The organism is Amycolatopsis mediterranei, from assembly GCF_026017845.1.
Taxonomy (GTDB): Bacteria; Actinomycetota; Actinomycetes; order Mycobacteriales; family Pseudonocardiaceae; genus Amycolatopsis; species Amycolatopsis mediterranei.
The window spans coordinates 9,919,669-10,007,180 of record NZ_CP100416.1 but is presented as its reverse complement, the minus strand read 5'-3'; the positions used below and the strand labels follow the sequence as shown (position 1 = coordinate 10,007,180).

82 protein-coding genes and 1 tRNA gene (1 of these 83 running past the window's edge) are annotated in these 87,512 nt (G+C 69.6%); 55 read left to right on the top strand and 28 right to left on the bottom strand.

What is annotated here, in order from left to right; translation table 11 throughout:
* Window positions 1-478: 478 nt before the first annotated feature.
* On the bottom strand, window positions 479-1,309 hold the full coding sequence (locus tag ISP_RS45475; protein ID WP_013230527.1) for an HAD family hydrolase: 831 nt from the start codon (window positions 1,307-1,309) through the stop codon (window positions 479-481).
* A 639-nt stretch (window positions 1,310-1,948) separates the two neighbouring features.
* Here ISP_RS45475 and ssd point away from each other — a divergent pair.
* The 8 genes from ssd (at window position 1,949) to ISP_RS45435 (ending at window position 8,726) form a co-directional block, all read left to right on the top strand.
* Window positions 1,949-3,016: a septum site-determining protein Ssd gene (gene ssd, locus ISP_RS45470; protein WP_013230526.1), complete on the top strand. Its 1,068-nt coding sequence runs from the start codon at window positions 1,949-1,951 to the stop codon at window positions 3,014-3,016.
* A 474-nt stretch (window positions 3,017-3,490) separates the two neighbouring features.
* Entirely contained in the window at window positions 3,491-4,642 is a 1,152-nt protein-coding gene (locus tag ISP_RS45465) for a TadA family conjugal transfer-associated ATPase (RefSeq protein ID WP_013230525.1), read from the top strand.
* 31 nt (window positions 4,643-4,673) lie between these two features.
* The gene (locus tag ISP_RS45460; RefSeq protein ID WP_013230524.1) at window positions 4,674-5,432 is read left to right on the top strand and encodes a type II secretion system F family protein; all 759 of its coding nucleotides are present in this window, start codon (window positions 4,674-4,676) and stop codon (window positions 5,430-5,432) included.
* Entirely contained in the window at window positions 5,429-6,145 is a 717-nt protein-coding gene (locus ISP_RS45455; RefSeq protein ID WP_013230523.1) for a type II secretion system F family protein, read from the top strand. Before ISP_RS45460 ends, ISP_RS45455 begins: the two co-directional genes overlap by 4 nt.
* 30 nt (window positions 6,146-6,175) lie before the next feature.
* On the top strand, window positions 6,176-6,352 hold the full coding sequence (locus ISP_RS45450) for a DUF4244 domain-containing protein (protein ID WP_013230522.1): 177 nt from the start codon (window positions 6,176-6,178) through the stop codon (window positions 6,350-6,352).
* Between the two features lie 20 nt (window positions 6,353-6,372).
* Window positions 6,373-6,708 carry a TadE family type IV pilus minor pilin gene (locus ISP_RS45445; protein ID WP_013230521.1) on the top strand — a complete coding sequence of 112 codons (336 nt, stop codon included), beginning with the start codon at window positions 6,373-6,375 and terminating at the stop codon, window positions 6,706-6,708.
* Window positions 6,695-7,132 (top strand): Rv3654c family TadE-like protein, encoded by a 438-nt coding sequence (locus tag ISP_RS45440; protein WP_080582954.1) that lies wholly within the window; start codon window positions 6,695-6,697, stop codon window positions 7,130-7,132. The genes ISP_RS45445 and ISP_RS45440 overlap by 14 nt, the downstream gene beginning before the upstream one ends.
* A 976-nt stretch (window positions 7,133-8,108) precedes the next feature.
* A complete protein-coding gene (locus tag ISP_RS45435) occupies window positions 8,109-8,726 on the top strand; it encodes a bifunctional DNA primase/polymerase (RefSeq protein WP_013230520.1) in 618 nt (205 codons plus the stop codon).
* Window positions 8,727-8,818: 92 nt separating this feature from the next.
* On the opposite strand, the gene ISP_RS45430 is transcribed toward ISP_RS45435, so the two are convergent.
* Window positions 8,819-11,383, bottom strand: coding sequence for a DEAD/DEAH box helicase (locus tag ISP_RS45430; RefSeq protein ID WP_013230519.1), 2,565 nt, complete (start codon window positions 11,381-11,383; stop codon window positions 8,819-8,821).
* A gap of 350 nt (window positions 11,384-11,733) precedes the next feature.
* On the opposite strand from ISP_RS45430, the gene ISP_RS45425 reads away from it, so the two are divergent.
* The 3 genes from ISP_RS45425 to ISP_RS45415 all read left to right on the top strand — a co-directional run bounded on the left by ISP_RS45425 (window position 11,734) and on the right by ISP_RS45415 (window position 15,477).
* Entirely contained in the window at window positions 11,734-14,028 is a 2,295-nt protein-coding gene (locus tag ISP_RS45425; RefSeq protein WP_034284514.1) for a sodium-translocating pyrophosphatase, read from the top strand.
* Between the two features lie 156 nt (window positions 14,029-14,184).
* Complete coding sequence (locus ISP_RS45420) at window positions 14,185-14,775, top strand: hypothetical protein (protein ID WP_013230517.1); 591 nt, start codon at window positions 14,185-14,187, stop codon at window positions 14,773-14,775.
* 51 nt (window positions 14,776-14,826) lie between these two features.
* The gene (locus ISP_RS45415) at window positions 14,827-15,477 is read left to right on the top strand and encodes a hypothetical protein (protein ID WP_013230516.1); all 651 of its coding nucleotides are present in this window, start codon (window positions 14,827-14,829) and stop codon (window positions 15,475-15,477) included.
* An 18-nt stretch (window positions 15,478-15,495) separates the two neighbouring features.
* On the opposite strand, the gene ISP_RS45410 is transcribed toward ISP_RS45415, so the two are convergent.
* Window positions 15,496-16,302, bottom strand: coding sequence for a S1 family peptidase (locus tag ISP_RS45410; protein ID WP_013230515.1), 807 nt, complete (start codon window positions 16,300-16,302; stop codon window positions 15,496-15,498).
* 296 nt (window positions 16,303-16,598) lie between these two features.
* Here ISP_RS45410 and topA point away from each other — a divergent pair, with 296 nt between their 5' ends.
* The 8 genes from topA to ISP_RS45370 all read left to right on the top strand — a co-directional run bounded on the left by topA (window position 16,599) and on the right by ISP_RS45370 (window position 26,416).
* The gene (topA, locus tag ISP_RS45405) at window positions 16,599-19,475 is read left to right on the top strand and encodes a type I DNA topoisomerase (protein ID WP_176742226.1); all 2,877 of its coding nucleotides are present in this window, start codon (window positions 16,599-16,601) and stop codon (window positions 19,473-19,475) included.
* A 147-nt stretch (window positions 19,476-19,622) separates the two neighbouring features.
* Complete coding sequence (locus ISP_RS45400; RefSeq protein ID WP_230468637.1) at window positions 19,623-20,201, top strand: hypothetical protein; 579 nt, start codon at window positions 19,623-19,625, stop codon at window positions 20,199-20,201.
* A gap of 86 nt (window positions 20,202-20,287) precedes the next feature.
* A complete protein-coding gene (locus ISP_RS45395; RefSeq protein ID WP_013230512.1) occupies window positions 20,288-21,079 on the top strand; it encodes an ESX secretion-associated protein EspG in 792 nt (263 codons plus the stop codon).
* Window positions 21,072-21,260, top strand: coding sequence for a hypothetical protein (locus ISP_RS45390; protein WP_013230511.1), 189 nt, complete (start codon window positions 21,072-21,074; stop codon window positions 21,258-21,260). Before ISP_RS45395 ends, ISP_RS45390 begins: the two co-directional genes overlap by 8 nt.
* Window positions 21,253-22,044, top strand: coding sequence for a hypothetical protein (locus ISP_RS45385; protein ID WP_013230510.1), 792 nt, complete (start codon window positions 21,253-21,255; stop codon window positions 22,042-22,044). Before ISP_RS45390 ends, ISP_RS45385 begins: the two co-directional genes overlap by 8 nt.
* 293 nt (window positions 22,045-22,337) lie before the next feature.
* Window positions 22,338-22,955 carry a hypothetical protein gene (locus ISP_RS45380; protein ID WP_013230509.1) on the top strand — a complete coding sequence of 206 codons (618 nt, stop codon included), beginning with the start codon at window positions 22,338-22,340 and terminating at the stop codon, window positions 22,953-22,955.
* A gap of 147 nt (window positions 22,956-23,102) precedes the next feature.
* Window positions 23,103-25,214 carry a bifunctional MFS transporter/dTMP kinase gene (locus ISP_RS45375; protein ID WP_013230508.1) on the top strand — a complete coding sequence of 704 codons (2,112 nt, stop codon included), beginning with the start codon at window positions 23,103-23,105 and terminating at the stop codon, window positions 25,212-25,214.
* Entirely contained in the window at window positions 25,211-26,416 is a 1,206-nt protein-coding gene (locus ISP_RS45370) for a DNA polymerase III subunit delta' (RefSeq protein WP_013230507.1), read from the top strand. Before ISP_RS45375 ends, ISP_RS45370 begins: the two co-directional genes overlap by 4 nt.
* A gap of 63 nt (window positions 26,417-26,479) precedes the next feature.
* On the opposite strand, the gene ISP_RS45365 is transcribed toward ISP_RS45370, so the two are convergent.
* Complete coding sequence (locus tag ISP_RS45365) at window positions 26,480-28,147, bottom strand: hypothetical protein (RefSeq protein ID WP_176742225.1); 1,668 nt, start codon at window positions 28,145-28,147, stop codon at window positions 26,480-26,482.
* 134 nt (window positions 28,148-28,281) lie between these two features.
* Here ISP_RS45365 and ISP_RS45360 point away from each other — a divergent pair.
* Window positions 28,282-28,355: transfer RNA gene (locus ISP_RS45360), tRNA-Thr, on the top strand.
* 1,696 nt (window positions 28,356-30,051) lie between these two features.
* Here ISP_RS45360 and ISP_RS45355 read toward each other — a convergent pair.
* From ISP_RS45355 to ISP_RS45310, 10 genes are all read right to left on the bottom strand, one after another.
* On the bottom strand, window positions 30,052-30,579 hold the full coding sequence (locus ISP_RS45355) for a HEPN domain-containing protein (protein ID WP_141748530.1): 528 nt from the start codon (window positions 30,577-30,579) through the stop codon (window positions 30,052-30,054).
* Between the two features lie 13 nt (window positions 30,580-30,592).
* Window positions 30,593-31,795 carry a DUF262 domain-containing protein gene (locus ISP_RS45350; RefSeq protein ID WP_080582953.1) on the bottom strand — a complete coding sequence of 401 codons (1,203 nt, stop codon included), beginning with the start codon at window positions 31,793-31,795 and terminating at the stop codon, window positions 30,593-30,595.
* Between the two features lie 695 nt (window positions 31,796-32,490).
* Entirely contained in the window at window positions 32,491-33,696 is a 1,206-nt protein-coding gene (locus tag ISP_RS45345) for a site-specific integrase (RefSeq protein WP_013230505.1), read from the bottom strand.
* Window positions 33,680-33,910 carry a helix-turn-helix domain-containing protein gene (locus ISP_RS45340; protein ID WP_230468636.1) on the bottom strand — a complete coding sequence of 77 codons (231 nt, stop codon included), beginning with the start codon at window positions 33,908-33,910 and terminating at the stop codon, window positions 33,680-33,682. Before ISP_RS45340 ends, ISP_RS45345 begins: the two co-directional genes overlap by 17 nt.
* Complete coding sequence (locus ISP_RS45335; RefSeq protein ID WP_013230503.1) at window positions 33,907-35,439, bottom strand: DUF3631 domain-containing protein; 1,533 nt, start codon at window positions 35,437-35,439, stop codon at window positions 33,907-33,909. Before ISP_RS45335 ends, ISP_RS45340 begins: the two co-directional genes overlap by 4 nt.
* Window positions 35,439-35,969 (bottom strand): hypothetical protein, encoded by a 531-nt coding sequence (locus ISP_RS45330; RefSeq protein ID WP_013230502.1) that lies wholly within the window; start codon window positions 35,967-35,969, stop codon window positions 35,439-35,441. The genes ISP_RS45335 and ISP_RS45330 overlap by 1 nt, the downstream gene beginning before the upstream one ends.
* 27 nt (window positions 35,970-35,996) lie before the next feature.
* Window positions 35,997-36,236, bottom strand: coding sequence for a hypothetical protein (locus ISP_RS45325; RefSeq protein ID WP_013230501.1), 240 nt, complete (start codon window positions 36,234-36,236; stop codon window positions 35,997-35,999).
* Between the two features lie 184 nt (window positions 36,237-36,420).
* Window positions 36,421-38,592, bottom strand: a complete 2,172-nt coding sequence (locus ISP_RS45320) for an FtsK/SpoIIIE domain-containing protein (protein WP_013230500.1) — start codon at window positions 38,590-38,592, stop codon at window positions 36,421-36,423.
* Window positions 38,592-39,380 (bottom strand): ABC transporter permease, encoded by a 789-nt coding sequence (locus ISP_RS45315; RefSeq protein WP_013230499.1) that lies wholly within the window; start codon window positions 39,378-39,380, stop codon window positions 38,592-38,594. The genes ISP_RS45320 and ISP_RS45315 overlap by 1 nt, the downstream gene beginning before the upstream one ends.
* 91 nt (window positions 39,381-39,471) lie before the next feature.
* Complete coding sequence (locus ISP_RS45310; RefSeq protein ID WP_013230498.1) at window positions 39,472-39,705, bottom strand: hypothetical protein; 234 nt, start codon at window positions 39,703-39,705, stop codon at window positions 39,472-39,474.
* 143 nt (window positions 39,706-39,848) lie between these two features.
* Here ISP_RS45310 and ISP_RS45305 point away from each other — a divergent pair, with 143 nt between their 5' ends.
* Window positions 39,849-40,202 carry a GntR family transcriptional regulator gene (locus ISP_RS45305; RefSeq protein ID WP_013230497.1) on the top strand — a complete coding sequence of 118 codons (354 nt, stop codon included), beginning with the start codon at window positions 39,849-39,851 and terminating at the stop codon, window positions 40,200-40,202.
* On the opposite strand, the gene ISP_RS45300 is transcribed toward ISP_RS45305, so the two are convergent.
* Complete coding sequence (locus ISP_RS45300) at window positions 40,199-40,399, bottom strand: hypothetical protein (RefSeq protein ID WP_013230496.1); 201 nt, start codon at window positions 40,397-40,399, stop codon at window positions 40,199-40,201. The genes ISP_RS45305 and ISP_RS45300 overlap by 4 nt on opposite strands.
* A 184-nt stretch (window positions 40,400-40,583) precedes the next feature.
* Between ISP_RS45300 and ISP_RS45295 the strand changes: the two genes are divergently transcribed.
* Window positions 40,584-41,999, top strand: a complete 1,416-nt coding sequence (locus ISP_RS45295) for a hypothetical protein (protein WP_230468635.1) — start codon at window positions 40,584-40,586, stop codon at window positions 41,997-41,999.
* Here ISP_RS45295 and ISP_RS45290 read toward each other — a convergent pair.
* The 5 genes from ISP_RS45290 to ISP_RS45270 all read right to left on the bottom strand — a co-directional run bounded on the left by ISP_RS45290 (window position 41,958) and on the right by ISP_RS45270 (window position 44,532).
* Window positions 41,958-42,854 (bottom strand): phosphotransferase enzyme family protein, encoded by an 897-nt coding sequence (locus ISP_RS45290; RefSeq protein ID WP_013230494.1) that lies wholly within the window; start codon window positions 42,852-42,854, stop codon window positions 41,958-41,960. The two genes, ISP_RS45295 and ISP_RS45290, sit on opposite strands and share 42 nt — an antisense overlap.
* 128 nt (window positions 42,855-42,982) lie before the next feature.
* Entirely contained in the window at window positions 42,983-43,777 is a 795-nt protein-coding gene (locus ISP_RS45285) for a Scr1 family TA system antitoxin-like transcriptional regulator (protein ID WP_013230493.1), read from the bottom strand.
* Window positions 43,774-43,977: a hypothetical protein gene (locus tag ISP_RS45280; protein ID WP_230468634.1), complete on the bottom strand. Its 204-nt coding sequence runs from the start codon at window positions 43,975-43,977 to the stop codon at window positions 43,774-43,776. The genes ISP_RS45285 and ISP_RS45280 overlap by 4 nt, the downstream gene beginning before the upstream one ends.
* Window positions 43,978-44,026: 49 nt before the next feature.
* Window positions 44,027-44,323: a hypothetical protein gene (locus ISP_RS45275; protein ID WP_013230491.1), complete on the bottom strand. Its 297-nt coding sequence runs from the start codon at window positions 44,321-44,323 to the stop codon at window positions 44,027-44,029.
* Window positions 44,320-44,532: a hypothetical protein gene (locus tag ISP_RS45270; protein ID WP_013230490.1), complete on the bottom strand. Its 213-nt coding sequence runs from the start codon at window positions 44,530-44,532 to the stop codon at window positions 44,320-44,322. The genes ISP_RS45275 and ISP_RS45270 overlap by 4 nt, the downstream gene beginning before the upstream one ends.
* A 133-nt stretch (window positions 44,533-44,665) precedes the next feature.
* Here ISP_RS45270 and ISP_RS45265 point away from each other — a divergent pair, with 133 nt between their 5' ends.
* The 4 genes from ISP_RS45265 to ISP_RS45250 all read left to right on the top strand — a co-directional run bounded on the left by ISP_RS45265 (window position 44,666) and on the right by ISP_RS45250 (window position 49,323).
* Window positions 44,666-45,154 carry an NUDIX domain-containing protein gene (locus tag ISP_RS45265; protein WP_013230489.1) on the top strand — a complete coding sequence of 163 codons (489 nt, stop codon included), beginning with the start codon at window positions 44,666-44,668 and terminating at the stop codon, window positions 45,152-45,154.
* Between the two features lie 33 nt (window positions 45,155-45,187).
* On the top strand, window positions 45,188-46,402 hold the full coding sequence (locus ISP_RS45260) for a helix-turn-helix domain-containing protein (RefSeq protein ID WP_013230488.1): 1,215 nt from the start codon (window positions 45,188-45,190) through the stop codon (window positions 46,400-46,402).
* 326 nt (window positions 46,403-46,728) lie between these two features.
* Entirely contained in the window at window positions 46,729-47,949 is a 1,221-nt protein-coding gene (locus tag ISP_RS45255; RefSeq protein WP_141748494.1) for a HEPN/Toprim-associated domain-containing protein, read from the top strand.
* Between the two features lie 414 nt (window positions 47,950-48,363).
* Window positions 48,364-49,323, top strand: a complete 960-nt coding sequence (locus ISP_RS45250; RefSeq protein WP_141748493.1) for an HNH endonuclease — start codon at window positions 48,364-48,366, stop codon at window positions 49,321-49,323.
* Window positions 49,324-49,348: 25 nt separating this feature from the next.
* Here the strand turns inward: ISP_RS45250 and ISP_RS45245 are convergent, their stop codons facing one another.
* The gene (locus tag ISP_RS45245) at window positions 49,349-49,714 is read right to left on the bottom strand and encodes a hypothetical protein (RefSeq protein WP_013230487.1); all 366 of its coding nucleotides are present in this window, start codon (window positions 49,712-49,714) and stop codon (window positions 49,349-49,351) included.
* 319 nt (window positions 49,715-50,033) lie between these two features.
* Window positions 50,034-52,037, bottom strand: a complete 2,004-nt coding sequence (locus ISP_RS45240) for a hypothetical protein (RefSeq protein ID WP_265049887.1) — start codon at window positions 52,035-52,037, stop codon at window positions 50,034-50,036.
* Between the two features lie 698 nt (window positions 52,038-52,735).
* Between ISP_RS45240 and ISP_RS45235 the strand changes: the two genes are divergently transcribed.
* Window positions 52,736-53,071 carry an EthD family reductase gene (locus ISP_RS45235; protein ID WP_013230485.1) on the top strand — a complete coding sequence of 112 codons (336 nt, stop codon included), beginning with the start codon at window positions 52,736-52,738 and terminating at the stop codon, window positions 53,069-53,071.
* Window positions 53,072-53,208: 137 nt separating this feature from the next.
* Here ISP_RS45235 and ISP_RS45230 read toward each other — a convergent pair whose 3' ends face one another.
* Window positions 53,209-53,664 (bottom strand): GreA/GreB family elongation factor, encoded by a 456-nt coding sequence (locus ISP_RS45230; protein WP_013230484.1) that lies wholly within the window; start codon window positions 53,662-53,664, stop codon window positions 53,209-53,211.
* A 124-nt stretch (window positions 53,665-53,788) separates the two neighbouring features.
* On the opposite strand from ISP_RS45230, the gene ISP_RS45225 reads away from it, so the two are divergent.
* The 6 genes from ISP_RS45225 (at window position 53,789) to ISP_RS45200 (ending at window position 60,049) form a co-directional block, all read left to right on the top strand.
* Window positions 53,789-54,376, top strand: coding sequence for a TetR/AcrR family transcriptional regulator (locus ISP_RS45225; RefSeq protein ID WP_013230483.1), 588 nt, complete (start codon window positions 53,789-53,791; stop codon window positions 54,374-54,376).
* 106 nt (window positions 54,377-54,482) lie between these two features.
* Window positions 54,483-55,688: a M14 family metallopeptidase gene (locus ISP_RS45220; RefSeq protein ID WP_013230482.1), complete on the top strand. Its 1,206-nt coding sequence runs from the start codon at window positions 54,483-54,485 to the stop codon at window positions 55,686-55,688.
* Between the two features lie 138 nt (window positions 55,689-55,826).
* The gene (locus ISP_RS45215) at window positions 55,827-56,345 is read left to right on the top strand and encodes a gamma carbonic anhydrase family protein (RefSeq protein ID WP_013230481.1); all 519 of its coding nucleotides are present in this window, start codon (window positions 55,827-55,829) and stop codon (window positions 56,343-56,345) included.
* 33 nt (window positions 56,346-56,378) lie between these two features.
* On the top strand, window positions 56,379-56,804 hold the full coding sequence (locus ISP_RS45210; protein ID WP_013230480.1) for an uL11 family ribosomal protein: 426 nt from the start codon (window positions 56,379-56,381) through the stop codon (window positions 56,802-56,804).
* Window positions 56,805-56,953: 149 nt separating this feature from the next.
* A complete protein-coding gene (locus ISP_RS45205) occupies window positions 56,954-58,222 on the top strand; it encodes a serine hydroxymethyltransferase (RefSeq protein ID WP_013230479.1) in 1,269 nt (422 codons plus the stop codon).
* A gap of 171 nt (window positions 58,223-58,393) precedes the next feature.
* Complete coding sequence (locus ISP_RS45200) at window positions 58,394-60,049, top strand: MDR family MFS transporter (RefSeq protein WP_013230478.1); 1,656 nt, start codon at window positions 58,394-58,396, stop codon at window positions 60,047-60,049.
* Between the two features lie 70 nt (window positions 60,050-60,119).
* Here ISP_RS45200 and ISP_RS45195 read toward each other — a convergent pair whose 3' ends face one another.
* The gene (locus ISP_RS45195) at window positions 60,120-60,638 is read right to left on the bottom strand and encodes an inorganic diphosphatase (protein ID WP_013230477.1); all 519 of its coding nucleotides are present in this window, start codon (window positions 60,636-60,638) and stop codon (window positions 60,120-60,122) included.
* Between the two features lie 176 nt (window positions 60,639-60,814).
* On the opposite strand from ISP_RS45195, the gene dacB reads away from it, so the two are divergent.
* From dacB to folK, 13 genes are all read left to right on the top strand, one after another.
* Window positions 60,815-63,253, top strand: a complete 2,439-nt coding sequence (dacB, locus tag ISP_RS45190) for a D-alanyl-D-alanine carboxypeptidase/D-alanyl-D-alanine endopeptidase (protein WP_013230476.1) — start codon at window positions 60,815-60,817, stop codon at window positions 63,251-63,253.
* Between the two features lie 91 nt (window positions 63,254-63,344).
* Window positions 63,345-64,355, top strand: coding sequence for a zinc-dependent metalloprotease (locus ISP_RS45185; RefSeq protein WP_037374294.1), 1,011 nt, complete (start codon window positions 63,345-63,347; stop codon window positions 64,353-64,355).
* Window positions 64,352-65,311, top strand: a complete 960-nt coding sequence (gene tilS, locus ISP_RS45180) for a tRNA lysidine(34) synthetase TilS (protein WP_013230474.1) — start codon at window positions 64,352-64,354, stop codon at window positions 65,309-65,311. The genes ISP_RS45185 and tilS overlap by 4 nt, the downstream gene beginning before the upstream one ends.
* Before the next feature lie 3 nt (window positions 65,312-65,314).
* Window positions 65,315-65,866, top strand: coding sequence for a hypoxanthine phosphoribosyltransferase (gene hpt / locus ISP_RS45175; RefSeq protein ID WP_013230473.1), 552 nt, complete (start codon window positions 65,315-65,317; stop codon window positions 65,864-65,866).
* A gap of 144 nt (window positions 65,867-66,010) precedes the next feature.
* Window positions 66,011-66,376 carry a hypothetical protein gene (locus ISP_RS45170; RefSeq protein WP_014467819.1) on the top strand — a complete coding sequence of 122 codons (366 nt, stop codon included), beginning with the start codon at window positions 66,011-66,013 and terminating at the stop codon, window positions 66,374-66,376.
* Window positions 66,377-66,399: 23 nt separating this feature from the next.
* Complete coding sequence (locus tag ISP_RS45165; protein WP_013230471.1) at window positions 66,400-67,815, top strand: hypothetical protein; 1,416 nt, start codon at window positions 66,400-66,402, stop codon at window positions 67,813-67,815.
* Window positions 67,816-67,875: 60 nt separating this feature from the next.
* Window positions 67,876-68,661, top strand: coding sequence for an ESX secretion-associated protein EspG (locus ISP_RS45160; protein ID WP_013230470.1), 786 nt, complete (start codon window positions 67,876-67,878; stop codon window positions 68,659-68,661).
* Window positions 68,662-68,758: 97 nt separating this feature from the next.
* Window positions 68,759-69,577 (top strand): ESX secretion-associated protein EspG, encoded by an 819-nt coding sequence (locus tag ISP_RS45155; RefSeq protein WP_014467818.1) that lies wholly within the window; start codon window positions 68,759-68,761, stop codon window positions 69,575-69,577.
* Window positions 69,578-69,778: 201 nt separating this feature from the next.
* The gene (gene ftsH, locus ISP_RS45150; RefSeq protein WP_013230468.1) at window positions 69,779-72,178 is read left to right on the top strand and encodes an ATP-dependent zinc metalloprotease FtsH; all 2,400 of its coding nucleotides are present in this window, start codon (window positions 69,779-69,781) and stop codon (window positions 72,176-72,178) included.
* Window positions 72,156-72,761 (top strand): GTP cyclohydrolase I FolE, encoded by a 606-nt coding sequence (folE, locus tag ISP_RS45145; RefSeq protein WP_014467817.1) that lies wholly within the window; start codon window positions 72,156-72,158, stop codon window positions 72,759-72,761. The genes ftsH and folE overlap by 23 nt, the downstream gene beginning before the upstream one ends.
* Before the next feature lie 35 nt (window positions 72,762-72,796).
* Window positions 72,797-73,594 (top strand): dihydropteroate synthase, encoded by a 798-nt coding sequence (gene folP / locus ISP_RS45140; RefSeq protein ID WP_014467816.1) that lies wholly within the window; start codon window positions 72,797-72,799, stop codon window positions 73,592-73,594.
* On the top strand, window positions 73,587-73,946 hold the full coding sequence (folB, locus tag ISP_RS45135) for a dihydroneopterin aldolase (protein WP_013230465.1): 360 nt from the start codon (window positions 73,587-73,589) through the stop codon (window positions 73,944-73,946). Before folP ends, folB begins: the two co-directional genes overlap by 8 nt.
* Entirely contained in the window at window positions 73,943-74,434 is a 492-nt protein-coding gene (folK, locus tag ISP_RS45130; RefSeq protein ID WP_013230464.1) for a 2-amino-4-hydroxy-6-hydroxymethyldihydropteridine diphosphokinase, read from the top strand. Before folB ends, folK begins: the two co-directional genes overlap by 4 nt.
* Window positions 74,435-74,634: 200 nt before the next feature.
* Here folK and ISP_RS45125 read toward each other — a convergent pair whose 3' ends face one another.
* A complete protein-coding gene (locus ISP_RS45125) occupies window positions 74,635-75,570 on the bottom strand; it encodes a helix-turn-helix domain-containing protein (RefSeq protein WP_013230463.1) in 936 nt (311 codons plus the stop codon).
* Between the two features lie 61 nt (window positions 75,571-75,631).
* Between ISP_RS45125 and ISP_RS45120 the strand changes: the two genes are divergently transcribed.
* The 7 genes from ISP_RS45120 to ISP_RS45090 all read left to right on the top strand — a co-directional run bounded on the left by ISP_RS45120 (window position 75,632) and on the right by ISP_RS45090 (window position 83,422).
* Window positions 75,632-76,093 carry a DUF3180 domain-containing protein gene (locus ISP_RS45120; RefSeq protein WP_013230462.1) on the top strand — a complete coding sequence of 154 codons (462 nt, stop codon included), beginning with the start codon at window positions 75,632-75,634 and terminating at the stop codon, window positions 76,091-76,093.
* A 69-nt stretch (window positions 76,094-76,162) separates the two neighbouring features.
* Window positions 76,163-78,589, top strand: coding sequence for a DUF6779 domain-containing protein (locus ISP_RS45115; protein ID WP_013230461.1), 2,427 nt, complete (start codon window positions 76,163-76,165; stop codon window positions 78,587-78,589).
* A gap of 382 nt (window positions 78,590-78,971) precedes the next feature.
* A complete protein-coding gene (locus tag ISP_RS45110; protein ID WP_013230460.1) occupies window positions 78,972-80,075 on the top strand; it encodes a PrsW family intramembrane metalloprotease in 1,104 nt (367 codons plus the stop codon).
* 190 nt (window positions 80,076-80,265) lie between these two features.
* Window positions 80,266-81,225 carry a Rossmann-like and DUF2520 domain-containing protein gene (locus ISP_RS45105; RefSeq protein WP_378250698.1) on the top strand — a complete coding sequence of 320 codons (960 nt, stop codon included), beginning with the start codon at window positions 80,266-80,268 and terminating at the stop codon, window positions 81,223-81,225.
* Complete coding sequence (gene panC, locus ISP_RS45100; RefSeq protein ID WP_013230458.1) at window positions 81,222-82,133, top strand: pantoate--beta-alanine ligase; 912 nt, start codon at window positions 81,222-81,224, stop codon at window positions 82,131-82,133. The genes ISP_RS45105 and panC overlap by 4 nt, the downstream gene beginning before the upstream one ends.
* A gap of 9 nt (window positions 82,134-82,142) precedes the next feature.
* Entirely contained in the window at window positions 82,143-82,640 is a 498-nt protein-coding gene (gene panD / locus ISP_RS45095; protein ID WP_013230457.1) for an aspartate 1-decarboxylase, read from the top strand.
* A gap of 5 nt (window positions 82,641-82,645) precedes the next feature.
* A complete protein-coding gene (locus tag ISP_RS45090; protein ID WP_013230456.1) occupies window positions 82,646-83,422 on the top strand; it encodes a type III pantothenate kinase in 777 nt (258 codons plus the stop codon).
* On the opposite strand, the gene ISP_RS48210 is transcribed toward ISP_RS45090, so the two are convergent.
* Window positions 83,352-83,693, bottom strand: coding sequence for a DUF6640 family protein (locus ISP_RS48210; RefSeq protein ID WP_320109494.1), 342 nt, complete (start codon window positions 83,691-83,693; stop codon window positions 83,352-83,354). The genes ISP_RS45090 and ISP_RS48210 overlap by 71 nt on opposite strands.
* A 33-nt stretch (window positions 83,694-83,726) precedes the next feature.
* On the bottom strand, window positions 83,727-84,482 hold the full coding sequence (locus ISP_RS45085) for a class I SAM-dependent methyltransferase (protein WP_071831617.1): 756 nt from the start codon (window positions 84,480-84,482) through the stop codon (window positions 83,727-83,729).
* A gap of 77 nt (window positions 84,483-84,559) precedes the next feature.
* Here ISP_RS45085 and lysS point away from each other — a divergent pair, with 77 nt between their 5' ends.
* Window positions 84,560-86,071 carry a lysine--tRNA ligase gene (gene lysS, locus ISP_RS45080; RefSeq protein WP_013230454.1) on the top strand — a complete coding sequence of 504 codons (1,512 nt, stop codon included), beginning with the start codon at window positions 84,560-84,562 and terminating at the stop codon, window positions 86,069-86,071.
* Window positions 86,072-86,216: 145 nt separating this feature from the next.
* Window positions 86,217-86,567 (top strand): histone-like nucleoid-structuring protein Lsr2, encoded by a 351-nt coding sequence (locus ISP_RS45075; protein WP_013230453.1) that lies wholly within the window; start codon window positions 86,217-86,219, stop codon window positions 86,565-86,567.
* Between the two features lie 141 nt (window positions 86,568-86,708).
* Here the strand turns inward: ISP_RS45075 and ISP_RS45070 are convergent, their stop codons facing one another.
* Window positions 86,709-87,512, bottom strand: the 3' portion of a protein-coding gene (locus ISP_RS45070; protein WP_013230452.1) for a helix-turn-helix domain-containing protein. It continues 54 nt past the right edge of the window; only the last 804 of its 858 coding nucleotides appear in the window; its start codon lies beyond the right edge, outside the window — the gene reads right to left on this strand; it ends in the stop codon at window positions 86,709-86,711.

Genomic DNA, 87,512 nt, shown 5'->3' with positions numbered 1-87,512 from the left:
GTGCGCGCCCCCCTGTCTGGGGCGGGCGGGGCGGGGGGGGGGCCCGCCGTCCCCCCCCCCCCCCCCCACGCCCGCCGGCCCGCCCGCCCCCCCCACCCCCCGCCCCCCCGCCTGCAAGCGCGAACTTCTCGGGCGACCAAGCGTGCAACTCTGGTCGTACCTACATGGACTCGGCGTGTGGCGTCCCACTACGCAGTCCCTAGACGACGAGCCTCCCGCGGCGCGCTGCGCGTGGGTACCCGGAGTCCGCGCACGGAGGTTTGCCGGGGTGGAACAGGCTTCTCTTCTACCTGTTCCCTGGCCGACCGAACGTCCGCACCTACTTTCTACGCCGTGAGCCCGGTCACTTCAAGTGCGCGGACGGGTGCACCGGTACAGAGGCTGGATCGGGTGACACCGGCACCCTGCGCGACGGACAATTCGGGGCTGGGCCAAGCAAAGTGGCGGCCGTACGGCCGTCTGGGTGGCGGGTGTGCGGCTAGCGGGACCGTCGGCGACGGTTGAGGCCGTACCAGGTCGCTCCGGCGGCCACCGCACCGACACCGAGCGCCACCATTCCGGCCGACCGCGCCGGGATCCGGGTGCGCAGCGACATGGGCCGCTCGAAGGCGAGGATCGGCCAGCCGCGTTCGAGGGCCTCGCGCCGCAGGAGCTTGTCCGGGTTGACCGCGTGCGGGTGCCCGACGACCTCGAGCAGCGGGATGTCGGTGCTCGAGTCGGTGTAGGCGAAACACTCGGCGAGGTCGTAGCCGTGGGTCGCGGCGAGCTGCTTCGCGGCGACGGCCTTGTTGGCGCCGTAGCAGTAGAAGTCGACTTCGCCGGAGTAACGGCCGTCGACGATCTGCATCCGCGTGGCGACGCTGCGGGTCGCGCCGAGCATCTCCGCCACCGGCGCGACGACCTCTTCGCCGGTCGCCGACAGCACGATCACGTCGTGCCCGTCCTCGCGGTGGCGTGCGATCAGCTCCGCTGCCTCCGCGTACACGAGCGGGTCGACGACGTCGTGCAGGGTCTCGCGGACGATCGCCGAAACCTGGGCGACGTCCCAGCCGGTGCACAGCGCGGAAACTTCGGCGCGCAGCCGCTCGGTTTTGTTCTCGTCGGCGCCGGCGAGTGAGAACACCAGCTGCGCGTACGCGCTTCGCAACGCGGCGCGGCGGTTGATCAGCCCTTCTTTGAGGAGGGGCTTGCTGAACGCCAGCGCGCTCGACGAAGCGATGATCGTCTTGTCCAGGTCGAAGAACGCGGCCACCGCGTGCTCCGGGCCCGGGTTCCGGATGCGCGACGGCGCACTGCTCGGTTCGGCCACCCGCCCAGGATAGGAGCTTGATCGGCGCGCGTCCCGTTGATCCACCACGCGCGCGTCGCGCCGGGCGGAAAATCCATGACAGGCAGGCACTTCGGGCGCGCTGTGCCGTTACCGAACTGTGCGCCTGATCCGGCGCGCGATCCGGCGCCGGGCGGAGTTACAGTGAGGGAGCCCGGTGTCCAACCGGGCCGGTTCAGTCCGACCCCCCGGGGCTGAACCCACGGCGGCCCCCGTCCCTCCCCCCTGGCGGGGGCCGCCCTCTTACCTCCCGTTTGCCTTCCCGGTTTCCGTTGCGCCTGCTGGATTCCGCTTTCCGCGGCGACGCTCTCGGCCTTCTTGCCTTCCGCTTACCTTCGTCAATTTTCTGTCGCATCACGAATCACGGTTCGCGATGGGCGGCGGAATCTTGGCGTGCGGAAATTCGTGCCCATTTCCCGCCGCAGATGCGTCGCGGGCGGCCGTGATCCTGCCACACCCCACCGGCAGAACCGGTCCGCTCGCGAGGTCACGGGCGGCAGTTGTCCACAACACCCCGGTTGTCCACAGCCGGCCGCCCGCCCCGTTGTGCCGCCCCACCCCCGCCCGCGACGGTGGAACACGGGCCACCCACGGCCCGCACCGACGACGGGGGAGGACCGCATGACGGGGGAACGACCGCTGGTGATCGCCGCGGACGAAACCGTGCTCGACGAGATACTGCGCGTGGCCGCGGTCGCGGGCTGCGAACTCGACCGCGCACCGGACCTGACGGCGGCGAGCGGGCACTGGTCCCGTGCGCCGCTGGTGGTCCTCGACGAAGAAGCCGTACGGCACCCACCGGCGCTGCCCCGGCGCAGCGGGATCCTCCTGGTCTGCAAGGGCAGTCCGGGACCGGCGACGTGGGAGCACGCCTTCCACAGCGGCGTCGAGCGGGTGATCGCGTTGCCCGACGAGGAGTCCGCGCTCGCCGGCGCGTTCGCCGACGTCGTCGAGACACCGGCGGAGCAACCCGGGCTGGTGCTCGGCGTGGTCGGCGGCCGGGGTGGCGCGGGGGCATCCGTGTTCGCGGCGACCCTCGCACTGGCGGCCGACAGCGATCCGGGCGGCGCCCTGCTGGTGGACTGCGATCCGCTCAGCGGCGGCCTGGATGTGTTGCTGGGCTTGGAAAAGACTCCCGGAGCACGCTGGCCGGACGTGCACCTGAGCGGCCGGGTATCGGTGTCCTCGCTGGCCGCGGACCTCCCCCAGCGGAGACACCGCGGCGGCAGCCTCCCGGTGCTCGCGTCCGGCCCCGATGGAGACGGCCCGGAGGTCGAGTCGCTGTCGGCGATCCTGTCCGCCGGCCGCCGCGCGGGCCGCACGGTGGTGTGCGACCTCCCGCGCGCCCTCGGTGAGGCGTCCGAGGAGGCGGTGCTGCGGGCCGACCTGGTGCTGCTGATGGTGCCGCTGGAGATCCGGGCGTGCCTGGCGGCGAGGAAGGTGCTGAACCGCCTGTCGAAGCTGACGGCCCGCATCGGCGTAGTCACATGTGGACACTCGAAGGACCCGGCCGTCCGCACGGCCGCCCTCATCGGCCCGCCGTTGATGGCCTCGATGCCCCCGGAGCGCGGCCTCTGGCAAGCACTGGAGCGCGCCGAGTTCCCGACGAAACCCAAGGGCCCCCTGGCCAAGACGGCGGCCGAGATCCTGGCCATAGCCCGCCGCGAAGCCCAGGCGGCCACCCGATGAGCCCCGCAGTCCCCAACCTCCGCCCCACGAGCCCCCCGACCCGGGTGTCGGAGCTGTTGCTCCCGACGATCCTGAGCTTGCTGAGCCGAGCCCCAGCAAGCGCGGCGAGGTTCTCGACACTGCTGCAGCCCCAGCGGCAGACGCGCACACGTCCCCTGCCGGCCACCCGAGCCATGGCATCGCCCAGCGGTCCGCCGGCCGTCCCCCAACCCGCGTACCCAGCAAAGCAGGTGAGCTCATGAGGTCCGCGTCGAAGGGTTCGCTCACACCGCGGCGCGGGCTGCGGGGTCAGTGCTCGTCCCCGGGCACCCGCGTCACGGCTGTCCGCAGCGAGCCATCGGCGATTCCTGGTCCCCTTGCGTCGCCAAATCGGATGCTGGGTTCACGCCGGTCTCCCGGCACCCGCGTCACCGCCTCGCACGGCCGCCCACCAGTCACCCCAAGAACCCAGCATCGAGCAAGGCAGGCGAACTCATGACCACCGACTTCGTCGACCGCGTCCGCAACCGCCTGGCAGGCGACCGCCGCCAGGCCGACCCGGTCGCCGTCGCGACCGCCGTCCGCGCCGAAGCCGGCGGCGTCCTCGGCCACGACGCGGTGCTCGACGCCGCCCGCCAAGCCCGAGACGAGTTCATCGGTGCCGGCCCGCTGGCCCCGCTCCTCGACGACCCGGCAACCACCGACGTGCTCGTCACCGGCCCGCACGAAGTCTGGACGGACGGCCCGCAAGGCCTGATCCGCAGCGGCATCCGCTTCAAGGACGAAGAATCCGTCCGCCGCCTGGCCCAGCGCCTCGCCCTCGCGGCCGGACGCCGCCTCGACGACGCCCAGCCCTACGTCGACGGCTGGCTCCCCGGCGCCGGCCCCCACGGCCGTATCCGCGTGCACGCCGTCCTCCCGCCGATCGCGGCCGGCGGCACCTGCCTGTCCCTGCGCGTCCTGCGCCCGGCGACGCACGACCTCACCACGCTCGGCGAACTCGGCGCGTTCGACGAGGCCGGCGCCAGGCTCCTCCGCACCGTCGTCTCGAGGCGGATGGCGTTCCTCGTCACCGGCGGCACGGGCGCGGGCAAGACCACACTCCTGGCCGCGCTGCTCGGCGCCGTCGACCCGGGCGAACGGATCGTCTGCGTCGAGGACGCCGGCGAGCTGCAGCCCGCCCACCCGCAGTTCGTCGGCCTCGTCGCCCGTCCGCCCAATGTGGAGGGTGCGGGCGCGGTCGGCCTGCCCGAGCTCGTCCGCCAGGCGCTGCGCATGCGTCCCGACCGGCTGGTGGTCGGCGAGGTTCGCGGCGCCGAGGTCGGCGCGCTGCTCACCGCGCTCAACACCGGTCACGACGGCGGCGCCTGCACCGTCCACGCCAACTCCCCGGCCGAGGTGCCCGCCCGCATCGAGGCACTGGCCGCGCTCGGTGGCCTCGGCCGCGACGCCGTGCACAGCCAGCTCGTCGCCGCGATCCGCGTGGTGCTGCACATGCGGCGCGAAGCGGACGGCCGCCGCCGCCTCGCCGAGGTCGGCGTGCTTCGCGCCGAACGCGGCCGGGCCCGGGTGGTGCCGGTGTGGCGCGCGGGCCGGTGGACGGTCGACCGGCACCTGTTTCCGACGTCGGGGGCGATCGCGTGCTGAACGCTTTCCCGTGCAATCGAAGGAGAAGGCGATGATCACCCCGTGGTTCCCGCTGTGCGTGGGAGCGGCCCTGGCGTGCTGGCCGGCGGCGCCGAACCGGCTCCAGGTCATGATCGAGCCACCGGCCACCGTCCGGGTTCCCCAGGTGTGGCGCGCCGTCCGCTGGCTGCTCCCGGCCGCCCTCGCCGGATTGCTCGCGGGAGTGGGAGGCGCGATCGCCGCCGGCGTGCTGACACTGGCGTGGAGCCAGGAGTGGCGAGCTCACCGCCGAGCCACGGCGGACCTGACGATGGCCGCACACACCGCAACCGCACTGCGGACGATGGTGGCCGAGCTCCGATCCGGCGCCCACCCGGTCACGGCCGCGGAAGCCGCCGCCGAAGTGGTCCCGGCCGTGGCGGGCGACCTCCGCGCCCTGGCGACGGCGGCCCGGCTCGACACCGAGGTGCCCGCACCGGCCCTACCTCGGCTGGCCGCGGCCTGGACGCTGGCCAAACGTCACGGCCTCCCGATGGCCGACGTCCTCGACGCGGCCCGCCGCGACGCCGAAGCCGGTCTGGCGTTCGGGCGCCGGATGCGCGCCAAGCTGGCCGGGCCGCGGGCGAGTGCGGCGGTGCTCACCGGACTGCCGGTTCTCTGCGTGCTGCTCGGCCAGGCCATGGGCGCGGCCCCACTGTCCGTGCTGACCGGCAGCACGCCAGGCCAGGTGCTGCTGGTCGCCGGGTGCGTCCTGCTCTGGGCGGGCACGGCCTGGTGCCGGGCCCTGAGCGGACGGGTGCGGATCCGGTGACCGCGATCGCGCTCCTGCTCTTCGCCGGGGCATTGCTGAGCTGGCCGGACGAAGCCATCAGGCGCCGATTCACGCGGCTGACCGACGGCCCGAAGCCCGTCCGCGCGGGGCACCGCGCACTACCGCACATCGCGGCGGCGGTGGGCGGCGTCTCGACAGCGGTGCTGGTCGGCGGGGTCGCCGGGGTGGTGGCGGGCACGATCGCGACCGCGACCGGGTGGTGGGCGATCCGCCGCACTCGCCGTCCGCGACCGCCGGCCATGGACATCGCCGCCAAGCTGCGGCTGGCGGGCACGCTCGACCTCCTCGCCGCCTGCCTGCGCGCCGGCTTGCCGGTTCCTTCGGCGTTGGAGGCCGTGGCCGGCTCCGCACCCGCGGCAGCGAGTACGGCGCTGAGCTCGACGGCCGGGCTGCTCGCCCTCGGCTCCCCACCGCACGAGGCTTGGGCGCCGGTGCAGGCCGCCCCCGGCCTGGGCGAGCTGGCGGCCGCGGCGATCAGGACATCCCGGTCCGGGGCGGCGTTCGCCGCGGCGGCAGGCGACCTCGCCGGACGGTTCCGCGACGAGCTGGCCACCGAAGCCGAGGAACGCGCCGAGCGAGCCGGGGTGGCGCTCGCGCTGCCGGTCGGTCTGTGTTTCTTGCCGGCCTTCTTCTGCCTGGGCGTGCTGCCGGTCGTCCTCGGCCTAGCCGGGCGCCTCGGCCCGCTCTTCTGACCACGAACCCCCCATCGAAGGGAGACCCTCATGCGCACGTTCCGCCGCCGGCCCCGCTCGGACGACGGTTCCACGACGGTCGAGTACGCCATCGTCACGGTCGCCGTCGCGGCGTTCGCCGCTGTCCTCTACTCCTTGCTTACCGGAGACTCGGTCGTCTCCTGGCTGACGAACCTGGTCATGAAGGCCTTGTCGGTGCCGTCATGAGGCGCCGAGACGAAGGCTCGGTGACCGTCGAGACCGCGCTCGGTCTGGCCGGCTTGACGGTGGTGACGGTCCTGCTGATCGCAGGCCTGACGGCGCTGACGAGCCAGCTGCGCTGCACGGACGCGGCCCGCGAGGCGGCGCGGCTGCTGGCGAGGGGCCAGCCGACCGAAGCGGCAGCCGCGGTCCACAAGATAGGGCCGCCGGGCGCGAACCTGGCGTTCGAGCAAGTCGGCGACACGATCACGGCAAGGGTGACGGCCCACCCGGCGGCCGGCCTCCTCCCGGCAATCCACCTCGACGCGACGGCCTACGCGGTCGCCGAGCCGGGCACGGAGGTGACAAGTGCCCAGGGCTGACGGGCACGCCTCGGACAGAGGGGCGGCCACGATCTGGACGGCACTGGCGGTGGCGGCCCTGACGGGCGTGGCAACGCTTGCCTTGTGGCTGGGAGCGACGGTAATAGCCCGCCACCGTGCCGAGGCAGCGGCCGACCTGGGCGCGCTGGCCGCGGCTTCCCACGCGGACGAAGGTCCGGTCCAAGCCTGCGAACGCGCGAGATGGGTGGCCGACCGCATGGGAGTGAAGCTAGTGACGTGCCGCTGGCAACAGCTCGACGCGCTGGTCGAAGTCGAGTCGCAAGGTCCCGCCCTGGCGGGCCTGCCGAGGCCATCGGCCCACGCCCGCGCCGGCCCGCCGGCCGAACCTCCGAGCCCAGCGACGGCCACACCAACGGCCGCCCTGGGCGGCACGCCGATCCGACCGCTCCGGCCTGGCGGGTGAACCACCACGCCCAGCCGCGGCTGCCCGGGGGCCATGCGCCTACGCCCGCGCGGAGCCGGCGGAGCGTCCCGCGGCGCTCCGTCACGGCTGTCCCGGCGGGGCGCCCGCGGTGGCAGGCCGTCCGCCCACGCCCGTTCCGGGCTGGCGGGTGAACCACCAGTCCGGGCGCCGCCTCCTCGTAGCGCCTGTGGTGGGCGACCGCTCTGTCCGCCGAACGCGACACCGTCGCACGCCCGCGACAGCGCGCTCGCTAGAACGCACTGCCGCCACCCGCGACCACCGCCCCGCCGAGAGGGGCCGGCGCCCAGCCCGACCCTCGCCGCCCCGGCCGCGGCTGCGTCGGCGGGCCTGGCTGGGCAGGCGGTCCGCCCGCGCCCGTCCGGGCCGACGGGTGAACCACCAGCCTTGCCGCCGCCTCCTCGCGGCGGCCGAGGTGGGCGACCGCCCTGTCCGCCGAACGCGACACCGTCGCACACCCGCGACAGCGCGCCCACCACCAACGCACCACCACCGCCCCACGGCCACCGCCCTCCGAGAGGGGCCGGCGCCCAGCCCCGACGCTCGCCGCCCGGCGGACGCCGACCGGTCGGTATGGGGCGGTGACCGGCTGATCCGCGCAGCCGGGCGATGAGCGGCCGATTGTCACGGGCAGCGGTCGCTGGTGCACGGCGAGCGGTCGAATCGGCTGCTCACCTGGGCCGAACCTGCGCACCGGCGCCGCCGATCGAGCGTCCGGGACCCCGCGGATCCTGGGGTTTCCCGCGACGAACGGTCCATGTGTGGTCACCGTTCACCGTCCAGCCGCGCTGAGGGATTCGGTCGGGCCGTACGGATCACTGGGCGTTCATCGCCTCGTAACCACCGGTTGTCGCGCGGGGGTTCCGGGCAATGTGCAACTTGCCGTTAAGTGAGATGTGCGACACCACGACCGGGTTTAACGGGTCGCGGAGAACCGGAACTCGAAGGCAGGAAGACAATGTTGGACGCGAATTGGCCGGACAGCTGGCGGGGCGCCTTCCGCATCGAACTGCGGGCGGAGGCGATCGGTCTCGCCTGGCGCGGCTGGCCGGTGCTCCCGGGCGTCGACCCCGCTCCGCTCACGGAAGGCGACGACCTCACCTGGCGCCGTCCGGTTCCGGCCAGTGACGCCTGGCGCGAGCAGCTCGGCACCCACGCCCACGAGGTCGCCACCTGGTTCTCCGACCGCACCCACAGCCTGCTCGTCGCCACCGGCACCGTGCTCGACGCCGTCGAGGTCGACGACGAACTCGGCAAGCGCGCCTGCCGCCTTCTCCGCGCCCTCGGGCACCCCGCGCCCATCATCGCGCTGCCGAACGGCCGCTGGCTCTTCCTCACCACCGTGGCCGACCACGTTCCGGCCGAGCTGGCGACCCGCGCCTCCATCCAGTGGCACGGCAAGGACAGCTACATCCCGCTGCCGCCTTCGCCGTTCCAGCACGGTGTCGTGCACTGGCGCGTCAAGCCCGAGGTCTGCGGCTGGCAGCTGCCGGACGCCGCCGAGGTGCACGACGTCCTCGTGCGGGCCCTGGCCGGCGAGCGCTCGCCGCAGCTGGTCCAGACCAGCGCCGCCTGAGCGCCCGACCCACCCGAACCACCGCCGACAGCCGGTCCCAGCCCGGCCGAGGTGGAGCAAGTCACAACTCCATGAACCACCAAGTGGCCGTTCTAGGTGCCGTGTTGACGCAACGCCCCGAGCACGGTGCCCAGCACAGCCACTGCCCCCGCCTTGTCCAGCGGTTCGTTGCCGTTCCCGCACTTCGGCGACTGGACGCAGGACGGGCATCCCGTCGGGCACTCGCAGGAGACGATCGCCTCCCGCGTTGCGGCCAGCCACGGGACAATCGCGGCATAACCGCGTTCGGCAAATCCCGCACCCCCGGGATGGCCGTCATGCACGAACACCGTCGCCTCCCCGGTGTCTTCGTGCCACGCGGTACTCACCCCGCCGATGTCCCACCGGTCGCACGTAGCGAACAGCGGTAGCAGGCCGATCGCCGCGTGCTCGGCGGCGTGCAGGGCACCGGGGACCCGTGCCGGAACCAATCCGGCGCCCCCCGGTGTCCTGCGTCGCTCGTGAGGGAGGTCTGCTCGCGCAGAGCGCTCGCCGACCTCGCTCCGGGTGTCCTGTGGGGGCCGAGCCCCCACAGGCCCGCCGAGGGCAAGCCCCCGGACCCCCGCCGGGGTCGCCTCGGCAGCCCCGGACACCTCACGAGCATCCCCGGTCCCCACCGGCCCCGCAGATTCGGTCCCCACCCGATGGCCCCCGGTCCCCACCTCGCCATCGCCACCATCCGAACCGGCGGCACCATCCGAGTCAGCAGCGCCGGCGGACGAAGAGCCGAGCAACTCGGCGGACACCGTGTACCAGACCGCGCGCGTCCGCAGGCTCTGCTCCGGCAGGTCGAGCGGCGTGTGGTCCAGCACCTCCCCGGACGGCCGTCGCCGCAAATACCCCACCACCTGCGACGTCACGGCCACCTCGCCGAGGCAGACGCTCACCCCGCCGAAGTCCCGCTTCTCCTGGGTGCTCAACACCGAGATGTCCACGATTTCGCGTGGTGTCGTCGTCCAGTCCGGGTTCTCCGCGTGCACCAGCGCCAGCCCGGTTTCCAGATCCAGCTCGTCGACGACGTACGACGACCCCTGGTGCAGGTACACCGCGCCGGGGTGCACGGCGAAGCAGGCCGAACCCGGGTCGACCGTCCCGAGCATCCGGCTGGAGTCCGACTCGACCACCGCGATCTGCTCCCCACCGGTGCCGCGGATGCCGACCTCGGCGTGCGGCCGGTCCCGCGACGTCCAGTACCAGCCGCTCGACCGGCGCCGCACCAGCTTCTGTTCCGCCAGCTCGGCCAGCACCTCCTGGGCCGCCGCGCCGCCGAACACCTCCAGCTCGGGGAGCGTCAGCGGCAGCTCGGCCGCGGCGCACGCGAGCTGCGGCGCCAGGACGTACGGGTTCGCCGGATCGAGCACCGCTGTTTCGACCGGCCGTGAGAGCAGCGCCGCCGGGTGGTGGACCAGGTAGGTGTCGAGTGGGTCGTCCCGCGCGACGAACACCACCAGCGCCGAATCGCCGGACCGGCCCGCCCGGCCGGCCTGTTGCCAGAACGACGCGAGCGTGCCCGGGTAGCCGGCCAGCACCACCGCGTCCAGGCCCGCGATGTCGACGCCGAGCTCCAAGGCGTTCGTCGTCGCGACTCCCAGCAGCCGGCCGGCCAACAGTGCGGACTCCAGCGCGCGACGCTCTTCCGGAAGGTAGCCGGACCTATACGCCGCAACGGTTTCCGACAAAGCCGGATCCACTTCGGACAGAATGCGGCGCGCACCCAGCGCCGCCAGTTCCGCACCGCGCCGCGACCGGATGAAAGCCAGCGACCGCGCACCTTCCAGCACCAGGTCGGCGAGGATTCGCGACGTCTCCGCCCCGGCCGAACGCCGGACCGGCGCGCCGTTTTCGCCGGTCAGCTCCTCCAGCAGCGGCGGCTCCCACAACGCGACCGTGCGCGCCCCGCGAGGCGAAGCATCATCCGTCACGGCGACACAAGGCACACCCGTCAACCGCGAAGCGAACGAAGCAGGCGACGCTGTCGTCGCCGAAGCGAGCACGAAGACCGGTGAAGCGCCGTAGTGCTCGGCCACCCGCCGAAGCCGGCGAAGCAGCAGCGCGACGTGCGAGCCGAAGACCCCGCGATAGCTGTGGCACTCGTCGACGACCACGCAGCTGAGCCGCCGGAAGAACGTGGCCCACCGGCCGTGCGCCGAGAGGATTCCGCGATGCAGCATGTCCGGGTTGGTGAACACCCAGTTCGCGTGCGCGCGCACCCAGTCACGCTCGGCCATCGGCGTGTCCCCGTCGAACGAGGCCGCCCGCACCCCCGGCACGTCCAAAGAAGACACCGAGCGCAGCTGGTCCGCGCCCAGCGCCTTCGTCGGCGACAGGTACAGCGCGTTCGCCTTCTCGCCCGCGGCCAGCCGGGACAGCACCGGCAGCTGGTAGGCGAGCGACTTGCCCGAGGCCGTCCCGGTCGAAATCACGACATGACGGCCTTCGTACGCGTGCGAAGCCGCTTCGGCCTGGTGCGCCCAGGGAGCGGAGACGCCGCAATCACGCAGCGCAGCGATAACCGCCGGATCCACCCATGACGGCCACTCTGCGTAGCGTGCGGCGCGGCCAGGCAGGTCGGCGACGTGCGTGACCGGGTGCTCGCGCGACGGGATGCCGGCGGTCACCCGCCTCAGCAGCCGCTGCCCCCGTGATTCGTCCACGCGCCGAGCTTGGCACAGGGGTCCGACAGTTCCTCCCGTCCCCAGCTGCGCCAACGGATCGGCGATCGAGTGATCGATCAAGTGAGGAGGCTCACATGGTAACGGAATGTACCGTCCCTGGGACGGCGTGAAGACGCTGGTTGCGATACCAATACACTCCCGCAATCCACACCCTCTGTGGTGAGCGTCATGTGAGACGTGCATTGCTGCCCGGATAGCGTGTCGCTCGGTACAGGGTCCATGCCAGCGCCGGCCGTGTCGAACCCTCGGCTTGCCGTCGACGCTGGCGCACGGCGACGTCTCCTGGAGGACGAATGTCACGGCAGTTCCTCGCGGAGGGCGGACAAATCACGCTCTCCGGAGGTGGCTACACGATTGTCGGTGTAGTCGCCGTGGTCGCGCTTGCCGCACTCGTCATCGGCTACGTCCTGCTCAAGGAGGTGCTGGCCGCAGGCCAGGGCACCGCCAAGATGCAGGACATCGCCAAGGCGGTGCAGGAAGGCGCGGCCGCGTACCTCAAGCGGCAGCGGAACACCCTCGCCATTTTCGGCGTGATCGTGTTCCTCCTGCTCTTCGCACTTCCCGCCGACGACTGGAACGAGAAGATCGGCCGTTCGATCTTCTTCCTGGTCGGTGCGGCATTCTCGTTCGCGATCGGCTACCTCGGCATGTGGCTGGCCACGCAGGCGAACCTGCGCGTGGCCGCCGCGTCGCGCGAGGAAGGCGGTCGCGAGATCGCGATGCGCGTGGCGTTCCGCACCGGTGGTGTGGTCGGCATGATCACCGTTGGCCTCGGCCTCTTCGGTGCCGCGGTCGTCGTGCTGGTCTACACCGGCCAGGCGCCCAAGGTGCTGGAGGGCTTCGGTTTCGGTGCCGCGCTGATCGCGATGTTCATGCGTGTCGGCGGCGGTATCTTCACCAAGGCCGCCGACGTCGGCGCGGACCTGGTCGGCAAGGTCGAGCAGGGCATCCCGGAGGACGACCCGCGCAACGCCGCGACCATCGCGGACAACGTGGGTGACAACGTCGGTGACTGTGCCGGCATGGCCGCCGACCTCTTCGAGTCCTACGCCGTCATGCTCGTCGCCGCCCTGATCCTCGGCAGCACCGCCTTCGGCGTGCACGGCCTGATCTTCCCGCTGATCGTGCCGGCCATCGGCGTGATCACCGCGGTGATCGGTGTCTACATCACGAAGGCGCGTGCGGGCGAAGGCGGCCTCGTCACGATCAACCGCTCGTTCTACATCTCCGCGGTCATCTCCGCCGTCCTGTCGGCGATCGCGGCGTTCGTGTACCTGCCGAACAGCTTCTCCGACTTCGGCGCGGGCTACGAGAACTCGGGCAACCCGGCGGTCATCGCGACCATCGCGGTGATCATCGGCATCGTGCTCGCCGCGATCATCCTGAAGCTGACCGGCTACTACACCGGCACCGAGTACAAGCCGGTCAAGGACGTCGCGCAGACGTCGGAGACCGGCGGCGCGACCGTCATCCTCTCCGGCATCTCGGTCGGTTTCGAGTCCGCGGTGTACACCGCGCTGGTGATCGCTGCGGCCGTGTTCGGTGCGTACCTGCTCGGCGGCGGCGTCGCGCTGTTCGCCGTGGCGCTGGCCGGTACCGGTCTGCTGACCACCGTCGGCGTCATCGTCGCGATGGACACCTTCGGCCCGGTTTCGGACAACGCGCAGGGCATCGCCGAGATGTCGGGCGACGTCGACGAGAAGGCCGCGCAGATCCTCACCGAGCTGGACGCGGTCGGCAACACGACCAAGGCCATCACCAAGGGCATCGCGATCGCCACGGCGGTCCTCGCGGCGACGGCGCTGTTCGGCTCCTACTCCGACGCGATCACGAAGACGCTGTCGGGCATGGGCACCGGCGTGGTCACCGGCATGGACGCGGCCAAGTCGTTCGTCAACCAGGTCGTCAGCCCGAACACGCTGGTCGGCGTCATCATCGGTGCGGCCGTCGTGTTCATGTTCTCCGGTCTCGCCGTCAACGCGGTGTCCCGGGCCGCCGGCGCGGTCGTCTACGAAGTGCGCCGCCAGTTCCGCGACATCCCGGGGATCATGGAGGGCACCACCCGCCCCGAGTACGGCAAGGTCGTCGACATCGTCACGCGCGACTCCCTGCGTGAGCTGACGACGCCGGGTCTGCTGGCGGTCTTCGCCCCGATCGCGGTCGGCTTCGGCCTTGGCACCGGCGCGCTCGCCGGCTACCTGGCCGGCGCGATCGCCTGCGGCACCCTGATGGCGATCTTCCTCGCCAACTCCGGTGGCGCGTGGGACAACGCGAAGAAGCTGGTCGAGGACGGCAACCACGGCGGCAAGGGCTCGTCCGCGCATGAGGCCACCATCATCGGTGACACCGTGGGTGACCCGTTCAAGGACACCGCCGGCCCGGCGATCAACCCGCTGATCAAGGTGATGAACCTGGTCTCCGTGCTGATCGCGCCTGCCGTCGTGCAGTTCTCGATCGGCCCGGACGAGAACACCGCGGTGCGCATCATCATCTCGCTGGTCGCGGTCGCCATCATCGTGGCGGCGATCGTGGTTTCGAAGCGGCGGGGGACGGTCCTTTCCGACACCCCGGCCGAGATCCAGGCCTGAGTTTCCGGCTCCAGGCGGCCCCGGGCCCGGTACGCGGCGACGCGTGCCGGGCCCGGGGCTTGCCCGGGCATCCCAGAAAGGCCCGGCGACTTGCGCAGCAGCACCGAGTCGGTACCGTCTGGGCTGCGGGGACGTCGTCGGGCAGGAGGTACGCGGGTGCGGCAGCGGTCCACCGTTTTCGCCGCGCTGACCACGACGATCGCCCTCGGTCTCGCCGGGTGCGCTCAGCCGTCGCCGGTGCAGTCGCCGCCGCGGGAGCAGGAGCTGCCGGCGACGACCGTGGTGCCCCAGGCCGATCCCGCCGCGAGGTGGGCAGGTGGCTACTGCGACGCCGTGACGCACCTGGTCCGCGCGCTCGCTTCGCTGCCCGCCGTCGACCCCAGCACGCCGCAGAAGGCGTCCCGGACGTCCAGTGACCTGCTTTCTTCGGTGGTCGGCGGGCTCGACCAGAGCCTGTCCGGGCTGAACGCGCTCGGGGCGCCGCCGGTGCCGTCGGCGGACGGCGGGCGCAAGGACGTCATCGGGCAGTTCGCCGAAATCCGTGCGGCCGCGGAAAACGCGCGCCGGCGCATCGATGCGGCCCGTGGGAACGCGACCGCGACGAAGGAAGCCCTCGGGCAGGCCAAGGCGACGCTCGACCGCATCGACGCGCTCGACTACCTCAAGGGCCTCAAGGACGTCCCGGCCCTCGCCGCGGCGGAACAGCGCGCACCGGCCTGCCGCCAGCTGGATCAGCCTGCCGGCTGAAGATCTCCGCGAGGCCTGCCGCGAATCGAACTTGTGTTCTAGTATAGCGCGGTGGATCGGACGATCTCGCTCTTTTCCGCCGAGGCCAGCGGGCCGGGCCTGGGCGACCTGGCCGGCCTGCTGTGCTGCCACGGCCAGATCACCGGGTTCGGGCGCACCGCCGCCCGGCTTTCGGTGGTCGTCGAGGAGCCGTGGCGCGCCCACGTCCTGGCCGGCGAGTTGCGCTGCCGCGGCGCGGACGCCCAGGTGTCGAAGGCCGACTGCGGCCGTCCGCAGGTGCGCACGTCGTTCCGGGTCGACCTGCTGCCGCTGGCGCTGCAGTGGCTCCGTGAGGGCTGCGCAGGCCCGGTCGAGGACGACTCGGGCAAGGCGGTGCCGGACGGCTTCCGGCTGAGCGGCGCGATGCTGCGGATGTGGGCGCTGGCCGGTGGCCGCCCCGGTACCCAGGGTTATCTGCTGGGGGTCGACCCGCTCGCGCCCGGCATGCACGAGCGGCTCGTCGAAGCGCTGACGCCGTTGGGTGTCCCGGCGAAGCTGACCGGTCCGAAGGCCGAGGTCCCGGCCGTCAAGGTCACCGGCAAACGCCGGCTGGAGGCGCTGCTGGAGCTGATCGGGGAGCCGCCGCCCGGCGCCGAAGCGGCGTGGCCGGGCGCGGCGCCGCAGCCGGTTCCGCACCCGGAGGCCGTGACGAGCACGGCCTGACCGGGTGCGGGCGCCGCGTCAGGGCCGGGGCAGCGTGCAGCCGGCCTGGGTGAGCGCGATTTCGTTGGCCGGCGTCAGGCAGGCCGGGATGCCGTAGGTCTCCTGCCCGTAGTTCGTCTTGTAGCGCACCGTGACGTTGCCGGCCTGGTCGACCTCGCACGGGTTGTTCTCCGTGCAGCGTTCGCCGTCCTCGTTGCCGGTGTTGTTCACGCCGACGACCTTGCCGCCGGAGATGACCGGCGAACCGGAGGTGCCGCCGATGGTCTGGCAGGCGGAGGTGTAGCGGATCGAGTCCTTCCACGTCCAGCTGCCCTCCTTCAGCCGGTAGACGAAACCATCGACGTTGCAGGAGTAGATGCGCTTCCAGTAGCCGGAGACGACGTCGATCGCCGCGCCGGCCGACGGGTGGGCGTTCGACAGTTCCAACGGCGAGATCCCGTAACTGGCCTTGATCTGCGCGTAGGTGGTGGTGAGCTGGTAGAGCGACACGTCGGTGTCGGTCATCGTGCCGTAGACGATCTTCTTGGCCCGCAGCGTGGCCTTGTTGCTGCCGCTGGCGGTGAGCAGCGTGAACGTCCGGCTGGACGAGCGGTTGGTGATCACCTCGCCCGGCCCGGGGAAACCGGTTTCGAGGCAGTGCCCGTTGGACATGACGAGCGCGGGCGCGGTGTCGGGCGTGGCGGCCGGCTTGACCACCGACCCCGAGCAGTTGGACAGGGCCACGGTGCCGGCGAAGTTCGCCGCGGCCGCGTTCGCCGGAGTGACCCCCAGTAATACTGTGGCGGTCGCGGCGGTGAACAGGGCGCCGAGCAGGCGTCGGGTCATGGCGGGTCCTTTCGGCTGGACGGGGAATCCAGTGAAGCGGTGACATCCCCGTGGCCACCACCGTCGAACGGAGGGTATCCGGATGGTCACGCGCTAGGCTGCGCGGGACGTGGCCGAAATCACGTGGCAGGTACGTTGGGGAAACATCGTCGAGGTCAGCGGCGATGCGCTGGGCACAGGACCGGCGGCGTGTTGGGCCACCTCCGCGCCGTCCGGGCCACGACAGCGTGCACACTGGCAGGTCGAGACACGGGCCCTGGCAGGGACGTGGTGCAGTCCCGCGGCGGCGGGGCGAGATGAGCGGAGAGCAGGACAGCGTGGCAGGAGCACGGACCAATAAGAACGGAGCCTCGGCGAACAACGGCGCCGGGCACCGGCGGCTGGTCATCGTCGAGTCGCCGACGAAGGCCCGCAAGATCGCGCCCTACCTCGGCGGTGGTTACGTCGTCGAGTCCTCCGTCGGGCACATCCGCGACCTGCCGCGTGGTGCCGCCGACGTGCCCGCCCAGTACAAGGGCGAAGCGTGGGCACGGCTCGGCGTCGACGTCGACAACGGCTTCAAGGCCCTCTACGTGGTCACCCCGGACAAGAAGTCGAAGGTCACCGAGCTCAAGAGCCTGCTGAAGGACGTCGACGAGCTCTACCTCGCCACGGACCCCGACCGTGAGGGCGAGGCCATCGCGTGGCACCTCCTCGAGACGCTGAAGCCGAAGGTCCCGGTCCGCCGGATGGTCTTCCACGAGGTCACCGAGCAGGCGATCCGCGCGGCCGCCGACTCGACGCGTGAGCTGGACGCCGACCTCGTCGACGCGCAGGAGACCCGCCGCATCCTCGACCGCCTCTACGGCTACGAGGTCTCGCCGGTGCTGTGGAAGAAGGTCATGCCGAAGCTTTCGGCGGGCCGCGTGCAGTCGGTGGCGACCCGGATCGTGGTCGAGCGCGAACGCGAGCGGATGCGCTTCACCTCGGCGTCCTACTGGGACATCTCGGCGACCATGGACGCGGGTGAGGAAGCTTCGCCGCGGAACTTCCCCGCGCGGCTCGTCGCCGTCGACGGCGCGCGCCTGGCCACCGGCCGTGACTTCGGCTCGGACGGGCAGCTCAAGGCGTCGAACAACGAGGTCCGCGTGCTGGCCGAGGCCGACGCGCGGCGGCTCGCCGACGCGCTGAAGCAGCGTGACTTCAAGGTCTCGAGCGTCGAGGAGAAGCCGTACACGCGGAAGCCGTACGCGCCCTTCATGACCTCGACGCTGCAGCAGGAGGCGGGCCGCAAGATGCGGTTCACCTCGGAGCGCACCATGCGGATCGCGCAGAAGCTGTACGAGAACGGTTACATCACCTATATGCGTACCGACTCCACGACGCTGTCGGAGTCGGCGATCTCGGCCGCGCGCAGCCAGGCCACGCAGCTGTACGGCAAGGAGTACGTCTCGCCGACGCCGCGCCAGTACACGCGCAAGGTCAAGAACGCGCAGGAGGCCCACGAGGCGATCCGGCCGTCGGGCGAGGTCTTCCGCACGCCGGGCCAGGTCGCGGGCGAGCTGGACACCGACGAGTTCCGGCTCTACGAGATGATCTGGCAGCGCACGATCGCATCGCAGATGGCGGACGCCAAGGGCACCACGATGTCCGTGCGCATCATCGGCAACGCGACCTCGGGCGAGGAATGCACCTTCGCCGCTTCGGGCCGCACGATCACCTTCGCGGGCTTCCTCAAGGCGTACGTCGAGGCGGTCGACACCGAGACCGGTGGCGAGGCCGACGACAAGCAGAGCCGCCTGCCGGTGCTGGAGAAGGACCAGGCGCTGACCGCGGCCGAGCTGAGCCCGGACGGCCACACCACCTCGCCGCCGGCGCGGTACTCGGAGCCGAGCCTGGTCAGCAAGCTGGAAGAGCTGGGCATCGGCCGCCCGTCGACGTACGCGTCGATCATCAAGACCATCCAGGACCGCGGGTACGTCTGGAAGAAGGGCTCCGCGCTCGTTCCGTCGTGGGTCGCGTTCGCCGTGATCGGCCTGATGGAACGGCACTTCGAGCGGCTGGTCGACTACGACTTCACCGCCGGCATGGAGGACGAGCTCGACCGCATCGCCAACGGCGACGAGCAGCGCGCGCAGTGGCTGTCGAAGTTCTACTTCGGCGGCGACATGGGCGTCGACGGCTCGATCGGCCGGCTGGGCGGGCTGAAGAAGCTGGTCGAAGGCAGCGTCGAGGACATCGACGCGCGGGAGATCAACTCGATCCCGCTGTTCAGCGACGAGAACGGGCACACCGTCGTGGTCCGCGTCGGCCGCTACGGGCCGTACCTGGAGCGCGAGGTCGACGGGAACTCGCAGCGTGCGAACCTGCCGGAGGACCTGCCGCCGGACGAGCTCACGCAGGAGATCGCGGAGAAGCTGTTCGCGACCCCGCAGGAGGGCCGCACGCTGGGCACCGACCCGGTGAGCGGGCACGAGATCGTGGCGAAGGAAGGCCGCTTCGGGCCGTACGTGACCGAGGTGCTGCCGGAGATCGAGATTCCCGAGGACGCGACGGCGGCGCAGAAGAAGGCCGCGAAGGCCAAGGCGCCGAAGCCGCGCACGGGCTCGCTGTTCAAGTCGATGGACATCGAGAACATCACGCTGGACGACGCGCTGAAGCTGCTCTCGCTGCCGCGCGTGGTCGGCAAGGACCCGGAGTCCGGCGACGAGATCACGGCGCAGAACGGGCGCTACGGGCCGTACCTGAAGAAGGGCACAGACTCGAGGTCGCTCTCGACCGAGGACCAGCTGTTCTCGATCACCCTCGAAGAAGCGCTGAAGATCTACGCGGAGCCGAAGCAGCGGGGCCGGTCCGCGACGGCGAAGCCGCCGCTCAAGGAACTCGGCGAGGACCCGGTGTCGAAGAAGCCGATGGTGGTCAAGGACGGCCGGTTCGGCCCGTACGTCACCGACGGCGAGTACAACGCGACGCTGCGGAAGGGCGACGAGATCGAGTCGCTGACCGCGGAACGGGCGTCCGAGCTGCTGGCGGAGAAGCGGGCCAAGGGGCCGGCGCCGAAGCGGAAGGCGCCGGCGCGCAAGCCGGCTTCCACGACGGCGAAGACGGTCAAGGCGGGTACGACCAAGAAGGCGGCGGCCGCGAAGCCTGCCGCGGCCAAGCGGTCGAGCTCGACCGCCACGAAGGCCAAGTAAGACCGGCTCGAAGGCCTCCCCGCCGACCTGGCGGGGAGGCCTTCGACGTCACACCTTCGGGTGACACCTCGAACGGATGTTCGGGAAATTGTCGGTGGTGCCGGGTTCCATGAACGCGTGACCACAACACCACGCACCGTGCACACGGTGACCACCAAGATCCTGAAGCCGGTTCGGGCGGCGGCCGCCGGCAGTGCCACCGCCCTGGACCTGATGGAATCGCTGCCCGGCTTTCCGGGGAGTGGCGGCGTCTGCGGCGTGGCCGTCGCGCTGGCCGGCGAGGCGTGGACCTCGGCGTTCTTCGACGACCGGAGCACGTTCGGGATCGCCGGCGACGGCGTGCGGCTGTCCGGGCCTTCGCCGGGCAGTGTCGCGGAACTGCTTCGGCTGGCGTTGGCGCGCCTGCCTGCGGTTGCGCCGGCGGCGGGCGAGGGGCTGTACCTCGACGCCGACGAGCGTGGCGTGCTCGAGCCAGGGCAGGAGTGCCTTGTCCTGGACCTGATGGACGATCTGCGGCGGACCCGGCGTGGCACCGTCCAGCTCGACGTCGTCCACGACGGCGAGCTGTCGCGCTGGGAGATGCTCGCGTTCGTCGACGACGACCGTGGCCGGCACCTGGCGGTGCTGAGCAGACCCCGGGGCGGCCACCGCCGGTTCTGGTGGCTGCCCGGGACCGTGGAGCGCCTCGCGGAGTTCGTCGAGGGGCGGGTGCCGGACGATGCCTGAGCCGTTGGCCGACCGCTCGCCGTACGATCTCACCCGCTCGAACACCTGTGCGAGAAATTGTCGGTGCCAGGGTGTTCAATCGAAGGGTGAGCAACGCAGTCGCCGTCTTCGACGTCATCGACGAAGTCATCGCCCCGCTGTCGGCCGAGGTGCCGGAGCGGCCCTCGGTGATGGAGTTCTACGACCCCGAGTTCGAGATCCCGCCGGTGCTGGCGGACACCGGACCGCTGCCGGGCCGTCGCTCCTCGCCCGCGTCGAGCCTCGCGGACGAGGTGGAGCAGTACACGCGGTTCGTCGCCGGGATGGCCGCGATCGGCCTCGCGCCGGGTGGCGAGGTCACCGCGGAAGCCGTCGGCCTGTACCGGGCGCTGCGCGGTGGCTTCATCCGCGGCGTGGTCACCGGCGTCTTCCCGGCCCGGGCCAAGCCGTGGGAGGTGCGGTTCTTCGGCGACGAGGATTACACCACGGTGCTGCACAAGCTGGGCAACCACGCACGGCTGCGATCGGGCTTCCTCAGCGAGCTGCCGGGCTGGGTGTTCGACGGGCTGCCCGACCGGCCGCCGGGGCCGGGGGAGCACCTGCGCATCGAGACCGACGAGCGCGGGCTGATCCCGCACCGGTGCGAGCGGGCGGTCGAGCTGATCCGGGCGTGCGCGGCCCGGCCGCGGCTGGGCACGGTGCTGGTCGACCTCGCGGTGCGCAACGCGATCCTGGCCGAGTACCCGCACGGCGCGTTCGGGCTGGTGGACAACGACCTCGGCCGGTACCAGTTCAGCGCCGCGGTGGCCCGCAACGGGCGCTGGACGGTCACCTGGGGTCCGGCGTCGCGGAGCACGGCCGAGCAGTGGATCGTCGAGGCGGTGCAGAGCCATGCCTGAGCAGGCGCCGGTGCGGACGACGGCCGGGGAAGGGGTGGATCGGGTGGTCGCGGCGGCCTCGAAGGACCTGACCGTGCGGGAAGCGATCCTCGCCGCCGCCGAGCTCAACAGCGGCGTCCCGGAGCCGCGGGAGGCGGCCGGGTCGCCGTCGGTTCCGGAGGAGAGGCGGCGGCATGGCTGAACGCACGGCGGCGCGAGAGTTGCTCGAGCTGGCTGCCGGCCCGGTGCTGGCGGCGATGCCGGACCGCGAGCCGGTCGACCGGCTGTACAACCCGGACGTCAGCGACGACGACATCCTGGTGCATGGCCCGGTGTCGGACGACCCGGCGGACCTGGTGGCCGAGGTCGAGCGGCACGTGGCGTGGGCCGCCTGGATCGACGGAACACCGTTCGGCGAGAAGGGCGAGCTGAACGAGGTCGGCTTCGAGGTGGTGTCGCTGATGCTGCGCGGTTCGGTCCGGGCGGCACTGTGCGGCGTGTTCGACGAAGGGCCGGAAACAGCGGACATCCGCTGCTACGCCGACGGCGAGCGGGCGTTCATGATGGGCTCGCTGCCCGGCCGCACGGCGATCCACCTGGCCGACTTCGAGGAGCTGCCGGAGATGCTGGTGGCGGAGCTGCCGGAGGTCCCGTTCGGCGCTTCGGCGCGGGCGATCTGGGTCTCGGTCGACGACGACGGCCTGGTCCACGACGGCCAGGACGACGACGTCGGAGCGATGCGAGAGCTCCTGCGCCGCCCGCGGTCCGGAACTGCGGTCCTGGACATGCTGGCCTTCGGCGGCCTGTGCGCGGAGTTCCCGGACCACGGCTTCGTCCTGGTCGACACGGACCTGGGCCGCTTCGCGCTGGCGGCCTTGGACCGGGGAGACGGCCGCCGGCAGCTGGTCTTGAGTCCCTTCAGCCGCGGCATGCTCCGCGACTGGTGCCGCAAGATGATCGACCTCGGACAGGAGGAGATGCCCTGAGCGGAAGCCCGGCGCCGTGCCGCCCGCCCCTTCGTACGCCGAGGTCCCGGCGGCGAACTGGCCACCCGCAGGCCGGCTCGTGGCCACCCGGGCCGCGCCCTCGGTGTGAGCGGACTCACTACGATCTGTCACCACTGGCGGTCGACCCGGCCCTCGGCGGACTGGACACTGCAGGGGGTTCGGGTGCGCGCTTGCGCTCCGTGACCGACCATCCATTGGAGACAGAGCCATTGGGCGGATGCGTTATCCGCCGGCGTCGCTACCCTGGAAAGGCGAGGACATTCAGTAGTGAGGTGGTCACCATGAGCGCGAACGGTGAGGCTCCCTTCTTCAATGCCCCCGAGCTCACTCAGCGCGACGGCACACTGTCCGAGGCCCCCGGCGAGATGTTCGCGGATCCGGTCTCCGGGCTGGTCACCGCGGCGCCCGAGCCACGCACCGCGATTCCGAATGGCCACGAGCCCGCCGCCATCCCGGTGGCCGGGCCGGTGCAGCCCGACGAAGAAGTCGTGCGCCGGATGGTCGAGGAGACGCTCCGCGAGGAGAAGGAGGCCGGCGTGAAGGCGCCGGACGCCATCCCTCCGGCGGGCACCTTGGGCGCGGACCAGCCGCTGGGCTTGCTTCCCCGGCAGCGGAACCGGCGGCGCACCTGGCCGACCCGGCCGCCGCAGCTGATGCGGCCCGTCCGGCAGGATCCGCTCGCCGAGGACGACGTCGACGACGTGGATTTCGTGCCCGTCAAACGGCGCAAGCTGCCACGGATGCCGTCGGTGTCGATGCCGGCGTTCAACCGGCCGTCGTCGAGCGCGGCGGGAGTCATGCTGGCCGTCATCCTGCTGATCGTGTTCGGTTTCGTCGCCATCGAGATGGTGTCGAGCCTGGTCAGCAGCGTGACCGGACTGTTCGACTAGCGTCCCTTCGCCGGTCACCGCCTGCCCCGCACCACGGGGCCGTCCCGCGCGCCAGACGCCGATCGGGCTACCCTGACTTCACGGTCGGGTCCTCACGAGGGCGTCCGGCACCGCGGTGATGAGTGGGGTGGGCGTATCAGCGAGGGCGTGCGATCGGTACCCGGGGCCGGTCCGGGTGCGTCGTCGGGCGCCGAGGCGTCCACGATCAACCGGGTCCGGCGGGTACTGGCGATCAAACCTTTCCGGCGGCTCTGGGGCGTCACGTACCTGTGCAGTGTGGCCGACTGGCTGAACATCCTGGCCCTCACCGGCCTGGCCACGAAGCTGACGGACAACTACTTCGCGCAGAACTTCGCCTTCGTCGGCGTGGTCCTGACCGGCCTGGCACCGGGGCTGCTGTTCGCCCCGGTCGGCGGGCTGCTCGCGGACCGGTTCGACCGCCGCAAGGTGATGGTCGTCGCCGACCTGCTGCGGTGCGGGTTCCTGTTGTCCATCGCGATCGTCAGCGCGCCCTGGTGGCTGCTCGCCGGCAACTTCCTCGTCGGCTGCGCGTCGAGCATGTGGATCCCCTCGAAAGAGGCCGCGGTCCCCAACCTGCTCCGCCGTCCCGACCAGGTCGAGACGGCCAACCAGCTCGGCATGGTGATGACCTACGGCCTCGCCGTCATCACCGCGGCCGGCGCGAACGCGGTCATCACCGGCGTTAACACGACGTTCCACCTGTTCCCCGGCGACCCGAGTCTCAACATCGCGAAGCTGGTCGTGGTCATCACCGGCCTGCTCTACCTGGCCAGTGCGATCCTGATCGCCACGCGGATCCCCGAGCTGTCGCTGCGCAACGTCCACGCGACGCCGGAGCAGAAGGTCAAGCTGGCCGACGAAGAGAAGCTCGGCATCGGCGCGATGATCGCCGACGGCTTCCGGTTCATTCGCAGCACACCCCTCGTGCGCGGGCTGCTGGTGGGCGCGTTCGGCGCGTTCGTCGCCGGCGGCGCCGTGATCGGCTCGGCCAAGCCGTACTCCTCGAGCCTGCTGGCCGGTGACTCGGCGTTCAGCCTGCTCGTCCTCGCCGTCTTCCTCGGCCTCGCCACCGGCATGGTCTTCGCGCCCAAGCTCGCCCGCCGGCTCCCGCACGACCGGCTGTTCGGCCTCTCGATCATCGCGGCCGCGATCTCGCTCGGTTTCGTGGCACTGTCCCCGCACCTGACCGTCTCGCTGATCGCCGTGGTGCTGGTCGGCGTCTGCGCCGGCACCGCGTTCCTCACCGGCGTGACGATCATCGGTTCGCGCGTCGAGGACGCCATCCGCGGCCGGATCAACGCGATCTACCAGCTGATGATGAAGCTGGTGCTGTTCGGCACCACGGTCACCGTGCCGCTGCTCGTCGGCGCGGTGCACCGGCACACGGTCACCGTCTGGGGCAGCCCGCTCACCATCGACGGCACGCGCCCGGTGATGCTCGGCGGCGCCGCGATCGCGCTGGTCGCCGGCCTCTTCGCCTACCGGCAGATGGACGACAAGCGCACCGAGCCGATCCTCGCCGACCTGCGCAACGCGCTGCGCCGCACGCCGCGGCGCGTCAACGGCTACCTCATCGCCGTCGAGGGCACCACCGCGATCAACACCGCCATCCAGGCCGTCAACCTCGCTGACTGGATGCGTGGCGGCACCCGGCCGGTCGTCGTCGCCGCGGACCCCGCGCTGGACGACCAGCGGCTCGCCGCCCTCGTTTCCGGCGCCTCGCTCACCGGCGCGCGGGCCCAGGCGCTGGCCGCCGCCGCGGTGCGGGCCGACATCGTGGAGCGGCACGTCCAGCCGGCGCTCGACGCCGGTTCGGTGGTCGTGATGGAGCGGTTCGTCGACTCGCCGCTGGCGCACCTGTCCGCCGTCGCCGGCTTGGACAGCGACGAGCTCGAAGGCCTCGCCGACTGGGCGACCGGCCGCCTGCGCCCGGACATGACGATCCTGCTGGACGCTGCCCCGAACGGCGCACCGCGCGACAAGTCGGCCACGATGAACGACCAGTGGCGCGTGCAGCACCTGCTCACCGAGATGGCCGCGGCGGACCCGGAACGGTACGTCGTGGTCGACGCCGACGGCACGGACGTCGAGGTCGCCGAGCGCATCCGCACCGCGCTGCGCGCCGTGTTCGTCGGCCGGCTGGCCGCGCTGGCGCCGACGACGGAGAAGCCGGTGACCCTCCCCCTCGAAACGCTGCCCATCGAGACCCCGGAAGAGCCTCGCGTGGAGGCGAAGTGACGACGACCGAACGCATCGGCGTCTGGAACCAGCTGGTCGGCCAGGAACCCGCGGTCGAGACGCTGAGCGCGGCCGCGTCGGCGGCCGCCAAGATCGTCGCGGGCGAGCCCGCACCGCCCGGCGCGATGACGCACGCCTGGCTGCTCACCGGCCCGCCCGGCTCCGGCCGCTCGGTGGCCGCCCGGACGTTCGCCGCGGCCCTGCAGTGCAGCACCGGCACCGGCTGCGACGCCTGCCCCGGCTGCCACACGACGATGGCGGGCACGCACGCCGACGTCCGGCTCGTGGTGCCGGAAGGCCTGTCGATCTCGGTCGCCGAGATGCGCGCGCTGGTGCAGGCCGCCGCGCGGCGCCCGACGACCGGCAAGTGGCAGGTCGTGATCATCGAGGACGCGGACAGGCTCACCGAAGGCGCGTCGAACGCCCTGCTGAAGGCCGTCGAGGAGCCGCCGGATCGCACGGTCTTCCTGCTGTGCGCGCCGTCGGACCACCCCGACGACGTCTCGGTGACGATCCGCTCGCGCTGCCGCCTGGTGACGCTCCGGACGCCGCCGCCGGAGGCGATCGCCGACGTGCTGGTGCGCCGCGACCACGTCGACGCCGAACGCGCGCAGTGGGCCGCTTCCGTGTGCGGCGGCCACGTCGGCCGCGCGCGCCGGCTCGCCACCGACGAGGCCGCGCGGCAGCGCCGGGCCACCGTGCTGCGGATCCCGCTCGGCCTTCGCCGGGCCAGTGACGTCTTCACGTGCGCCGACCAGCTGATCAGCGCGGCCGAGGCCGACGCGGGCGAGGCGAGCAAGTCCCGCGACGAGGACGAGCGCAACGAGCTGCGGACCGCGATGGGCGGCGACGGCATCGGCAAGGGCGTCGCCGGCGCGAAGCGGGCCGCCGAAGCCGCGGTCAAGCAGCTCGAGAAGAAGCAGAAGTCCCGGGCGACCCGCACCCAGCGCGACACGCTCGACCTGGCGCTGGTCGACCTCGTCGGCTTCTACCGCGACGTCCTGGTGGTGGGGAGCCGCTCCGGCGCGACGCTCAACCACCCGGACCACGCCGACCAGATCCGCGAAGCAGCCTCGGCGTGGACGCCCGAATCGACGCTTCGCCGCCTCGAAGCGGTGCTGGAATGCCGCGAGGCGATCGACCTGAACGTGAAGCCGCGCATCGCCGTCGAGGCGATGGTCACGACGCTTCGCCAAGGCTGAAACGCCCCTGAACGCAAAGGAACCCGCCAGGCGCACCTGGCGGGTTCCTTCACACCCCTCGGGTCACTCGCGCGGACGGGGTGACGGCTTGAACGGCTTTTCCTCGACGGCCACGGCCGGCGGGCGCCGCCGTCCGGCCGGCATCGCGGCCACCATGACCACGCCGAGCAGCAGCATCGCGGTGCCGGTCCAGAACAACGGCACCGTGTCGTACGCGCCACCGGTGTAGGCCAGGTTCTTCACCGGCCCCTTCGGCGCCTCGCCGCCCGCCGGCGGCGGCGTCGACGTGGTCCCGCAGACGACACCGCCGGTCGGCGCGTACGCGCGGGCGACCTGCTCGCCGAGCGACAGCTGGGCCAGCGACGAGGGCAGGTTCTTCGCCTGGTCGTCCGGCAGGAGGCTCTTGAGCTTGGTCGTCGGCAGCAGCTGCAGGTCGAACATCCGCGCCGACGCGCCCAGCTGGAAGCCCGCGAACGGCGTGGTCATGTTCGCCGACTTCTGGTCGAGCCCGGCGATGCTCAGCCGCAGCACCCCGAGGTCGAGCACGGTGCCCGCGGTGGTCCCGACCTGCTGCACCGGACCATCGAGCGGCGCCAGGAGACCGCCGACCACCGGCAGGTCCTTCAGCTTGCCGAACTGGTCGCTCAGCGGCTTCAGCGGCAGCCCGATCGGAACGTCCTTCGTCGGGTGCGCCGCGTCGAGCGTGTACAGCACCTTCCCGCCGGCCTCGATGCTCAGCACCGGCGCGGTGTACTCGACCTTGGACGTCTTCGCGTCGCCGGTCGAGGTCACCTTGAGCGTCGGCTGGCTGACCACCTTGACGCTCAACGCCAGCGGCGTGCCCTTGAGGATCTCGATGTCCGCGGCCTGCAGCGTCGACGTCGACTGCACGGCCTTGTGGTCCGACCCCGGGATGTCGACCAGCTTCACCTGCGACCGCGACGACAGCGTGTTCGGCAGGCTCAGCAGCGAGCCGGTGCCGTCGGCGGCGGTCTGGCCGCCGCCCTGCAGCAGGCCGCCGAGGCTCTGCAGCCCCTTGGTCAGGTCGAACCCGCTCGCCAGCGAGTTCGGGTCGAGCTTCGGCTTCAGCGCGTCCAGGCCCAGGTTCGGCATCGACGGCACGACGTTCAGCAGCGACAGGCTGGCCACGGACGTGCTGGCGTCGGCGATGGTGTCGACGCACGGGCCGAGCGTCTGGCTCCACCGCGCGTGCGCGCTCCCGTTGAGCAGACCCACGTTGAGCAGCGGATTCGACGGCGCGTTGAGGCCCCCGCTGATCGGCTGCGGGTTGTCCGGCAACGCGGTCTGCACAACGCTGCCCGGCGTCTGCGGCGCGTTCCCGCCGACCGACAGCCCGAACGGCGACGCCTGCGCGATCGCCTTTTCGTAGCTGAGGTAGGCGTCCGAGTTCGCGGACGCGCTCGACAGTCCCATCCCGGCCTCGAGAGCCGACTGCTTCGGCAGCGTCTGCCCGAACCCCGGAAGGATGGTGCTCGTCGGCACGGCGTTGGGCAGCAGCCGGATGATCCCGAGCGCGGTCCCGGCATCCCCGACGGCCTGCCCCAGCGGCTGCGGCCCGATCGGCGCGGAGATGGGCGCCTGCCCCGGATTCGCCGGCTGCGGAATCGGCGTAGTCGGATAGGTCGAGTCGGCAGTCGCCGGCGCCGCGCTGAGCAGGAGCAACGCAGCAGCCGCCGGCAGGGCCGCCGAGCGGGGCAGTCTTCGCCGCATGTGCCAGAGCCTCCAGAGTGGGTCGGCCGGGAAGTGAGACCGGCGTCATAGGGCCCTAACGACGATCCCCCGGGAAAGTAACGCGCACAGCTTCCGCTACACTTGTCATCGTCGCCAGCGCAAGCAGTCGACATGCCGCCTTAGCTCAGTCGGCCAGAGCGATTCACTCGTAATGAATAGGTCAGGGGTTCGATTCCCCTAGGCGGCTCCGCAGGTCAGGCCCCATCCGAGACACCTCGGATGGGGCCTGCGTCGTCTGCTGGGTGACAAAGTGAGTGACATAGGCGCCTGGCCGGGGCGGAGAGGGTCCACAGGTCCACCCCGTAGCGGGAAGGCAGTCTGTCGCGACCGCGCTGAGGCCCTGCCTCCGCCGCGCCAGCGGGCACCAACTTCGAGGGTGCGGTCCGTCTGAGATGAGCCCAAAGGCGCCGAAACCGATCCATACAGACGCCGTCCGCTCGACAAGGTCGCTCAGGAGCTCCGCGACGCTGAAGCCGCCGGACTCATCCAGGCCGACCTCGTCCAAGGCAATCCAGTGTCTCCGCAGCGTGGTGAGCAAGTATCTCAGTGGCGCTCAGCTGCCAGCTTCTTCCGTGGCGGGCCGGGCAGACTCCCCACGAGCGGGCCGGCGGGGTGGTGGTCAGTTTGCCGAGACAACAAGCCGAGCCCGTCAGGGTCGTCTGCAATCCAGGCGTCTCCGCAACTCGCGTGTTCAGACGTTCCTTACTTGTTCAAGGCGGCCCCTCCGGGGCCGCTGAGCACTGTGTTTGACCCGCGGGCAAGCCCCGCCGGGGCATGCGGGCTGGCGCCCGGTCCCCGGCGGTCGCCCACGGAAAAGTAGCCCAGTGACCACCTGCCGACGGGACCGCCAGACCGTAGAAGAGATGTCCTCGCCGGACTGGCAGGTCTCTGAGATGGCCGGCTCGGAAGCTCCCCAAGGGCTACCATGTCCCGTCAAGGGGTGACATCCTGGGCAAGTTCGCCTGGGTGCCGTGTGCCCCCTTGACGGGACATGATCGGGCTTCGCCAGGTCGACGAGACGCCCGAGAGGCCACCCACATGTGGGGATGGCGTGTTACTGCGCTATGCGCTGAACAGCCAGTTCCCCAAGCCGCCGTCAGCAGCTCGCATGGTCTGCTCAGTCGTGCAGGGGTACGCCTCCCCACACGAACACTTCGTCCCTTCGAGCGAGACAACGTGTAGGCCTCTTACGGCCTTCAGCATGTTTCGGTGCCGGTCCCGTGTCTGGAGAGCGGCAGCTACCTGCTCTTTAGCAGTTTGAAGCTCGTCCTTCAGCTTCTTGTTCTGCCGCTCCATGTCGTGAGCCTTCGCCTCCACCTGGTCGATCCAGGTGCGAAGACGTGGCTCGTGCGAGGCCAGTCGTTCAATCTCAAGCTTCGAGTCGTCGGTGCGCTGGTGAGCGCCGCATGGGTTGCATTTGACTCGTCGATGCGGGTTCGTTCGCGGAGTCCTGTAGCTGAACCTCAGGCCGCAACAAGTGCATCGAGCTGGTACGTCGATGAGGTCTTCGCCGGACTCTCCGACGCCGTAAGGGTTCAATCTTGCCTTCGCTAACTCACCGGGTAGCTCGGTGATCAATCACTGCGACCTCGGACACCAAGATCATGGATGACCTTGATGTCATCCATGGCCGCCTGTACGGTCGCAGAGCACGCCAATGCACTGGACCCGGCCGAGGTGTCGACCCCGGTCGGGGCCTTTCCACTTCGCTGTCAGAGAGTGTAAGTGGCAGGACCGACAAGAAACCGCCTTTCCGCTACATGTGGTGTCGTGTCGGCGTGTGCGCCACTAGAAGTAGCGGAGTCGTAGCTCACGGCTGCGCTGGCGGACGAAGGGGCGCGTATCCGAGGCCGTGATGACCACCAGGTGACCTGGTGAATTCGCTACTTAGAGGCACCGGAGACCAAGATCAAGCTAGGTATCTCCTGGGGAAAGGTAGAAGCCATCCTGTGCAGCACCTTGATTTCCTCAGCTGTCTTATCAAGCTGAAATTGAGCGTAATTCTGATGCACTAGCTTGTTTCGCAAGGCGCCGATTTCTAGAAATGCCTCAACTGCGGCACTGAAATTCGTGTCGAGCTTCATTCTTTCTAAAAAACGCGCCTTGCAGTCGTCGCCAAAATAACTGAAAAATTGATTTGACTTGCGATTCTCCCAATCGAAAAGCGAATGGAATTGCCGCTTAAGTGAACGTCTCTCAACGAAAATACCAAGTTCAGGTGCATCTTCTCGGTGGAATAGGCCTGCTATCACCTCGGTGGTTGCAACCTCCAAGTAGCTGGCTGACGCTAGAAGCAAGACTTTCGGGTACGTCTGCTCCATCGCATTCAGCCCTGAAGGATCTTGCGACAGTGGGCCGTCCCGCAGTGCGCGGTAATCGTCAAATAGGGTGTCGAACACGTCTGCCGGCATCGCGCACTTACTCCTACCTGGAAGTCAGAGCCTTCTCGGCGAGTTGTATGCGGCGGCTAACGTTCACGGTCTTAGTTGAGCCCTCTTGCAGGGTATCTGCGAACGGCTGACCGTCCTTGACCGATAGGACGGCCTTTGCGAGCTTATCCGGTGTTGCAGTCTTTTCTTGCCGAACCCAGGCGCTGAAGAACCCTTCGAACAGTACGCCGCTGAACTTGCCTGAGCGCTTGAATGTATCTTCCGGTAGGCGGGAGGTGATCTCCAAAAACTCCTTGAAGTCGGCGCTGGCCTCCTCGGCCTGGCCGGGGCTGAATAGTTGTGCTTCAAGGCAGAACCGATTAACAAAGGACACCATGCTGCCCGAGTACTTTTCGAGATTGCGTGCCAAGGCTAGTGACCGCAGGATGATCTCAGAGTCGCGCATGCGTGAGTCTGGATCAGGTAGGCCAAGTAGGCGACGCCAGTTTCCATCTTCGTTCAACCTTAGAATGCTTGAGATGAGGTCTGAGTGGTATAGGCTAGCGCGAATTTCCTGCTGCGAAAGGTTGATTCCACCGGTGTTAAGTCGACTGAAAATCTCAAAGACAGCGCTACTGTCCTCGGGATTCGTCTGCTTGACCACTACGTTCCGAATCGTGCGCAAGTCAAGTGTTGGCTTGTAATCTTCAAGTGTATTGTATTTTTTCCCGTTGAACCGATTGGCTTTCCCTGTGGGCGACTTTGCAAGGCGCAACTTGAAATCTTCGAAGAGATTGTCGTCCTGTAGCGCATCCTCATTAATTCTCTTCCCTTCGCTTAGTAATGACCGAACTGCGCTGCGGCTGGTGGCTCGCGGGAAGCGTCCCTTTGAGAAGAAGAAAATGCTCAGCAGGCGCTGCTGTCCGTCGATTACAAGGAATGAGTTTCGTTTTTCTTCATACAAGAAGACTTGTGGAACAGGTAGACCCAAAAGCAGGGACTCAATTAGCTTGGATGCGCGCTTTATGTCCCATACGTAGTTGCGCTGGAACGGCGGAATTTTTACGGCACCGCTCTCGATAAAATTCACGATGGTGGCGACATTCCAGTCGTTGGGAGACGAAACAATGTCGTACTCGTCAACTTCGATATCGTCCTGCTCCTGCGACGCTTCGTCGAGCCAGCTGGCGCGTTGTTCGGCAGCCTCGGCGTCCCCATCTACGCTGACAGGTACTTCGTCTTCGGTGTCTGTCGGCATCCGTGCTCTACTTTCAGCTTGTCTGTGTGATTGACCGCAAAACTACCTGAAGCACTCGCCTCCGCGGTCACCTTGATCGTTTACGGATAGCGATCGTATCAACTTGGTCGCTATGCCGGCTCGATATCACTGCGCCTGTCGTCACGACGCGGCGTCTGCCCCCTGCAGGGCGCTCGTATAGTGAGCTGAGCTGCAGGTGTCTGCCGTCCTCGTGAAGCGTCGCCCGCTCGCCGAGGGTGGAAGATCATCCGGCCGGTCTACACCCGAAATTCACCGATCGTCGACGGCGGATCTTGGAAAGTGAGGGACGGTTGCGGTTGCAAAGCATGCAGGTAACGGTCAAGTTTGGCAGATATCGGTGATCGACGAACGTGCTGGACGGCTGAACCGTAGGTTCTAGATTCAAGGCGGCCCCGCCGAGACCGCAGGAGCCCCGTGTTCAACCGTCGGGCAAGCCCCCGCCGGGGGGGCGCGCGAGGCGCGCTTGCTGGTCTGCGTGACGCCGTACTCTCGGCGGAGAACCCTGCCGATCACGACCGAGTAGCCCTCGCGGCAGAATGCCTCGCCCATGTACTCCCAGACCGGCAGGGGCGCTGGGGGCTGCTCGAAGGCGAACGACTTGGTCCCGTCTTGAGTCGTACAACGAGCCAGGCCCCACCGGCGGCGCGGGTGGGGCTCGGCTTGTCGAGTGGTGGTTAAGACGCTTGATCGGTGGACAGAGGAAGTCCCGCAGGTTCGTCCTTCGCGGGGAAGAGCCGGTCCATTGCGGTCGCGCCGGACTCCACCACCGGCCGGATCTGCTTCCGGTAGACCAGTTCCGTCACGGTGGTATTGCTGTGCCCGACCAGCCGCGAGATCTCCTCGATCGGCATCCCGCCGTCCGAGAGGATCGAGACGAAACTGTGCCGCAGCTCCCGGGGCGTCCACTCCGCCGGGTTGAGGCCGGCCGCCTTGATCACCCGCCGGAAGTCCCGCCGAACGTTGTTGACGTCCCGCTCAGTGCCGACGTTGGTTGCGAACACGATCCCGTGTTCGCGCCAGTCGTCGCCCGCGACTGCTTTTGCGGCCTGCTGTGCTACCTGGTGAGCCTCCAGTGCCTTCACTGCCCGCTCGGGCAGCGCCAGCGTCCGGCGGGATTTCCGCGTCTTGGTCTCGCCGCGGGCGCGGACCGAACGCCACACCTTGACGTTCGGCGGGATCGCCGGCGACGCCGTCGGCTTGCCCACAAGGTCGACGTGATCCCATGTCAGGGGGCGCATCTCCTCAGTCCGCGCGCCGGTCAACAGGGACACCACGATGTAGGCACGCATCGGCGACGACTCCGCCGCGGTGAGCACCGCTTCGGCCTGCGCGAGGGTGAGCGCCTTCGACGGCCGCCCGGCCCCCTTCCCGGCTGGCAGTTCCTCGCACAGCAGGACCACGTTGTACCGAACCCGCTTGCGCACCTGTGCGCGGTTGATCGCCCGGCGCAGGATCGAGCGGAGGTTGCGCAGCGTCGAGGTCACCAGCACTTCGGCTTTTTCCGCCAGCCAGTCCTCGACGTCGTCGACTTCGAGCTTCACCAGCGGTCGTGCGCCGATTGCCGGCACGATGTGGTTGTTGACCAGGGAACGCACGGTCTTGACGGTGTTGGGGTCTCGCTCTCCGCGCTCGTAGCTCACCAGCCAGTCATTCATCGCCTGCTCGACCGTGTAAGCGGTCGACGCTTCAACGGCGCCCTCTTCGAGGTTACGAACCAGCTCCTTGAGCTTGTTCTTGGCCTCGGTTTTGGTCTTGCCGCTGGCCTTGCGGACGATGCGCTTTCCGTTCGGCCGCCATCCGACCGTCAGCTCCGCGATCCATCGCTGGCGCGCTTCGGACCAGTAGAGGCCGCCGTCTCCGTGGCTACGCGTTTTCGGCATAGCTGACCCCCGCTTCCTTCATCAGCAACTCGACGTACTGCTGGATGGCGACAGCCGGCACCAGCCGGGCTCGTCCCTGCTTGACCGAGCGCAAGCGCCCCGAGCGCAACTGCTCGTAGATGACCGAGCGGCTCATCGAGAGCAGGCGCATGGCTTCGGTGATCCGGTAGAGATGCCGTTCAGGCGCGGCAACCGGCATGGGTACGGCGTTCATCGATCCCCCTCGGTGTCGTGGTCGGGCTTGGTGGCCGCGACGTCCGCGACCTCCGCGACCGGGCTGGTCAGCAGGGGTGTCAGCGGTTGTTGGGTGCGGCGACCGTCCGCGACCCGGGTTGCGGAGGTCGCGGCCGAGGCCGGTGTCTCCGGGGCGCCGGATGTGGCGGTGACCTGCAGGGGCGCGTTGGTCGCGGAGGTCGCCCCCGTTTCGAGCGGCGGGAGGTAGCGGCTCCAGGCGTCGGCGAGTCCGCCGTCGCCGTCGATGCGGTAGCCCTTGAGGGTCTTGCCGCTGATCTTGAGGTCTTTCGGCCGGACCAGGTACCGGTCGAGTTCCTTCGCGAGACGGCGGCTGTCGAGCGGCTTGCCCTGGACGTCGGTCCAGGGGCCGTCTTCGATGGCGTGCAGTTCGCGGATCAGCTCGGCGGTAACCATGCGGTCGGTGTTCTCCGCGGCGAAGATCTGCCGGATGTCCGCCAGCAGCCGCACGCCGATCGAGGCCGGTTGCGCGGTGGCTTCGAGCACGAAGTGACGGCAGGCCCGTCGCGCGGTCTCCGGCCAGTGCCCGCCGGCCGCGTCGGCGATCGCCAGCAGCGGCCGCCAGATCTCCGCGGCCCGGTCACGGACGCCGTCCGGGCGTTCCGGCCGGGCGCGGCTCACCTCGTCGCCGACGCGACCAACCCACTCCGCCAGGTCGGCGCGCACCGGTGCTGACTCGCGTTCGACGTCCTCTTCGATGAACTCCTCGACGACTTCGTCGAACCGGCGCTTGCGCATGTGCACGGTGATCGCCCGGGTCGTGATCGTGTCGGGCATGCCGCCGGCGATCCCGGCGAGCGCAACCGGCGCGTAGACCGGGAACCGGGTCACGTTCATGCTCTTGGCGTCACCGACGCACCGCGTCACCGTCGCCGACCGCTTGTAGCCCGCGTTGAGCAGGGCGCGGAGGTCCTCGTTGTTGCCTCCCGTCTTGGGGTTGAAGACCGCGTCGATCTCGTCGAACAGCAGCGTCATCGGCCCGTCGGCGAGCATCCGGAAGATCGCGGCTGGCGTGATGCTGATCGTCATCTCCGGCTTGGCCACGAGGTACTGCGCGACCTCCAGCACGCGCGTCTTGCCGCTCCCCGGCTCGGCCGAGTCGAGGATCAGCCTCGGCGTGACGTAGAGCCGTTCGGCGACGTGGGTGTGGGCGTACCAGAGCGCCAGCGTCGGCGCGGCGTGCTCGTTGGCGAAGGCGGAGAAGCGCGACACGAATGTCACGACCGCGTCGAGGACCTCGTGACCCGGCTTAGCGAAGGCACCGGCCGGCGGCGGGCCGAGCCACGTCAGCGGGTTGACCGGCTGGGCGCCGTCGTCCTCGGCCGGCGTGGCCGCGGTGTGGCGGCCGCGCCAGACGCGCTGGCAGTTCTCCGAGCAGAAGTCGCCGGACGGTGAGTCGCCGCGCGGCCGGGCGCACTGCTGGCAGCGGGTCGCTGGCTCGTCGGAGATGACGAAGTCGATCACGGACAAGGTGTCGTCGAATCCGGACATCAGGCGGCCACCTCCAGGCGTGCGGTCGGTTCGTCGTCGCCTCCGGCTTCGCGGTAGCGCCGCCACAGGTCGTCAAGGCGCTCGGTGTCGTCGAGCTGGTGGCGGAGGATGTCCGTTGGTGAGTCGTCTTCGACGGCCTGCACCAGGCGGGCCGCGTGCTCCCGGACGGCGCGGCGGTAGGCGTTCTTCAGCACGACGGCTTTCAGCCAGGCGCCGTAGTACGGAGGCGGCAGGATCGGGCCGTCGGTGTAGGTCTCGACGATCCAGAGGCCGAGACTGTGCAGGCGGTCCACGCCGCCGGACCGCGGTTCGGTCACCGTCCTCTCACGGGCGTGGTCCAGCACGGCCATCGGGGTCGGTGCGTGGCCTGCGCCGGTCAGCTCGATGACCAAATGGAGAACGCGGGCGGCGATCGGCGAGCCGAAGTCGTCGGCGCGCATGCCTGCGAGCAGTCGACGGGCCCCGGTCAGCCGGACCTGCATCACGCAGCCCAGGAACTGACGCTCGGGATCGAGCAACGTGGTCTTCATGGGGTGGCCTTTCGATTGAGCTGCAAGTCAGCGGCTGTTGTCGCGGCGGTCGCGGTCGCGGAGATCGCGGTACGACCGGCGAGCGCGAAGGCAGGAGTTGTAGGCGCGGCGGCCGGCGCGGAGCGTGCGGCCGGTTCCGCCACACCGCCGGCAGAGCCGGATCGCGCGGAGCAACGGCGAGCGGAAAGCGCCGAAGCCCCGGCAGGAGCGGCACGGCTTGTACGGGTAGACCGCGCACGACCAGGAGTAGCCGAGAGTGACGATCATGAGCAGAATCAGGAGCAGACTGGTCGGATTGCTGAGGGGGTTCAACGGAGCCTCCGGGGGCTGTTTTTGGCCGCACTCGGCCCGCGCCTCTAGGTGCTAGGGCGCTGATCATTGGCGTTGTGACGGTCTAGGGAGGGCTCTAGGTCTAGAGGGACTAGGCTCTAGATCTAGAGCCCTGCGGGAGCTAGCCGCTCTTGCGGTTCCTGTCACGCTCGGTCAGCGCGTCGGCGATCCATTCGCGCTTGACGCCCATTCGGTTGGCGCTCTTGCCGGTGTCGACGTCGTTGCCCCACACCTGCTTGGTGGTGATCCCGAGCGGCTTGAGCGCGGTCGAGAGCTGGGTTGCCTTCGCCGCCCCGGTCGGCAGTTCGGCCCACGGGCCGTAGACCGCCGGCCGCAGCTCGGCGAGCCGGTCCACGATCCGTTCCGACCACGCCTTCTCGGCGTCGCCGATCGCGGTCAGCACGTCGGCGAGCAAGGTGCTCGTGTCCTCGTCCTCCTCGGGCGTGAGGTCGAGGCCCGCGGCGTAGCCGGTCAGCCGTCCGGCCGCGAGCCGCGCCGTTCGTGCGCGGGCCGCGATCTTCTCGGCGTCTGGGCCATCGATGTACACACCGCGAGTGATGCGCGGCTCGTCGCCTTCGCCGGCCAGGTACCCGATGCCCTTGTCCCGAAAGGACAGCGTGGTGGCCCGGATGCCGTTCCGGTACGACGAGGTGCCGAGCACCATGTCGTTGGCCTGCTGGCCGGTGACCTTGAGGCAGAACCGCATCACCGCGTTGTCGCTGATCGCGGTCGGGATGCTCTTCGCGTCCGGCCGCTGCGTCGCCAGGATGATGACGATGCCCAGCGCCGGGCCGCGCTTTACGAGGTCGGTGCAGACTTCCTCGATCTCCGCGCCGTACTCCGGGTGCTCGAACCACTTCTGGCACTCGTCGACGCCGATCACGATCGGGTGCAGGCCGAGGGACTTCTTGTCGGCCAGTTCCGGCGTGACCTTGTTCTCCGGGCACAGGTCCTTCGGCAGCTCCCGGATGACCTTTGCGCGCCGCCGCAGTTCACTGGCGAGCGCCCGCAGGTCGGCGACGGCGTACGCGATGTCCTCAGGCTCGTCGCCGGCGCGGTACCGGTGCGACACCGGCGCCAGCGGCGAGAGGTCGCCGGTTCCCTTGAGGTCGAACGAGTGCAGCTCGGCCCGCGGGTCGAGCGCGGCGATCAGCAGGAGCTCTCGCAGGGTGAACGTCTTGCCCATGCGCGGGATTGCGCCGATGACCATCGAGATGAACATCAGGGTGATGTCCACCCACCGGCCGCGCTGGTCGGTGCCGAACGGTTGAGGCTTGAACAGGTCCACGGTGCCGGGCTTCCGCAGCGGCCAGGCGGCCTGTCGCGACTTGGATAGGTCCTGGTCACCGACCCAAAGGACCATCCGACCGGGGTGAACCTCGGCGTTGCCCTCCGGCCAGACGCAGCCGAGGGGACGGCCGAGGCCGGACGCGAGCTTCGCGCGCCGCTCGACCACTTCGGACACCGTGACGCCCGGCGGAAGGTCCACGTCGGCGCGCCAACCCGGCCCGTCGCGAGTGATCGGCGCCGTGAACCCGATCGCGTTCGGGTTCTTGGCAAGGGCCTGGTTGATGCCCGCGATGCCGAGCACCGACAGCGCCTGAACGACGTTGTCACTCGTCAGCTTCTGGACCTGAGTGGACAGGACGGCGCGAGACGACACCACCGGGTTGTCCCGGGTGGACCCGAGCTTTCCGAGCAGTCCTACCGCGATGGCGCCGCAGGCCCAGATCACCCACTCCGGCAGGACGTTCGGCAGCGTGAACACCAGGACCAGGCCGACCGTCGACACGAGACCGAGCTGAATCAGCCGGAGCACGACTCGCCGGTCACGCTGCTGCGACAGCTTCAGGTATAGGTCGGCCTTATCCGCCGTGGCCGTCTCCGAACGGGCCGGACGCCCTTCGGCGTCGGTCACGTACCGTCCGGTTGCTGCCAGCAGGAGGAGAAGGCCCCGAGGAGAGCGCACCGCGAGCCGAAGCGCGTAGAGCGGTGACCGCGCCGCGTGGTAGCCGGCCTTGTGCGCGTAGTGCTTCCCCACCCACTTCGCGGCGTCCTTCGCGTCGGCCGTCGACTTGAGGTAGCTGGGGATGATCGCCTGGCGGTTCTGCGAGCGGAGGCGGTCCAGCCACGACGAGCCATCCGTGACCGGGCGGTCCACCGGGACAGCCGGCGACCGCTCCGCGGCCTCGTCGCCGAGCTCGGCGTCGATGACGAACGGGTCGGCCTCCCCGGAAGCCGTTCCGGGGAACGCGATCACGCGGCCGCCGTCCGGTTCGTTGGTGGTGCTCATCAGTCGTTCACCTCCTGGTCGGCGGTGTCGCGTACGAGGTGCGCGAGGGCAGCGCCGCAGCCGAGGACAACCACCGGCAGGCAGGAGACGAGCGTGGTCACCGGCCAGGGAGCCCGTTCGACGTCCGCCGCGGACATCAGGTGATAGGCGACCTGGCCGACCATCCCGAGGACGAGCGAGCCCAGGGCCGACCACTTCGCGAAGCTGCGGACTCGGTGGGTCCGGGTCACCGGGGACAGCCAGACCCGCAGAGCGAACGCCGCGTAGGTCTCGACCCCGATCGGGAGCGTGATCGCCGAGTTGATCGTCAGGTGGTCCCAGATGCCCGGCAGTAGCTGGATCGGGCCGAACCCGGTCAGCCTGCCGAGGCCGACCCAGCCACTCCAGACGGCGACGAACGCCGGCAGGGCCAGGAGGAGCACCGGCCACAGCTTGATCCGCCGCACCTTCTCCGGTGTCGCGCCCGGGTCTGCGGTGACGTTGACCTGCGGCTCTGAGTCATCCGAGGCCGGTTCGTCCGTGGTCTCGGACTCCTGATCCGGTTCCTCGACTTCGGCGGGTTCCGTCACCGCGTGCAGCTTCCGCACGGGCTTGGTGTCGGCCTCCTCGTTCAGCGCGGCGAGGATGGCGCGGGCTTTCGGCGCACCCACCTTGAACTCGGTCATGATCCGGTTCCGGGAGGGGCACTCGCCCAGGTCCGCGGCGAACTCGCGGACACGGGGCAGCAGGTCAGTGACCGAAGGCGGGTACGCGCTTCGGGTGTTCGTGGGCGTGTCGAGCCCTACCATGGGTGTTCTCCTGACTGGCTTGGAAGTGGTTGGGAGAAGCCCGGTCCGGCGGGTGGTTCTTGGCGGTTCCGTGCGCCGGGCCGGGGCGGCTTCAAGCAGCCGCGCCGGGGCTGTCCGACCGGCCCCGGAGAGCCGAGCTGACGGTCTGGCGGCTGATGCGCCGGACGTGTCGATGCGTCGCGGCCCGGTCCGTGCTCGGCGCCAGGCCGGCGCTCTCCGCTTTCTGGTCGTGAGCCGTCACGAAGTACTCGGCGATCATCGCGTCGATGTCCGACTCGGTCAGTCCGTCCGGGGCGTAGCTGGGCAAAGGGATGAGGTCATCCATTGGTGTGAACTCCAACGACTTGTAGGTCTCCCGCTCGGGAGCGGCCGATGGCGGCCGGAACTCAACGTAAGTCCTGTCTATTAACTCTGTCAACTGACATGGGAGAACTGACTTAGCCAACTGACTTGGCCTACGCTGGTGGTATGGCATCCCTGAACCCGGACGACCCGCGTGCGCCGTTCCTGCAAGTAGCCGGCGGTCTCCGGGCCGCGATCCTGTCGGGGGAGTACGCCCCCGGGGCGCAGCTGCCGACCTACCAGGAATTGGCCGATTCCTGGGGGGTGGCGGTGAACACGGCCAAGAGCGCCGTTGCCCACCTCAGGGAAGAGGGCCTGGTGGTGATCCGGCACGGCAAGGGCTCGTTCGTTCGCACCCAGCCGGCCGAAGGTGACTCCGCAATTCGTCCTGAGGCCTCAGGGGACGAGCGGGTCTGGCAGGCCATTGCCGAGATCAGGAAACGTCTCGGCGAGATCGAGCGGAAGCTGGGAGAGAACTAGCCGAACAGGGCGCGGAGGAACTGCACGACGCCGTCGATCACCACGCCGACGCCATGGACGGCTCCGCCTGCCCAGCTCGCCGAGTCGGCCGGGTACTTGACGATCAGCACGACGATCGCGAGCCCGATGACCAGGCCAATCGCCTTGCGGACCAGGCTGCCCCCGCTCTTCATAACTGGGAAGTTGTTCTTCGCCATCACGGTCTCCTTTCGTTCTGCGACGGGCTGGGAGGCCGATCCGGATCGGGGTTTCGATCCGGCGTTGTCGCTGATGAATTCAGGAAACCGCGCGGGGGTGGGGGTGCAGCAGTGTGCACGTGGGGGTGCGTTTTTGCACGTGGGGGGTGCACGGGGGGTGCTTTAATGACCTTCGGAGGTACCGGTGGTCGACAAGGGGAAGCAGCCGAACGCACTTCTAGCTGCGGTTATGCGACAGGCGGGGGCGACTAACAAGGGATTCGCTCGCCGGGTGCGCGAACGCAGCCAGAGAGACGGCGGCGAGCTGGTCAGCGCGGATCACGTGTCGGTCAAGCGCTGGCTCGACGGCACGAAGCCGCACGCGCGCACCTGTCAGCTGATCGCTGGCGTCCTCGGCGAATTGCTCGGCCGGCCTGTCGGCCTCGAAGAGATCGGCTTCGCCGCAGCGTCCGAGACCACCTCGGATGACGTCGGCCTGGAGTACCCGGAGGAGGTCGCTCACAGCCTGGTCGCGCTGGGAGCGATCACCGAACTCGAGCTCCGGCCGCCGAAGCGGGTTGGCCCGCTGTCTGTCGTGCCGGAGGCATGGAGCGGCCTGGTCATCCGGTGGCTGACCGACTCGGACACCGAAGGATCGCGGCCGCCGACCGAGCCGCGCTCGATCACCGTCGTGGACGTCGAGGCGGTTCGCGAGGCAACCGCGATGTTCAGCAGCTTCGACTACAAGTACGGCGGCGGCCGGCCGAAGTCGCTCGTCGCGTCGTTCCTTGACCAGGAGATCTTGCCGAACATCAGGCACGTGTCGCCGCAGGACCCGATCGGCCGCGAGTACTTCCGGGAGGTCGCTGCCCTCACGCGGCTCGCCGGCTGGACGGCCTACGACACGGGTGCGCACGGCCTCGCGCAGCGGTACCTAACGCAGGCGTTCCGCCTGGCGAAGGCGGCCGGCGACAAGGCGCTGTGCGGCCGAATCCTCGCGGGCATGTCGCACCAGGCGAACTTCCTCGGGCATTTCCAGCGGGCGGTCGACCTGGCGCGAGCCGCGTACAAGGGCGCGAACGGCTACGCCACCCCGACCACGATGGCGCTGTTCCACGCGATGGAAGCCCGGGCGCTTGCCTCGCTCGGCAGGGCGGAGGACGTCACGGCCGCGCTGCTCACGGCTGAACGGTGGCACTGCCAGGGCATCCGGGAAAACGACCCGGAGTGGATCCACTACTTCGACGAAGCCGAGCTACACGCCGAGTTCGCGCACTGCTTCCGCGATATCGGGAACGCCGAGCTGGCCAACCATCATGCGGCCGCGTCGATCGCGGCCTCGGAGTCGACCTACGTCCGCAGCCTCTCGTTCTGCCGGACCGTGCTGGCCACGTCCCACCTGCAAGGCGGGAACCTCGAAGAGGCGTTGGACGTGGCCAGGTCGGTCGTCGAGACCGCGGCGAAGCTGAAGTCGTTCCGGGTGATCTCGTATCTCGACGACTTCCGCGGACGGCTGGGCGGACATGCCGGCGACCCGTTGGTGAAGGAGTTCCTCGACTTCGCCAACCTCCACTTACCGTCAGAAAACCTTCCAGTGTCGGGGCGCCTGGTCGTCGCGTAGGTCGCTGATCCGCTTCTCGACCTCGGCTTTGACCTCGGTGGACTCGTCGACGGTCTGCGAGAGCCACATGGTCATGTTCAGCTCTCGTGTCGCCCTGAGCACGGGGAAGCCCGGCCAGCCGATCGGATCGAACCCGTAGGCCGCCGTGTACGAGTCGTACTCGGCCTCGGAAGCCCAGCCGAACGCCTGGTGGCGGACCGAGAGCACGGCCGCGTCCCACTCGCGCGGTCCGTAGGCGAAGTCCTCGAAGTCGATCAGGTTCAGCGTTCCGTCCGGGGAGCGCATGACGTTCCCGGGGTGCGCGTCGCCGTGTACCGGACCGGCAGGCAGCGGGAACTCAAGTTCCTGGAACCTCTCGGAGAGTTCCTCGTACCGCTCGCGCAGGAAGTCGAGATCGGCCTCGGGCAGCTTGCCCTTCAGTGCTTGAAGGCGTGGCTCGACCTTCGGCATTGGGGAAAAGGTCGGCAGGCGGAAGTCCGTCGGGTGGGGGAGCGCGTGCAGGTCGTGCAGCAGCTTCCCGAACTCGGCCGGAGTGATTGGTGTGTCGTCCTCTTCCAGACAGTTCCAGAACGTGACGGGTAGCCCGTCTTCGACGAAGGGCTGTTCGTTGCCGTCGAGCACCGTCGCGGCGGGGAACTGGTTCTCGGCGAGCCACCCGGCAACGAGCACTTCCTTCGTGGCGGCTGGGATGGAGCGGCCGACGCGGACTACGGCAGAGCCGTCGGCCAGGCGGTAGATGGCGTTCTCCCCGAACCGGACTCGCTGCGCGCCGGTCACATCCAGCCCGGCGAAGGCGCACGCTGCCTCGAAGACAGCTTGTGTCCGCTCCGTCGTGAAAGCCTTCGTCGATGTCATCAGACTCCTCTATCGGGGTGCCTTGGCCAGGCTAGAGCTTCGGCAGGAACGTGTGCTCGGTGAATCGGGGCTGTGAGGCCCAGCCGGGGCGCCGCCTGGAGGGAGGTCAGGACGCGCCGGCCGGGGGCTTAGGGCCACGCGTTCTCTGCGGCGTGGCGTCGTATTGCTCGGGCGGCCTTCTCGTAGGTCGTCAAGGCGTCTTGGTGGGTGGAGTACACGGCGCCGTGGTGGTGGCGCAGCGCGACCGCGAGAGCGCCGGCGCGGCGCTCGTAGAGGGTGAACGGCTCGACCACGCCGGGCGGGCAGTCAGCGGCGGGGACGAGGCGCACGCCGATCCGCGGCCTTCTCGCCCAGTCGCGCAGCTGGTCGAGCTGGTCGCGGAGAACCTCGGAGGTGCAGGCGTCGGGCCGCGTGGCGACCTCGCCGATCAGGAAGGTGTGCGGCGGGCCCGCCTCGTCGGACAGGGCGAGCTGACGTGCGGTGCGGAGAAGACAACTGACGTCGGCGGTCTCCGGGTCGAGCAGGCCGGTGTCCCTTAAGGCGCGGGCGTACTCGGCGGTCTGCAGGACCTCGGGGATGAGCGTCGGCGACCACTCGGTCACGCGGGTGGATCGCTGTTCGAAGGCGGTGCGCAGGTAGTTCTCGGCGCGTCCGGTGCGGTCGATCAAGTCGCGGTCGTGGGACCGGCGGGCCAGGTCGATGAGGTGTTCGCGGACGCTTTGCGGTGCTCGCAGGACACCAAGGATGTGCGCCACGATCGTGTCCTGTGGCGCTCGTTGGCCGAGTTCGAAGCTCGACAGCACGGCGGGGTAGATGCCGATCATGTCGGCGAGCCGGCGCAGGCCGATGCCGCGCTCTTTGCGGGCTTCACGCAGACCGCCGGCCAGGGCGATGACGGCTGGTCGGAGTGCAGTTTCAGTCACGGTTCGGACCGCTCCGTTCGGTCGTGGGTTTCTGTGTCGGGGGTGGTGATCAGGGAGAAGACGTCAAGTTCGGTGCCGTTGAGTTCGCCGGCGCGGCGGATGAGGGCAACGCCGATATGGACGAGTTGGCGGCCGAGGGTGCGCAAGCCGGCGGCATAAGCTGCGTCGTCCGGTTGGAGGGTCAGCAGCTCGACCGTCACGCTTCCGATCTTGGAGTTGACCTTCGAGAGGGCGGCGAGCAGTTCGCGGTCACGAGCGTGCACGTGGTACCCCGATCCGCCGGTGCTCGTTCTGGGCCGCGCAGACCGGGCATACCCGGCCGGGCCGGGGGATGACCCGGCGGTGGCTGATGCTGGGCCGGTCGTGTTCCAGCGGGAAGCGGACGTCGGTCAGGCACCAGGGCAGCAGCATGAACAGCCGCGGGTTTGCCATCTCCGAGTCCAGGTACAGGTGAGCCCACCCGTCGCCCCCGGTGAACTCGTGCCACTCCCAGAAGTCCTGATGTGAATCGGTGCCGGTCATGGGCCCGTCGTCCAACGCGGTCATCGAAGCCCTCGCTCGGCCTCGAACGCCTGGACTGCGGCGGCGGCCTGCTCCCAGTCGGCATCGGTCATGTCCGCGTGCTTCTGCGGATGCCGGTAGGCGTTGAGGTCGATTTCGTTGAGCCGCTGACCACCCGAGTTGAACAGCGACGCCCCGCACCAGAACGTCGGCCGGTCATCGCGCGCGGTCGATCCCCCGTCTTGTGCCGTCACCTGATCAACTGTCGTCCAACGCGGACATTCAAAACACAGCCAGTAACCATGATTTCAGCTGGTCAGAGCCCACGAACTAGGCGTGAAAGGCATAGATCAGCGGAGCTTCGCTCGCCGCCGGTAGCCTCGCCTGGTGGACTTGCTCCCGTTCGACGACTACGTACGCTCGCTCAACCGCAAGCGCATGTCCGCCGGCGTCCTGTTCCGGGACGAGGCCGACCGCGTGTTGTTCGTCGAGCCGTCTTACAAGTCGCACTGGGACATCCCGGGCGGTGCCTGTGAAGAGGGAGAACCGCCGTGGCGTACCGCGGCCCGCGAGACCTCGGAGGAAGTCGGTATTGACCGACCGCTCGGGAACTTGCTCGTGATCGACTACATCCCGGACGACTCGCGGATGCCGGAGGGAATGGCGTTCGTCTTCGACGGTGGCCTCGTGACCGAGGCGGAGATCAAGGCGCTGCCGATCACAGACCCCGAGATTCTCTCCATAGCGCTCCTGCCCCTCGACATCGCCGAGCCGCGACTCAAGCCGATCCTCGCCCGTCGGATGGCGGCCGCGCTCGACGCTGCCCACGTTGGCGAGCTGCTGATCTGCGAAGACGGCAGGCGCATAGCGCGATAGTCTGGTTACCGCGCGCACACAGCCGGAGGACGGATGACCGCTCACAACCCGCTCGCCGAGAACCTGACGCGCATCCGCAAGGCCCGCGACTTTTCGCAGGAAGGACTCGCCGAGGCCGCCTCAGTCGGTGTCGACACCGTCGCGCGCATCGAGCAGGGCACTCGGACGACCAGCCGCCCCGCCACCCTCCGGAAACTCGCGGCCGCACTCGGCGTGTCGGTCGATGCCCTGCTCGGCACGATGCCAGCACCCCACTCCCGTGACGTCGATGTGGCTCCGCTCCGCCGGGCGATCACCGCGGACGCGTCCATCCCCGGTCTTGAGGACCTGGCCGACACCCGCGAGCTACTGCCGCTCCCTGAGCTCACGGCCAGTGCACACGCGGCCTGGCGGGCGTACGTCGACGGGCGACACACCGAACTGCTGCACGCACTGCCAGTCGTCCTGGCCGACGCTCGCCGAGGCGTCCGCGACACTCGCAACGAGGAACGCGCCGGCGCGCACCGCGTCCTTTCGACCGCCTACCGGCTTGGCGCCGGCATCGCGGGTCGCCTCAGCTTCGACGACTTGGCATACACCTCCGCTGCCCGGGCGATCGAGGCCGCCGCTGAATCGGACGCGCCCGAGGTCGAAGCCGCAATTTCACTCCGCTACCTCGCATGGACGCTGGTCCGCCAGGGCCGAGCCGAAGACGCTGAGCGTGTCGCCACGCAAGCAGCCGCCGCGATTGAGCCGCGGATGCTCGACCGCGACCCGGTGCGTGCCGGAGTATTTGGCAACCTGCTGTTCAACGCTGCAACCGCGGCCCTACGAACAGGCAGCGCCGGTCGCGCCGAGGACCTTCTCGCCGCCGCTCACGCTGCTGCAATCCGGTCACGAGGCGACACGGCTTCGGAGGCCGCGATCTTCGGCCCACGCGTCGCGGCGCTTCAGAACGTCGAGCTTGCAGCGCGGGCTGGTGACCCCGAACATGCCCTCCGCCTTGCAGCGGCCGTGCCCGACAAAGCGGGCGACGTACCTGCGTTCTGGGAAGCCGGCCATCGGCTGCTTCTTGCAGCGGCGGCCGCGGATCTCCGTCGCGATCTGGATGCCCTGGCTTGGCTCGCCGAGGCACGCGACCTTGCGCCTGACTGGGTGCGATATCAGCCGCTTGGCAAAACTACGATGCGGGGTCTTGTCGATCGAGCAACCCGACGTCGCGGGCCAGAATTTGCCGCGCTCGCCACCCACTACGGCATCGTCAAGTAGGGGTGCTGCGTCTCAATCTGGCGAGCTTGGTTCGCCAGGGTCGGTCGCGGCCGGGTGCCCACTGTGAGAACATGGGCTTCCTCGAACTCGCCGGACCGGCGTTCATAGATCGCGGTCATAGCGTGGGCGCAATTTTGCGATGATGGCCTAAACGACAACACCCGACAGAACATGCCCAGCAACGACTGTTGATCATTACGGGATGACCTTTAGTGACTCGGATGATCTATCGGCCCGTCTGCCGTGGTGCTTAGAGTCCACGATAGTGGTCATGGACAGGTGGGCATCCGCTTGACTACCGTCCGGCGGCCAGGGACTATGCTCGCGTGAGCAGCAGCGCCTATCTATTGGTCAACCAAAAAAAGGTCTACAATTACAGTGCAGTGCCCACAAAGGTGCTAGCACTTTTTGCTGACCTCGATTTCATTCGAATAGAGGGCATTACAACTGAGCCGCGGGAATTGATATTTCAGGCGGATGCGGCAACGCTGCGAGAGCGTCTGGCAGTGTTGGGATTTGGGGATGGTCGGATAAAAAAGGCATTCGTGGATATTCGTGATCAGGACCTTGCTTATAAGTCGAGCTACCGATCCAGCCTGAACTGGTCGGAAGACTACGAGCGTGACTTGAAGAAGAAGCTTGACCGTCACATGGCATATCTCCGCAACCTTTCCTATGGAAGGTGGAAAATGGAGTTGGCTGCCTGCGTTAGTGGCGGGCTGGACATCCAGAGCGATACGATCGAAGATCGACCCTGGTTGCCGGAGGGGTACATAGATCATCTTGTCTCGTTGGGGGCGATATGTCTCCACCTCAGGGACGATGATGTCCTGATGCTCGATATGAATCCTCTTGTCGAACCGAATCATATAGCTGCTCATCTCGATGAGCCAATAGATGATCGTCCTGTGACCATCATTGTAGAATCTCCAAGTCCTGTGATCGTGATCACCGAAGGGGTGTTTGATGTGTACGCACTGCAAAGTGCGATTGACATCTTGAAACCTCACCTCAAGAAGTGTGTGCGATTCTTGGACTATGAGATGAAGCACGAAGGGAGTGTATCCTCTGCGATTCGAACCGTTCGAAGCTTCGCGGCAGCTGGAGTTTCCAATCGTGTTGTGGCCTTATTGGACAACGATAGTGCAGCCCATCAAGAAGTTTTGACGTTGGCTGGAATTGACCTGCCAGCAGGGTATCGCGTGCTCCACTATCCCGACCTGGAGATCGCTCGTGCCTACCCGACGCTTGGCCCGCAGGGCAGGTCTATTATGGATGTGAACGGGCTTGCGGGTTCGATAGAAATGTATCTCGGGAGCGATGTGCTCAAGGCGGACGGTGAAGATTTTGAACCTGTCCAATGGACTGGTTACCAGGCAAAGATTAAGCGATATCAAGGAGAGATCACCAATAAGAAGAAAGTGCAAAATATCTTTCGAGAGAAAGTTCTGGTTGCAAAGAAGTATCCAACGTCTTTGGGATTGCAGGACTGGTCAGGGCTCGAACTTATATTACGCCACTTGATAGTTGCGCTCGCTGAAATTTGATCTTTCGTCGTGTCGTGTTGAGCAAATGAAATCTAAAGTAAAGTTTCGTTCATTGCCATGCAGTCAGCATTCGGTGCTCGGTGGGTTGCGGAGCGGTTAGTCTGCTGAAAGGGGTCCGGCGGCTGCGTGCGCTTTCGCGTGTAGGTGTGCTCGAGGCGGGCGCGCCCAATCGGGCGCCGTCTCTCATGTAAGCGATTCCGAGGATGGTGGCCAATCAAGCGGCTTATGTACCTCAGGCGTGCTCCTTATGCAAGGAGTCGCCGTATCAGTCTGGAACAGCGCCGACGGTAAGACTGCAGGTGAGGAGATATGGGTTTCGCTGGTCGTGGTGAGACTGGACGTGCCTTCGTAAGACGATGGTCACGGTTCGGAAACGGCCGTGTCTGTGCCGGTTGAGCCGGCAATGATGAGGCTATGAGCAAGGAGCCGTTGCCTCTGCCGGGCAGTCCGGAACTGAAGAAGCTGCTGAAAAGCGAGACGCACCGGTCGTTGTACACCTTCCTGTATGAGAGACGCGATGATCCGCCAACAATGGTTGAGATTAGGGCTTATATGGCGGAAGAATTCGGTGAGGCACCTTCGCAGACCGATCGGCGCGTGCGCGATATGCGCCGCCATTTCCATCTGCCTGCCGTTCAGGTTGGAAAATATTACTATTATAAACTGATGGGGCGGGCTGAGGCTGAGAAGGGTGGGGTGCGGAAAAGTATAAGCTCGCGGTTGCGGGCCGAAGTCTTGCAGTCGCAGCGTTGTGCTCAGTGTGGTCGGACACCGTCAGGGCATCATGTTGTTCTAGTGGTGGACCATAAGGTCCCGTGGTCATGGGGCGGTACCGATGATATCGGTAACCTTCAGCCACTTTGCGAAGAATGTAACTCTGGCAAGAGGGACTTCTATGCAACATATGATCGATATGCAGATCAGATAAGGGAAGCTTCTGGACATCCGGAGCCTCACGGGCGTATCGGCGAGTTGCTTAAGTCCTTCAGTGGGGAATGGGTGCCTTCAAGTTTGATTGAGGTAGTTGCCTCCTTGGGGCAATACCAAAATGACTGGCAGAGGCGGTTGCGCGAGCTGCGATTTCTTGATTGGAAAATAATATCCAAGCGCAAGAAGGATCCGGATACGGGTCGGATCAATGTGTGGTATCGCGTGGAAGTTTGGAAGCCGTGGCCTGAGGGGTCTATTCGTGCCGAGGTGACTAGGCGGGGGCCGTCGAACAAGAGCAGTCAGCGCTGGGAGGATGAGTCTGCGGAAGCCCTGCCGTTCACCTTGCCTGCCGAGCACCCCCTCACGCCCGGCGGCGGGCGTGAGGGGGTCCCGATTAAGCGCCGCCCTTCGCTCCCCGACGGGCAGGACGAAGCTCTCTTTTAGCTGCTCGACCCGGATGAGTCGAAGATTAGCTTCGCCTCACCCGCGGCCATGCGTGGCCCTGGGCGGGGACGAGCCAGATCGCGATGATGCCTTCGACCTGGCGGACGTCGCGCTCGGCCACCCGCCCGGCCATGGGGAAGATGGTGATCTTCGCCCAGCCGCTGTTCTCCGCGCGGCCGAGGTGCTCGCGCAGGTGCGCGCGGATGCCGAGCGGGTTATTCGGCCGGTAGACCGAGCCGATGTAGAGCGTGCGCCCGTCGGCCGACTCGGTGACGTACACGCCGACGCCACCGCGGATGTCGTCGAGCATGTCGGTGCGGACGGTCCGGGATTGGCCGCCGGTCTTGCTGCCGATCAGCTCGGTGATCGCGTCGCGGGTGGAGTTGAACATGAGGTACCTCCTGGTTCCCTGAACAGCGGGAGACCGTCTCCCGCGTGGGTGTGCGGGAACCGGCGGTACCGGTGCCCGCGCGGCTTCAGACAGATCGGGCCTGCCGTTGGCCGTGCGGCGCGCGCCAGCCGTTCGGGATACGCGAGCGCCTCGGGAGCCAGGACGGCTCGATCTTGGGTGCTCGCGAGGCTCGCGGGGTCTCTGCCCGTTGAACCTCGGTATCTCGACGCTGGCATGCGTCGTGTGGCCGGGTCGCCGTCCGGTGACCCGGCCCGGGCGGGTGGCTATGCACCCGCCCGGGTGTCTGGTGAGAAGCGGCTTACTCGTCGCTCTCGTCGTCTTCGTCCTGGTCGTCGGCGAGCACGTCAGGCTCGTCCGACAGGACGCGCGGGGCCTCTGCCGCCGTGGCCGCGTACTCGACGCCGGTCATGAACCAGCGCTGGATCTTCTTCTCCGCGCCGTCCAGGATGCCCAGCCACGTCCGGGCAGTGACGACGGGAAGGCCCTGCACCTCAATCAGACGCTGGCCCGCTTCGTCGTCGTCCTCGTCGACCGTCTCCCGGACGGACTCAAGAGCCGTGATGCCGTTCCGCAGGTCCCCGAGCGCATGCTGGATCGCGCGCTGGGCGTCCATGAACGGGTCGATGTCCGTCTTGCCGGAGTCGGGGCGGCCACCGCGGGGGAACAGCTCGTACCTGACGCGGTCGTTGGTGAGGCGGACGTCGTTCTGAGCGCCGTCCCGTTCGACGGTGCCGTCCGCGCCGCGGAGCTTGGGCGGCTGACCGGCGCGACCGTCCTTGACGATGCTGGCCAGCTGCTGGACGCCGGCAGGTGTCTCCGCCATTGCCTGGAGGACGTCCCCGACCTTGCGGCGGTCGGACCCGGCGCCGCGGTCGTTACGCGGAACCTTCAGCACGTCGTAAAGCCCGACGTAGTAGAGCGCGCGGACCGCGAGCTCGGTAGACGCGGGTCCGAGCGCGCCCTTCTCCGCGTCCTTCACAGCTGCTTTGGTCAGTGCCGTCAGGCTGCGGTTCGTCGGCTTCCACGTGTTCGCCAGCGCGACGTGCCCGCCATTGACGAGGACCTTGATGACCTGATCGAGGGCCTTTTCTTCCTGGAACCGGGGCGTTCCCCTGAACTCGCGGGCCGTCAGCTCGACCGCCAGAGGGATCTTCGTGGTGCCCCGAACCTGGACCCGGCTCGTCTCCGCACGGCGCTTCTCCTTGCGCAGGACGAAGGCGATCGGGCCGCGGATGACGTCGTGAACCTCGGGGTTCTTTGTCGTGAACAGCCACATCAGCCGCGCGAAACGGTCGTCCGGGTTCTCCGCGAGCTCGTCGACCGCCGGGTCGGCAAACGGCAGCCGTCCTCCGAGCCACTCGTACTCCACATGGTCACGCACGTGACCGGCACGGAACACAGCCGCGAGACAGTCATCGGCCAGGACCGAGTTCTGGGCGTTGTCGCTCCAGTCCTCCTTGACGTTCAGGTGCTCCTGGGCCACCTTGACCTTGATCGCCTCTTCGAGGTCAATCGAGCCCGGTTCATCCGGCTCGAACCCGACGATCAAGATGAAGTTCGTCCGCGCGCACCGGACACGACCCTGTTCTTCGGGCGTGATGTCCTTGGCCGGCTTCGCGACGATCTGGTTGATCTCGTCGATGAAGTCGCTCATCGGCTTGGCGCGCGACGGCATCCTGAAGAGCGTGTCCTCCGGGGTGCACTTCAGGACGTGCTGAGCCCAGCTCGTGCGCGTCGAGCCCTCGCGGACCCTGGGCACGGCAATAGGCGGAGTGCCGTCCTCGAACTCGATGTCAGCCATGACGCCGAACGGGGCGTCCATGATCCCCTGCTGGCTGATGTCGGGGTACAGCTCGTTGTTCTTGCGGGTCCTGGCCATCGACCGGGTGAGCGCCGCGGCGAGGTCGTCGCGGCTGGAGACCTTGATGCCGATCTCGGCGGTCCCGGCGACCACCTCGGACGTGAAGACCGACAAGTTCTCGTCGGCCGCCCCGGCTGCAGCGGCGTAGGTATAGTCGGCGGCGTTACGGGGGTTGCTGAAGTCGGCCATCAGCCGCGGCACCCACACCTCACCCTCGACGAAGAGCAAGTCTCCGCCGGGGATCCGCATGGTGCGCAGGTTGTCGAGCTGCGGCAGGACCCGGTCGGGGCGGACGAACAGCGTCGACATGGCGCCGGCGACGCGGTCGCTCATGCCGAGTTCCTTCTTGGCCTTCGCGCGCAGCTGCTTGATCAGCTCCGGATCAGGCAGAGATGGCAGAGGTCGCAGCGGCCGCGGCATCCTGGTCTCTTCGCCGACCACCTGGGTCGGCTGCTTCTTCTCTTCGGACACGTCTTGCTCCTTCGGGACAGGTCACCGCAGGAGGGGGTCTCCCGCGGGTACTTCACGCGGGAGCCGGACGCCGAACCAGGCTCACGCTCCGAGCCTCCGGCAGATCTGGCCTGCCATCACCCGAGCGGCTTGAGTGTGCCGATCGCGGCGGTTGCTTGACCTCTGAGCTGCTGGTGCAGCTGCTGCGGGTACTTGCTGCTTCCCCACGGGTCGGCGCCCGGGTTCAGCTGGCCGCGACGCATACTCACGTCGTGACGAGCATCATAGCAGCCGGTGCCGACAGACCGACGCAGCACCAGTCAGAAGCCCAGCCGTCCGCCTGGCACCGAAGACGTGCCCGGTGTCCGGCGGGGAGGCATCTCCGGCGTCTGCTGGGTGACAAAGTGAGTGACAACCGAGACCGAGGGACGCGGACGCCCACGGACGTTGGCGGACTGCGCATCCGCAGGTCGGAGAGCTGTGCCCAAGGTCAAGAAGTGACGAATTCCGCTCGTAATGAATAGGTCAGGGGTTCGATTCCCCTAGGCGGCTCCGCAGGTCAGGCCCCATCCGAGACACCTCGGGTGGGGCCTGATTCGTCTGGTGAGTGACTAAGAGCCCATACCGTGGTGCCCGTATGGCGACTGCCTGAGACTGTTATGGTCGCTCGCCGCTGACCGGAGGTTCTCATGCACAAGCTGGTGGTCCTGTATTCCGAGCCCGCCGATCCCGGCCACTTCCGCGACTACTACGTGAACCACCACCTCCCGCTGGTCGCGCAAATGCCCGGCCTGCTCGCGTGGCGCTACAGCTTCGACGTGACAGCGATGCCGGGACAGACGCCGTACTTCGCGATCTTCGAAGCCGAGTTCGCTGACGCTGCGGCAATGACCGCGTCGAGGGAGTCTCCGGAGGGCCGGCAGGTGAGCGCCGACGTCGCCAACTACGCCACCGGTGGTGCGACCGTCATCCACTATCCGGTGCAGGACGGCACCGTGGATCTCGGACGCGGCCGAGACGCCTAAGCAGGACGGCTCAGCCGCGCTCGGCGGACGCGCGCACCTTGTGCTGTCACCACCTTAAGACGGCGCTCGGAAACCACCCGTACGGGATGACGAAGGGCCCCCGGCCAGACGCCAGGGGCCCTTCGGACGGCTGAAACCTACTTCGGCGGGGTCAGCTTCACCACCGTGGCCTTGGCGTCGCCACGGGGCGTCCGGTAGGTGATCTCGTCGCCCGCTTTGGCGCCGACCAGGGCCAAGCCCAGGGGGCTGTCCGAGGTGATCGCGTCCGCGTCCTCGCCCGGGACCGTCACCACCTGGAACGTCTCTTCGTCTCCGTCGGCGAAGCGCAGGGAGACCACCGTGCCGTCCGGGAGCTGGCTGTTGCCGTAGCCACCGTGCTCCATCTTGGCCGCCAGGTCGGCGATCTGGCGGTCCAGCCGGGCCGCGGCCTCCGCCCGGTCGATCACGTCCGCCTGGTCCGCCGCGTCCCCGGTGCGTTCCTGCTCGCCGGGTTGCGGCGCGAGGGCTGCCCGTTGCGCGCGCAAGTTCTCGATTTCCTTCTCCAGCTGGCTGCGCGCAGCCGGGCTGAGCCCCTTGTCCCCTGAGATCACCATGCCGGGCATTGTCCGCCGCGCGGACCGGGGTGGCCAATCCGGTTTTTCACCCGAAAGCCGCCCACAGGACGTCTGCCCTAGGATTTCGGGTCCGGCGTCCAGGAAGAAGGTAACGAGAATCACCGTGAGCGCAGTCCCCGGCCGCAGCGAGCGGCTCTCGCCGAACCAGCTGGCCAAGCAGGAACAGATCGTCGAGGCCGCCCGCGTCGTCCTCGCCCGCGACGGGCTCGCCGGGTGCACCGTCCGGGCCATCGCCGACGCCGGCCCGCTCACCAAGAGCGCGATCCACTACTACTTCGCCGACATCGACGTCCTCATCGACCGGGCGATGGCCGCCCACATCACCGCCTTCGCCGCGGGCCTGCGCGAGGTCGCCGCGAAGCACGACGAACCCCGCGAGCGGCTCTTCGCCGTCCTCGAGGAGTACCTGAGCGTCTTCGCCGCGAACCCGAACGCCGCCTTCCTCTGGTTCGAGTACTGGATCGCCGCCGGGCGGGCGCAGCACCCGCAGGCCATCGACGTCATGCTCACCTCGCTCACGGAACTGCTCGCCGAGCTCCTCGCCCCGCTCGACGTCGACGACCCGCGCGCCCGGGCCCGCGCCCTGCTGTCGTACCTGCTGGGCACGGTCGTCCAGCAACGGGTCCGCCCGCGGCCGTTCGCCACGCTGCGGGCCGACATCGAGGCGCTCTGCTTCGCGAACTACGGGTAGATACCGCCAATAGATCCGTACTGCTCCGGATTGCGTACTACGTCCGGCTCCCGCCAAGGTCGAGGGACCCCCGAGAGCAGGAGACGTGATGCGCAAACGAACGTGCATGGCAGCGGCCGCGGCCGTCCTCTTGGTGCTCACCACCGGCGGCCCGGCCGGTGCCGCCCAGCCCGGCGGACCGCAGGTGTACGAGGTGACCGGCGCCGCCACCGCCCAGCAGCGCACCGAGGTCGCGCGGACCGGCGCCGACATCCTCGACGCCGACGGCGCGACGACCACGGTCATCGCCACCCCCGGCGAAGCGGCCCAGCTGCGCGCGGAGGGCTTCGGCGTCAAGGCGCTCGGCGCGGTCAACCGGCCGCAGGGCACCGCGACCGTCGAGGACTTCCCGGCGGGCTACACCGGCTACCACACGTACGCCGAGACGCAGACCGAGCTGCAGAAGACCGTCGCCAACTATCCGACGCTCGCGAAGCTGGGCAGCGCCGGCACCTCGTACGAAGGCCGCGCCCTCTCGCTGATCAAGATCAGCGACAACGCCGCCACCGACGAGAACGAGCCCGAGGTGCTCTTCACCTGCAACCAGCACGCGCGCGAGCACCTCACCACGGAGATGTGCCTGCACATCGTCCAGCGGCTGACCAGCGGATACGCCACGGACCCCGCGATCAAGCGGCTGGTCGACAGCACCGAAATCTGGGTGATCCCCAGCGTCAACCCCGACGGCTCCGAGTACGACATCTCCGGCGGCACGTTCCACAGCTGGCGCAAGAACCGCCAGGGCCCCGGCACCGACACCAACCGCAACTGGGGCTACAAGTGGGGCTGCTGCGGCGGTTCGTCGGGCTCGACGTCCAGCGAGACCTACCGCGGCACGGCGGCGTTCTCCGCGCCCGAGACCCGGGCCGTCTCGAACTGGGTGAACTCGCGCGTGGTCGGCGGCGTCCAGCAGATCAAGACGCACATCGACTTCCACACCTACTCCGAGCTGGTGCTCTGGCCGTTCGGCTACACCTACGCCGACACCGCGCCGGGCCTGACCGCGGCCGAGGCGCAGAAGTTCCAGACGCTCGGGAAGCAGATGGCCGCGACCAACGGCTACACGCCGGAGCAGTCCAGCGACCTCTACATCACCGACGGCAGCGTCAACGACTGGATGTGGGCGACGCACAAGATCTGGAGCTTCACCTTCGAGATGTACCCGAAGGGCAGCAGCCCGGGCTTCTACCCGCGTGACACCCAGATCGGGCCGCAGACCACGCGCAACGACCAGGCCGTCGACATCCTGATCAACGCCGCGATCACCGGTTGACCCCACTTGGTGCTTTCCGAGGGTCCGGGTGGCGGAGCCCCCGGCCCGAGGCGAAGCCTCGGATGTCACCGCGGCTCGCGAACGGCCTCCTTCCCCGCTGAGCCGGGGAAGGAGGCCTGCGCGGTTTAGGGTGCGGGCATGCCTCTGTTCTCGTTCGAAGGGCTCAGCCCGCAGGTCCACCCGGACGCCTGGATCGCCCCCACCGCCACGCTCATCGGCGACGTCGTCGTCGAGAAGGACGCCTCGGTCTGGTTCGGCGTGGTGATCCGGGCCGACTTCGGCCGGATCGTCATCCGCGAGGGCGCCAACATCCAGGACAACTCGGTGATCCACGTGAACGACGGCGTCTGCGAAGTCGGCAAGAACGTCACGGTGGGCCACCAGTGCCTGGTGCACGACTGCACGATCGGGGAGCAGGCGCTGATCGGCAACGGCTCGACGGTGCTCGACAAGGCGAAGATCGGCGCGCGGGCGCTGGTCGCGGCCGGCGCGACCGTCACGCCGTCGACCGAGGTGCCGGAAGAGGTGATCGCGATGGGCAGCCCGGCGAAGAAGTTCGTCCCGCTGACCGACTCGGCGCGGATGTGGGTCGAGCACAACGCGGCGATCTACCAGGAGCTGGCGCGCCGGCACCGCGCGGGACTGAAACCGGTTTGACCCTCCAGCAACTGGAGACTCTAGCTTCGGGGCATGGCTCCGAAGAAGAAACTCACCCACCAGGTCACCCTGGAACTCACCGCGGGCAACGCCCCGGTCGTCGACCTCGGCAAGATGCTGGGGCAGACCGGGGTCAACCTCGTCGAGATCAAGAAGGCCTACGACGCGGCGACGGCGGCCCAGCGCGGCGACATCGTGCCGGTGGTCGTCTCGGTGTTCGAGGACCGCTCGTTCGCGCTCCGGCTCAAGACGCCCCCGACGTCGTTCCTCATCAAGAAAGCGTTGGGGGACAAGGGTTCGTCGCGGCCGGGGCACGAGGTCGCCGGGAAGCTCACGACGGAGCAGCTGCGCGGGATCGCCGAGCGGAAGCTGCCCGACCTGAACACCTCGGACGTCGAAGCGGCGATGCGCACGATCGCGGGCACGGCCCGTTCGATGGGTGTCGTGGTCGTGCCCTGAACGTCGGGTGAACCGGCTTTCGAGCGTCGTGGACTAGGCTCTTCCCCGCAGCAGCGACTGGCGCCATCGAGGTGGAGCACCACCGGGAAGCGACGACGAGGCCGGCACCGCGCGCCTGGGTGAAGGCCACTCCAGAGCCGGAGTACGCCATGACACACCAGCCGAAACTGACCGCACTCGCCGCCGCCGACCCCGCCATCGCCGGGCTCGTCGAGGACGAAGCCAAGCGGCAGCACGACAAGATCCGCCTGATCGCGTCGGAGAACTACGTCTCGCAGGCCGTGCTCGAAGCCACCGGGACCGTGCTCACCAACAAGTACTCCGAGGGCTACGCGGGCAAGCGGTACTACGAGGGCCAGCAGTTCATCGACCAGGTCGAGCAGCTCGCCATCGAGCGGGCGAAGGCCGTGTTCGGCGCCGACCACGCGAACGTCCAGCCGTACTCCGGTTCTCCGGCCAACCTGGCCGTGTACCTGGCCTTCGCGCAGCCGGGCGACACCGTGCTCGGCATGGCGCTGCCCGACGGCGGCCACCTCACGCACGGCTGGAGCGTGTCCGCCACCGGCAAGTGGTTCACGCCGGTGCGCTACGGCGTCGCGAAGGAGACCGGCCGCGTCGACCTCGACCAGGTGCGCGACCTCGCCCGGCAGCACCGGCCGAAGCTGATCTTCGCCGGCGGGACGGCGATCCCCCGCACGATCGACTTCCCGGCGTTCGCCGAGATCGCCGCCGAGGTGGACGCGGTGCTCGTCGCCGACATCGCGCACATCGCCGGCCTGGTCGCGGGCGGCGCGCACCCGTCGCCGGTCGGGCACGCGCAGGTGATCACGACGACCACGCACAAGACCCTGCGCGGCCCGCGCGGCGCGATGATCCTCTCCGACGCCGACCACGCGAAAGCCGTCGACAAGGCGGTGTTCCCGGGGCTGCAGGGCGGCCCGCACAACCACACGACCGCGGCGATCGCGGTCGCGCTCGGCGAGGCGCAGCAGCCGTCGTTCAGCGACTACGCGCAGCGGATCGTCGCGAACGCCCGTGCGCTGGCCGACGCGCTGCTCGCCTGCGGTTACGACCTCGTGTCCGGCGGCACGGACAACCACCTGCTGCTGATCGACCTGACGAACAAGGGGGTGGCGGGCAAGCCGGCCGCCCAGGCCCTGGACCGCGCGGGCATCGAGCTGAACTACAACACGGTGCCGTTCGACCCGCGCAAGCCGTTCGACCCGTCCGGCATCCGGCTCGGCACGTCCGCGATCACCACCCGCGGCCTGCGGCCGGAGCACCAGGTCGAGGTGGCGGCGTGGATCGACCGCACGATCACCGCGGCGGCCGCGTCCGACGAGTCCGCGCTGGACACGATCGCCGCGGAGATCCGCGAGTTCCTGGCGCCGTTCCCGATCCCGGGCTACTCCGCCTGACGCCTGCCCGCCGAAGGCCACCTCCGAGCCCGGAGGTGGCCTTCGGTGTGTCCGAGACGGGCGTCACAAAATATTTGGTTGCACTCTACAAGCTTCCCGGGGAATACTTGGCTCAGGCAAGTAGTTGAGCGGTACAAGCAACTACGCGGAGACTTCCCGAGGGAGACCACCATGAGCGACACCACCACGGCGGAAGGAGCAGCCGCTACGAACGGCAAACTGACTCACCGCCAGATCCTCACCGTCCTGTCCGGGCTGATGCTCGGCATGTTCCTGGCCGCACTCGACCAGACCATCGTGTCGAGCTCGATGCGCACCATCGCCGACGAGCTCCACGGCCTGTCGCTGCAGGCATGGGCCACCACCGCCTACCTGATCACCGCCACGCTCTCGACGCCGCTGTACGGCAAGCTGTCCGACCTCTACGGCCGCAAGCCCATGTACCTGACGGCGATCTCGCTGTTCCTGATCGGCTCGCTGGCCAGCGGCATGGCGACGTCGATGTACGAGCTCGCCGCGTTCCGCGCCTTCCAGGGCCTGGGCGCCGGTGGCCTGATGTCCCTGGCGCTGGCGATCATCACCGACATCACCGCGCCGCGTGAGCGGAGCAAGTACCAGGGCTACTTCATGGCCGTGTTCGGCATCTCGAGCGTCGCCGGCCCGGTCGTCGGCGGGTTCTTCGCCGGCATCGACACCTTCGCCGGCATCACCGGCTGGCGCTGGGTCTTCCTGGTCAACGTCCCGATCGCGCTCGCCGCGCTGGTCGTCGTCACCAAGGTGCTGAACCTCCCGCACACCCGCGTGGACCAGAAGGTCGACTACTGGGGTGCCGTGGCGCTGGCCACCGGCCTGGTGCCGCTGCTGATCGTCGCCGAGCAGGGCCGAGAGTGGGGCTGGGGCTCCGCCGCTTCGATCGCGATGTACGTCGTCGGCGCGCTGGGTGTGTCCGCCTTCGTCTGGATCGAACGCCGGATGGGCGACGCCGCCCTGCTGCCGTTGCGCCTGTTCAACCGGTCGGTGTTCCGGATGTCGACGATCGTCACCGTGGTGCAGGGTGCCGGGATGTTCGGCGCGATGATGTCGCTGCCGCTGTACCTGCAGATCGTCAAGGGCGCGACGCCGACCCAGGCCGGCCTGCAGATGCTCCCGCTGACGCTGGGCATCATGGTCGCCAGCCTGACCAGCGGCCGGGTGATCGCGGCCACCGGCCGGTACAAGATGTTCGCGGTGGCCGGGATCGGCCTGATGGCGGCGGCGCTGTTCGCGCTGTCGACGATCACCGTCGACACCTCGCTGGCCCTGGTCATGGTGATCGCCTTCGTGATCGGCCTCGGCCTCGGCGCCTCGATGCAGACGCTGGTGCTGGCCGCGACCAACGACGTCCGCCCGCAGGACATCGGCGTCGCCACCTCGGCGGCGACCTTCTTCCGGCAGATCGGCGGCACGGCGGGCACCGCGGTGTTCCTGTCGATCCTGTTCGGCACGGTCGGCGACCGGATCGCGAACGCCATCCGCTCGGCGATGACCACGCCGGCCTACACCGCGGCGCTGGCGCAGCACCCGGAGTTCGCGAAGCAGATGCAGAGCGGCCTCGACGTCAACGACACGTCGTTCCTCTCGACGCTCGACCCGACGCTGGCCCGGCCGATCCTGCAGGGCTTCGCCGAGTCGATGAGCACGGTGTTCCTGGTCGGCGGGATCGTGCTGACCGTCGGCTTCGCGCTGGTGTGGTTCCTCAAGGAGAAGCCGCTGTCGGACAAGTCGGCCATGGAGCAGCGCGCGGACGCCGAGGCGGACGCCGCTCCGGCTCTCGCTCTGGCGCACTGACCGGGTGAAAAAGGCCCCCTCGGGAGATCCCGAGGGGGCCTTCTTTCCGTGCGGGTCTTTTCCGTGCGGGCTAGTGGGCCGAGCCGCCGTTGGCCGCTTCCTTGGCCAGGCGGTCGGTCTCGCGCTCGTACGAGCGGCCGATTTCGGCCTCGGCCTCGGTGCGGCCGACCCAGCTCGAGCCTTCGACGCTCTTGCCGGGCTCGAGGTCCTTGTAGACCTCGAAGAAGTGCTGGATCTCCAGCCGGTGGAACTCGTTCATGTGGTGGATGTCGCGCAGGTGCTCGAGGCGCGGGTCGTTCGACGGGACCGCGATGACCTTGTCGTCCGGGCCCTTCTCGTCGGTCATCCGGAACATGCCGATCGCGCGGCAGCGGATCAGGCAGCCCGGGAAGGTGGGCTCCTGGACGAGCACCATCACGTCCAGCGGGTCGCCGTCCTGGCCGAGGGTGTCGTCGATGAAGCCGTAGTCGGCCGGGTACTGCGTGGCCGTGAACAGGGTCCGGTCGAGCTTGATGCGGCCGGTCTTGTGGTCGACCTCGTACTTGTTGCGCTCCCCCTTGGGGATTTCGATCGTGACGTCGAACTCCACGCCTGTCCTCACTGCTTCTTCATAGGTCCGGGCATCCCCTGCGTCGCAGGCGGCAACCTTCATGACTGTCTTGACGTCTCCTAGTGTGGACTACGCCCTGCCCGGGGGTCGCATCGATGTCGGCCTCGCGGCATGTGAGCTTGGCCCCTCCCGGGGCAGGTGAGAAGGAGTGGTGGGTGCCGGAAAACGACCAGCCGATGTGGCCTTCGTCGGACGAAGACCGCTCGTCGTCCGGCGCGCGGGAGACCACTCCGATGTCCCTGCCGGACCCGCCGAAGAGCGCTCCGGGCGACTCCGGCGTGCCCAAGGTCACAGGCAGCCAGGCGCCGAAGGGATCGTGGTTCGCGCCGAACGTCCCGCCCGCGCCGGTCCCCGGTCTCAACGCCCCGGTCGAGGAGCCGCCGCCCCCGCCGTCTCCGGCCAAGCAGGACCTCGCCGACCGTCTCGGCAGCCGTGAGCCGAAGCAGCAGCCCGCGGCCCAGCAGCCCACGCCCGAGGAGCAGCCGCCGTCGGCGGAGCCCGCCGAGCAGAGCACCCAGTACATCCGGGTCGAGCAGTCCGAGCTCGAGCCCGCCGCGCCGGCCTCGGCCGGGGAGAGCACCCAGTACGTCGAGCCGCCCGAGCCGAAGGCCGCCGCGCCGTCGCCGGCCGGGGAGAGCACCCAGTACATCGAGGTGAAGCCGTCCGGGCCGGTGCCGGTGGTGCCGATCGAGCGCCACGTCCCGCCCCGGGAGGAGCCGAAGCCGGAGGAACCGCAGCAGCAGTGGCGTGAGGAGCTGCAGCACTGGCGCGAGGAGCAGCAGCGCCGGGAAGAGCAGCTGAACCGCGGGGCCGGGCAGCGCCGCGAAGAGCCGGAGGCCCAGCAGCAGCCCGCCGCGCCCTGGAGCCAGCGCCTCGAGCTGCGGGAGGATCGCGCCGGCGACCGGCCGGCCGAACCGGGCGACCGCCGTCCCGCGCTGCCGCCGGAGCCGCCGCGCGGGGTGGTGCCCTCGGCGTCCGCCGGCTCGCTGGCCCGCCCGCAGCGGATCGAACCCGACGGGCAGCGGTTCGACGCCGAGGCGACCGTCGGGATCGAGCGGCCCACCCAGTTCCCCGGCGTCTTCCAGCAGCAGCCGCAGCTGCGCGGCGACCAGCCCCGCACCGAGCAGCGGGCCGAGCCGCCCGCCGAGCCGCCGACGCCGCCCGCGGCCGAAGCGCCGGCCGCCGAAGAGCCGCCGAAGAAGAAGCGACGCAAGGGCAAGCTGATCGCGCTCGTCGTGGTCGTCCTCCTGGTGCTCGCCGGTGGCGGGGTCGCCGCGGCGACGCCGAAGGTGGCCAACCGGCTGGGCCTGCCGTGGGCCCCGAACGCGCCCAAGGGCGACCCGCCGTCGCCGTCCGCGGCCACGCGTCAGCTGCAGGGGCCGGCGACGTCCGGGACGGCCCCGACCGCGAACGGCGTCAAGTCCGCGGTGGCCCCGGCGGCCGGCAACAGCGCGCTCGGGCAGCTCACCGGCAGCGTGATCGACCCGGTGACCGGGACCGTGCTGTGGGACCACGGCTCGTCGACGCCGGTGACACCCGCGTCGACGACGAAGGTGCTCACCTCCGCGGCCGCGCTGCTCTCGCTGGACCAGAACCTGCGCCTGTCGACCAAGATCGTGCAGGGTGCGGACCCGGGCACGGTGATCCTGGTCGGCGGCGGCGACACGACGCTCACCAGCCTGCCGCTGGGCACCGACTCCCCGCTCTACCCCGGGGGCGCGCACGTCGACGACCTCGTCGCGCAGGTCAAGAAGGCGGCGCCGGGCGTCAAGAAGGTGCAGGTCGACCTGACGCTGTTCAAGGGAGCGACGACCGCTCCGGGCTGGGAAGCGGGCGACGCGCCGTCGACGTACGCGACACAGATGTCCCCGGTGATGGCCGACGGCGGCCGCATCAACGCCAAGGACAACAACTCGCAGCGCATCGCGAACGCGGGCAGCGCGCTCGCGTCGACGATCGCCTCGAAGCTGGGTGCTTCGGCGGGGGGTCAGGCGACCGCGCCCAAGGACGCGAAGGTGGTCGGCGAGGTGAAGTCGGCCCCGCTGACCGAGCTGGTGTCCGACCTGATGGTGCTCTCCGACGACGTCCTCGCCGAGGCGATCGCCCGGCAGATCGCGCTCGCGAACGGCGAAGAAGCCAGCTACGCCGGCGGCGCCAAGGCGACCATCAAGGTCCTGAAGGACCACGGCTTCGACGTCTCGGGTGTCGTGCTGTCCGACGGCAGCGGCATCTCGGTGCAGAACCGCATCCCGGCGCGGCTGCTGACCCAGCTCCTGGCGGCCGCGGCGGCGCCGGAGGGCAAGAACCCGGGCACGGCGAAGCTGCGTCCGGTGCTGGCCGGCCTCCCGGTCGCCGGCGGCTCGGGCACCCTCGCCGACAAGCGGTTCGACGCGCCGGCGTCGCAGGCAGGCCGCGGCTGGGTGCGGGCCAAGACGGGCACGCTCACCGGGGTCAACACCCTCGCCGGGCTGGTCCTCGACCAGGACGGCCGGGTGCTGGTGTTCGCGTTCATGTCCAACGGCTCCGACACCGACTCCGGCCGGGCCGCCCTCGACGCCCTCGCGACGAGCCTGCGCAAGTGCGGCTGCGCCTAGCGGACGCCGAACCGTACGAAGATCGTGGCCGGAAACCGGCACCGGGGCAGGTAGCGTCGGAAGGGTGAGTCAGGAAACGCAGACCCGGCCCATGGTCGACTGGGCGATCGCCGCGCAGACCGGCGCGTTGCTGGTGCGCGGGGGCCCGCAGGTGCCGCGGGAACAGGCCGACGAGGCCGTCACCGACCTGCGCGAGCTGACCGTCGAGGCCGAGGGGCACGTGCGGCAGCTGACGAACCTGGGACTCGACCTGCCGCTGCTGCCCGGTGAGGTGGTCGACCGCCCGGGCTGGGTCCGGTCGGCCGCGGCCGGGCTGGACGCGCTGACCGGCCGGGCGCTGCCGCAGCAGGGCGGGCCGCTCGGGCCGATCCTGGCCGGCGGTGCCGGTGTCCAGACCGGACTGGTGCTCGCCTTCCTCGCCAGCCGGGTCCTCGGCCAGTACGACCCCTTCGGCGGCCCCGAGCGCGCCGGCTCGCTGCTGCTGGTGGCGCCGAACGTCGTCGCCGCCGAGCAGGCGATGGACGTGCCCGGCCACGACTTCCGGCTCTGGGTCTGCCTGCACGAGTGCACCCACCGGCTCCAGTTCACCGCGGTCAAGTGGCTGCGCGACTACTTCGCCGACGAGGTCGAGCGGCTCGTCTCCGGCCTCGCGGGCGGCGGCACCGACAGCCTGGCCGACCTGGTCGGCCGGCTGCCGGAGGCGATCAAGCAGGGCCCGAAGCTGAACCTGGCCGAGCTGCTGCAGTCGCCGAAGGAACGCGCGGTGTTCGACCGGCTGCTGGCGCTTTCGACGCTCCTGGAGGGGCACGCCGACTACGTCATGGACGCCGTCGGGCCGCAGGTCGTGCCGAGCGTCGACCGGATCCGCGCGCGGTTCACCGCCCGGCGGAAGGGCGGCGGCGTCTTCGACCGGCTGCTGCGCGCGCTGCTCGGCGTCGACGCGAAGATCCGTCAGTACGAAGAAGGCGCGAAGTTCACGAAGCACGTCGTGGACGCCGTCGGCATGGACGGCTTCAACGCCGTCTGGCGGTCGCCGAACACCCTGCCCTCGCGCGCCGAGATCGCCGACCCGGCGGCGTGGGTCCGGCGCCTGCACGGATGACCGGGCCGGCGGTCGCGGCCGTTCGCCGGGCCGTCCGCGCCTTCCTGGAGACGCTCGAGGCGCCGCCGGAGCTGTGCGTCGCGGTCTCCGGCGGTGCCGACTCCCTGGCGCTGGCCGAGGCGGCCGCGTACGTGGGGCACCACCGCGGGCACGTCGTCCGCGCGCTGGTCGTGGACCACGGCCTGCAGGAGGGCTCGGCGAAGATCGCGGCCGACGCGGCCGCCGCGGCGAAGGCACTCGGCGTCGACGAAGCCGAGGTGCGCCGGGCCGACGTCACCGGCGCGGGCGGCCCGGAAGCCGCCGCGCGCAAGGCCCGCTACCGCGTCCTCGCCGGGCACGACCTCGTGCTGCTCGGCCACACCCTAGACGACCAGGCCGAAACGGTCCTGCTCGGGCTCGGCCGCGGTTCTGGCCCACGCAGCGTCGCCGGGATGCGGCCGCACGATCCGCCGTGGGGGCGCCCGCTGCTCGCCGTCGGCCGGGCCACCACCCGGGCCGCGTGCGCCGAGCTCGGCGTCGAGCCGTGGGACGACCCGCACAACGCCGAGCCGCGCTTCACCCGCGTCCGGCTGCGCACCGAAGTCCTGCCGCTCCTGGAAGACGTCCTCAACGGCGGGGTGGCCGCCGCACTCGCCCGCACGGCCGCGCAGCTGCGGGACGACAACGAGGCGTTGGACACACTGGCGGAGGAGATCTTCACCCGCGCGGGCGGCCCCGATGGGCTGGATGTGGCCACCCTCGCCCCCGAGCCGTCGGCGGTCCGGCGGCGGGTTCTCCGCAGGTGGCTGCTGGCATCGGACGTGCGCGAACTCACGGACGCCCACCTTCGCGCGGTCGACGCGCTCGTCGCCCGGTGGCGCGGTCAGGGCGGCGTCTGGTTGCCGGGCAACTTGGAAGCGCGCCGGGCGCATGGCAGGCTCTGCGTCGTCTCCCAACCCACCACCCGAGGGGAATGACCCGTGTACGAGGGCGAAATCGCCTCCGTGCTCGTCACCGAGCAGCAGATCAAGGACAAGATCGCGGAGCTGTCGGAGCAGATCGCCGCCGACTATCCGGCCAACGGGCAGGGAGAACTCCTGCTGGTGGGCGTCCTGAAGGGCGCGGTCATGTTCATGACCGACTTCGCCCGCGCGCTGCCGCTGCCGACGCAGCTGGAATTCATGGCCGTCTCCTCGTACGGATCGGCGACTTCGTCGTCCGGTGTCGTGCGCATCCTCAAGGACCTCGATCGCGACATCGCGGGCCGGGACGTCCTGATCGTCGAGGACATCGTCGACTCCGGCCTGACGCTGTCCTGGCTGCTGAAGAACCTCGCCAGCCGCAACCCCGCGTCGCTCGAGGTCGTTTCGCTGCTGCGCAAGCCGGAAGCGGTCAAGGTCGACGTGCCGGTGAAGTACATCGGCTTCGACATCCCCAACGAGTTCGTCGTCGGCTACGGCCTCGACTACGCCGAGCGCTACCGGGACCTGCCCTACATCGGCACCCTGGACCCGAAGGTCTACGGCGCGTAGTTCACCGACCGTTCACCGCAACCACCGGATTTTCGGAACCCCCGGCTCGTTGTTTGCGTCATAGGCTCTGATCACGTGCGTTAACCTATGCGAAGACCAATCGTGCCCGCGGTGACCGGGTCGGGGGAACGGGAGAGAGTGCAGATGGGGAACAGCAACGCTGCCGACGCGAACGCCTTCAAGGCCGCGGCCGCGGCGGGTCAAGTCGGGGTCGACCCCGACGCCGCCCAGACCGTGCTGAACAAGATCCGCACGGGCAAGGACGCGGTCGAGGCCCTGCTCGCCGGCGCGGGCACGCTCGCCCAGCCGCCGAAACTCGGCGACAACCCGGTCGGCAACGCGATGGCCGCGAAGTTCGTGCAGCGCGCGGACGGCGGGGGCGACTCCTACGCCGCCGCGCTGCAGAACCTGCTCGACCAGTACTCCGCCGCCGAAGAGGGCATCGTCACGGCGATGGCCAGGTACCACGAGATCGACCAGGCCGCGGCCGACCCGTTCCGTAACGCCTGAGTCCAGAGGGGGATTTCGAAGTCATGGCTCCGAACCAGAGCGACCAGCCGTCGAAGACCGACCCGGGCTCACTCGTCCCGCTCGGCGACAACTCGGCGTCGCAGAACATCGTCGAGAACGCCCGCGGCAGTGCCGGCGGCTTCGACATGGGCAGCGACCGCGCGATCGCCAACCCGCCGAACTGGAACGCGCAGGAAAGCCAGCAGCTCTACGCCGGCGCGGTCAACAACAACGACCCCGGCACCGCGGAGGCGACCGGGCAGGCCTGGGCGCACCACGGCAGCGAGCTGAAGCAGGCGTCCGACCACCTGTACAACGCGATCGCCGAGCTGGGCAACGCCTGGGTCGGCCGCGGCGCCGCGGGTGCGCAGGGCGCGCTGGTGGCCATCGCGAACTCCGGTTCGCAGGCCTCCGACGCCGCGCACACGATGTCCGACCGGCTCGCCCGGCAGGCCGCGGCGGCCGCCGAGGTCAAGAAGATGCCCGCTCCGAAGGACTACGACCCCAATCAGGCCATGGCGGCCGCGCTGGCCGGCGGTCCGGCGGCGCTGATCGCCGACCAGAAGGCGCAGTCCGACGCGGCCAACGACGTCAAGGCGCAGCAGGTCGCGTTCTTCAACGCCTACACGCAGGCCATGAGCGAGGTCGACAACTCGACCCCGAGCTTCGGCCCGGAGTCGCTCGACATGAAGCCGACGGCGTCGCACAACTCCGTGTCGTTCAACGCGGTGAACAACGTCGGCAGCTCGGGCTCGGTCGACGCGCTGCCCGGCGCGGGCAACGCGATCTTCGCCTCCGGCGCCGCGGGCTTCGGCGGCCACGGCGGCGCGTTCGGCGCGCAGCACGCCGGGGTCGTCGGCCCGAACGGCGGCCACGGCGGCGTTGCGGGAGCGGGAACCGCAGCCGGCTTCGGCCAGGACGCGGCCGCGCTGGGCAGCGACGGTGCCGGCGGCTCGGTCGCGGCGGGAGCAGGCACCACCACCGGCGCGGGCCACGTCGCCCCGGGCGTCGGGCAGCCGGGTGGCAGCAACCCGCTCGGCAAGATCGGCATGGGACTCGGCCTGGGTGGGGCGGCCGGCGGCCTCGGCGCGCTGGCGTCGCGGGCGCTGGGCGCGGGCAGCAAGTCCGGCGCCAAGAAGTCCGAGAACGAAACGACCCTCGCGTCGGCACAGGGCCAGGGCCAGAGCGCCGCGTCGGCCCAGGCGCCGCAGCAGGGCGTCGTCTCGTCCGCGGGCACCATCGGCGGGCAGACCCCACCGCCGATGAACCCGGCGGGCATGGGCGGCATGGCCCCGCAGGGTGCCCAGGGCGAGCAGGACGCGGAGCACACGCACGCGTCCTTCCTCATCGAGGCGGACCCGGACGAGGCCTTCGGCGCGAACCAGGCGACCCCGCCGCCGGTCATCGGCGCGTGGTCCGAGGACGACGAAGACCGCTGATCCGTTCGGACCGGGCACGCTCACCGCGGGCCCGGTCCGGTTTCTCCTGGGGGTGGCTCGATGCCGAACGCTGAGCTGCTCACCCCGGTCGAGGTCGACTTCCTGTGGGAGTCGGCCGGGCTGGGCGAGCTGCCGTACCCGTTCAAGATCCCGTCGCACGGCGCGACCGTCGACGAGCGGGCGCTGCTGCGCCGCCGCACGTTGGAGGGGCTCACCGCGCGCGGTCTCGCCGACGGCCGCGGCCGGCCCGAGCCGCACATCGAGGACTACTTCGGCGTGCTGGCCGCCCCCGAGCTGAGCCTGGACGCCGTCCAGCTGATCGCCCCGGACGCCCAGGCGCTGCTCGCGGTCGCCGGCGTGCTGGGCGGCCAGGGCCTGCTGGCCGTGCAGGACACCCGCGGCCTGCACCTGCAGCCGTGCCCGGCCGACGGGCTCGCGAGCGCGATCGTCTCGCTGCTGCCCGGTGGCCCGCGCGGGACCGAAAGGTCGGTCACGGTGCCGCTGGAGCAGCTGGTCGGCGCGCCGGGCGTCGACTTCCTGCAGCGCCGCGGCAACGGCGACGAGCGCTCGTCGGCCGACGAGGACCGCAAGGCGCTGGCCCGGCTGCACGCCCAGCCGCGGCTGCGCGGCGGCCAGATCGGCGCCAACGCCCGCACCCGGATGGGCGCGCGCACCCGCACACCGGTCCTGAGCTGGTTCGACACCGAGACCGGCCGCTACTTCACCCAGGCCACCCGCGGCCGCGACGGCCGGGACTGGATCACCATCGCCCCGGCCGACGCCGCCACGTTGCGCCACCGCCTCGGCGAGATGCTCGCCGGAGCCGCGACCACCAGCGCGGTCTGAACCCGGGTTCTCCGGACGTGCCCTGCTCGCCGCCGGACCCGTCCGGTTTTGTCGGTGCTGCGGGCTACGCTGGGCAAGAGTCCGATCCGGGAGAGTGATGATGCAAGAGTTCTTCTCGCCACTGGCGTTCGACTTCCTCTGGGAGTCGGCGCGGGTCGGGGAGCTGCCGTACCCGCTGATCGTCCGGTCGCACGGCGCCACCGAGAACGAGCGCGTGTCGCTGCGTCACCGCGTCGACGTCGAATTCAAGGCGCGCGGCATCCGCGAACCGCGCGGCACACTCGCGCCGCCGATCGAGGACGCCCTGCACCTGCTGGCCTTCGCCCCGCTGACCATCGACGCGCTGCACATCCCGCAGTTCGAAGCCCCGACGATCGGTGTCCTCGCGGCCGCCGACGAGACGAAGGGCGTGCTCGCGATCCAGGACGCCGACGGCATCTGGCTGCGGGACGTCCCGCCGGACGGTCTCGTCTCCGCGGTCGTCGGGGTGCTGCCGGCCGGGCCGCGCGGCAGCGAGGCGTCGGTCACACTTCCGCTGGACGACGCCCTGCGCACCGCGCCGATCCGGGTGCCGGTGCCGTCGTCGGGTGAGGAAGAAGACAGGCGCCGGGGCAAGGCGCGGCGGACTCCGCTGAGCGAGCGCCTCACGGCCGATCCGCGTGAGGCCTACGGCCGCATCGCCGGGCAGCCCCGGCAGCGCGGCGGTCAGCTGGCAGCGAACAGCCGTTCGCAGGTCGGGGCCAAGCAACGGTCCCGCGTGCTGGCCTGGTTCGACACCGCGACCGGGCGCTACCTGAGCCTCTCCCGCGCAGGTACGGACGGGCGCGAGTGGGTCACCGTGGCCCCGGCGGACCCGGCCACGCTGCGCACCCGGCTGGGCGAGATGGTGGGCAGTGTGTCGGACGGCACGCGATAGCGTGACCACCGCGGACACCGGCCGGGAACCCGGGCGCGGTATCGCCCGTTGACCTGCGAGAGGCTCACAGGGGATGAACGCGGCAGCGGACGGTACCCTGATGAGCAGGTGTTCAGGCACCACGGGTTGTCAAGATCGTGATGGCGGGTATCACAGGAGCCGCCCAACCAGGGAGGGTCGAGGCCACCAGGGCCGAGTCGTATGAACCGGAAGAGCGTGCTCAGGAACCCACTGCTGTGGATCGTCGCGGGGTTGCTGGCGTTGTTCGCGTACAACACGATCTTCGACAGTGATCGTGGGTACACCCAGGCACCCATCTCGGTGGCGAACTCCCAGATCACCTCGAACAACGTCAAGGAAGCCAGCCTCGAGGACAAGGAACAGCAGCTCAAGCTCCTGCTGGTCAAGCCCATCGACGTCGACGGCCAGCAGGTCACCCAGATCATTTCGCAGTACCCGGCGGACGCCACCCGCCCGATCTACGATTCGTTGATCAAGACGGAGGCCGGCGCCCAGCCGATCAAGTTCACCACCAAGGTGACCCAGCAGGGCGTGCTGACGCAGATCCTCATCTTCGCCATCCCGCTCGCCCTCGTCCTGGGCCTGCTGATGTGGATGATGAACAACGCCCAGGGCGGCGGCAACCGCGTCCTCAACTTCGGCAAGTCCAAGGCCAAGCAGCTGAACAAGGACATGCCCAAGACGACCTTCGGGGACGTCGCGGGCGCCGACGAGGCCGTCGAAGAGCTGTACGAGATCAAGGACTTCCTGCAGAACCCGGCGCGATATCAGGCGCTCGGCGCGAAGATCCCGAAGGGCGTGCTGCTCTACGGGCCGCCGGGTACCGGCAAGACGCTGCTCGCGCGAGCCGTCGCCGGCGAAGCGGGCGTGCCGTTCTACACGATCTCCGGCTCGGACTTCGTCGAGATGTTCGTCGGTGTCGGTGCGTCGCGAGTGCGTGACCTGTTCGAACAGGCCAAGCAGAACGCGCCGTGCATCATCTTCGTCGACGAGATCGACGCGGTCGGCCGCCAGCGCGGTGCCGGCCTCGGTGGCGGGCACGACGAGCGTGAGCAGACGCTGAACCAGCTGCTCGTCGAGATGGACGGCTTCGACGCCCGCGGTGGGATCATCCTGATCGCGGCGACGAACCGGCCCGACATCCTCGACCCGGCGCTGCTGCGCCCCGGCCGGTTCGACCGGCAGATCCCGGTGTCCGCGCCCGACCTGCGCGGCCGCAAGGCGATCCTCGAGGTGCACGCCAAGGGCAAGCCGATCGCCCAGGGCACCGACCTGACCAGCCTGGCCAAGCGGACCGTCGGCATGTCCGGCGCCGACCTGGCGAACGTCCTCAACGAGGCCGCGCTGCTCACCGCCCGCCAGAACGGGCACGTGATCACCGATGTGGCGCTGGAGGAGTCGGTCGACCGCGTCGTCGGCGGCCCGGCGCGCAAGAGCCGGATCATCTCCGAGAAGGAGAAGAAGATCACGGCCTACCACGAGGGCGGGCACGCGCTCGCCGCGTGGGCGATGCCGGACATCGAACCGGTCTACAAGCTGACGATCCTGCCGCGCGGCCGCACGGGCGGGCACGCGCTGCTCGTCCCCGAGGACGACAAGGACCTGATGACCCGCTCCGAGATGATCGGGCGGCTGGTCTTCGCGATGGGTGGCCGCACGGCGGAGGAGCTCGTCTTCCACGAGCCCACCACCGGCGCGTCCTCCGACATCGAGCAGGCGACGAAGATCGCCCGCGCGATGGTCACCGAGTACGGCATGAGCGCCCGGCTCGGCGCGGTCAAGTACGGCCAGGAGCAGGGCGACCCGTTCCTCGGCCGCTCGGCCGGCCGTCAGGCGGACTACTCGCTCGAGGTGGCGCACGAGATCGACGAGGAGGTGCGCAAGCTCATCGAGACGGCGCACACCGAGGCGTGGCACGTGCTCAACACCTACCGCGACGTGCTCGACGAGCTGGTCATCGAGCTCCTCGAGAAGGAGACGCTGACCCGCAAGGACCTGGAGCGGATCTTCGCGACGGTCGAGAAGCGCCCGCACATCACCGTGTTCAACGAGTTCGGTGAGCGGACGCCTTCGGACAAGCCGCCGATCAAGACCCCGGGCGAGCTGGCGATGGAGCGCGGCGAGCCGTGGCCGCCGCCGGAGAAGGAGAAGCCGGTCCTGAAGCCGGAGCCGACCCCGGTCGGCACCGCCCAGGGCGCGGGCGACCTGCCCGGTGGCCCGCCGTACCCGTCCCCGGTGGACCCGAACGCGAACCCGTACGCCCCGCCGCAGCCGGGTGCCTACCCGAACGGCGGCCGTCCCTACGGCGGCCCGAACGGTGGCCCCAACGGCACGGCCCACTGGCCGCAGAGCTACGGCGGCCAGCAGCCGGGCGGTCCGGCCGGCCAGAGCGGCCCACCGAACTACGGTGCCCCTCCGGGCTGGACGCCCGCGACCTCGCCGGGCGGTCAGCCGGGCCAGTCGTGGCGGCCCGGCGGTGAAGAACGCCCTCGTGAGCACGGCTGGTTCGCCGACCAAGCCGGCAACCAGCAGAGCGAGGGGGAGCGTCGTGACGTGGATGGACCAGACAAGCCACAGTGACGCCGACCGCCCGGTCTTCGACCACGACCGGGCGGAGAAGGCGATCCGCGAGCTCCTCTTGGCGTGCGGTGAAGACCCGGAGCGGGACGGTCTCAAAGACACTCCCGCCCGGGTCGCCCGGGCGTACCAAGAGATGTTCGCGGGGCTCTACACCGAGCCGGACTCGGTGCTGGACCGCACGTTCGACGAGTCCCACGAAGAGCTGGTGCTGGTCACGGACATCCCGATGTTCAGCCAGTGTGAACACCACCTGGTGCCCTTCCACGGCGTCGCGCACGTCGGGTACATCCCGAACGCCGCCGGGAAGGTCACCGGGCTGTCCAAGCTCGCCCGGCTCGTCGACCTCTACGCCAAGCGCCCCCAGGTTCAGGAGCGCCTGACCTCGCAGGTCGCCGACGCCATCGTCCGCAAGCTCGAACCCCGCGGTGTCATCGTGGTGATCGAGGCCGAGCACCTGTGCATGGCGATGCGCGGCATCCGCAAGCCCGGCGCCCGCACGACCACCTCGGCCGTGCGGGGACAGTTGAAGAACTCGCCCTCGTCGCGGGCGGAGGCGCTCGACCTCATCAGGGCGCGCCGGTGAGCGTGGGGCTTCCCGCGCCCGGCCGGTGCGTCGTGATGGGCGTGCTGAACGTGACGCCCGATTCCTTTTCGGATGGTGGCCGCTACCTCGGGCTCGACCAGGCGCTGGAGCACGCCCGCGAGATGTGGGCGCGGGGCGCCGACCTGATCGACGTCGGCGGCGAGTCGACGCGGCCGGGAGCGTCCCGAGTGGACTCCGCCACCGAACTGCAGCGCGTCCTGCCGGTGATCAAGACGCTCGCCGCCGAAGGGGTCGCGCTGTCGGTCGACACCACGCGGGCCGCCGTCGCCGCCGCGGCGCTCGAAGCCGGCGCGCACGTCATCAACGACGTCTCCGGCGGGCTGGCCGATCCGGACATGGCGCGCGTCGCGGCCGAGGCCGCGGTGCCGTGGGTGCTGATGCACTGGCGCGGGCACAGCAAGGACATGCAGGCGCTCGCCGAATACCGGGACGTCGTGGCGGACGTGCGGGCCGAACTGCGGTCCAGAGTGGACGCGGCGCTCGCGGCCGGTGTGGCGGAGAGCGCCATCGTGCTGGACCCCGGGCTCGGGTTCGCGAAGAACGCCGAGCACGACTGGGCGTTGCTGCGCGGGCTGGACTCGTTGCGCTCGCTCGGTTTCCCGGTGCTCGTCGGCGCTTCGCGCAAGAGGTTCCTCGGCCGTCTTCTGTCCGAAAAGGACGGCACGCCGCGCTCGCCGGACGGCCGGGAGGACGCCACCGCGGCGATTTCCGCGCTCGCCGCGGCCGCCGGTGCGTGGGGCGTGCGCGTGCACGAGGTCGGGGCTTCGCTGGACGCGGTCGCGGTGGCCGCCGCATGGAGGACGGATGGCTGACCGGATCACGCTGACCGGGCTGCGCGTGTTCGGGCGCCACGGCGTGTTCGAGCACGAGAAGCGGGACGGCCAGGAGTTCGTCGTCGACGTCACGGTGTGGCTGGACCTCGGGCCGGCCGCCGCGTCGGACGACCTGACCAAGACCCTGCACTACGGCGAGCTGGCCGAGCTGGCGGCCGGGATCGTCGCGGGCGAGCCCTACGACCTCATCGAGAGTGTCGCGGGCAGGATCGCCGACGAGGTGTTGCGCGACGAGCGCCTGAGCGCGGTCGAAGTGACGGTCCACAAACCGTCGGCCCCGATCCCGCTGACGTTCGACGACGTCGCTGTCACGGTCCGGCGCGGCCGGTGAGCCGCGCGGTGCTGTCGCTGGGCTCGAACCTCGGCGACCGCCTGGGGTTCCTCCAGTCGGCGCTCGACGCCGTTCGGCCGGCGCTGGTCTCGGTGTCGAGCGTGTACGAGACCCAGGCGTGGGGCGTCGAGGACCAGCCGGACTTCCTCAACGCGGTGTGCGTGGTCGACGACCCGGCGCGCGACCATTGGGCGTGGCTGCGCACGGGTCAGGCCGCCGAGCAGGCGGCGGGCCGGGTGCGCGAGCTGCACTGGGGCCCGCGGACGCTGGACGTCGACGTGGTCACTGTGGACGGCGTGACGTCGGCGGACCCGGAGCTGCTGCTGCCGCACCCGGGAACGCCGGACCGCGCGAGCGTGCTGGTGCCCTGGGTCGAGATCGAGCCCGACGCGATCCTGCCGGGCCACGGCCCGATCGCGGAACTGCTGGAGGCCCGTCCGGCGGACGAGGTGGCGACTGTCCGCCGGACGGACCTCGAACTGCGCTGACCCCAGGGCATGGCCTGTGGACAACACGCGGACCCTGTGGACAACCCGGGTGCGCGGACCCGGAATTGTCGGTCCTCGCGAGTAACGTTGAAACCGGGGGTCCCCCGAGCGGCCGGTGGGCGAAGATGGCTTATCGGTGAACCGGAAGTGACCGTTACCGATCACCGCCGGGCCGTCGCCGAAGTGCCGTTCCGGTGCGGTCAGCCGCGCAGAGCCGCGATCATGAAACCGACCGCGGGCTGCGTGGTCGCGACCGGCGGCCAGCCGTTGATGATGGCGAGCAACTGCCAGTAGCGCTCGGCGCGCGGGTCGCCGCTGGCGGCGAAGCGGTCCGCCAGCTCGCTGCGGAACTCGGCCGAGCCCGCGTCCTGGTCGGGTCGTGCGGAGGCCGCCGCGATGTCGGCCGCAAGCGCTTGCCCCCGTTCGGACGTCGGGGTTTCTCCGGCATCGACAGCCTCCTGGGCGCGGGCCATCCACTCGTTCCAGTGGGTTCGCCAGGCCTCCGCCGGCTGCTGGAACTCGCCGTCCTGGATCTGCTGGGCCTGGGTTTCGCTCATCTTGCGGATCAAGGCCCGGAACGCGGGGTCCTGGACCAGCTCGGCGAACTCGATCCAGGCCTCGAGCTGCTCGGGTGTCGGGTCGTCGGGCAGCTCCGGCTTTCCGGCGCGCATCCGGCGGTAGAACTCCTGGTCGACGTCGAGACCGGCGACCATTTCGTCCCAGAACTCGTCGACCAGCCGCTTGCGCTCCTCGTCGGACATCGACGCGAGACGGTTCATCAGGTTCACTTCCTCCAGTTCGGAATTGCGCTTGGCCACCGCGCGCAGCACCGCCCGGCGCAGCCGCAGCCGCCGGATCTGCTCGTCGAGGGCCTCGACGTGCCGGACCGCCAGCTCGCCGACGGTCGTCGACTGGGTCAGGGCGGCGGAGACGTCGGCGAGGCCGAGACCCAGCTCCCGCAGCGTGCGGACCAGCTCCAGGCGGGCCATCGCCGCCGCGTCGTAGAGCCGGTAGCCGGCGTCCGTCCGGTCGGTCGGCGGCAGGAGGCCTTCGTCCGAGTAGAAGCGGATGGTCTTGACCGGCAGGCCGGTCCGCCGGGACAGCTCGCCGATGGTGAAGGTCGCGGTGGTGCCCACAAGACGCATGATGAACTCTCCAGTCGGTGGAGAGTCAACTCTTCCACGGTACGGTTGAGGCATGCACTTCACCCGGCCTCGCGACCTCGTGGTCGCCGGGCTGCTCGGCCTCGGGCTCGGCTACCTGCTCTTCCAGACGGCCTACGGCTCGCTGCCGCAGCTGCCGCTGCTCGCCGGTGTCACCTTCGCCGTGCTCGCCGTCATCGAGGTCGTCCTCGCCTTCTCGGTCCGGTCGCGCATCAAGAACGGCCGGGTCGTCGGCGCGATCGGGGTCGCCCGATCGGTGGCCCTCGCCAAGGCTTCGTCACTCGCCGGAGCGTTCATGGCGGGCGCCTGGCTCGCGGCCCTCGCCTACCTTTTTCCCCGACGTGACGAACTCGTCGCCGCGGTGCTCGACACGCGCGCCGCGGTGGTCGGCGCGGTGTCTTCCGCGGCCCTGGTAGCAGCGGCTTTGTGGCTAGAACACTGCTGCCGGACCCCTCGCGACCACGATCGTGAGCGCACCCGCGGGACGACCGGTTAGCGCTGGAATCCCACCGCTCGCTGGACCGAGTAGGTCTCGTTCGGATTACGAGCAGGTACGGTGTCAGTCATGACCGGCGTGGGTGACGACTCGCGCGGCCGCCTACTGGGCAGGCCGTGGCTTGTTGTCGGCTTTGTCCTCGCCATCGGAGCCACCCTCGCACTGGTGCTCAGCGACGATCTCCGTTATCTCCGGCTCGGGATCGTCGCGGCCCTCTGGGCCGCCCTGATCGGCGCTTTTCTCGCCGTGAAGTACCGCAAGAGCGCGGCACAGAGCGAGGACGCGGTCGCCGAGGCGCAGGCTGTGTACGAACTGGAGCTGGAACGCGAGATCGCGGCCCGGCGCGAGTACGAGCTGGAGATGGAGGCGGAGAACCGCACCGCGGCCGACTCCAAGGGCCGCGAGGAGCTGGAGGCGCTGCGCGCCGAAGTGTCCGCGCTGCGCGACAGCCTCCAGTCGCTGTTCGGCGGCGAGGTGCTGCTCGAGCGCGTCGCGCTGACCGCGCAGGCGACCCGGATGCGCAAGGTGTCCGACGAGAACCGCATGATTCCCGACAGCGCGCCGAAGAAGAAGCCCGCCCAGCTGATGGCCGGGAAGAAGCCGGTGGTCGAGGGCGGCGAGCGGCCGACCGAGCTGATCGACCGCGTCCTCGACGAGCGCCGCCGCAAGGCCTCGAACGGCAAGCCGGTGAACGGCAAGGGCCTCGGCAAGGGCAAGGGCTTCGGCGGCAAGCCGGTCCCGAAGACGCCGGCGAACGTCTCCGTGCAGAGCACCCAGCAGATGGCCCGGCCGAAGCCGCTGAGCGAGCGCCGCCCGCCGGTGCCGCCGGTCGACCCGGCGCTGAACGCCGCGCAGCGCGAGCTGAAGGCCGCCGAACTGCGGGCCGAGGCGGCGCGCCGCCAGGCCGAGTCGCAGCCGATGCGGCTGCCGAAGCAGGACGAAGTCGCGAAGCAGCCCGAGCGCCGTCCGGAGGCCGCCGCCGAGCCGACGCGCCGGGACGTGCCGCGGCCCGACCCCCAGACCGAGATCCGGCGCCCACAGGAGCCGAAGACCGAGATCCGCCGACCGCAGGAGCCCAAGACGGAAATCCGCCGCCCCGAGCCGCCGCCCGCACGCCGGGCCGAGATGTCGCGCTCGGACATCCGCCCTGTCGAGATGTCACGGCCCGATATCCCGCGGGTGGAGATGTCGCGGCCCGATATCCCGCGCGTCGAGATGTCGCGTCCGGACATCCCGCGCGTCGAGGCGCCGCGGCCGAACATGCCGCGGCCCGAGGCGCCGCGGCCGAACGTTCCGCGCGCGGAAGCGTCGCGGTCGGACATCCCTCGGGTCGAGATGTCGCGGCCCGATATTCCCCGCGTCGAGATGTCCAGGCCGGACATTCCGCGTGTGGAGATGTCGCGTCCGGACATTCCGCGTGTGGAGATGTCGCGTCCGGACATTCCCCGGGTGGAGATGCCGCGGCCGAACGTCCCGCGGTCCGAAGCGTCGCGGACGGACATTCCGCGCGTCGAGAGGTCGCGGACGGACCTTCCGCGCGTCGGCGGGCAGCCGAACGGCGGGCAGCCGAACGGCGGGCAGCCGAACGGCGTGCGGCCCGATCCCCGCAAGGCGCCTGAGCCGCCGCGGCCGGTGCCGGGCCGTCCGGCGGCCAGTGTGCCGCCGCCGAAGCCGTCCGAAATGTCGCGTTCGGACATCCGGCCGGTCAAGGACCTCAGCGCGGCCTTCCAGAACCGCGACGACTTCGCCGAGCGCCAGCGGCCGAACCGGCCGAAGCCGCCCGAGCCGAAGGCGCCGATGCCGCGGGACGCCGCGGCGTCCCGCACCGACATCCCGCCGGTGGTCCCGCCGACGACACCGGTGCCGAGCAACGGCCCGTCGCCGCGGCAGCCGTCGCGTACGGACCTGCCCCCGGTGGTGCCGCCGACCACGCCGGTCCCGGCGGCCGACAGCCGCCGCCCGTCGCGGCTGGAGCAGTTCTCGCGGGCCGACATGTCGCCGATCCTGGAGGAGCCGCCGTCCCGCCACGGTGGTTCGCACGGCGGTTCGCACCGCGCGCCGGCGGAGGCCGCCAAGGCCGAGGCGCCGATGGTGAACCCGACGTTGCCGGAGTCGGTCCGCAACTTCCAGGGCCGCTCCGGCGGCCGCCGCCGCAAGCCGGAGGACTCTCAGCAGATGCCGGCCGTGCCGCCGGCACCGGAGCCACCGGGCGGAGGCCGCCGCCGTCGCCCGGACGGCGAGCCCCCGGCCTGGGAAGGCATGGTCGCGGAGCGGGCCTCGATGTCCCGCCGCGGGATGGCCCCGGTCGACCCGGCGGATGTCGAGCAGCAGCAGAACGGCAACGGCCACAACGGAGCCCGCAACGGCCACCGTGCGGCCCCCGAGCCGACTCCCGGCAGCGGTTCCCACGCAGCGGGCCGCTCGGTGAGCGAACTGCTGGCCGCCAACGGCGGCACGGGCGCCACGCCCCGCCGCCGGCGGCGCGCGGAGGACTGAGCGCCCACCCCTGGTACATCAGCACCCCGAGGCGGCCCTGGTTGCGTTGAGCGCACCCAAGGTCGCCTCCGGTGCGTTGGCCGCACCAAATGTGGTCTTGGTTGCGTTGGACACACCCAAGGTGGCCTTCGGTGCGTTGGGCGCACCAAATGCGGCCTTCGGTGCATTGGGCGCTGCACGACGTCTTCTTCCGGATCGGCGGCGCGCACCCAAGACCGCCTTGGGGCGGTTTGCGCGTGCCTGACGCGCGGCCTGGGCGGGCCGCGAGAGCTGAGGCGGCATTCCGGTCCTCCCGGGCCCTTGCGTAGGGTGACCCGCTGTGAGCGGAACCCTCTCGCCCGCGACGGGACTTGATCGTGGACGGCGGCCTCGCCGGGTCACCGTGCTGCTGCCGGTGCTCGGGCTGATCGTGGTCGCCCTGTGCGGCCTGTTCCTGTTCGGGCTCGCCACCGCGCGGGTCGGGCCTCTCGCCGTCACCATCGGGGTGCTCGCCGCGCTCGTGCCCGTGGCCGGCGTCGTCGCCGGGTTCCTCTGGGTCGACCGGTGGGAGCCCGAACCCGCCAAGTTCCTCCTGCTCGCCTTCGCCTGGGGCGCCTGCATCGCCACCATCACCGCGCTGCTCATCAACACCACCGCCGAGGCCGTCGGGGACGAGCTGCTCGGCCAGGGCAGCGGGAACACCGTCGCCGCGCTCGTCTCGGCCCCCGTGGTCGAGGAGGCCGCCAAGGCGCTCTTCGTGCTGCTCATCCTCTGGCGGCGGTCCAGCGAGTTCGACGGCGTCGTCGACGGGGTCGTCTACGCCGGGTTCAGCGCCGCCGGGTTCGCCTTCACCGAGAACATCTACTACTTCGGCCGGGCGTTCGCCGACTACGGCTTCGGTGACGGGCACAGCCAGGGCGTCATCACCGCGTTCTTCCTCCGCGGTGTGCTCGCCCCGTTCACGCACCCGCTGTTCGCCGTGCTCACCGGCATCGGGATCGGCATCGCCGCGCGGACGACGACCAAGGCGCTCAAGGTCGTCGCGCCGGTCGCCGGGTACCTGGCCGCGGTCTGCCTGCACGCGTTGTGGAACAGTGCCGCGCTGCTCGGCGGGTCGAAGTTCCTCACCGTCTACTTCCTGATCATGCTGCCGCTGTTCTTCGGCGTGGTCTACCTGGTCATCCTGCAGCGGAAGCGGGAGCAGCGGATCATCGCCGCCGCGTTGCCGCACATGGCCGCGGCGCGGTGGATCGCGCCGTCGGAGGTCGACCTGCTGGCCAGCCTTCCCGGCCGCCGCGCGTGGCGCCGCCAGGCGAAACGGCAGTCCGGAAAACGCGCTGCCCGCGCCGTCGCCGTCTACCAGGCGAGCGTGACGGAGCTCGCGTTCCTCGACCGGCACCAGCTCACCAGCGACAGCGACCGGCAGCGCCAGCGGGAGCTGCTGCGCACCCTGAAGGCCGCCCGCGCGGAGGCGACGCGCCTCGCCGACGAGGCCGCCGACGGGTGAACCGGTCCGGGTGAAGCTGGTCACCCGGGCTCAACGGCGCGCGTTCGCCGGAGCGACCAATCCGGCCAAAAGCAGGCCGATCCCACCCGGCACGTAACCTTTGCCACACAGCTGGACGGCCCTGACTGTGGTCGGATTGGTCACCAGCGGCACAGTAGTCTCGCGCCGTCGTCCGGTACCCGGAGCGGGACTGGAACGAGAGCAGAGGGAGTCTGCCAACCATGAGCGTCCACAGGCGCACGCCATGATGAGGCCCGCCCGCCTCGGGGTCGGCGTCGTTTCCGCCGGCCGGGTGGGCAGCGTGCTCGGCGCCGCGCTGGCCCGGGCGGGGCACACGGTGGTTGCCGCGTCCGGCCTGTCCGCCGCGTCGCTGGCCCGTGCCGAACGCCTCCTCCCCGACGTGCCACTCCTGCCGCCCGACGAAACCGTCCGCCGGGCGGACCTCGTGCTGCTCGCCCTCCCCGACGACGCGCTCGCCGGGATGATCCGCGGGCTCGTCGCCACCGAGTCGCTCCGGCCGGGGCAGATCGTCGTGCACACGTCCGGGGCGCACGGCATCGACGTCCTGGCCCCCGCGGCCGAAGCCGGGGCCCTGCCGCTCGCCCTGCACCCGGTGATGACGTTCACCGGCCGCGAGGAGGACCTCGAACGGCTGGCGGCGTGCAGCATCGGCGTCACGGCGGCCGAGGACGACGAAGCGGCGTGGAACGTCGGCGAAGCCCTGACCGTCGAGATGGGCGCCGAGCCGGTGCGGATCCCCGACTCCGCGCGAGCGCTCTACCACGCTGCGTTGGCCCACGGCGCAAACCACCTGATGGCGCTGGTCGCCGACTGCGCGGACCTGTTGCGCCAGGCCGGAATCGGGCAATCCGAACGCCTGGTGGCGCCACTGCTCTCGGCGGCATTGGATAATGTGCTGCGACACGGCGATCGTGCCCTCACCGGCCCGGTCGCGCGTGGCGACGTCGGCACCGTCCGCAAGCACCTCGCGGTGCTGGCGGACCGGGCGCCGGACGTGGCGCCGGCCTACCGCGCGCTGGCCAAGCGCACGGTGGCGCGTTCGACGGCTGCCGGGCTGCTGGACACCGCGGCCGCCAAAGACCTCACCGAACTCCTCGACGATCCCGCCGAAGGGCACCAAGACCAGTGACCACACCGAAATTCAGCCGCGGCACCCTGAACACGTTCGCGGCGCCCGAACAGGTGAGCCAGGTCAGCCGGGCGCTGCACGGCGTCGGCCGCAAGCTGGCGCTCGTGCCGACCATGGGCGCGCTGCACGCCGGGCACCGCGAGCTGATCCGCCGTGCGAAGCGGCTGCCGAACACCGTCGTGGCCACCTCGATCTTCGTGAACCCGCTGCAGTTCGGCGCGGGCGAGGACTTCGAGGCGTACCCGCGGCCGCTGGAGGCCGACCTCGACATCCTGCGCGAGGACGGCATCGAAATCGCCTTCACGCCCAGCGCGGACGCGCTCTACGCCGAAGGGGCCGTGGTGACCGTCCACCCGGGACCGCTCGGCGAAGAACTCGAAGGCGCCGTCCGGCCCGGGCACTTCGCCGGTGTGCTCACCGTCGTGGCGAAGCTGTTCAACCTGCTCCGTCCGGACTACGCCTTCTTCGGCGAAAAGGACTACCAGCAGCTGGTGCTGATCAAGCGGATGGTGCGCGACCTGAACATCGACACGCGCGTGATCGGCGTGCCGACCGTGCGGGAGCGCGACGGGCTCGCGTTGTCCTCGCGCAACGTCTACCTGACGCCTGAACAGCGCGAAGACGCCATCGTCCTGTCGGCCGCCCTCACCGCGGGGGCGTTCGTCGGCCGGGACGGTGCCGGCGCGGTCCTCGAGACCGCGTGGAAGACCCTCGCCGCGCGTCCCGCGGTCGAGGTGGATTACCTGGAGTTGAGGGGAACCGACCTCGGGCCCGCGCCCGTCGACGGTGAGGCACGACTGTTGATCGCAGCTCGGGTGGGGAGTACCCGGCTGATCGACAACGTTCCGGTGTTGCTCGGTGCTTCGGTAGATCACCCAGCGCGCCCGGAACGGGACGCAGGGGAATAGGAGTCCACGATGTACCGCACGATGCTCAAGTCGAAGATCCACCGGGTCACCGTGACCCAGGCCGACCTGCACTACGTCGGTTCGGTGACGGTCGACGAGGACCTGATGGAGGCCGCGGACCTGCTGCCGGGGGAACAGGTGTCCATTGTGGACGTCACCAACGGGGCGCGGCTGGAGACCTACGTCATCAAGGGGGAACGCGGCAGCGGGGTGCTCGGCATCAACGGCGCCGCGGCCCACCTGGTGCACCCGGGTGACCTGGTCATCCTCATCTCGTACGGCCAGATGGACGACGCCGAGGCGGCGACGTACCAGCCGCGCGTGGTGTTCGTCGACGCGGACAACCGGATCGTCCACCGGCACACCGACCCCGGCCACGCGCCGGAGGGATCCGGGCTGCTGTCCGGCACGGTGACCCTGCCGCCGGACGAGGAGACGGCGATTTTCCCGGTCGCCGAGACGGCGGACGCCCGCCGGCTCGACGCGTTGCTGCACGCGGAAAGCTGACCCGCTTGCTGCTCACCGTCGACGTCGGCAACACGAACATCGTGCTGGGGCTGTGGTCCGGTCAGGAGCTCGTGGGCGACTGGCGCATGCGCACGGACGCGCGGATCACGGCCGACGAGCTGGCGTTGACGGTCCGCGGGCTGCTCGGCCCGCACGCGGACGCGGTGTCCGGGATCAGTGCGTTGTCGACGGTGCCGGCGGTGCTGCGCGAGCTGCGGGTGATGCTCAGCCGGTACTACGCCCGGGTGCCGAAGATCGTGGTCGAGCCGGGCGTGCGCACCGGCGTGGCGCTGCTGGTGGACAACCCCAAGGAGGTGGGCGCGGACCGGCTGGTGAACACGCTGGCCGCGCACCACCTCCACAGCACGGCGTGCGTGGTGGTCGACTTCGGCACGTCGACCAACGTGGACGCGATCTCGGCCCGCGGCGAGTTCCTGGGCGGCGCGTTCGCACCCGGGATCGAGATTTCGGTGGACGCACTGGCGTTGCGCGCGGCGGCGCTGCGGAAGGTCGAACTGGTGCCGCCGCGGTCGGTGATCGGCAAGAACACGGTGGAGTGCCTGCAGTCCGGGATCCTGTACGGCTTCGCGGGCCAGGTGGACGGGCTGGTGCGCCGGATCGTCCGCGAGCTTTCCCCGGGCGGCGCGGAACCGGTGGCGGTCCTGGCCACGGGCGGCCTGGCGCCGCTGGTGCTGGACGAGTCGGAGACGATCACCGACCACGTCCCGGAGCTGACGCTGCTCGGCCTGCGGCTGGCGTACGAGCGCAACATCCGGCCCTGACCCGCCGCACCCGAGGTGTGTTCGAGACCACCTCGGATGCATCCCGAAGCCTCAGCCGCGGGCCAGGCGGCGGCCGTCGCCAGAGCTGCCACAAGCTCGTCGCACCCAGCGCGAGCCCCAGGCTCATGGTCTGGCCGTTGTGGAACTTCGCGTGCGGTGGCCATTCCGGGTTGTACACGTGGGTCTCGTTCCAGTCGGCCTTGTAGGGACCCACTGCGGTCACCAGCGAAGTCAGCGAGATCAAGGCTCGCCCCAGTGATTTCCTGCGCATCCCCGCAGTATCGAACCTCCACTTGAACGGAGGTCAAGACCGCCTTCGCGCGCGCAAGACGGTGGTGACCAGCGGCAGGTCGAACTCGCCGTTCGCCGTGGCCGGATTCTCCGAGAGGAACTGCCGGAGCCGGCCCAGCAGGGCCGCCGACTCCTCCGGGGCCGACACGATCACCTTCGAATAGGTCGCGATCGTTTCCAGCAGGGTCTCCGCGGTGCGCCGTTGCGTATGGCGAAACCGGTCGCTTTCGAATGATTCGAAGGCCGGGTGGGTCACTTCGCGCATGTCTTCGATGCTCGTCGGTCGGTGGGCGCCGTCGCGGCCCAGCGTGGTGAACTCGGCGATCCACGGCACCGACTCGTCTTCGTAGTTCCACATCGGCACGCACACCCCGCCCGGGCGCAGCACGCGGCCGATCTCCGTCATCGCCACCGGTACGTCGAACCAATGGAACGCCTGGCCGATGAAAACCGCGTCGACGGCCTCGTCGGGCAGCGGGATTCCTTCCGCCTGCCCCGCCCGTGACGTCACCGACGGCACGGCCCGCTCGAGTTCCGCGCGCATTTCCGGGTCGGGTTCGACCGCGGTGACGTCGAGCCCGAGCGCGACGAGGCCGAGGGTGAGCTTGCCGGTTCCGGCGCCGAGATCGAGCACCCGGCGCGGTGTTCCGCTCGCTCCGGAAAGCCCCCACTCGATCGCCTCCCGCGGGTAATCGGGCCGGTGCCGGGCGTACTCGGCGGCCCGGCTGCCGAAGGAAGATGCGCGCTGACCTCGTGTGGGATCACTCACGAGTCCAGGCTAATGGAGGGAAAGGTAAAGGTAATCCGGTTGGCGTAGCGCGCGGCAGGGTTCGTACCCTATGGGCCATGACCGAAAAGCTCCCTCCCACCAGCGACCCCGCCGAAGATGAACTGCCCGAGCAGATGCGGGTGCGCCGGGAGAAGCGCGACCGGATCCTCGCGGAGGGTATCGATCCCTACCCGGTCGAGGTACCCCGCACGCACTCGCTCGCCGAAGTGCGTGCGGCGCATGCCGACCTCCCCGTCGACACCGCCACGGGCGAGCAGGTCGGCGTCACCGGCCGGGTGATGTTCCTGCGCAATACGGGCAAACTGTGCTTCGCGAGCCTCCGCGAGGGCGACGGCACCGAACTGCAGGCGATGATCAGCCTGGCGAAGGTCGGCGAGGACGCGCTGGCGGCGTGGAAGTCCGACGTCGACCTCGGCGACCACGTGTTCGTGCAGGGTGAGGTCATCACGTCCAAGCGCGGCGAGCTTTCGGTGATGGCCGACGCCTGGCGCATCACCTCGAAGGCGCTGCGCCCGCTGCCGAACGCCCACAAGGAGCTGGCCGAGGAAACGCGGATCCGCCAGCGCTACGTCGACCTCATCATGCGCCCGCGCGCGCGGGACGTCGTGCGCACGCGGGCGGGCGTGGTCCGGTCGCTGCGGGAGTCGTTCCACCGCCGCGGGTTCACCGAGGTCGAGACGCCGATGCTGCAGACGCTGCACGGCGGCGCCACGGCCCGCCCGTTCGTCACGCATTCCAACGCGTTCGACATGGAGCTGTTCCTGCGGATCGCGCCGGAGCTCTACCTCAAGCGCTGCGTCGTCGGCGGCATCGAGAAGGTCTTCGAGATCAACCGCAACTTCCGGAACGAAGGCAGCGACTCCACGCACTCGCCGGAGTTCGCGATGCTCGAGTACTACGAGGCCTACGCCACGTACGACACGAACGCGGTGATGACGCGGCAGCTGATCCAGGAGGCCGCGCAGACGGTGCTGGACACGCTGGTCGTCACCCTGCCGGACGGTTCGGAGTACGACCTCTCCGGCGAATGGACCACGCTCGGAATGTACGAGTCGTTGTCCGATTCCCTCGGCGAAGAGGTGACGCCGGAGACGCCCGCCGCCAAACTGCTCGGATTCGCGCAGGCCAGGGGCCTGGAAGTGGATCCGAAGCTCGGGCACGGGAAGCTCGTCGAGGAACTGTGGGAACACCTCGTCGGAGATCACCTGCACGCACCGACGTTTGTCCGTGATTTTCCGGTGGAGACGTCGCCATTGACCCGGCAGCACCGCTCCCGGCCCGGGGTGGCCGAGAAGTGGGACCTGTACGTGCGCGGATTCGAACTCGCCACCGGATACTCCGAGCTGGTCGATCCGGTCGTCGAACGGGAACGCCTCACCGAACAGTCGCTGCTCGCCGCACAGGGCGATAGCGAAGCCATGCGGCTCGACGAGGATTTCCTGCGGGCCCTCGAGTACGGAATGCCGCCGAGCGGCGGCGTTGGAATGGGGATCGACCGGCTCCTCATGGCGCTGACCGGTCTCGGTATCCGGGAGACGATCCTCTTCCCGCAGGTGCGGCCCGAATAACCCGGCCGTGTGAGGATAGCCGCCGGTTATCGCAATGAGATTTGCGCTGCACTGCGGAAGCGGGTACTAATGTTCTAGACAAAGTCTTCTGTCCCGGGGCTTGCCCCGTACCAGATCATTGAGTAAGCCCCGCAGGAGGAATCGGATGGCACAGAAGGTGCTCGTCTCGCTGGTCGACGACCTCGACGGCAGTGAGGCGGAAGAGACCGTCGAGTTCGGTTTGGACGGAGTCAGCTACCAGATCGATCTCTCCTCGGAAAACGCGGAGGAGCTGCGGGACGCGCTCGCTCAGTATGTCGAGCACGCGCGTCGTGCGGGAGGTCGCAAGCGCGCCACGGTTCGTCCGGTCGCGGGTAAGGGTTCGGCTCGTCCGGCCGCCGTCGACCGTGAGCAGAACCAGGCCATCCGGTCGTGGGCGCGCAAGAACGGTTACGCGGTTTCCGACCGCGGCCGCATCCCCTCCGAGGTCGTCGAGGCCTACCACAAGAAGAACTGAAGATTGTTCACGCCGCCTCCGTGCGGGCCGGCTGCGGGTCGCTGACCAGCAGCGATCCCGTACGCCGTGGTGGCGTGCCAATCTCGTCGACGCGGGGTTTCCAGCGGTGGCCGCCGGGCGTATTTCGCCCGGCGGCTTTCTTCATGTCCGGTCGCTGTCCGGTTCCCGTTCCGGTGCCCGCGATGTTCGGGCGTACTCGGCAGGCGACTGGCCGGTCACCGTCCGGAAATCGCGGATGAAGTGCGACTGGTCGCTATAGCCCAGTCGAACCGCCAGTCCGGCGTAATCGCGTTGTCCTTCTGTGACGAGCCGCTGCGCTGCGTCATTGAGACGGTAAATCCGGATCGCCCACTTGGGCGGGCAGCCGACGTGTTCGGCGAACACCCGCTGGAGAGAGCGGGTGGTTAGTCCAGTATCCGCGCACAGTTGCGCCACCCGGGTAATTTCCGGATCGCGTGCGATTTGTTCCACCGCCTCCGTCGCGGTACGGGCGGCCGGAGACAGTCGCACGGGATTTGCGATCAGCAAGTTGTCGATCGCGCCGACCATTTGCGCATCGTCGCCTGCCGTGCGCACCGATTCGGCGGCCGCCGACGCGGCCGGTCCGAAAACGTCGGTGAGTGGGACGGCCCGGTCGGCGATGTCACGCACGGGTCCGCCGAGGAACGCGCGGAAGGTGCCCGGCCGGAATCGCACGCCCAGGCCCTGGACGCGGCCGGTCAAGCGGTGGGAAAAGACGTCGTGGGCCGGGCCGTGGACACCGGAGGCGCCCGGGAAGAACGTGACGTGGACCGAGAGGTTCGGCAGCACCCGCTGCTCGTGCGGCGGTTTGCCGCGCAGGTCCCAGCGCAGGATCCAGTGGTATTCGACGAACCCGGCCAGTTCCGGGGCCGGCGGGTGCCTGGTCAGCGTGAACATCGTGCGCGCGGTGGCTTCGGCCACGAT

Bases quoted from the DNA above. Each gene is read 5' to 3' on its own strand.
- ssd (WP_013230526.1), top strand. From the start codon at position 1,949: ATGACGGGGGAACGACCGCTGGTGATCGCCGCGGACGAAACCGTGCTC.
- ISP_RS45465 (WP_013230525.1), top strand. From the start codon at position 3,491: ATGACCACCGACTTCGTCGACCGCGTCCGCAACCGCCTGGCAGGCGAC.
- ISP_RS45460 (WP_013230524.1), top strand. From the start codon at position 4,674: ATGATCACCCCGTGGTTCCCGCTGTGCGTGGGAGCGGCCCTGGCGTGC.
- ISP_RS45450 (WP_013230522.1), top strand. From the start codon at position 6,176: ATGCGCACGTTCCGCCGCCGGCCCCGCTCGGACGACGGTTCCACGACG.
- ISP_RS45435 (WP_013230520.1), top strand. From the start codon at position 8,109: ATGTTGGACGCGAATTGGCCGGACAGCTGGCGGGGCGCCTTCCGCATC.
- ISP_RS45425 (WP_034284514.1), top strand. From the start codon at position 11,734: ATGTCACGGCAGTTCCTCGCGGAGGGCGGACAAATCACGCTCTCCGGA.
- ISP_RS45410 (WP_013230515.1), bottom strand. From the start codon at position 16,302: ATGACCCGACGCCTGCTCGGCGCCCTGTTCACCGCCGCGACCGCCACA.
- topA (WP_176742226.1), top strand. From the start codon at position 16,599: ATGAGCGGAGAGCAGGACAGCGTGGCAGGAGCACGGACCAATAAGAAC.
- ISP_RS45390 (WP_013230511.1), top strand. From the start codon at position 21,072: ATGCCTGAGCAGGCGCCGGTGCGGACGACGGCCGGGGAAGGGGTGGAT.
- ISP_RS45385 (WP_013230510.1), top strand. From the start codon at position 21,253: ATGGCTGAACGCACGGCGGCGCGAGAGTTGCTCGAGCTGGCTGCCGGC.
- ISP_RS45365 (WP_176742225.1), bottom strand. From the start codon at position 28,147: ATGCGGCGAAGACTGCCCCGCTCGGCGGCCCTGCCGGCGGCTGCTGCG.
- ISP_RS45355 (WP_141748530.1), bottom strand. From the start codon at position 30,579: ATGCCGGCAGACGTGTTCGACACCCTATTTGACGATTACCGCGCACTG.
- ISP_RS45350 (WP_080582953.1), bottom strand. From the start codon at position 31,795: ATGCCGACAGACACCGAAGACGAAGTACCTGTCAGCGTAGATGGGGAC.
- ISP_RS45345 (WP_013230505.1), bottom strand. From the start codon at position 33,696: ATGCCGAAAACGCGTAGCCACGGAGACGGCGGCCTCTACTGGTCCGAA.
- ISP_RS45340 (WP_230468636.1), bottom strand. From the start codon at position 33,910: ATGAACGCCGTACCCATGCCGGTTGCCGCGCCTGAACGGCATCTCTAC.
- ISP_RS45335 (WP_013230503.1), bottom strand. From the start codon at position 35,439: ATGTCCGGATTCGACGACACCTTGTCCGTGATCGACTTCGTCATCTCC.
- ISP_RS45330 (WP_013230502.1), bottom strand. From the start codon at position 35,969: ATGAAGACCACGTTGCTCGATCCCGAGCGTCAGTTCCTGGGCTGCGTG.
- ISP_RS45325 (WP_013230501.1), bottom strand. From the start codon at position 36,236: ATGATCGTCACTCTCGGCTACTCCTGGTCGTGCGCGGTCTACCCGTAC.
- ISP_RS45320 (WP_013230500.1), bottom strand. From the start codon at position 38,592: ATGAGCACCACCAACGAACCGGACGGCGGCCGCGTGATCGCGTTCCCC.
- ISP_RS45315 (WP_013230499.1), bottom strand. From the start codon at position 39,380: ATGGTAGGGCTCGACACGCCCACGAACACCCGAAGCGCGTACCCGCCT.
- ISP_RS45310 (WP_013230498.1), bottom strand. From the start codon at position 39,705: ATGGATGACCTCATCCCTTTGCCCAGCTACGCCCCGGACGGACTGACC.
- ISP_RS45305 (WP_013230497.1), top strand. From the start codon at position 39,849: ATGGCATCCCTGAACCCGGACGACCCGCGTGCGCCGTTCCTGCAAGTA.
- ISP_RS45300 (WP_013230496.1), bottom strand. From the start codon at position 40,399: ATGGCGAAGAACAACTTCCCAGTTATGAAGAGCGGGGGCAGCCTGGTC.
- ISP_RS45290 (WP_013230494.1), bottom strand. From the start codon at position 42,854: ATGACATCGACGAAGGCTTTCACGACGGAGCGGACACAAGCTGTCTTC.
- ISP_RS45275 (WP_013230491.1), bottom strand. From the start codon at position 44,323: ATGACCGCGTTGGACGACGGGCCCATGACCGGCACCGATTCACATCAG.
- ISP_RS45260 (WP_013230488.1), top strand. From the start codon at position 45,188: ATGACCGCTCACAACCCGCTCGCCGAGAACCTGACGCGCATCCGCAAG.
- ISP_RS45250 (WP_141748493.1), top strand. From the start codon at position 48,364: ATGAGCAAGGAGCCGTTGCCTCTGCCGGGCAGTCCGGAACTGAAGAAG.
- ISP_RS45245 (WP_013230487.1), bottom strand. From the start codon at position 49,714: ATGTTCAACTCCACCCGCGACGCGATCACCGAGCTGATCGGCAGCAAG.
- ISP_RS45235 (WP_013230485.1), top strand. From the start codon at position 52,736: ATGCACAAGCTGGTGGTCCTGTATTCCGAGCCCGCCGATCCCGGCCAC.
- ISP_RS45230 (WP_013230484.1), bottom strand. From the start codon at position 53,664: ATGGTGATCTCAGGGGACAAGGGGCTCAGCCCGGCTGCGCGCAGCCAG.
- ISP_RS45220 (WP_013230482.1), top strand. From the start codon at position 54,483: ATGGCAGCGGCCGCGGCCGTCCTCTTGGTGCTCACCACCGGCGGCCCG.
- ISP_RS45215 (WP_013230481.1), top strand. From the start codon at position 55,827: ATGCCTCTGTTCTCGTTCGAAGGGCTCAGCCCGCAGGTCCACCCGGAC.
- ISP_RS45210 (WP_013230480.1), top strand. From the start codon at position 56,379: ATGGCTCCGAAGAAGAAACTCACCCACCAGGTCACCCTGGAACTCACC.
- ISP_RS45205 (WP_013230479.1), top strand. From the start codon at position 56,954: ATGACACACCAGCCGAAACTGACCGCACTCGCCGCCGCCGACCCCGCC.
- ISP_RS45200 (WP_013230478.1), top strand. From the start codon at position 58,394: ATGAGCGACACCACCACGGCGGAAGGAGCAGCCGCTACGAACGGCAAA.
- ISP_RS45185 (WP_037374294.1), top strand. From the start codon at position 63,345: ATGGTCGACTGGGCGATCGCCGCGCAGACCGGCGCGTTGCTGGTGCGC.
- tilS (WP_013230474.1), top strand. From the start codon at position 64,352: ATGACCGGGCCGGCGGTCGCGGCCGTTCGCCGGGCCGTCCGCGCCTTC.
- ISP_RS45170 (WP_014467819.1), top strand. From the start codon at position 66,011: ATGGGGAACAGCAACGCTGCCGACGCGAACGCCTTCAAGGCCGCGGCC.
- ISP_RS45165 (WP_013230471.1), top strand. From the start codon at position 66,400: ATGGCTCCGAACCAGAGCGACCAGCCGTCGAAGACCGACCCGGGCTCA.
- ISP_RS45160 (WP_013230470.1), top strand. From the start codon at position 67,876: ATGCCGAACGCTGAGCTGCTCACCCCGGTCGAGGTCGACTTCCTGTGG.
- ISP_RS45155 (WP_014467818.1), top strand. From the start codon at position 68,759: ATGATGCAAGAGTTCTTCTCGCCACTGGCGTTCGACTTCCTCTGGGAG.
- ftsH (WP_013230468.1), top strand. From the start codon at position 69,779: ATGAACCGGAAGAGCGTGCTCAGGAACCCACTGCTGTGGATCGTCGCG.
- folE (WP_014467817.1), top strand. From the start codon at position 72,156: ATGGACCAGACAAGCCACAGTGACGCCGACCGCCCGGTCTTCGACCAC.
- folP (WP_014467816.1), top strand. From the start codon at position 72,797: ATGGGCGTGCTGAACGTGACGCCCGATTCCTTTTCGGATGGTGGCCGC.
- folB (WP_013230465.1), top strand. From the start codon at position 73,587: ATGGCTGACCGGATCACGCTGACCGGGCTGCGCGTGTTCGGGCGCCAC.
- ISP_RS45120 (WP_013230462.1), top strand. From the start codon at position 75,632: ATGCACTTCACCCGGCCTCGCGACCTCGTGGTCGCCGGGCTGCTCGGC.
- ISP_RS45115 (WP_013230461.1), top strand. From the start codon at position 76,163: ATGACCGGCGTGGGTGACGACTCGCGCGGCCGCCTACTGGGCAGGCCG.
- panD (WP_013230457.1), top strand. From the start codon at position 82,143: ATGTACCGCACGATGCTCAAGTCGAAGATCCACCGGGTCACCGTGACC.
- ISP_RS48210 (WP_320109494.1), bottom strand. From the start codon at position 83,693: ATGCGCAGGAAATCACTGGGGCGAGCCTTGATCTCGCTGACTTCGCTG.
- lysS (WP_013230454.1), top strand. From the start codon at position 84,560: ATGACCGAAAAGCTCCCTCCCACCAGCGACCCCGCCGAAGATGAACTG.
- ISP_RS45075 (WP_013230453.1), top strand. From the start codon at position 86,217: ATGGCACAGAAGGTGCTCGTCTCGCTGGTCGACGACCTCGACGGCAGT.